Below are 115,343 nucleotides of genomic sequence, written 5' to 3'. Positions count from 1 at the left end.
AAAATGATTTAAAGCTGGTGGAGCAAAAAGAAGCAGAGTTAAATAATCAGCTAAGTGGACTTGAAACATCTCTGAAAGAGCTAGAAGAGTTGAAAAAGGATTTGTCTAAACAGCAAAAAGAAAAAGAGAAAATCTTAGGGGATGTAACAGATAAAAAGAACCATGCCCATGAAGAATTAGGCAAACTTGAAAATGAGCAAGAAATTCTAACAAACCAAAAAGCGGCTGTGAAGTCTGAGGAAGCACGCCGCCAAAAAGAAGAAGCGAAGAAAGCAGAACAAGCAGCTGCTGAAAAAAGTGCACCTGCACCTCAAAGTAGCGGATCAGATCAAGTATCTGATACACCAGCAAGCAGCTCTGGCTTTATTAAACCAGCTGCTGGCAGATTCTCATCTGGCTTTGGTGGACGTTCTGGCGGAAACCACTTCGGATTAGATATTGCAGCAAAAGGTACAGTATCTGTCGTCGCAGCTGCATCTGGAACAGTCACGAACTCAAGCTACTCATCAAGCTACGGAAATGTGATATTCATTACGCATAATATCAATGGACAGACGTATCAAACGGTTTATGCCCACCTGTCTACAAGAAGTGTGTCCACAGGGCAGAGAGTCGAGCAAGGACAATTTCTAGGATATATGGGGAATACAGGCCAGTCTCATGGTCAGCATCTCCATTTTGAAATTCACAAAGGATTATGGAATGGCGCAAAATCAAATGCAGTCAATCCAGCGCAATATATCCGCTAAACAAAAAGCCGATAACATCATGTTATCGGCTTTTCTTATTCTAAATAACATTAAAATAACAGCAGTAAACCGGCAATAATAGGTGTTAACAGTACAGCCGATTTCAATAAGAGCTTCGGTGCAAGGCGTGTAAATTTTGCGCCAATATATGCGCCTAATACTGTTCCGATTAAAATTTGAATCAGCAAGATAAAATCAACATAGCCCTCTGTAATATATCCAATTCCACCACCGATGGAAATCGGAATAATGACAAGCATCGTTGTGCCAACTGCCTGTCGAATGGATAGTCTCAGTAAAATCAAAAGTCCTACTTGGATAAATGGTGCGGACCCGATACCAAACATACCTGACAGCAAACCGGATACAAGTCCTAAAATAATTCCCCTTACGAGCAGCTGACGTGAAGAAAGTGGTTGCTGCTCAGTTTCTTCCTTCAGAACAAATAATTTGATCATCATAAACACAGCGGATAAAAAGAGCATGCCAGCTGTTAAATAGTGCAGATTTCCCTCTGGAATAAAAGGAGCAATCTTAGCTCCTGCAAAGGAAGCCACGCAAGCCAAAGCTCCAACGATCAAACCAGATTTCAGCTGAATATTCCCTTCCCGGTAGTGACTGTATGCACCAGATAACGTCGTAAATGCCATTGCGGCTAAAGACGTCCCAAGTGCGGTATGGATAGGGATATCAAAAATTAACGTAAGCAAAGCAATGACAAAACCAGCTCCGCCTGCTCCTACAAAACCTAATAAAATTCCTAATAATAGCATCGTCAATATAATATACATAGCGAAGACTCCTTCTCGATCATAACAAAATAAAAATTACACCTAATAAAATAATTAGTCAAGCCTTCGCGGCAGAATGTCTTTACATGAAATCCCTTCTTCTGGCATATAATAACTCAGGTCATCAGGAAGAGTTGAAGAAGGAGGCCAAATATGAAAAAACAAATTGCATCTATTATGGCAAGTGTCGTTCTACTAATTAGTGCAGGGGTGATGACGCATAAAGAGGGAACTCATGCGGAGTCTCCGCAAGCAGCTGTTGCAGTGGCTGGACAAGCTCAATCAAGTGATAAGGCGAAAGAGAATGGGATGGAGAAAATCGAGAAAGCCTATGACCTTATTTCGAATGAATATGTAGAGGAAGTGGATCGCCAAAAGCTGCTGGAAGGCGCCATTCAAGGAATGCTTTCAACTTTAAATGATCCGTATTCAGTATACATGGACAAGCAAACCGCCAAGCAATTTTCTGATTCGCTTGATTCTTCTTTTGAGGGAATTGGGGCAGAAGTAGGGATGGATGAAGGAAAAATCATTATCGTCTCTGCCTTTAAAAAATCTCCTGCAGCAAAAGCAGGTCTAAAGCCGAAAGATGAAATCATCAGCATTGATGGTGAGTCGATGAAAGAAAAAAGCTTAAATGATGCTGTACTGAAAATTAGAGGGAAAAAAGGAACATCCGTCGCTCTGAAAATCAGACGAAATGGGATTGAAAAAGAGTTAACATTCCAAATCAAACGAGAAGAAATCCCACTTGAAACCGTGACTTCCTCTGTGAAAGAGGTAAATGGACATAAAACAGGCTATATCGCGATCTCAAGCTTTTCAGAAGATACTGCGAAGGATTTCACGTCAAGCCTGAAACAACTCGAGAAAAAGGGCATAGAAGGTCTTGTGCTTGATGTAAGAGGAAACCCTGGCGGCTATCTGCAAAGTGTAGAAGATATTTTGAAGCACTTTATTACAAAAGATCAACCTTATATTCAAATTGCAGAGCGGAACGGCGACAGGAAACGATATTTTTCAAAGCGGAAGGAACAGAAACCTTACCCAGTTAATGTCTTAATTGATAAAGGGAGTGCATCCGCTTCTGAAATACTAGCTGGTGCGATGAAAGAAGCCGGAAAATATGAAGTCGTCGGTGATGTCTCATTCGGGAAAGGCACTGTGCAGCAGGCGGTTCCAATGGGTGACGGCAGTAACATTAAATTAACGCTGTATAAATGGCTCACGCCAAAAGGAAATTGGATTCACAAAAAAGGTGTCGTACCAACGATTGCAATTCATCAGCCAGATTACTTTACTGTAGGACCGCTTCAACTGAAAGAACCTCTTCAGCTTGATATGAACAATGAAGAAGTGAGACAAGCACAGACGCTATTAAAGGGATTGTCATTCGACCCCGGCAGAGTAGACGGCTACTTTGATGAAGAAACGAAAAAGGCGGTATTAGCCTTCCAAAGCACATACAATCTCGATAAATCAGGTGTAATTGACCTGAAGACAGCGAAAATGATGAACAAAATGGTGGATGAAGTGAAATCCTATGAAAAAAATGATCTTCAACTGCAAACTGCACTAAAAGCACTATATCTTAAAAAATAAAGAGGCGAATAAATGCCTCTTTTTTTGGTTCATAAGTGTCACAAACATGTAATAGTTTCTTCTTAAAAATAAATTATATCGAGAAATATATTCATTTATTTTACAAAAAACATAACATTCCTTCGATTTTACCCGATAACATATTTATATAAGAGACTTTCTGTTGATTTAAACATGTCATGAAAATGAAACTTTTGAAAGTTGTATGTTACATAAATAATTCTTACAATATAAAGTAGCACTCATTTTAAATATTTTATTTTTTGCGGATATTCAGCTTGAGCATTGAGCTGTACCGAGGTTTGCGCTTTTCTTAAAAGAACTAGTAAATGGGGGTACACAATTGAAAAGGGCAAGTATTGTGAGAGAGAAAAAATATTACGAGTTGGTAGAGGAGCTTAAGAGTCGTACGAAAGATGTGACGTTTTCCGCTACAAAGGCATTAAGTCTGCTCATGCTGTTAAGCAGGTACTTGGTCAATTACACAACGGTAGAATCAGTCGACGAAATCGATGAAGACTGTGCTGAGATATACTTCAATTATTTAATGGATAATCATAAGAGACTTGGTATAAACTTAACCGACATCAAGAGATCGATGCAGCTGCTTGGCGGCATACTAGATGTAGATGTCAATCACTACTTAAAAGATTTTTCACTGTCGAATGTCACACTTTGGATGAATCAGGAGAAATAAACCTGGTGTCAAGCATCGATTTATTTGATAGAATAAGAGAAAATGCTTGACTTGGGCGGTGAACGATAATGAGCTCGGAGTGGATGGGAGCTGGATTAAAAGCGGTCGGTCTGTTTTTAATCCACCCTCTTTTTTATTTCATGATATTAATCAGCCTGTTACATGGCTACATCCGCGTAAAGCGGGAGAGAAAAGCGTTTCAAACGAGAATAGAAGATGTATACGATGAACTTAAATTTACATATTCAAAAGGATGGATTCTAGGAATTTGCCTATCGATTATTTCAGTAGGCTTAGGGATTGCCCTCCCGCCTGGATTCATCGTGATGATTGCAGCGATGACCATCGTTTTCTCTTTATTCTTTAAGGCGAGTGCGCTTTCGTCTGCATACACACTCGGTTTCAGTTTTATTGCGGCGCTTGGCCTGTTGTATTTCCAAGTGAGCCATTCATGGCTGCCGCAGCTCTCAATGATGAATGCATCAGCCGTTGTTATTTTGCTAGGTCTTTTATTAATGACCGAGGGGATTCTAGCCTATCGAACGGCACATTTACGAACATCGCCTGCAATGGTGATGAGTGCGAGAGGACTTTTGATTGGCCAGCAGCGGGCAAACCGCCTATGGCTTTTACCGCTTGTTTTGCTGATGCCGGCAGGTGAATTTACTTCTTCTCTGCCATGGTGGCCAGTGCTTCAAGTGCACGATCAAAGCTTTTCATTTATTTTGATTCCATACATTCTCGGTTTTGGGCAGCGGATTCAAGGATCACTGCCAATTGTTAGCATTCAAATTACAGCACGGCGTATTCTCATGCTTGGGCTCGTGGTTGCTTTACTAGGTGCTGCAAGTATTTGGTTTGAGCCGATTGCATGGGGAGCTGTATTCATAGCGATTGCCGGAAGAGCTTTCCTTTCATGGAAACAGAGAGTCAACGACAATGCGGCTCCATTCTACTTCTCTAAACGTAATCAAGGGCTAATGGTGCTCGGAATCATTCCGAATACACCTGCAGCTGATTTAAAGCTTGAGATCGGAGAAGTCATTACAAAGGTGAATGGAATAGAAGTCAAAACCGTTTCGGAATTTTACGAAGCCCTTCAAACCAATCGTGCTCTGACAAAGCTTGAGATCATTGGCTTGAATGGTCAGACAAGGTTTGAGAAACGCGCTTCTTACGAAGGGGAGCATCATCAGCTTGGCATCCTGTTTGTGAAGGATGATCCACAGCAAGAATCAACGGCGATTTCATCATAAAAAAAGCTGCTAGAGATGGCAGCTTTTTTCTTTTGGGCGCGCTTCTTTTCCATAGGATTCGCCCCATTCACGCATAGCGAAGATGATAGGTTTTAACGTATCTCCTAGAGAAGTGAGTGAATATTCAACACGAGGAGGGACCTCCTCATAGACTTCTCTGTGAACAACGCCATCTTGTTCTAGCTCACGCAATTGCAGCGTAAGAACACGCTGAGAAATTCTTGGTAGAAGTCGGCGTAATTCATTGTATCGTTTTGGACCGCAAGTCAAATGATAAAGGATCACTCCTTTCCATTTTCCTCCTATTACACTCGAGGTGGTTGAAACGGGACAGCCATGATTGACAATACTGACTGGATTGGATGGTGCACTCATCTTTTTACACTCCTTTCTAAGGCGAAATGGGTGATAAACGAACATGATTGTACCTAATGTTATAAATGCTCAAAATACACTGATACAAAGGGGTTTCAAGGGTGCTAATTCAAAACCTCCCCCAAAACCTCCCCCAGTTTATAAATTCATTGCATCTTCAAAGGCGTCTACTGTTTCAATTTCTAATTCCTCAAATGAATGACTATAAACTTGGTGAATCATTTCAGGAGTATTACCAAGTCGATCTGCAATAGCACGAGCGGGAATTTTCTTCCCTATTAGAATCGTAGCGTGAGTATGCCTCAATCCATGAACCGTGATTCGCTTTATATCATTTTCGTCAAAAATTTTATATAATGCATAATTCAAGAAATTACCCGAAACATGTTTTGCATTAGACTTATTTATAAAAACATAATCATTTTCTTCTAAGTGAGAGCCGAAAGAAAGCTTTAATTCTTTACACCATTTGCGATATAATTTTAAATGTTTCATTAGTTCCCCGCCGCCCCTTATAGTCCGGTAACTATTTTTGGTTTTTGGGGAACGCATTCCTTTGCTGTCTCTAGTTCGACTGATAGTAATCGTGTTTTTATTAAAATCAATGTCAGACCATTTAAGACCCAACGCTTCACCTTTTCTTGCTCCTGTGGAAGCTAGAAAAAGAATCATAGAATATTGTGTAACTTTTCCTGTGGATTTAACAATCTCCAGGAATTTTTTTAATTCAGCAGCAGTATAGAAATTCTCATTGATTTTTTCGGTTTCTTGATCATCCTTAATTTTAATCTTAACAAACCGATTTCTATCGAGAATCTCATTTTCTACAGCGGCATTAATAGCTATTTTAAAAAGTGTATGATAGTTTTCAACGGTTCTTGATTTAAACTTTGTTAGCAACTTATTTATAAACACTCTTTGATAAGTAGCTTTATCCAGTTTACTTAACTTATAGCGCCCCAATAAAGGCTTTATATGTTTATCAATTGTAATGGTTCGATTGTATATGGTAGGGTCTTTCCATTGGTTTTTATTAGTTTCGAACCAAATATCGATCCATTCAGCAACCGTTATATTTGTGTTCTCTATTTGCTTAGTTTCACCATTCACTATTGATGTTTTAACTTTTAGCAACTCTCTGTATGCATCATTTTCATTTTTGAAACCTTGACTGGATGCCTCTTTTCTATTACCTAAAGAATCATAATATTTATATCTGTATTTCCACCGTTTTTCTTTTTTTGCATTATAGTAAGAAAAGAGATGGTCGTCTTTTTTACTTTTTTCACTCTTCATGTTATCAGCCCTTTCCACGTGGACAGACGCATTAAAAGGGGCGTTTATTTAGGCATCACCTCCTCAAAATTTTCAATGACTCCTAAAGGCTCGAAACAAATAGTATGCTTTCCAATTTGTTTATATAAGCCAAATTTCTCTATATATCTTTTTAGAGCATCTTCAAGGAATTGTTCAGTTACATTCAAGTATTCAGCTAATTCAAAACGATTTCTTATTCCTTCTTTTTGGGCATCAATTAACCTTTCCAGCGGGAATAACAAGTTATAACCCCATTCACGTGCGCGCAATTCTTGTTTCCCATTTTTAAGTCTAGATTGATCGAGTATATTTCCACATGTTGTGAAGTGATGACCTAACTCTTCAGCAAGAGTACAGTATTTTTCTAAAGTTGATTGATTTTTATTTATCCATATTGTCTTGTCACTATATAGACCTTTTAAAGTTATTGGCATGTTTTCTTCGAATACTTCTACATCGTTTTTTTGTGTTTCTATTAAAAGAGTCTCGTAGCTCATGTTTATTTTAGTCCTTTGAACGTCTTGCTCTTACAAATTCTTTGAAACGCTCAATTTCTTCTAATTCTTCTTCGGTCCATTCGTCACCATCATGATGTGCAGCGATTGTTTCAATTTCGTAATCTTTATCATTAGCCATTTTTTCTAACTGGTCAGTTGTAATATTCAACCCTTTACAAACTTTTATTACGTTATCTATAGATGCATTGCCAATTCCACGTTCTAACATTGAACGCAGTGTTGTATATGGGAGTTCTACACTCTCTGCAAAAGCTTTCATTGATGGCGCTTGTTCATTAATTAATTTTCTTATTATTTCTGTTCTAGCATCTTTCATTTCTTAATCTCCCCCGAGTCGATATTATACGAAAAATCGTATATCCTTAATTCCATTATATAGATAAAATCTAGGTTGTAAATATAAATAATACGAATTTGAATATTTTTTTAAACTATTCCGTTGACTAAATACGAAAATGAGTATATTATGGATTTTAGATACGAAATTGAGTATTTTGTTGGCGAGTAAGGGGGGGAATAACTTGTTAAGTAACTTGAAAGCAGAAATAAAAAGAAGTGGTCTCGGAGCAAAAGATATAGCCTCATTATTAAACAAAAGAACTGCAACTATCTACGATAAGATGAATGGAATTTATCCATTTACTTTTGACGAAGCAGAAACAATTCGTAACCATTTCTTTCCGGGTCACACACTCGAGTACCTTTTTAAAAGAGAGAGTCAAATAGCTCGAAAGGATGTGATCTGAGTTGAATATCGCAGAAGTACAAGTGAATCTGAATCAAACAGAAATTCGTTCTTACATTGATCAAAAATTAGAAGATCAACTCAATGATGCATTTTTTACATGGGATATAGAACAAATGGCAAAAAGAACATGTATGAGTAAACGCTTCTTAGAGAATGAATTTTTGCATGATCCAAGAATGAAGTTACTTGAAAGACGTAAAGAACGAGGCAAACGATTTTGGTTCTACGAAGAGTCAAAAGAAGTCATGAAACAGATTATGGATGAATGGTAAAAACAGCGTGGACAGACGCATGAATAAACGAGAGTTTTGATCGGCTCAAATTTGAGCGCAACAAGAAATTTAGTACACAGTACGCTGAAATTTCAGCGCACCTAATTTTAAAATCTCACTCGGATATTTTGCCGAGTCGATATAGGAGGAACAACATGAATAACAATTTACAAGTAATTGAGCAGAATGGACAGCTTTTGGTGGACAGTCGTGAAGTGGCTGAGATGGTTGAGAAAAGACATGCGGATTTGGTAAGGAGCATTGAGTCTTACTTAGTTGTAATAGGTCAAAACGCAAAATTGCGTTCTGATAATTTCTTTATAGAAAGCACATACCAAGCAGGGACAGGGAAACTTTACAAACATTATCTACTCACAAAACAAGGTTGTGAAATGGTCGCCAACAAAATGACAGGCGAGAAGGGCGTATTGTTCACCGCTGCATATGTGACCCAATTCAACGAAATGGAACAGAACCTACAAAACTTCTCGAATCTTAGCCCGCAGCTTCAACAGATGATTAGACTTGAACAAAAGCAGAATGAAGCAGATCAGCGTATCGGCAAATTAGAAAACAATCTAAGCATCAATGCGTATCAGCAAACGGTCATTCAAAAGCGAATCAACAAACGTGTGTATGAGCTTGTTGAGAGATATGGCGAAGATTCAGAAGGTAAACGCCGCATGTTTTCGAGCATTCACCGCAATTTTAGGGACGCATTTGCAGTACCCACATACAAAGATTTAAGAAAGCTAGACTTTGAGGAAGCTATTTCATGGATTGGCACATGGAGACCGTTGATATAATCGCATAGCGCAATTTTGCGCCCGGCTCAAAATTGAGCCCGGCACAAGTATCAAAATGACCGTCATAGTGTTCCGGTCTTGGAAAGAGTAAGTCATTTGAAATGACACACCGAAGTTTTAAACGACACTAGACAATAGACTTTCCCACTCTAGGTTTAACCGATAGTGGTCGTCTAACCGCAGATGACGGACTATGTTGAACAGAGGGCGTAGTTTCAACCGACACCCTCAAAGGTCGCATTTTCCGACTTTTTAAGTGTGAATTGTGACACCCTCACAGCGCAAATTTGCGCCGTCAAATGTTGAATTAATCGCATAGCTCAAATTTGAGCCGTCAAATTATGAAGAAGCTATGAGCTGGTGTCGTTTGAAACGTGGCAGATGACGTAACGATTTGTTACCCCATCGATAAACCAAATACTCATTCCCCAGATTTGGGGAGTCAAAACAAACGGAAAGAAGGTAAAGCAAATGGAATTGTTGATAGAAAACATTTGTCCCGAGCCAGTAGACCGTGAGAGCTTTATCCGAAACGTTCAATCTGTTATTAGACTTAAAGGTTTCGTCCTACTCTATAAATCGGAAAGCAACAACAACGGTACTATCTTTGAAGTTGTGGAACTGGTTCATCATGAGCGTGGCGCCGCTATCAGTAGATTCGATGTGAACGGTGTTCCCTGTGTCCTGCGGTTGAGAGAAGCATCTGTAGAAGAAATACTAGACGTCAAGTCAAAATTGAAAGCACAAGGCGAAGGTGCATATATCCCGATAGAACATGCAATTTCATTGGAAAATATCGAAACACAGGAGGTAACGGCATGAGCGACAAGCAAAATAAAACAACCCCTGCGGCAACAGAGGTTGAAAAGTATGCAAGTACCATAGATTGTAAGTCGTTAGGGATTAGTTCTATTCCTAAGGGTGACTTTAGCGATTTAAAACCAGAAAAAATTAAGAATACCTCTTCCAAGGTATTTGACTCGGATGAATATTCTTTAGAAATCTGACAATATCTTCTCTTCCATAGTAGGTTGGAACACTTCTTGAATTTTGTTCCATCAAAATTATTGGACTAGGAAATTGTCTTGAAAAACCCATAATTGCGCTATCTCTACTTGAGGGAAACGAGATAGTACCAGATTTCACTGAAACAATTGTAAATGTAACACCTTGTTCTTTTATAATTGCAGCATCAAAAGCCATGGTTTCACCCCCTATCTAAACAGATAGGAACATTATACCAATTTGAGAGGTTAGCAAAAAGATAGATTTGAAATATTTTCTAAACACAGGTGACACACCCTTTATCAAGAAAGCTTTGCCGCTCCTGGCAAAAATATATTTTAGGAGGACGAAACTAATGACAACAATCACAACATGGAATAAGAGACTAAAGAAGGTTTACAGAGAGGTAAAGGAAATTGAACCGCTCTTAACCGCTGCTATTAAAAAGTATGAAAGCATGTATTCACACGGTGTTAAAAAGATCATGCAGGCTAATTTGAAAGAGATTATGGCAGGAGTGCCAAGGGAAGAAGCTGTCAAATTTTTGGGGCCTAAATTGCTGGAGGTGTTCGAATGGGACAATGTTCTACCAGTGGAGAAATACAGCAAATTCAATGCTTTGATTTGGGCTAAACGTATTCAAAGAGAACTGGATCAGCAGGATGAAGTCATTAGGTATTATCGAAATCGCCTATGGAAAATTCATTCTTTGCTTGAAAAATTAGAGGAAGCGTATAGAAAGAATGACGAAAAGAAAAAAGTGAGGAAAGTCTTTGAGTTGATGCATCAAGTGACATACCTCATTTTCTTGAGACCTATACGTGTTTCAGACATTGCTAAACTTATCGAATTGTCATTTTTCCCTATGAGTAAAAACGAATTCTTGTCCTTGTTAACAATTGACCGCAGTAAGGATAGAGCGGAAGAAGTAAAAAGTCACATTGATTCTATTCCGAAACAAGTCGATTTTAATACGTTTCGCCACTTTGTTCATGATTGGGTGTTAGAAGATGAAAACCATGACGTTTTTTTCTCAATTCTTTCACACACTAATGTTGAGGCAGCGGTTCAAAGATATGAGAAAAATAAGTTAGATCAAGCTAAATAAATAAAAAGGACTGATCCGATCGGATCAGCCTAAATTCTTACTTGTCATCAATATAGGATCATGAAAGTAAGGAAGGGTATCAGGGAGACTTTAACATGATTAATAAAAAAACACAATAATTAGATTTGAGATAAAAAGGGGATTTTTAAAATGAAATTAATGGGGACACCCTCAGAAATAAACAAAGCTAAAGCCAAGCTCGAGCATATTGACAACCAAGACAGAAAAGAGGCTTACATGTATGATGCGGGCATGGTTGACGTTCTCAAGTTTGTTGCGGTCAAAGAGTTTTATGAAACAATTGAAACGTCAGAAATTGAGTGGTCTGAATCGTCTAAAGATACGCAGAATACCGTAAACGAATTATACGAAAAAATGGAAGGGTTTTTGTCTAATTCAAATGATCTTTTAAAGCTATTAGAAGAACTGGATTCAGCACACGCAGCAAAGGCAAGTTTTGAGATAGAAGATGCTTTTGCAACTGGATTTGTGGCAGGTTTCCGCTACTTGATGGATGAAGCAGCATACAGCAAGAACGTAAATTTTCTAAAGTAAGGCAAGGGTGATTATTATGACTGGTTGGATCAAATTATATAGGGAATTGCTTCATAAGCCGATTTGGATGACTTCCACGCCCGAGCAAAAAGTCGTCCTCACAACGTTATTAATGATGGTGAACCATAGTGAGAACGAATGGGAATTCAAGGGTGAAAAGTACACAGTGAAGCCCGGTCAAATGATCACTAGCTTGGAATCTATAGTAGCAAATTGTGGAAAAGGAGTGACGGTTCAGAACGTTAGAACCGCTTTAAAACGTTTTGAGAATTACGGTTTTTTGACTAATGAATCAACAAACAGAAATAGACTCATAACCGTTGTCAATTGGGAGGTTTATCAACCATCAGATCATGAACCTAACAAGCAACTAACAAGCAATCAACAAGCTACTAACAAGCAACTAACAACTAACAAGAATGTAAAGAATGATAAGAATGAAAAGAAGATAAATAATTCTCGTCACAAGTACGAACCTTGTGACCTTGAGAATGCCAATTTGCTTTATAAAAAAATACTTGAAAATAATCCGCAAGCTAAAAAACCGAACCTTGAAAAATGGGCAAGTGATTTTAGGTTGATTAGACAGATCGACAAGCGAACGGATGAACAAGTGAAATACCTAATCGACTGGACACAACAAGATACATTTTGGAAAGCGAATATATTGAGTCCTGCACGTCTTAGAAAACAATTTGATCATTTGGTCGTGAAAATAAAATCGAGTCGTGAAGCGGCAAAGAGAAAAACCGCTGTCTTGAATGAAAAGGAGTTTGATTTGACGGATGACTAAAGCAGAGACGCTTGAATTACTAAAACTAATCAAGACATATTACGAGCACTTTGAGGTTGATCAATCAAAGCTAGATGCTTGGGCTAAAATCTTAAAGCCCGAAAATTACGAGCGGATCGAGGCGAATTTGATCGTTTATGTAAAAAACAATCAGTTTCCGCCAAAAGTTGCTGATCTAATCAAAGCGAAAGAGGCAAGAAAAGACCGATCCGCAGCTATACCCAATGTAGAGGAAACGCACAGCTATCTTTCTGAACTGGACAAGGCTGAACCGACCGAGGAAGAACAAGAACAGATCGAGCGGCATAAAGCTGAGATACGAAAGGTGCTTGGGTTAGGTGATAGGTCATGACAGGAAATATTTTTTATTACAACGACGAAGCAGAGCAACAATATCTAGGCGCAATCTTACAAGAGCCGGACTTGATTAAATATTCACAGCTCAAGCCAATTCATTTCTATCGACAACAAAATCAATCCATTTTTAAAGCCTTTCAAGAGCTTGATAAAAACGGCAACCCTATTGACATAGTGTCAGTTATTGAGCATGTGGGGCGAGAAAATCTAAATGGGATCGGCGGAAGAAAATACTTAACCGAATTGATGAATGCCTCAATCACTACCGCAAAACAAGCATTCTATGAAAATCTAATTATTGATTATTGGAAAAAGCGAGAAATAGCAAAAGTAGGCGCTTCGCTTAAAGAATCTTCTAGTAGCGACAATACGAGTCAAACTATACAAGAGGGTATAAGCTCTCTGATGAGTTTAGAGGGTGCGACAGGCACGGACGATGACGGGTCTATCAATAATGATCTTGTTGAAATCTATCAAGAGTTAGAAACGCCAAAGGGTGATATTACTGGAATGCCAAGCGGCTTCACTGAATTGGATAGAATGACATCGGGTTTTCAGCGTCAAGAATTAATTATTATTGCTGCTCGTCCGTCTGTAGGGAAAACAGCTTTTTGTTTGAATGTTGCAAAAAACTTTATGGAAAGCCCAATCAATTTAAATAAGAGTGGAGCGGTTGGCATCTTTTCGCTTGAAATGGGTCGCAAGTCTCTACTTAAACGAATGCAGTCTAGCATAGGTAACATTAACGCTCAATCCATTAGAGCTAGTCATTTAAACGTTGATGAGTGGGGTAGTCTCAGCAAAGTGAACGGGGTCTTAGATAGTGCCGCTCTTAGAATATTTGATCAACCTGGAATGACTGTCAATGACATTTGGGCGAAGGCGCGCAAAATGAAAAGGGAATTTGAAGGCAAGGACATGATGATCATTATTGACTATCTGCAATTGATCGTTGGAAATCCAGTCCACAGAGGAAATAGAACAGCAGAAATCGGAGAAATAAGCCGAATGCTAAAGCAAATGGCAAGGGAATTGGATATTGCAGTCATAGCATTGAGTCAGCTATCAAGAGGTGTCGAGCAACGTCAGGAAAAACGCCCTATGATGTCAGATATCAGAGAGTCGGGGCAGATCGAGCAAGACGCTGATGTGATCGGGTTCCTCTATCGTGATGATTATTACGACAAAGAGACAGAGAACAAAAACATTATTGAAGTTATCATAGCAAAACAGCGGAATGGTCCCGTCGGTACTGTGTCGCTGGCTTTCATCAAGGAATTTGGAAAATTCGTCAATTTGGATCATGGTCCTTCATGACGGTGAAAGATTGGTATACAGAGGCGATAAAGCTCAATCAGTACGCCTTGATATTGCTGATCGAATTTCTTGTTTACGAAAAGGCAGTGTTAAAAATGACGGATCAAGAAGAAAAACTTTTCTTTTACTTACAACCGAAATTTCATTCGAGAATGAATGAGCATTTAAAGAACTATCATACAAAAATTCAATTGGAGGAGTCGAGTGTATGAACAAAGCGAAAGAGCGGTTGCTACTCTTTTATCTCGTATTCGGATCAATTTCAGTTTTAGCGTTCATGAATGTAAATTAAGGAGGCAATGAAAGACTTGAGATTACAAGACATTCCAAGTAAAATTATAGATATTGAGACTTTAACAAGAAAAGGACCTATTGTTCTCGTTATATCTGATGGTAAAGCGAGATTTTCACCGCTGCCGTCGCACGGGGAAACAAAGATCGTTACACATGACAATAAGGTAACTCGTGTTAACTTCAACGAAGGCGAGCTATTCAAATAAACCGTTCTACCGGAAAGCCGGGGGACACTGATCATGACAGCATGAGCGCTGTGTGGTTGGTGTCCCTTTTTTTTATTTTCAGAAAAGGAGAAACCAAAATGAAAACGTTGAGAGCTGCTTTTATAAAAGCGGGTTATAAATCTGCGTCAACGAAAAGAACTGACGTTCCTGAGAACAAATGTACTCAAAATCACACACAGGAGCTTTCACATGAAGAGATAAAGGAACTAATGGGTATTTACCGCCCAACATATAAAAGAGGGCGTGGCGGGGCATTTAAAAGCAAATAAAAGGGGGTGGTATTTTGAAAGATTTAATCAAGGAATATAAAGCAGCGTTAACAGATACTAAAAGAAGTTTGGAAGCATCTACAGACGAAGGAGAAATGAAAACGTACCGCTCAATGATTTCTGACCTAGAGTATGCGATTGAGTGGATGGAAACAGAAAGGCAACCCAGCGCAAGACGTGGCATGGATCGCCGTTCCTATTATGAACGCACAATATTCACAACAACAGAAGTCCTTGACTTTCTATATTCAACATACCACGTTCCCGAATCTGACCCGCATTCAGTAAACGAAAATGAACTAGATTTACTCGAGTATGCCATGTCGACACTGACGCAGAAGGAGAAAGAGATATTCATCACCGTTATTGGCCATAACCTATCTTTCAGTAAATGCGCCGCTCTTCATGGGATAGCGAAAGGCTCGGTTCAAAAACATATAGAGAGGGCAAGAAAAAAGATCGCTCGAAAGGTAGAGGAATTGAGATCGGGAGAAAGGGGATTTGCTGATGTTGGGTGAACCGCCTGTAATTGATAAAAAGGAAACGAGAAAAAGAGTAGAAAGGATTCTCGACAACTATCGTTTATATCTTCTTCAGGTCCCGGATGATATGCTGCCTAAAATAACGGCCGGATTTAGTATCGTCCCACCATCTGTGACGAATGCTTTTCATTCATCTACAGAGAGTACGGCCATGAAACGTATTGAGTGGGAACAGAAACGAAATGCATATCTTGAAAGAGTACAAAAGGCTGTCAACCGTCTTCCTGCTTATGAAAGACAAATCATTATTAAACGTTACATGCAGCAAGAACCCGTTTTCGATTACCAGGTATACAATGAAATCGGCATGAGTGAAAGATCGTATACACGCTTGAAAGGAAAGACTTTCCTAGACTTGGCTTATGCTCTCAATGAAGTTGTATTTAAAGCACCCGTTTAGAGGTGTTTTTTATTTTGGCGCAATTTTGGCGTAAAAGTGGCGTGTTTTTGGCGTAAAGTTGGCGCAGCATGACGTGAAAAAGGGTGTAATATTGTATTATGCGATAAATTGAAATGTTCCACACTATGATCTATAGTGATATTGCGGATATTTCAATTTGAGTGATAAGAGTCCAGGGCAATCTGACTGTTTTTTTATATGATGTAATGAAAGCTAAAACTGTTGAAAGGGTGTTGATATGAGCCGCAACAGAATGGACGATTTTTTCTTTTGTTCACGTAGGAGAAAGCAGTGTAATTGCAAGGACGAAACAATTGTCTCACCAACACGTAATGTCGTAAAAAAAACAACTAGTGAGAATACAATCAGACGTATTCATCCAACTCATATTACAAATGTAAATAAACACATCAAAAGAATTGAGAATTTTTATCCAGTGACAGAATCGTATGAGAATGAGTGCTGTGTTGAAGAGTACGATTGTGGAAGTGATTTGAAAAATCCTTGTTGTCGTCGTGTGAATAGATAACATCTTACTTATATTGAGCGTCCCTTTGGGGCGTCTTTTTTGTTGGGAACGGCTGCCTTTTGGGCTTTTGGTTGTGTAGGTCTGTTTACAAAATCGCGGCTTAGATCAAATAACAAAGGAGAGATTGCGATGTCATTTACAAAACCAACAAGTTTGAGTTTTGCAAAGTTATCTGATGATGATGTGAAAGATAAAAAAGAGCGAGACTTTCAAAGAAATCTACGTTTAGGAATCCTAACGCTGAATGAAGTTAGGGCGCATTATGGATTGAAATCCATTGGAGAGAAAGGAAGAATTATTTATGAGCGACAAAAATAAAACAACCCCTGCGACAACAGAAGTTGATGATGAACGAATACAAGCTGAACAGCTTTTGAATGATATTAATTCTGGCAATATTTCAATTAACGAAGCAAGATCCTATCTAGGTTTGCAACCGTTAGCAAATCCAAGAGCTAATCTAAAATATATTGCTATTTAAAAGAGTTCTATTTGAATGAATATATGTGAAGCGCCTGTCCATTGGATAGGTGCTTTTTATATGTAGGGACAGCATTGGAACTCTTAATCTTAAAAGGTTGTTCAAAACAACGCACAAGGACTTTCATCGTAGGGGAAACTACAAGGCATGCAAGAGCGCTATGGCAAGATTTAAAAAAGAAATTTCCACAATATAAATACCCGCACTATGTTTCTAGGAATGCCGCAATGTTAGACGGGGTAAATCCTAGCGAAACAATTTTAATTTTACTGCCGGGCTATTATCGAAATCCAATAATCAACTGCTATGAATTTCAATGGTTGAAGGAGAATGCTATTGAAGTAATTCATATAATGAGGAGGAAATCAGATGAAAATTTTAGTTCTTAAAACGGATTGCCAACTAAATAACGAGACAAGGGAAATCATTAGAGAAGAAGCTAAGAAAGCAATTGAAACAGGCATTATGATTCTTGACGGGGGAATGAGTTTGGAAGTTATTGAAATAGACAAGTCATACCCATTGGATGGATTAAATCCAGGAGTACCGATCTATGATGAAACCGTTGAAACCATGCAATGAACCTGGATGTCCTCAACTAACCCGTGAAGGATATTGCCAGCAGCATAAGACATCGAAGCCTTCATATGATCTGTTCCGTGAATCATCGTCACGCCGTGGGTATAATAGCCGATGGCGTAAAGCGCGTGAAGGTTACCTAGCAAAGCATCCGTTGTGTCAGTCTTGCATGCTACAAGGCAAACGTATTGCTGCTACAGTAGTGGACCATATCAAACCGCATAAGGGAGATAAAAAGCTATTTTGGGATTCTTCTAATTGGCAGCCATTGTGTGCGTCCTGCCATAACAGAAAGACCGCCAAAGAAGATGGAGGGTTTGGGAATGGATTATAAAAAATGTACATGTGATCAGTGCGGAACAATCTTCATAGTTAAATATTGTTCTAGGATTAAGAAGATTGGACGTGGTATTAAACGTCATCTGCTTGTATGTCCAGGATGTAAAGCTGAGTACACATCCTACTACACAAACGCGGAAATCAGAAAGCAGCAAAGCAGGATCAGTAAGCTATATAATGCTATTCGGATGACGAGGAACAAAAGCCTACTTGATCAACACCAAAAGAAAATAGATTCAATACGAGCAGATTTAGAAAGAGAAATGAATCAGCTTCGCATTGAAGTTGAAGGCACCCCCCAGGGTTAAATCCCTAGAAACGATTTGCTGTAGACCGCGTCTCCCTCAACATCGCGAGAAATTCCCTAAATGAAAATTCGGAAGGAGGTGAGGGGATGGCAAGGCCGAGACAACCAGTTGACTTGTTGCTAGTGAAAGGGAAGAAAAACCTTACCAAGAAAGAGATTCAAGAGAGAAGAGAGCAGGAAATTAAGGCACCGGATGACAAAGTGAAAGCTCCTTCTTACTTACCAAAAGACTTAAAAAGAGAATTCAAAAAGATAGCGGACGAGCTAAAAAACATCGGAATTATGACAAATTTAGATGTTGATGCGCTTGCCCGTTTTTTGTTTGCTCGAAAACAATATTTACAAATAACAGAAATCATACTTCGAACACCTGTTATAACTGATGTTGAAGATGAGGACGGTAATCTGATTGAAGTAGCGAGCCAAAAGTATAGTGATCTTCTAATAAATCAAGACAAACTGTTTAAACAATGCAGACAAGCATCAAGTGATCTAGGATTAACCATTTCCTCTCGCTGTAAACTTGTGATCCCTAAAAAGGATGACAAGCCGAAGTCAAAAGAGGAAGAACGCTTTGGAGGGCGCATGTAATGATAACGCAGGAAATGACCGCAGAGCTTTTAATTGAGCGTGTATGGTCATATTGCGAAAAGATTCAATCGGGGGAAATAAAAGCAGGCAAGAAGCACAAGTGGGCTGTTCAGAGGTTCATTAAAGACGTAGAGCGGCTGGCAGAAGAAGACTGCCCGTATTATTTTGATGCGGAATTAGTTTTAGACTTCTATGAATGGGCCAAGCAATTTCATCATGTTGAAGGTGTATTGGCTGGTAAACCTATTGAGCTTACAGACTTTCAGCTATTCATGGCAGCTAATATCTATGGGTTTTACAAAAAGATCAATGGTGCCAGGCGTTTTAGAAAGGCTTATATTCAGTTAGCAAGAAAAAACGCGAAATCACAATTGCTGGCTATCATGGCTTCGTATGAGATCTTCCCAACTCAAGAAAAACATCGTGTGTTTATTGCGGGTTGGTCGAAAGAGCAGTCAGATGAAGTCTATCAAGCAATCATTGAACAACTAAAGCACGCACCTATTTTAGAAGGGAAATACACAGACGCTAACGGGCAGGTCACGAAATACGCGACAAATTCAATTATCAAACCGTTATCCCGTGAAGCCCGCAAGGTAGGAGACGGGAAAAACCCATCACTAGGGATAGTTGATGAATATATGTCTCATGAAACAAGTGAAATTTATGATGTTATTGACAGTGGAATGGTCGCACGTAGAAGTCCTTTAATGGTTATCATTACTACCGCAGGTTTCAACTTAAACGGGCCGTGTTTCAAAGAGTATCAATATGTTTCCAAAATTCTTGATCCCGACATTGAAATTGAAAACGATGACTATTTTGTTATGATCTGTGAACTTGATCCCGAAGACGACGTAAAGGATGAGTCGAACTGGATCAAGGCAAATCCGATAGTCGCAACTTATCCAGAGGGAATAGAATCACTACGGTCAGCGATAAAAGTTGCATTAGATGTCCCTGAAAAAATGAGAAGTTTTCTTACAAAAAATATGGATCGCTGGGTCGATCAAAAAGACAATGGCTACATGAAAATGTCTAAATGGCGGGCCTGTCATGGTGAAATGCCCGATCTAAAAGAAATGGCTATCTATCTTGGTGTAGATTTATCTATGACAATGGATTTGACGTCAGTTGGCTGGGTAGGTGTGATGGATAATGTTTATTATGTTGGTCAACACTCCTTCATTCCAGAGGTAAAGGCAAAAGAGAAAATGGCTACTGATAAAGTGCCTTATGATTTATGGCGTGATCAAGGTTGGATGACATTCACATCAGGTGAGGCAGTTGACTATCAATTTGTTGAAAGGTGGATTATTGAATTTGCCCATGTCAACAAACTGAGAGTCATGGAAGTTGGATACGACAAGTGGAATGCGCTGCACTTAGCACAACGGCTTGAAAGTAAAGGGTTTAATATGGTTGAAATACCACCGAGGTTTCATCACCTTTCTTTACCGACAAAGGATTACCGACAAAAGGTGTATGAGGGTAAGGTCATTCATGCGAATGACCCATTGCTCACTTTTGCGTATAATAATGCAATCCTTAAACAAGATCCGCAAGAAAACATCATGCTAGACAAAGCGAAATCACCTCAAAGAATAGATCCAGCTGCAGCTGTTATGAATGCTTTTGCTAGGGCTATGTATCACGATATGGGTGCAAACGTTGACTTAAACAAACACTTTTCAGGAGATTTCAGTTTTTAGGATTAGGATGTGAGAGAGTGAGAAAATTTATTGTACTTCTGAAATCAATACTAAACGACTTGCTGTTTATTGGAGGGTGCATCTTTATTCTGCTGGCAGCGTATCGGGTAAATATGAACATCGGTCTATTTCTGACGGGTGTATTTTTTATGTTTTATGCCTACTTACTGTCAAATCACGCGAGGCAGAAAGAGAGGTGAAATAAATGTTTATAGATAAGTTTTTTGAAAAACGATCCAGCTCAACAACAATAGACGGTTTCAGTCAGTTGATCAATCTGTTCGGGGGAAGAGAAACGGCAAGTGGTGAAAGAGTCAGTGAAAGTAATTCACTTGAGCAGCCGGACATTTTTGCATGTGTCAATGTACTATCTGATGACATCGCAAAGCTGCCGATACACACATTTAAAAAAGAGAATCAAGGAGTCAACAGAAACCCTAATCATCCATCGGCCTATGCAATCTATGCAAGGCCAAACCCGTACATGACAGCTTTTACTTGGAAAAAATTAATGATGACGCATGTCCTAACATGGGGAAATGCCTATTCGATGATTGAGTTTGGGGCACATGGTTTCCCTGAAAATCTTTACCCGTTGCGGCCGGATGCAACAAACGCATACATCCATCCCGACTCAGGGAGGCTATGGTACCAAACCACCGTTAACGGAAGATCAATGGAACTATACGAACACCAAGTGCTGCACTTTAAAGGATTTTCTACGGATGGTATACACGGTAAGTCGCCTATTGGTGTGATACGAGAGCACATAGGCGCTCAAGCAGCTGCGACAAAATATAACGCAAAATTATATAAAAACGAAGCCACGCCGCGAGGCATTCTAAAAGTACCTTCTTTCTTGGATGAAAAACCAAAAGAGAACGTCCGTAAAGAATGGCTGCGGGTCAACCAGGGTGAAAACATAGCGATTATTGATAATGGACTAGAATATCAATCTATTGCCATGCCGTTGCAAGAAGCGCAGTTTGTAGAATCTATGAAATTCAATAAAGCACAAATTGCAATGATTTATAAAGTTCCGTTGCATAAACTCAATGAGCTTGATAAAGCCACATTCTCAAACATTGAGCATCAATCCTTGGAATATGTAAAAAACACATTGCAACCGTGGATCGTGAGTTTTGAACAGGAGTTAAATATCAAACTATTTACCGACAATGATCAAAAAGCGGGCCATTATGTGAAATTCAATGTTGATAGTGAGCTGCGCGGCGACAGTAAAACTCAAGCAGAGTATTTTAAGACCATGAGTGAAGCGGGTCTTTTAAATAAAAATGAGATTCGTGACTTGATTGAAAGAAACCCTATCGAACATGGCGAGAAATATCTTTCTAGCTTGAATTATGTGTTTCTCGACTTTATGGAAGAATACCAGAGGCTTAAAGCTGGTGCGGCCATGAAGGGAGGTGACAGCGAGAATGAGTAAAGAAAAAGAAGTGCGGCTGCTCACGTCGCCAATTGAGATCCGTTCCGACGGTGAAGGACAAGCCGAATATGTGGAAGGCTATGCTTTGAAGTTTGAAAAATGGTCCGAGCGTTTGGGCTGGTTCAAAGAAATTATCAGCAGGAACGCTTTAGAATCTACCGATCTATCAAACGTCATTGCACTTTTTAACCATCGAGAGGATTTTCCTCTAGCAAGAAACACCGTTCCAGGAGAATCAGGACGGCTTGAATTAGAAATAGATGGTATAGGTCTTAAATTTAGATTTAAACCGTCAGACACGTCATATGCGCGCGATCTCATGGAGAATATACGCAGCGGAGTTATTAATCAATGTTCTTTTGCCTTTTCTTTGGATTACAACGACCAAGAACCTGACGAGTGGCGCATAAATGAAGATGAAGACATATACGAACGAAGAATAAACAACATTCACCGCATTTATGACATATCTCTTGTAACGACACCAGCGTATAGCGATACCGAAGCTGTGGTAGGTGCCCGCAGCTTAGAGAAAGTAGAAGAAATGAAAGAACAACGAAGCACACCAACAGAAGAAACTTTAAAAATTGAATTGGAACTTTTAAGCCTTGATCTTCCAGAGTAAGGCTTTTTTGCGTTCTATGAGGAGGAAAAATAAAAATGTCTAAAAAAGAAATTGAACTACGTCAGCAGTTTACGCAGAAGAAAGAAGATGCGGATAAGGCACTAGCAGCAGGAAAAACAGAGGAAGCACGTCAGCTTCTCGATGAAGTGAAAGAGCTTAAGAATCAAATTGAATTGATGGTAGAAGGTCGCTCGCTGAACGTGCCTGATTTACCTGGCGGTGAAAACTTTGTGCCGGAGCAAGAACGTAACCCGGAAGGACGGAAAGGAGCCGAGGGAGATAAAGAAGAACGTCAAAAGAAATTCACCAAGTTGTTCATGAAGTCTCTTCGAGGTAAATCTTTAACACATGAAGAACGTGAATTCTTAGAAAACCCTGAATTCAGAGCGATGTCAGGAAAAAATGAAGAAGATGGCGGAATCCTAATCCCCGAAGATATTTCAAGAACTATTAAAGAGTTAAAGCGGGAGCAATTACATCAACTTGAGCAATATGTCACGGTCGAGCCGGTAGCAACCCGTTCAGGTAGTCGTATGCTTGAAAAAAATGGAGACATGACACCATTCCTAGACATCGAGGAAATGGGAGAAATTCCAGAAACAGACCAGCCTAAGTTTACAAAGCTATCATACAGCATCACTGACTATGCTGGACTTTTACCACTTTCAAATACATTGCTGCAAGATACAGATCAAGCGATCATGACATATGTCGCGAAATGGTTCGTTAAAAAATCAGTCGCAACAAGAAACTCTCTTATTTTGGCTATCCTTGATGGTTTGAAAAAGGTCGAATTTAAGGGCTTGGATGACATTAAAAAGACTTTAAATGTTACCCTAGATACCGCCATTTCAGCTGGTGCCATCATCATGACAAACCAAGACGGGTTTAACTATCTTGATCAATTGAAAGATGCGGACGGTAAATATCTACTCAAGGATATTCCTTCTGAACCGACAAACAAAATGTTGTTTGGTCGCCGCGTGGTGGTGATCTCGAACAAAGTCTTGAAAACAAAAGCAGGGAAAGCACCTGTAATCGTTGGTGATTTAAAAGAGGCAGTTGTCTTATTTGATCGTCAGCAACAGTCTATCGACTATACGAACCTTGCTGCAGGATCATTTGAAACGAACACAACGAAAGTACGAGCGATTGAACGTGAAGACGTTGTGGCTTGGGACAAAGAAGCGGTAGTATACGGCCAGTTGTCAATAAGCGAGTAAATAAAAAAGAGGTGAATAAGTCATGCGAGTGACTAAAAATTACACCACTGACGGCGGGGATCGAACTGTCATCGGTGGTGTTTTAGAGTTTGCAGGTGGAAAAATCGTCAAAGATGGTCAGGAAGTGAGTCTAGGTGGCGGCGGGTCAGCTGCACCAGGAAGCGTGACACATGAAATGCTGGCCGAAAAAGCAGTTCGATCGGTAAACATCGGGACGGGAAGCGTCATGCCGGAGCATCTTAATTCGTCTATTGAAACTAGACTCAAAGGTATGGAAGACGAAATAAAAGAGCTGAAAAGCAAACTGAACAAAGAATAAAATAATTGAAAGGAATGGATAAAACATGGCTAAAGATTACCTAAACGAAAGTAATGGAGTATACACGTCTGCAGAGGCGGGCGCAGACGGTAAACCTATCACAGCAGTTACGGTGAAAGACAATAGCGAAGAAAATCCTCTTTATGTGAAGGGGTTAAAGGGTGATCCTGGTGAACAAGGCCCAAAAGGTGACAAAGGCGATCCCGCAGTGATTGAAACTGGGTCTATTAAGAATGATCATTTAGGCGATGGATCTGTCAACTCCCGAACAATCGGTAAAGGTAGCGTTAAATGGGACAACATCAATTCAGAGGTACAAAAAAGGATCACTGATTTAGAGTCTCGATTAGACCAAATTGAGGGGAAAGAAAATACTGAATAAGTAGGCGGTCTTCTATGGATTTAAAAATGCTGAAAGATGAATATTTAAAAATTGATACCGACCAAGATGACACCTTGCTAAAAACCTTACTTACTGCAGCAAAGGGATATATCAAAAATGGTATAGGTCGTTATGTGGAAGGAAATGCACAGTATTCGCTTGTAACAGGCATGCTTGTTGCTCATTGGTACGAAAATCGAGGAGTGTATGAGTCAGGCGTTTCCGGCTCATCCATCCCTTTTACTATTCGGGACCAACTAACCCAACTTCGCTATGTGGAGGCAGAAGAGGATGAAGAAGATAAGCGAGTTGAATCGTCGCTTAACCTTTCAAGTAAAGAAAAGGGTACAGGATGACGAGCTGAATTGGAATGAATCCTATGAAAATGTCTTTGAGACATGGGGTTCAATTGAAGGATTTTCCGGCACAAAATCAGATACGCTTGTTGCTGGCGCGCTAGGGGTTAAGTCACCGAAGAAAATTACAATAAGATACCGAGAAGACGTAAAGCAAGACATGCGAATCCTTCTTCAAACTGGAACAGACGAGGCAGGAGAGCCAATCTATCGCACTTTCGATGTAATGGATTATAACGACATAGAAAACAAAAAGAAGCGACTTGAAGTCACTTGTAACGAGGTCGGCATAAATGGCTGATATGGATATAGAAGGGTTCGAAGATTTAACGAGATATTTTAATAAAATCGGTGACGACGTCGAAAAAGCCGAAAAGGTTGCCCTTAAAGCTGGGGGCGAGGTAATAGCCGCGCACCAAAAACGTAACGTGAATAAAAGTTCAAAAAATCAGCCTCACATGGTCGATAACATCACCGTTTCAGCTGCAAGAGAATCAAAAGACGGTGAGCTGTTTGTTTCGGTTGGTCCGAATAGAAAAGTCGCTTACAGAGGGCGATTTTTAGAGTGGGGCACGTCTAAAATGCCGCCGCATCCATTCATTGAAAAAAGCGCAGTTGAAGGGGAGGGACAAGCTGTGAAGATCATGGAAAGAATTATCACGGCACCTATTAAATGAGTCTTGATGCAAAAAAAGAATTGAGTGCAGCGTTAATAAAAAACAATGAATTAAAGCAGCTTGTCACGGGTGGTTTTCATAATCTTGTGGCCGATGATGTGGCCGCATTCCCCAGAGTTGTATTTTCAGAGATTACAAATAGGGATCAGGAGTACAGAGACAACCACTCCGCAGCAAGTGAGGTTCGATTCCAGTTAAGCATATTTTCAAAAGCAGACACACGGAAAAACGAAACAGAAATAGCGAAATTAATAGATCGTCTTATGAAAGATTTAGGTTACGGAAGATATGATTCCGTTGACCTTTACGAAACAGATACAAAAATCTTTCACAGAGGCATGAGGTACGTCAAAACATTTTTCTAGGAGGAAAACAGATGGGGAAAACAATCTACGGATTAGACATGTTTCATTACGCTGAACTTATTCAGGATGATGACAAAGGACTTGCATATGCAAAGCCTGAAAGACTGCCGGGAGCTGTAAACGTCAAAGTCGATCCTAAATCAGAACAGTCTAAGTTTTGGGCTGATAACGGCGTGTTCGATTCATTTAACAACATGGGTGACATTGACCTTGAGGCTGAAATAGCAGATCTGCCAATTGAGGTGCAGAACAAAATTTACGGTCACAAGGTAGAGAATGGGATTTCTTTTGCCAGTTCTGATGATAAGGCTATACACTTGGCTTTCGGGTTTAGAGCGAAAACATCCACAGGCGGGCATAGGTATTATTGGTTCTTGAAGGGTCTTCCTGAATTGCTGGGGAATGAACACAAAACTACCGAAGGGAAAGCCGAACCTGAAACACCAAAATTTAAAGCAGGTTTCATGACTTTACAAAATAAGAAGGGGAAAAATCGTTGGAAGGCTCAAGCTGAGTTTGGTGAAGGTTTTGACCCGAATGAATGGTTTAAACAAGTTGTATGTGACGGTGCGTCGTTTTCAATGGGAAAAGATACAGAGGATTCCACAAGTTCAGTAGACATCGGAAAGGGCGTTTAATAACGCTCTTTTTTATTTTGTAATCGGGAGGCAATAGCATGGAAGCAATGACAATCACTTTGCATTTAAACGGTAAAAAAAAGAAGTTCTCGACACCTAGCTTTATCACAGGTGCTTTGTTTAGAACCGCGGTAGAAGTAACAGAAGACTTTGAATCAAATGATCCAGAAAGACTTTATACAAGTGCACAATCAGAGTTTATCTGCGAAGTCTTCGGAAACAAATTCACTGCAGAAGAATTTGAACAAGGCATTGATTCACGACTTTTAACTAGAACAATCTACGCAACTGCAAACTATGTCATCGGAAATATCGTTGAAGCGAGCAAGATCCTGAATCCTGAAACTGCAGAGGAAGCAGAGCTGGGGGAGTAAGTTTGTCCGATGCTGTCCTTGATATGTATAACGCATTAGAGGACATTGGCTTTACTCAAAATCAGATAGACGAAATGGACATTGTCTATCATCTGAAACGCCTTGCACGCAGGAAAGAAGCGAGCAAGGAAAAGCCAAGTAAGAACGCTACAGCATCGGATAAACCTTTATACATTGATCAAATACCTGGACTGTAAAAAGGTGGTGAGGGATTGAGCAAAGACATTAAAGTAAAGCTGTATTCTAATTCGTCCCAATTTAACGGGGAAATGAAAGCAATTTCCGTTCAAATGAAGAACATAAAGTCTGAGTTTGAAAAGAATCGGACTGCCGTCGGTGTGTGGGGCAATGAACTGAAAACGTCGCAGACGAAAGTCAGAACCCTTTCACAGCAATTAGACCAGCATAAAATGAAGGTCAAAGCACTCGAAAGAGCGTATGCAGATTCAGCTATCAAGAAGGGAAAGGATGCGGAATCAACGCAAACCCTTGCCCGCAGGCTGAACTATGCAACAGCTGAAATGAATAAAACACAAAACGCGTTAACGCAAACGACTAATAAAATTCAGAAGATGGAAGCTGAGATAAAACGAACATCCTCATCGCTTTATAAAATGGGCCAAAGAATGAATACAGTTGGCAACAAAATGAGAAGTACCGGTGCTTCGGTAGCAATGACTACAGGTGTTGCTTTTGCTAGCTTGGCCCTCCCGCTAAAAGATGCAGTACAAGTGGGTATGGACTTTGAAAAGCAAATGAGTAAAGTCCAAGCTATTTCAGGTGGTACAGCCCAAGAAATAAAAAAGTTAGAAAAGCAAGCAATGGATCTTGGGGCAACATCAGTTTTTACTGCTAGTCAAGCAGCAGACGCACAAAGTTTCCTTGCGATGGCTGGATTTAAAGCAAACGATATTTACGCAGCCATGCCAGGTATGTTGAATTTAGCGGCTGCAGGTCAACTAGATTTAGCTGCCGCCGCCGACATTTCCTCTAATATGATGCAGGCCTTTGCCTTGAAAGCTGAGGAAGCAGGTCACGCATCGGATGTAATTGCATACGGAGCAGCTAACGCAAACACAAACGTTGAGCAAATGGGAGAGGCCATGAAGTTCCTTGCCCCTAATGCCAATTCGCTAGGATGGGGACTAGAAGAATCAGCGGCCGCAGTCATGGCGTTTGGTGACGCAGGTTTACAAGGTTCTATCGCAGGACAAGCCTTTGGTACGTCGTTGATTAGGCTGGCAACGCCAGCTAAAAAGGCCCAAAAGGAAATTGATAAATTAGGATTTGCGTTTTTCGATGCCGCCGGAGATATGAAAAGCATGCCGGAAGTCGTTGCAGAAATGGAAAAGGGCATGAAAGGCATGACGAAAGAGCAGCAAGCCGCAACCTTAAAAACCATTGTCGGTGCTGAATCTTATAAACATTGGGCTATTCTTCTACAAAAAGGCAGCAAGGCTTTAAAAGAGAACACAAAGGCTTTGAAGGAATCAGACGGTGCTGCTCAAGATATGGCAGATACGATGCTAGATAATGCACGAGGCAGCATAGTTGCCTTTAATTCTGCTGTAGAAGGAGCAAAAATTAAACTAACTAAAAGTTTACTTCCTGCGCTTGGTAACCTAGCTGAAAAAGGCGCAGACATCGTTTCCATGTTTAACAAAATGGATTCTGCCACAGCTCAAACGGTTGCTAAAACAGCATTGTTTGCTACGGGTGTCCTAGGCGCCACAACAGCAGTCGCAACGCTGACGATGGGTATTGGTGCGCTTTTAGCATTTACGGGTCCAGTGGGGCTTGCTATTGTGGGGGGAACGGCTTTACTAGGCGGCATTGCTGTAGCAACCTATGCGTATAACGAGCAACTTAAAAACCAAAAGAAACGTCAAGAAGAAGCAAAAGAATCGGCTCTTCTATATGGTGAGGGCGTTTCTAAAGCGACACAAAAAGCGGCCGGATCATACGTGAATCTACGTGAAAAAGCTACATCACAACTGTTCCAACTGACACAGGTTTCAGGAAAAGAAGCCGAGAAGATGGCAAGCAATCTATTGTCTACTTATCAAAAAATGTCTTCTTCTCTTATTAAAGAGCTGGAAGGATTTAAGACAGATGCAATCGCCGTTCTAAAAGGTCTTTTTGAGGACCAAGAAAAAGAAACAAAGAAAATCGGAGAAGATTGGTCCGATCAGCTGGTCGGAGACATTGACAAAGACGTTCAAAAAGTACGTGAGAAGATGCGGCAGTTAGAAAAATTGAAAGATGAAACAGGTTTAATGACATCAAAAATGAATGCTTCTCAAAAGAAAACATTTGAGGATATAATTTCATTCTTTCAACAGTCAACAAGTAAATTTGCCGCAAACCAAAAGGACGCTTTAGCCATTCAACAGAGAGTTTCAGAGAGTCAAACAAAACTCTCTTTTAAAAATGCCAAAAGCTACAATGATCAAATTAGTGGCATTTACAAAGAGGGGCAGAAGGCAGCTAAAGAAGATCGTGACTACAGAAATAAAGTTTTAGACGAGGCCCTTGCAAAAGAAGCCATTTCAGCCGCACAGCACAAAGCACTAAAAGCTAAAAGTAACGCTGATTATCAAAAGTCACTTGCTGAGAACCTAGAAGCGTATAAAAACAATTCAAAAGCGTTATTTGATCAAATGGCTCAAGACGGGAAACTACTGGATTTAGAAACAGGAAAAGCACTAGAAAAACAAATAGAATACTCAAGTAATTCAATGGGTATTTTCACCAATCAAGAGGAACAAGAAGAAAAATACCAAGCGCGATGGGCTGAAAGACAAGTAGCGTTCTTACAAAAACTTGGAGACAGCAAAGAAGAAGCATTAGAAAAAACGAAACAAGCTCTCATTGAGTTTAACGAGGGTCTAGGCTTTTCTGCAGAAGAATCGGCGAGCAAAGCAAACGAAGCAATCATAAATGCTGAAAACGAATTCAACCGCGCAACATCTGCCCGTGAATCGGGAAAGAAAATGGGCGATGAATTTGCGGACGGCCTAACAGCTGCCACACCTAACACGTTAGCAAGTGGGTCGATCCTTAAACAAACACTGGATCAAAAATTGCGAGAAGAAAACGGTATCCCTAGAATTGCAGGACAAGAAAAAGGCCAATCGTTTAGTGAAGGTATTAATTCGTCAAAAGTTAACGTATCTAACAGCGGATCAGTGCTGCAGCAAGCACTTAGGCAAAAGCTAAGTGAAGGCAATGCAGAGGCTAATACATCCGGCTCACAAAAGGGTCAATCATTTAGCGCGGGAATAAGTTCAACAAGTGGCATCACAAGCACTGCAGCAAGCAGCGTAAACCAAACGGCGCTATCTAACCTTAATAAAAATACGACCCAGGCAACCCAAGCAGGTGTGACAAAAGGCAGCAGTCACAGTGCGGGTATCACAAGCACAAAGGGCGCCAATACGACTGCAGCATCATCGGTGAGTGCGACAGCAACGGCACAACTTGCCAAAACAACTGATGGCGGAGGCGGACAAAAAGCAGGTGTTGAATTTGCATCGGGAATCCGTAGCCAAGCCGGAAACGCTAGTAATTCGGGTAGCACCGTAGCACAATCAGGAAAACAAGGCTTATCAAGCGTGAAAACAACTGGCACAGGTGCTGATTTTTCTAAAGGTTTTGCTAACGGTATTCGTAGTATGGGAGGCACCGGCGGGACAATTTGGAAAGCTGCTTGGGCCATCGGTAAAGTTGCAATACGTTCGCTGAAAGATTCCATACAATCAAAATCACCTGCAAAAAAGACCATCGCAGAAGGCGTGAACTTTGGAGACGGCTTCATCATTGGACTTGGTGAAAAAGCGAATGAAGTGAAAAAGAGCACAGCAGCAATGGCACAAGGTGCTATGTCGTCCTTCAAGTCTGAAATTAATAGAATGGCGTTTAACATCCAGGGGGCAGCAGATGAAATAAACACGATGCGAGCCGAACTGACTGTGAGAAATGAGATTGATACGCCTGTATTAAACCAAAAGCTAGATGCCCTTATTAGTCTTCTATCAAACAATTTACAAACGAACAATGAAAGCGTAAGTGCGGCAGGGCAAACAATCAAAATTCATCCTGCACCTGTCATTATTGGCGGTGAGCATTTAGCAGACATCGTTTTTAATCAAGGAGACACATCTATACTAGATAAAAAGAGCGCTCAAAAGTATGAGCAGAATGCCTATAAAGGAGGGCTGAAAAGATAATGGATCTGTATTTTGATTTCAGAGACGGAATGGGGGAGCAACCTTTGTCGGGGTTACTGCCCTATTTTAAGTTGCTTAGCTTTGCACCTGACGCGCCGAGCACTGATAGGGAGCTTGTACAATTAACCAGGTTTAACGGACTTGTACCGACGCAGCACCCACGCGACATAGTGTACAAAGAAAGGCCTATCAAAGTTGAAATATTGCTGGATGCTAAAATCGCGGCTAACTTTTATCAGTATAGACATGAGTTTTATGATCTTGTTGTTCAGCCCTTCTGGTATTACATCTCATGTGATCTGCTTCCTGGTAGGCGTTTTGCGGTTACGTGTGACGGAGGGTTTCAAATACCCAAAGACAAGCAAAAAAACCAGGTATCTTTCCAAATGGATTTTAACAATATTACAGGACTAGCAGAGTCAAAGGGCACGTCTTTAAGCGCGCAAAACTTTTCTAGTGAAAGATGGTTTTCAGGAATGGGAATTCAAAGGCGGGACGATCTGCAGTACCGTTTTAAAAACAAAAAGCGTTTCAGCGTATTCAATCCTGGCTTACCTATTAACCCACTGCAGCATGATTATAATGTGCTTCTTAACGCAAAGGGAAAAAACGTGACTATCATCAACCACACGAATAACGAAAGATTGAAAATAGAAGCCGAATTGAAAAAATCACAACAGGTCAGAAACCTGAAACAGTATACCGTTGTCGGCAATAAAAGATTAAAAACGTCTGGAAGGTTGCCGTCCTTAGATAAAGGCATGAATGAGTTTGAGATACAGAACACCAATGATTTTGAAATTGTTTTCGACACGAGATTCTATTATGCATAAGGAGGGGGTGTCATGGCTGCAAAAGATTTTATAAAGAAACTAGCACCGGGAGCACAGAAAGTCCAAAATAAATATAATGTCCTCGCAAGCCTTGTCATCGCTCAGGGGTGCCTAGAAAGTGGTTTCGGAAAAAGTGACCTGTCTCAAAAGGCGCATAATCTCTTCGGAGTCAAAGGTACATATAACGGAAAATATGTACTGATGTGGACAAGTGAGCAAGATAAGAAGGGGAACGTTACAAGGATACAAGCTAAGTTTAGAAAGTATCCATCATACGCAGAGAGTTTGGCGGATCTTGGAAGCCTGTACACCCGTTTGGGTCGCTATAAAGCGGTTGTTGGTGAAAAAGATTATAAGAAGGCTACTGCAGCAGTTTCAAAAGCTGGTTACGCCACTGATATAAACTATGCAACAAAATTGAACAGCATCATCTTTACTTACAAGCTCACACAATATGATAATTTGGACGATGTTCCAGAAGAACCAAGCGAACCTGAAACACCAACTAAACCTTCTTATCCAAGTAAAGAGTATCAAGGCAAGGATGTAGAGCTAAACGACGGACTACCTTCTGATATTGATTTCAGGCAGCTGCATGTATCAACCAAGGACGGCAAAGAGCTTGTAGAGATCGTGGGCGCTGTGTTGGAGTTGCAAGACGACACAACAGGTAAAAAGAGTTTCACTTTTACGTTAATGCGAACAGAGGATAACGGAACTGAATTTGATTTACTTGTTCCAGGGAACATACTGTACTTAGATGAAAAAGTTTACAACCATCAAAAGTATTACATTACAGACATTGAGCTTGATCAGAGCAGAAAAAATGTGCTGCAGAAAAAGGTAACGGCCAATCATGTGTATACAGTTCTTCTTGTAAATAGCAGAGTCGAGGAAAAAACGTCAAAGAAACTGAACATCAAAGAAGCCCTAGACATTGCACTTGCGGATACACCTTTTCAATATGTCCTGAAAGAAAAAGAATCAACATTTGATACCGTTGATCAAGACGGGTTCGGCGAAAAGAACAGGATCGAATTATTGGATCAGATCGTTGATGATTATGAAATAGAGCTTGATGTAAACAACTACGTCATCTATGTATATAAAAAGATGGGAAGAGTAGTAGATTACACTTTCGACAGTCGATATAACATGCCAGGCTTTAAGTTGAAGATCAATGATCAAAACACGTCCACAAGAGCTTGGGGTTACGGTGCAGAAAAGAAAGAAAAGAAAGCTAAGAAAAGTGACGCAAAGTCAACCGATACAAAAACGAACGAGGATGAAAAGGAAAAAGAGCCTGAATATGAATTCGAACCTATCCTATACATTCATCCTGATGAAGATAAGTTTCTTATTGAAGGAAAGCCGCGCTGGGGTGAGCCGATAAGAGATGACACAGTAAAAAAACCAAGCAACATGGTATCTGCTTTGAAAAAGCATGTGAACCCATATCCTGACGTGGTCGTTGAGGCAGAGTATCAATATATCTATGAGCCAGCACTACAAGGAATAGAAGAGGATTTTTGGAAGGGTGACACCATACATGTCATTGCTGATACAGCAAACGGTATCACGTTTGAAGACGATGTAAGGCTAGTGTCTGTCACTTATAACCCCCTCAACCCGTATGACAGCCCTAAAATGACTTTCGCAAACTTCCGAAAAGACATTCAGGATTATCAAGTGAGTCAGGCACGGCAGATTAAGCAGCAAAAAAGATATATAGATCAGTTAATGAGAACGCTCAATTAGGAGCGTTTTTTCTTTTTGGAATTGAAAGGAGTGAACATATTGGTCCGGCTTAAAAAGGATTACGATACGACAAGAAATTCAGTCTATGAATCGCAGTTACGCGGGGATATGAAGACAATTGAAAACGAGCTTAATAAAAACGCTACAGAATTATACGCTCATAAGAACCATGAAAAAGCGCACTCTTCTAAACAGATTATGCATGGTTTGTTTACTGTCGCAAATAGGATAGAAAACGTGTGGGCTAGATTGACAAACCTTGTATTAAATCACGATGGCAATGATGTCAAGGAGGTTGTTGATATTAGGGTCGCCACAGACGCTAGTATACACAAGACGGCTAAAGATCGCCTAGACTACGAGTTCGCAATCATGAATAGTCGTTTTGTTTATAAAAACGCACTTAACTACGACGCAGATCCAACGGGCAAAAATCCTTCGGCAGCTGCTATTCAACGCGCGTTAGATGAAATACATCGTGAAGGCGGGGGCCAGTTAATCATCCCAGCCGGGGAATACTTGATCGAAAAACGAATAGTCGTTTATGAAAACACAAGGGTTACAATGGCGCATAACTGTGTTTTACTGCGTGGTTGGGCTGGTGGATTTTTCATTAACGGTCTACCAACAGATAATTTCAAAGGTTATAACGGGCGAGGCAATATCATCATAGAAGGTGGTATTCTTGATGGAAATTACGCCAATATAGGCAAATATCCAACGAAGGCAATGGACTCAATCATCTTAGGTCACGCATCTAACATTATAATTGATCGGGTTATATTTAAGGACACGATCACAGCTCATGCCATTGATGCCAATGGAATTAATAATTTACAAGTAACGAATTGTAAGTATTTGGGATTTGTTGATTTAAGTCCAAGTAAAAACCGGCCATATTCAGAGGCAATTCAATTGGGCGAATTCACAAAAGCCGGAATGGATCAATTCGGGGCTTTCGATGGAACGCCGAACAAAAACGTATTAGTAGCGCATAATTACGTTGGGGAATCTGACTTGTTGGGTGCATGGGGCTGTGGCGTAGGAAATCATTATACTGTCTATGATGTATATCAAACTAACATTACAATTTTTGATAACAATTTTGAAAATTGTACATTTGCTGGCGTGAGAACTTATAAATGGGGCGAAGTAAAAATACTCGATAATAAATTCAAAAATTGTCGAGACTGCATTAGAATTTCTCAAGCTATCGGTGGTTTTGAGAGTTCGAAGAATGCGGCAGGAAAGCAAACGAACCGTCCACAGGGCGCTCAAAACGTTTTGATCCAAGGTAACGATTTTTACGATTATACAGAATACGGTATTTTGACATTCGGTCAAATTACAAATAAAGAAGTCGCTTGGAGCGATGGAATTCGTATTCTCGGAAACTATTTCAGACTAAAAGCAAAAAATATTGGTCAGCACAAAAAAGAACAAGCTATCAAATTAGTTTTTGCGAAAAATGCCCGTATTACAGATAACAGACTGTATGGTGGTCGTCGTGGAATATGGATCGAAGGGTGTTTTAATACATTTGTGGAAAGCAACGAAATTTCTAATATGGATACAGAGGCAGTATTCATAGAGAAAAGCAGAGACAAAACATCTGTAACGAAATCAACCCACGTTACGGTGAGTAGAAACGAAATTAACTCTACAGGTCGAAATGGGATATATGTACAAAATACCGATTACTTTGACGTTTGTGATAATAACATTTTCAATACGAATAAAGAACAGGATAAAGCAAAAGGTCGTGGCGGTATATATGTCGGCAGTGGATACGACGGACGAATCGAAAACAACCGAATTCGAGGAGTCGAAAAATCATTTGCGATACTTGTAGACGCTAAAGCAAGGGAAGTTAACGTTGCTAACACTAAAGGGACAGGGAGAGTCATTGTTCAGGGCAGTGATAACTTTAACGGGTACTACGGTACGAAGAAGGATGACTATATCCGAAAAATTGTCACAAAGGAGGCGTGATGATGGTTTCTAAAAATGGGAGATTAGATTTTGATGTAAACGCATATACCAGTTCAAGTGTATCAACCAGCATAAATTTTTGGACGCAGGATCGCCAGACAGCAAGGCTCATTTTCAAACTCACGAAAGATGGCGTGCCGTTACCTCTAGCAGCTGTCACAGGAAAACTTGTATTAGTTATGTCTGACGGCAGCCGATTCATTCGAGACATAACGATAGTAGATAGAGTGAACGGTCAAGCCGAGTATATCTTGTCAGACAAAGAAATCAAGCATTATGGGAATGTAAAAGCTGAATTAAATTTGTACTATGCAAACGATCAATCTATGTCCGTCCATCAGTTTTCTTTTAACATTTCAAAGTCTCTCATTGACCAAGATATTGTGCCGATCACCGAGTTTTATGTGGACGAGTTCGAGGCGTTAAGAGAAAAAATAAACGCTTTATATGATGAGTCTATTCAAACGATTGAAGATCTAAGAGACAAATTTGAAGATCTCGAAGCGCTTGAAACCAAACAAGGCGCACAAGATAAAGTAGACGCACATGCTAACAATAGCGAAATCCATGTTGTTAAGGCGGATAAAGATAAGTGGAATAACGGGCAACTTTATAGGCTTACTCAAAACAACGGTAAGCCTATTTATAAAGGTACAAGTGAGACCACAGATTATAACGAGATAATTGATACCGGTTTTTATCTTATCTATAACAAGGGTTTAAATGGCCCGCCATCGGTCAATAAATCATTCATGATAGTGTTGAGTTTTGGTAGCACTCTTTTACAGACTGCATATGACACGAATGGAAAAAAATCTTTCTATAGAGTACGCAATCAAGATTCAACTTGGACAGTTTGGATGTCATCATTGACCGAGGAAGATAAAATAACCCAGAGTGAGAAAGATAAATGGAATAATGGTCAATTGTCTAAGATCACAGCAGACAATGGAATGCCGTTGATCTCAATTAAGGATACTTCTTTAAGCATCTTAGACGAAGTTATCAATAATGGGTTAGGTCAAGGGACGTTTTATGCTATAGCTGGTTCAAAAGATTTGCCGAATCACCGTTCTTTTAGAGGGTTCTTTCACATGACGGATGCGAAAAATGAAAAGGGCACGTTTGGATGGGTGTATGCTACGGATTACGCCAACAACATATATACAAATTACCTTAACAATAATGTGTGGAGTGGTTGGTCAAGGCTTTCAAACCATAACATGTTATCTGAAGATGGAAAAGGTCAAGTATTGCCGAATGGTACGGACATTTTAACGCTGCCGTCCGGCTACTACTATGCAGTAGGCACAAACGTAGTCAACATGCCAAGCAAAACGGATTCATCTTGGTTCAATATTTATGTAATTGATAACGGCAACAACCGAAAAACGTTCCATATTATCCGTAGTGGAGATAACCTTCATTGGTGGGGCACGGTTCATACGGACGGGAAACTTAAAAGTTGGGATCGAATGTTAACCGAAAAAGACTTAAAAAGCTCATGGAATCAAGTCACACTTGTTGCTGGAACATCAACAAAACAATTTGCCGGGAACCCTCTCAAATTTTCTATACGTCAAAATGAGTTGCGCATTCGGGGATCGTTTGAGGGAATACCAGCCAATGAAACAGTTATAGCCCGTTTTGCTCAAAAGCCGTCAGCTAGAACTGTATTTTTAGGCGCAACGGTAGGCTCTTATGGATCTGCTAGATTTACACTTGAAACTGACGGCTCTTTACGTTTTGACGGTATGTCGGCTAACGATAATTCTTTTGTAAGCAGATTTGAAATAAATGAATCTATTCCGTTGTGGTAAAGGAGGGGAAGCATCATGCACATTTATTACTATGACGAAAATTTTATGTATACAGGTGAAGATATAATCAGTGAGTACGACGAAATGCCGAAAAACGCTACGAATGTAAGACCGCAAGAGGGGTTGTATCTTCCCGAGTATGACGAGAAAGATAGAGTGTGGTTTGAATCAGCATCCAAAGAGTATATAGAGAGCATGCAGCCGAAACCGCCTTTGCCTAATGATATAACCACTCTTAAAAAACAGGCGGCTTTCCTCACGTTCCAAGTTACGCAGTTGCAGAGAGGCGGGGCATCATGATTTATCCAACGGCGGGCGACATAAAAGTATTTTGGGATTGGGGCGTTTACACTCTTGAGATTATGCGGGAGTATGTCGCATTAAAAGTAATCACAAAAAAAGAATTTGAGCAGATCACTGGCGTTTCATTCGACAAGCCAGCTGCTTCTGCAGATTTAGGAACCACAGCATCTTAACAGGTGCTTTTTATTTTGCCTTCTTAAAGGAGGTGATTAAAGTGAGGGAGTAGGTGAGTGAAATGGAAATGGATTTGGCTCAATATCTGATGACACAAGGACCCTTTGCGGTTCTTTTTTGTTGGGTGTTGTTTTATGTCCTCAATACAACTAAAGAGCGTGAGAACAAGCTAAACGAGCAAATTGACGCACAAAATGACGTACTAGCAAAGTTTAGTGAGAAGTATGATGTTGTCATTGAAAAACTAGACAGAATCGAGAGAAACCAAAAATAAAAAGAAAAGAGGAACTAATATGAAAAACTTCGACACAGGTACTGTGATTCGCACAGTGCTTCTTTTTATGGCATTGATCAACCAAACGTTAATTCTATTTGGCAAGCCAATCTTGCCAATTAGCGAGGAACAAGTCACTTCGTTGGCTGAGACATTGTATCTTGCTTTTTCAATGATCTTTACAATCGTAACAACCCTTGTCGCATGGTTCAAAAACAACTATGTGACTCACAAAGGTAAGCAACAAAAAGAAATTTTAAAAGAAAAAGGATTAACGAAGTAAGGAGCTGCCATGAGGTGGCTCTTTTTAATACAGCAAAAGGAGACGATGAACGTGGTAAAAATCATTAAAGATTTTATTCCAAAGAGTAACCGCAACAGACCAGGCAACTATATGAAGCCTTTATATATTACGGTTCATAACACAGCTAACACAGCAAAAGGGGCAAACGCAGCTAGTCACGCATCGTTTGTGAAACGATCTAGTACAGGCGTAAGCTGGCACTACACGGTGGATGAAAATGTGATCTATCAGCATTTACCGTTAAACGAAAACGGCTGGCATGCAGGAGATGGACGAGGAACCGGAAACATGAAGTCAATTGGAATTGAGATTTGTGAAAACGCAGACGGCAATTTTGAAAAAGCGGTTGAAAATGCTCAATGGGTCATTCGCCAGCTCATGAAAGAGCAAGGAATTCCATTCGCCAACGTTGTACCGCATAAGAGATGGAGTGGGAAAGAATGCCCTCGTAAGTTGCTTAATCGCTGGGACAGTTTCAAAGCCGGGATCGCCGTTGCTCACACAAGTAAAAAGCCGACGGTTAAACCAACAAAAGCAGAACCATCCAAAACAGCAGCTTCCAAGCCTACTAAAAAGTCATATGGTTTGCCTACAGGCATTTTAAAAGTGACAAAGCCTCTTACAAAGGGATCAGCAGTAAAAGCCGTACAGCAAGCCCTAGCGGCGGTTTACTACTACCCGGACAAGGGCGCAAAGAATAACGGCGTTGATGGTTACTACGGACCGAAAACAGCGGATGCGGTCAAACGATTCCAAATGATGCATGGTCTTGTGGCTGACGGCATTTATGGACCCGAGACGAAATCAGCTCTTAAAAAAGCATTGAAATAAGTAAATAAAAAAAGACTTCACTTTATGGGGTCAGTCTCTATATTAAGAGGTCTTTTTTATCCCACAAGGATTAGAGGGAATTACTTTGTCATATTTTCCCGAAACTCCAAGTGGTAATAACTCAAATTTATAAATAAACACTTTTCTAATTTACTTACATATAGTATACAGATCGCATGTTTATACTTTTAATAAGTTAACCTCATTTGGAAAAGTACCTTCTCCTATGGGGAGGTCTTTTCTTTTTTTTGTCTTTATCTTATTTTTCTTGTGATTGGGGAATCATTCATTTAATTCCCAACTATCCCTATTCTGAAAACTAATAAAATTTTTATTATTGATTTGTTAATCTAAACTTTTGGCTCATCTTTGTTAAATGATAGTACCAATCTTATATCATTACATACTATGATTTTGAGGTGATAATATGAAAAGATGTAGAAATTGTGGAAAAACATGTTCAGGACATAGTACTAGAGGAGGTTGGTATGATTCGTATGGTGAGTATGGTTGGGAGTGTGATAGCTGTAAGAGAGTAAGGAATAACCCATGCATTCAAGGTCCGCCTGGAAGAAGAGGTCCAGCAGGTCCAGCAGGTTCGGCGGGTCCGGCAGGTCCAGCAGGTCCAGCAGGTTCGGCGGGTCCGGCAGGTCCAGCAGGTCCAGCAGGTTCGGCGGGTCCAGCAGGTCCAGCAGGAGCCACCGGTCCTAGTGGAGCGACCGGTTCAAGCGGCCCAACAGGTCCAACCGGAGCGACCGGAGTAGGCTTAACAGGAATTGTGCCATTTGATCCAACAGCAGCACCTGGTTATCCAGTAGGTCAAGTTGTGACGTCCAATGGAAGCACGTATATCGTGAATACGGCATCTCCAACGGGCACGCCAGGAACATCACCAGATTACACGTTGATAGCGGGTTCAGGAGCCACCGGAGCGACCGGTTCAAGCGGCCCAACAGGTCCAACCGGAGCGACCGGAGTAGGCTTAACAGGAATTGTGCCATTTGATCCAACAGCAGCACCTGGTTATCCAGTAGGTCAAGTTGTGACGTCCAATGGAAGCACGTATATCGTGAATACGGCATCTCCAACGGGCACGCCAGGAACATCACCAGATTACACGTTGATAGCAGGTGCAGGAGCCACCGGAGCTACAGGTACTAGCGGAGCGACAGGAGCCACCGGTCCTACCGGAGCCACCGGAGCTACAGGTACTAGTGGAGCGACAGGAGCCACCGGTCCTACCGGAGCCACCGGAGCTACAGGAGCCACCGGTCCTACCGGAGCCACCGGAGCGACAGGAGCCACAGGTCCTACCGGAGCCACAGGTCCTACCGGAGCCACCGGAGCGACAGGAGCCACCGGAGCTACCGGAGCCACCGGAGCGACAGGAGCCACCGGTCCTACCGGAGCCACCGGAGCTACCGGAGCCACAGGAACAGGACCTTTTTTATCTAGTTATTATGAAGCAAGATTAAATGAAACTCAAACTGTTGCAAACTTAGGTTTAGTTAATTTAAATTCATCAACTGATGTAGCAGGAAATGGAATTACGTTTAATGGAACAGATACATTCACTCTCAATGAACCTGGTCTGTATAGAGTGGATTATGATGTGAATACAGCTGATAATAGTGGTGGCAGTTCATTTAGGTTGCTTCAGAATGGTGCTCCATTTTCAGGTGCATCGAATTCATCAACTAGTGGAGGGAACATGGGAAGTAGTGCACTTATTCAAGTAGTGCAAGGAACACCAGTGACTGTCTCACTGCAAAATATCTCAAATGCTACTAGGACCTTAACACCATTTAGTGGTGGTTCTTCTGCTAGTATTACAATAAATAGATTTGCAGATGGTCCAACAGTTTAAAATAATATTGAAAGTTAAATGTAAAAATAATTATAAGAGTAGATTAATTTAGAATTTCAAAAATATAAAACTAGTATCGGTTATGATAAATTCCATTAAAAAAGCCCTTTTCGGGGCTTCTTTTTTATTTGAATATCTTTTACATTAATTTGCCACTTGCTTTACCCGCAGCACGTCGCATGATACGGTTTCCTATAGTACCCTTTTGAACGGCGTTGACGTCTCCCAAGATTTTTGATGTTTTATAAAGGAATGATCTTATTTTGTTTATGTTCATTTTACGCTCCTTTTACGTCTGTCCATTATAAAAACTTCCCCCAAACTTCCCCCAATACTCCCCCATATGAATGTTTTCATCTGCAATTGTTTGCAAACGTTTGTTCTTGTGTGATATTTAAGAAGGTTGCTAGAACAACGTTTATTAAAACGAGAATAAAAGTTTGCATACGAAACATCTATTTGTACCTAACGAACAAAAATGTGCGTACTTGAATCATGGGAAGCTTTTCTTTTACCATAGAGATATCACATCACACGTTCGGGTTGTTTGTTTTCTTATCATAACAATTTCTATATGGGAATGGAAAGAAATTGGATTGGTGAAACTTAACACCCTAATCGTTCAGTAGAAAGGATGAATACCATGCGAGACAAAGAGCAATTAAAAAAAGAAATCATTGAGGCGTATGAATTCCGTCATGCGACAAAAGAGTTTGACCCAACGAAAAAGATTCCAGAAGATGATTTTGCGTTCATTTTAGAGACAGGAAGACTTTCCCCAAGCTCTGTCGGATTTGAGCCTTGGAAGTTCCTCGTCGTTCAAAATGAATCATTTAGAGAGAAATTAAAAGAATATACATGGGGTGCGCAAAAGCAGCTGCCAACTGCCAGCCATTTTGTGATCATTTTGGCAAGAACAGACGCCCGTTATGATTCACCATATGCAGAGTATATCAACAAGGAAATCAAGGGAATGACAGACGAAACGTTTGAGATGGTAAAAGGACGCTACAAACAATTCCAAGAGAATGATCTTCATTTGATGGAAACTGACCGTACGCTCTTCGATTGGGCTTCTAAACAAACGTATATTGCTCTCGGTAATATGATGACGGCCGCGGCACAAATTGGCATTGATTCTTGCCCTATTGAGGGATTCAGCTACGACGAAATTCATCGTATGCTTGAGGAGGAAGGATTACTCGAAGATGGTCAGTACGACATCTCTGTCATGGCTGCCTTTGGGTATCGCGTCATCGAGCCAAAGCGCGGCAAAACACGTCGTCCGATGGATGAAGTAGCCGTTTGGATTCGTTAATAGGAAATGTCTGAAAAAGGCTGTTGACAATTGCGTGGTTAGTCAGTATATTTAAAAAATAAAATCTTTGATAAATAGACAAATTGACTATAAAACGCTTTGACTTGAGAATAGTAAATGAATATCCGTTTTCTAAGAGAGCTGCGGGGTGGTGCAACGCAGTAAAACGAATCATTGAACTCGCTCAAGGAGCGGCAAGACTGAATAAATAGTAAGTCTTTACGTGTGACCTCCGTTATCGGGTTTCAAGTTGGATTCAGCTATGTCTGAGTCAATAAGAGTGGTAACGCGGTTGCAAGGTCAGTCGTCTCTTCAAGGAGATGACTGGCCTTTTTATATGCTTTTATCTTATTTTTGTCTGAAGATTCAAATTTAAAGGAGCTATAGAAAATGGAAAAGGAACATGTGCAGTTAAAACGAACAATGACGTCAAGGCATATCATGATGCTCGCACTTGGCGGTGCCATCGGTGCTGGTCTGTTTAAAGGAAGCAGTTCTGCCATTGATATCGCGGGTCCTGCTGTCATTTTGGCATATATGATTGGTGGTCTTATTTTATTATTTATTATGCAAGGACTTGCCGAGATGACAGTTGCACGACCTGGCGCTAGAACATTCCGTGATTTAATTGAACCTGTGTTAGGCAAATACCCCGCCTATTTCTTAGATTGGATCTATTGGAAAATGTGGGTGTTAAACATTGCAGCAGAAGCGATCGTGTCTGCCATCTTTATTCAGTACTGGTTCCCACAAGTACCAATTTGGACACTTGTGTTAATCATTTCACTTGTTGTCACATTGATCAATGTTTGTTCAGTCAAAATGTTTGCTGAGACAGAGTACTGGTTAGCCTCTATTAAAATTGCTGTCATTCTTTTATTTATTATCATTGGGTTAACGATGCTGTTTGTCTCATTCGGACAGCATGCAGCACCTGGATTATCCAACTTAACCGACCACGGAGGATTTTTCCCGAATGGAACGGGCGGCTTAATTGCGGCAATGCTAGTTGTTGTGTATTCATATGGCGGAACTGAAATGATTGGGGTGACATTAGCAGAAACGAAAAACCCTGAAAAAGTCATCCCAAAAGCCATTCAAAGTACATTTGTACGAATCATCGGTTTTTATGTACTTCCGTTCTTCATCATCGTCAGCTTAATTCCTTGGAATCAAGTAAACAATGAACAAGTGAGCCCATTCGTTACGGTGTTTGCAACGATTGGTGTGCCATATGCAAGTGATATTATGAACGGGATTATTTTATTAGCAATCTTGTCTTCTATGAACTCTGGTCTGTACGCTTCTTCAAGAGTACTATTTACACAGGCAATGGATGGCCGTGTATGGAAAGGATTCTCTAAACTGTCAAAACAACAAGTGCCTGTTCGAGCGATTCTTGTATGTACATCTACCTTGTATGCAGCTGTATTGATTTCTCTTTTTGTAGGTAGTCAAACGTTTAATTACTTGATGGGCTCTTTAAGTTACACAGTTCTATTCATCTGGTTTATCATTGCCGTTGGTCATTTGAAATCTCGAAGCGTCGCACAGCCAGGCGGATATCGCGTGAAGCTGTATCCTTTCACAACGTGGTTTTCCGTCATTGCGATCATGGCCATTTTTGTCGGCGTTGTATTAAATACACCAATTGTCCAAACGCTGGTCACAATGTGCATTTATTTAATCATTACACTTTCTTTCTTTATTAATAGAAAACGGTTTGAAACAGCCGTATAAGCTAAAAAGCGTGCAGGACCTTCTGAAGAGGTCTCGCGCGCTTTTTTTAATGCTGTTTATATTGCTTGAAATGTACAGGGGATTGAACTGGATGTGGCTTAGCCTGAAGGCCATAGCTATCTCTGACGATATAAAGCGGCCGGTCCTTGGCTTCATCGTAAATTCGGCCAATATACTCTCCGATCATGCCTAACATAAAGAGGATAATCCCGCTAAAGAATAGCTGAATGACAATTAATGAACTCCAGCCGGTGATGGTGCTGTTTGTAAAAAGTTTTAAATATAAAACTAGAAACATCGATATGAAGCCAATAGCTGAAAGTGCAATACCTGTCACGCTGGCTAGCTTTAAAGGTTTGTAAGAAAAAGATGTGATCCCATCCATTGAGAGCTTGAGCATCTTTTTGAGAGGGTACTTTGTTTCTCCTGCCAGCCGCTCATCCCGAACATATTCTACCGCAACCTGTTTGAAACCGACCCAGCTCACTAATCCGCGGACAAATGGGTTTTTCTCTCGTATTTTTCTCATTTCATGACATACTTTACGATCCATCAGTCTAAAGTCGCCGGTGTCAATAGGAATATCTACTTCGGTGATTTGACGTAACACTCGGTAGAAAAGGGAAGCGGTGTACTTTTTGAAAACTGTTTCGCCTTTTCGCTTGGAACGGACTGCGTATACGACCTCATAGCCCTCCTTCCATTTTTCAATCATGTCTAAAATTAATTCAGGTGGATCTTGTAAATCCGCATCAATCACTACGACAGCTTCTCCCTTTGCATAATCCATTCCCGCTGTAATGGCAATTTGATGTCCAAAGTTACGAGAAAAATCAATAAGTCTCACATTCGAATCGGTCTGGCAGTACCCTTTAATCAGTTCAGCTGTACGATCCATACTGCCGTCATTGACGAAGAGAAGCTCATATGCTTCTCCCGTTGAATCCATGACGGTCTTAAGGCGCTGATACGATTCATGAATCACAAGCTCTTCATTATACACTGGGACTACAATAGAATATTGTATGTTCTTTTCCATCAATCATCGTTCCTCCCTTTAATAGATGAATTAATCAACGGATAGTTTATAAAGAGTGCCGCTCTCCATTCCGCCCATTCGTCCATTAGACTGATTATTTTGTTCTGATTGTTGGCTGTCTGAGCTGTCTGTTTGCTGATTCGTTTTGGATGTAGAGCTGTTCTGCCAGTTAGAAGTAGCTACTTCTTTTCCATTTTTTTGAATCCAAGTGAGAATGTCAGAGCTACCGCCTCTCATACCAGAAAGATAGAAGTATTTGATTTTACCGTCTTTGACGAACTGCTTGAATTCACTAAGTGTGAGAATGTTATCAGATCCACTAAATCCACCTAATGCCATAACAGCTTTTCCTGTTTTAATAATGTAAGGCGAAGCAGTGGTTGCATCTGTTGTTCCGAATAGGAATTCTTCTCCCGTATTGTTTTTTTCAAGATAGCTGATCAGCTTTTCATTGACTTGTGAACTCATGCTGCCACTTGAAGTTGCAAGCTGAGGACCAGTCTCTGGAAGCATACTGTTTCCTCCATAAAGAAGAGGTGTGCTTGCCCAGTATAGTGGTGCAATCATCATGCCAAGGATGGCGATGAGAGACACGAATTGTTTTAGTTTTTCTTTTCCTTTTATCAAAAGTAGAGAAAGGATCGTTCCAATACCAATGATACCGACTGCAACGCTTAGTCCAAGACCGATCGTGCTTGTAAATGTGGATAGGATAAGGATTTCAAATGCGGTTGTGACGAATATCGCAATAGGAAGCAGCCATTTTTTAAAGCCAGTTCCTGTTTGGAACAATTGAGTCATAGAAACCCAGCCGGCTCCTGCTAATACAGCAATTGGCGGTGCCAGCATGATTAAATAATAGTGATGAAAAAATCCTGCTATACTGAAAAATGCAGCAACGGGTATAAGCCAAGCTAACCAAAATAGTGTTTCTTTTTGTTTTGTATTGAGACGTCTTCTTTCAAAGACTGTCGAGAAGAAGATACCAATCGCACCGAAGAGCGCAAATGGAAGCAGCCAACTGATTTGATCGGACAATTCAGATTGGAACAGACGTAATGGCCCTTTTGTTCCTGTTCCAAACATGCCAGAACCACTTCCCATCTTTCCGCCCCCGCCATTTGGAGGTCCATCACTATTACCGCCTGAAGGCATATCAGGTGGTATTGTACCGTTTGCACTGCGTGGTGGTCCTTGCATTGAAGTCTGTTGCTGGTTGAATGATTGGTTTGAATTGTCTGAGTTGTTTTGATTACCACTGGATGGCGGCTGAGTCATGTTGGATGATTCATTGTCATTTTGCTGATCACCCTGCTGTGAAGGTGGCTGCCCCTCCCCCTGATTTGTACCGCCTCTCCCGCCAGACTGTTGTCCAGTTAACCGCTGAAGACCGTTGTAACCAAAGGCTAATTCTAGTGCTGAGTTCGATTGACTTGATCCCATATAAGGACGATTATCTTTGGATGTGAGATCAACCGCTATAGACCAAGAAGCAGATACACTTAAAAGAACAATCATTGAGATCAATAGTGATAACAACTTTTTCTTCCATGTCGTTCGGAAGGCGATGATGTAAAACAAGACGAGAGCCGGTACAATCATATACGCTTGAAGCATTTTTGTATTAAAACCGATACCGATCATTGCAAAAGAAGCAATTGCCCAAAGTACCTTCTGCTGTTTTACAGCCTTGAACATCATGGCTGTTGCGAGTAAAAGAATAAAAACGAGTAAGCTGTCAATGTTATTTGTACGAGATACAGCAACTGCGATTGGTGTGCACGCCATAATGAGTGCTGACAGTCTTGCAGCAGCCTGCCCAAATGTAGGTTTGACTAGGCGATAGATTAAATAAACTGATCCAATGCCAGCTAAAGCTTGGGGTAAGATCACACTCCAGCCATGCAGTCCGAAAATTTTGGCACTGATCGTTTGCAGCCAGAAGGCGAGCGGTGGTTTATCCACCGTGACATAACCTGAGGGATCGAACGAAGTAAAGAAGAAATTATGCCAGCTTTGCATCATACTTGTGACCGCTGCGGTATAATAAGCGTTCACTGTATCGTTGTTCCAAATGTTATAAATGTTTAAAATGGCAGATAAAATTAATATGAAAAATAAATAAAGATCAAATTTTTGAAAGCGTCTAATCAAAAGTTTGTCACTCCTTTTTCTTAACTTGAAAAAAGTGTAACAAGCAAATATGAATAAATTATGAATAAAAAAAGGCCAATTTTTTATTTTTCTGTTGAATAAAAACAGCTCTAGAAAAGAGCTGTTTTGTTTAAGGTGTCATGTTATTTTACGAGGGGGCAGGCGGAATTTCAGTGCTCTCTGCACTTGGTAATTGTATAATAGCGGTCGTACCTATGCCTTGTTCAGATTGAAGAACGAACGTGCCACGATGTTTTTTAATAATTTGATACACAATGGCTAGTCCAAGACCAGAGCCGCCATCTTTTCTTGTGCGCGCTTTATTCACTCGATAAAAACGCTCAGAAACATGAGGGAGTTCTGCTTTTGGAATTCCGCTACCTTCATCTGTAATAGTTAATTCAGCAATGTTTTGGTGAATGAATAATTCAATCGAAATCGACTTTCCTGATGGCGTGTAATGGATGGCATTGTCCAATAAATTACGAACGACTTGTTCAAGTCGATCGCTGTCACCATAAATAATACAATCCTCTTCGAGTGCTCGGTTGAACGAGATTCCCTTTTGACTAGCAATGAATTTCATTTGATCAAGAACATCATGAATAAGCTGTGCAAAGACGAGAGGCTCCATCGTTAGTGGGTAAGATTCTCCCTCTAACTGCGCGAGATCCAGAAGGTCATGTACGAGCCTGCTTAATCGTGTGGATTCGTTTTGAATAATCTGCATGCCTTTTTTTTGATCAATAATGCCCTCTTCAATACCTTCAGCATATCCTTTCATATAACTTAGGGGAGTTCGAAGTTCGTGGGAGACATTCGCAAGAAATTCCCTGCGGTGCTGCTCAACTTTTTCAAGGGTAGAAGACAGTTTGTTAAAAGAGCGGCTCAGCTGGTTTAACTCATCACCGTTTTTGGTCACAGCCATCCGTTTTGAAAAATCACCAGACTCCATTTCCAACGCAATTTCTTTCATTTGATTAATTGTCCGCACGACTTGATTGGAGCTTTTATATCCGATAAAGAAAATCAGGAGCAGGATTAATAAAATAGATATGCCAAGTGTCAATCTGATTTGGACAAAAGGTTCATATACATCCGATAAGGGCATGGATAGAAAAATTGTCCCCGATAGCTCATCTTTGCTTGAGAAAACAGGGATGGCGATGCCAAGAATATCTTGATGAAACTGTGAGTGTTCTCTAATCAACACGACGGTTTCCCCTTGAAGGAGCTTTTGGCGTTCTTTGAATGTGATGAGATTATCATTTGTGTTCGTATCAAAAGGAAGACCACTTGAAAGCTCCATTGGATCATCTGTAAAAATAATGTTCGCCTGACTCGAATCGTTAGACCATTTTATTCTATCGGTAAAATACGTATCCTTCCCGTGTTGATGATAGATTTGTGCCAGCTTTTTACCTTGTAAACTTAAGGAATCAATTTGCTTATCAACATATAAGTGCTGGTATAAGTAATAAGTGAGGGCAAGAGCTGAGGCAGCAACGATTCCGGTCACTACAAGGATTAAGAAGAGCACTTTCTTTTTAATCGATAAAGGCTTCATTCTTCCTCCTCAAACTTATAACCGACACCCCAAACGGTTTTAATATGCCGTTCTGCTCCCGTTAATTTCAGTCTTAGCGTTTTGATATGTGTATCGACTGTTCGTAAAGAGCCGCTCGTAGAATGTGATTCCCATAATTTTTGATAGAGCTGTTCTCGTGAAAACACTTGGCCTTGATTGAGTAAAAGAAACATGAGTAAATCAAATTCTCTTCTAGTTAAATTAACGGGCTCCTGTAGGATATAAACTTGTCTACCATCCTGATCGATCTCCATGTCACCAAACTGTATGCGGCTGCGCTTTAGCGAAAGACCCCTAATTCGTCTCAAAGTTGTTTCAATTCTTGCTGCAAGCTCACGTAGACTGAAAGGCTTCATGATGTAGTCATCCGCACCAATTTCTAGGCCCCTAATTCGATCCTCTTCATAACTTCTAGCTGTTAAGAATAAGATGGGGATTTGAGAAGTTTGCCGAATACGCTGGCAGACTTCAAATCCATCCATATCAGGCATCATGATATCAAGTACAACAAGATCAACGGGTTCCTTTTCAAGCTGACGTAAGGCCTCCATTCCATTATTAGCTGTGATAATGTGAAAGCCTTGTCTTCTTAAGAAGGATCCGATTAGCTCAAGCATATCGAACTCATCGTCTACGATTAATATATGCATTTGTTCTTTCATTTCTTTTCCTCCAACACGATAGCATAGGGTCCTGATGGGACATTCAGTCGATTTTTCATCATGAATGTATGTTTATCGATAATTGATACTGAATTGTCATCTAAGTTACTCACATATATTGATGTGGTATCAGCGTTAATATAATTAGGATTTTGACCAGTCTCAACAGAAGCAAGCTGCTTATTCTTTTCTGTATCTACTTTGTATAGCGTATGATCTCCATGACAAAGTACATATAAAGTAGAAGAATTTTTCTCTGAGAAGAAGGCAACAGGCATAACACCTAGTTTCATTTCTCTCTGCTTTTTACCCGTTTTAGGGTCGTAAGCAAAAATGCTTTTATTTAAGGTGCCTGGCTTTCCGTGACCACCAATCCAAATGGACTGTCCATCAAAATGAATACCAGATGGTCGTTCAAGCACAGAGAACGTACGTATAAGTTTTTCCTTCTCAATATCTATAACAGAGACAGTATGGCTTTCTGCATTTAATACGAATAAAGTACCTGCCGGAGAAAGTGTCATAGAAGAAGGTAACTTTCCAGTCTTCACAGTTGCTTTTATGTTTTTACGCTGCGTATCAATAAAATAAACGACATTTTTCTGTGAATCCGCTGCAATTAAGGTGTGAGAAACTGCATCATATGTAAGGGAAGTCAGTCCTTTACTCACATCCATATAATCTGTTGCTGTACCTTTTTTTAAATTAATTTCGATAAGCGATTCTCCTTCTTTACTAGTTGCGATGATGACGTCTTTGTTGATTTGGATAAGATCAGTGAGCGGATGTTTTAAATCAACGGAAGAGATCACTTTATTCTTTTGTAAATCAACGATTGAAAAGGAGGCTTTTTTTAATTGAGAGATGACCGCGATCGATTGAGAGTTTCCAGGTGGAGTAAACTGCTGGTCTTTTCCACAGCCTGACAGGAATAACAATAGAGCTGATAAATAGATCAAAACATATTTTAGACGTGCCATTCTTCCGCTCCTTTGAGTCCTCTATTTTCAAAAAGCATACCACAAAAATTGTGAAAAAAAATCGAAGTTATCAATGCTCAAAGAGATGAAAAACAGAATGTAGGTGGATGAATGAGGATAATTCGATTTAAAGTTTCTTGTTTATCTAGTCAGATGGCTTTTTTTCATCTTTAAAAAAGGATTTTCAATATTTGATTCCTTTGCCAATTATAGCTTACAGTGAGAAAAATAATGAAAACTCCCCCGCTCTAAATCGGTATAGAGCGCAGGGAGTCATTAGGCGGAATGCCCAGATGATGGGGAGGTAGATTTCGTTTTGACGCGTTGGGATAAAAGGAAGCCAAGGATTCCTGCACCCATTAATACAATAAATAAAGATTGGAAACCACTCATGATACCAATCAATGTCGACGAAATGATACTGCCAAAATATCGAAAGGTTGAGAAAATACCAGAGGCCGAACCAGATAAACTTTGATCAACAGCTGTTAATGAAGCCATCTGCATACTTGTCATACCAATCCCTGATGAAATTCCCCCCGCGACTAGTGTCACAATAAGCAGTGGTAAGGTTGGATACTGACTCAGTGTAATTAACATGATGCCTGATAAAGTGAGGCAGAGAAATGAAAAGCGAATCATTTTTTTCGCGCCTTTTTTTGGATGAAGTCTTGCGCCTAATAAACCGCTAAGAGACATACAAAGAGAAAATACCGATAGAATCATACCACTTTGTGTATGAGAAAGGGCCAGTTGTTGTTCCATAAACAGCGGCATAATGAGGAGGATGGCATACATCACAAAATTACTTAGCATGATCGATAGATTCGCATTTGTAAATGAACTGTTTTTAAATAGGGACAAATCGATGATCGGATTCTTTACTTTCCGTACATGTCTAAAAAATAAAGGAATGACAATCAATGCTAGAATGCCATAAATGAAATATTCATTTAATAGCTGGCTTTTTGAGCATAGAATGACTGTGGCAATTCCGATGGTTAAATACAATGAACCAATCATATCTACTCTTGCGTGTATACGTGTATGCTTTACCTTTGGAATAAGTAAAACACCGGTGACTAGTGTAAGAAATAGGAATGGGATATTCACTAAGAATATAGAATGCCAATCAAAACTCTGAATGAGAATCGATCCAATAAAAGGCCCAAGAGCGGCACCAATACCAGCACCAAATCCAAAGTAACCCATTGTTTTAGACAGTTTTTCGGGTGAGACTGTTGCACGAATCAAAGCGATACTATTCGGTGTTAAAATAGCCCCGCCAGCTGCTTGAATGGAGCGAAAGATGATGAGAAATGCTAGATTAGGTGCTAAAGCACAGCCAATCGAGCCGATTAAAAAGAGTGTCACTCCGGTTAAATACATGCGGCGGTGTCCGTATATATCTCCTAACTTACCAGCGATAGGCTGGGTGACCGCCATGACAATAAGATAAATGGTGACAACCCAAGTGATGTTTGAAATGGATTGATCATAATATGTTGATATGGATGATAGAGCGACTGCGATCATCGTTGAGTTGACCGGAACTAGTATAGCTCCAAGTAACAAAGAATAGATGATCAAGCTCTCTTTTTGTAACCTCAATGTGTATACCACCTTTTGTGAAAAAGAAGAATTCCACCCTTTAAGCGGGAGAAATTCCTCTCATGAAAATGTGTGTGTATGTCTCAATAAAATCATCTTTTTGTGTTAATACGAGCTGGAAGTCTTGCTCAAGCTGCTGAGTAAAAAAACCAAAATACGTACTAATGAAAATGTCTGCATAAATGTCTTCTTTTCCTTTTAAGACATGCTGTTGAACGCTCATCTTTTTGAAGTATTGTATCAGCATTTCCCTTAGTTCTTGAGGATAAATTTTTTCATGACTAGTGAGATCTTTAAACATTGCCGGTTCTCGCATGCTGATATAAATAAATTCTTTTTTTGAAGTTAAATGTTCAAGGATATAGGAACCGAGAAACTTTAAATCGGTGTACAAATCCCCTTTGAATTCTGCTTCTAAGGTTTGTGTTGGCGTTGATTTCATTTTCATAATGGCAGCAATAACGCCGCGTTTGTTTTTAAAGTTGCGGAAAATAGTTGCTTCACTGACATTCGCTTTTTTAGCTATTTCTTTTGTTGTGGTTTTTTGATAGCCCTTTTCAGTCAATAAATCCATTGTTGCGCGAATGATTCGTTGATTTGTAGATTTTAACAAGCATACTCACCTCAGGTTATGAATGTGTTTGCAACAAAGTAAGTATACCGATAAAACCTATGACCGCCAATATGATCTAGTTAGACACGTGCATGCTGTTTTAATATCTGAATACGTCCATTGCTTCCATCTACTGTCACAAGGTCACCGGATTGAAGTGTTTCTGTTGCTATTCGGGTTCCTAGGACAGCTGGCATCATATACTCTCTTGCGATAATAGCTGAATGAGATAAAATGCCTCCAGCATCGGTTACGACTGCTTTTGCATCTCTAAATAAGCTTGTCCATAAAGGGGTGGTTGTTTTGCAAACTAAAATATCATCCTTTTGAAATTGTGAGAATTCCTCAGCACATGTAATGACTTTTACTCTTCCAGAAACAATACCGCTAGATGCGCCAATTCCATAGATCATATCGCTTGTGTTGTTTTCATTTTCTCTTAATGAACCGAGCGTTCTTTCTGCTTGCTGCAATTCAGCTTCAGTGGGGGTGCCCATATAAGCTGGTGGTTGGATGGCTTCATTCTCTTTCATGTCAATTTTTCTTTGTGCGATGACTGTAACAAATGATGTAGACGTTGTGAGCGCTGTGTGTACCTCCTCATCGTAGAGATACCATAGATCTTCTTGATGAGGAAGCGTTCCTTTTTGTACAAGAAGTTCGCCAATCTTTAATAGATATACTCTGGCTTTAGCATCTAACATGGCATCAATGTAAAAGTGATGATCATCACGGATATTAGCAGCCTGTAGAGCAAATTGGTAAAGTGTCTCAAATTTCGTTTTAAATGCTTCATCCTTCACTTGGCTCATAAAATGTTCATATGTCTCTTGTCTTTTGATGACGGCTTGTGCAAATTCTTCATCAAAATCACTTTGGTGTTGAATGTTGTTTCTGATGATATCTAGGATAAACTCAGGGTTTTCCACCCATGTCTTTTCCGTAAGGTCATGACTTTTCACAGATCGCCAACCATAAACTTGAAGAAATTCCTCTAATGTCGAAATGAAGTGTCTGCCTTTTTCCGATTGAGTGAGTGCATCAAGCAGCTCTGAATTCTTTTCATTGTTTATAAATGCTTGATAAAGTTCTTTATCTTGAAGGACACTCTTTGCAAAATCAGATAGCTTCTTATCTGTTTCAAGTGATTTATTCATCACGCCTATCATCATCTCATGCAGTAGGATCACTTGTGATTGATCACCAGTATACGTCACAAGCATATCTTCAATCATAGCTGATAAAATGACTTGAGGGATGACAATATCAAAATGATCATCATATGCTTGTATATAAAAAGCTTTTAATTCTTCGAAGCCGATGATGGCTTCTTCAATGGTCATCGGTTCCTTTATTTTGAGATCCAGCTTTTCGTAAAAAGGCAAGAAATTTTTCTCTAAAATTTCATACATACGTTCACTTAGATGCGGAAATAACTCAAATAAGCTTTCATCAAAAACTGGTGCGGCTTCTGCACTCGCTTCAGGCAGTGACGGTGATGAATACAGATGTCCTCTATAGAGCTTAATATCTTTAATATTCAGATCAGGCACTTGATATTTTTCACCATTTTTCTTCATACCGCTTTTTAATGCTGGGATGATCAGACTTGAAAAGAGAGGACTTGTTGGACCCGGCATATGATCGTCCATTGAGATCCAGAAATCCTGCAGCTCGTCTGGCTGCATTTGAAAAGAACCCCCTACTGTTTCATCTGCTGCTTTTGAGAGAGCTGCGGTAATCGGTCTGGCTTGAAGTAAATAAAATGTGCCATTTGCTATCCCAAATTCGATATCGACGCTATGACCATAAAGTGCTTCTACTTGTTTGGTGATGTGCGTGATTTCTACTAGTTGGTCATCATTCAGGCAAAACTGACCAGCCATTTCCTCCGTCACTGCTTGTTCAATGACACCTTCTTGATAAGGAATAATTTGCAGCTCTTTCGTTCCAAGTGATTTTTCAATAGAAAGTGTCTCTTTGTCTATAACAAATGTGTCTGGTGTCACAAGCCCGGAAACGATTGCTTCTCCTAGTCCGTAGCTTGCTGTCAGCATCATTTCATTTGTTTTTCCTGTTATGGGATTCTCACTAAAGATGACACCGGAGACATCAGAATGGATCAATCCTTGAACGACAACAGCCATGAGCGGCATCTCTTCCTCGTTTTCATCCATCTCTTCCTTATACTCTGTTACTCTCACTCCAAAGTAAGAAGACCAACATTCTTTGACAGCCTGTAAGAATTCTTCATCTGTTTTGATATTTAAATAGGTCTCGTACTGTCCTGCAAATGAGGCGCCTTCGAGATCTTCTGCAACAGAAGAGGATCTGACTGCAACTGAGGGATAAGTTTTCCGTAATGATTGAAAGGACGAAAGAAGTTCTGCTTCCATTTGAGAAGGAAACGATGCTTCTTTGATTTTGTCAGCAAGGTTTTGTTCAGTTGGATGCAGGTTGTGATATGAAAGAAAGCTTGAAAAGCTGTTGGTTTTGATAATAAATCCATCTGGGACTGGCAGGCCGTGATTGTTTAATTTGATTAAATTCAGGCCTTTTGCCCCTGCGAGTGATGCGGATTCTTCAGCCGCATGAAATAAAACTGAATACATGGGAATGCCCCCTTATCCAAATAGCCAATGGTTTGTCTATCTCTCTATTGTTTCTAAAATGATAGTGCGCACTATCATTTTAATCATAGAATTTATTGGATGTGACTGTCAAAGACGGAAAGACCTATCTTTACAAAGGGGACATTCTCACTAATTTCCTACTATATCTAAAACAAAAGTCTCCGAACAGAAAGAAAAATAGGGGAAATTGAAAACTGTGAATTGTTCAATATGCCAAACTTTACTATAATCAAGGGAGTAGATCATGAAGAGGGAGGGTTTTTGTGATTACAAAAGCCATATTTGCACTTGTTTTTCCTTTCCTGCTCGTTATTTTATTTTCAAAGGTGACTTATAATCATTATGTGGGCATTGCATTAACAGCAGCGCTTTTATTTGCCTCGTATATGAAGGGCTATACAGAAACCTACTTTATTGTAGGATTAGATATCATTTCTTTAGTAGCTGGTGCATTATATATGGCTAAAAAAGAAATTGAAAAGAGAGAAAAGGCTGAAAAACATCATTGATGTGATTATCAAGAGCGTGTGAGGCCGAAAGGTGACGTTTTTAAGCTGTGCTTACGAATTTTAGTGAGTGCAGCTTTCTTTTTGTTCTCTTTTTCTGCTCATCGCATATCTCTCACCAAAATGTTCCATACTGAAAGGAAGGTTTTCGCAAGAGGGTTATTTGGTATTGAAGAGAGGGTATGACTGTATTGGAAATAAAAATCAAGCAAGAGCCGAACTTTAGTTCGTATTTTTGTGTTCTTTTATGATAATATATTCATTAGATAGATTTCGTAACGAAACGGAGGCTTTGATGTGAGTGACCGCTTTGAATTAGTTTCTAACTATCAGCCCCAAGGAGATCAGCCGAAGGCAATTGAAAAGCTTGTTGAGGGGATCCATCAGGGGAAACAGCATCAAACGCTGTTAGGTGCTACAGGTACGGGAAAGACCTTTACTGTATCCAATCTGATTAAAGAAGTGAACAAACCGACACTTGTCATTGCGCATAATAAGACACTTGCCGGTCAGCTATACAGCGAGTTCAAGGAATTCTTTCCGAATAATGCTGTCGAATATTTTGTAAGTTACTATGATTATTACCAACCAGAGGCGTATGTGCCTCAGACGGATACATTTATTGAAAAGGATGCCAGCATCAATGATGAGATTGATAAGCTGAGACACTCCGCTACGTCTTCATTATTTGAGCGGAGAGATGTCATCATCATTGCCAGTGTCTCCTGTATTTATGGCTTAGGTTCGCCAGAGGAATACCGAGAGCTTGTGCTGTCTTTACGTACTGAAATGGAGATTGAACGCAATCAGCTTCTACGTAAGCTGGTGGACATTCAGTATTCTCGTAATGATATAGATTTTCAGCGCGGAACCTTCCGAGTACGAGGAGACGTCGTTGAAATTTTCCCTGCTTCACGTGATGAGCATTGTATCAGAGTGGAGTTTTTCGGTGATGAAATTGAACGTATTCGAGAAGTGGATGCACTGACTGGAGAAATACTCGGTGATCGTGAACATGTGGCTATTTTCCCAGCATCTCACTTCGTCACTAGAGAAGAAAAAATGGAAAAAGCGATTGTTAATATTGAACAAGAGCTTGAGGAACAGCTCGAAAAGCTTCGAGATAATGGAAAGTTGCTAGAAGCGCAGCGCCTTGAGCAGCGGACAAGATATGACCTTGAGATGATGAGAGAAATGGGCTTTTGTTCAGGAATCGAGAATTACTCAAGACATCTGACCTTGCGTCCTCCTGGTTCAACCCCTTATACATTGCTTGATTATTTCCCAGATGATTTTATGATTGTTGTCGATGAGTCACATGTGACGGTCCCGCAAATCCGCGCGATGTACAACGGGGACCAAGCAAGAAAGCAAGTGTTGGTTGATCACGGATTCCGTCTGCCTTCAGCACTTGATAACAGACCGCTCACCTTTGATGAGTTTGAAAAGCATATCAATCATATTGTGCATGTATCTGCCACTCCGGGTCCTTATGAGCTTGAGAAAACCCCAGAGGTTGTGGAACAAATTATCCGTCCAACAGGTTTACTTGATCCAATTATTGAAGTGCGTCCAATTGAAGGTCAAATTGATGACTTAATTGGAGAAATTCATGCGCGGATTGAGAAAAATGAGCGTGTGCTCGTGACGACGCTGACGAAGAAAATGTCTGAGGATCTTACCGATTACTTAAAAGAAATCGGAATCAAGGTAAATTACTTGCATTCAGAAATTAAGACCCTTGAGCGGATTGAGATTATCCGTGATTTGCGTCTCGGTAAATATGATGTGCTTGTTGGAATCAACCTTCTTCGTGAAGGATTGGATATTCCAGAAGTGTCACTCGTGGCGATTTTAGATGCGGATAAAGAAGGCTTTTTGCGCTCTGAGAGATCCCTCATCCAGACGATTGGCCGTGCGGCGAGAAATGCAGAAGGCCGGGTCATTATGTATGCAGACAATATGACGAAATCGATGGACATTGCGATTCAAGAAACGAAGCGAAGACGAGAACAGCAAGAAGCATATAACGAGAAATTTGGGATTACCCCGCAAACGATCCATAAGAAAATTCGAGATGTCATTAAGGCAACAAAGATACATGAGGATTCGGAAGAATACGAAACAAAAGCAGCACCAAAGCTTTCGAAAATGAGCAAAAAAGAAAGAGAAAAAGTGATCGAAAAAGTCGAGATGGAAATGAAAGATGCAGCAAAAGCGCTTGATTTTGAAAAAGCAGCAGAATTAAGAGATCTATTGCTAGAGCTAAAAGCGGAAGGATGATTGCCTGATGGCTATGGAACGAATAGAGGTGAAAGGTGCTAGAGCCCACAACCTTAAAAATATTGATGTGAATATCCCGCGTGACCAGTTAGTGGTCATCACAGGTTTATCTGGTTCAGGAAAATCGTCTCTTGCCTTTGATACCATTTATGCAGAGGGGCAGCGCAGGTACGTTGAATCTCTTTCAGCGTATGCGCGCCAATTTCTCGGTCAAATGGATAAACCGGATGTAGATGCCATTGAAGGTCTTTCTCCGGCGATTAGTATTGATCAGAAGACGACGAGCCGGAACCCTAGATCAACGGTGGGAACCGTTACTGAAATCTATGATTATTTACGTCTCTTGTATGCTCGAGTTGGAAAACCGATTTGTCCGATACATGGGATTGAAATTACATCTCAGACGATTGAGCAGATGACAGATCGTATTTTAGAATATCCAGAAAGAACGAAATTGCAAGTGCTTGCGCCAGTCGTATCTGGCCGCAAAGGGACACATGTCAAAGTACTTGATCAAATTCGAAAGCAGGGCTATGTTCGAGTAAGAGTCGATGGAGAGATGGAAGATCTATCAGAAGAGATCGAGCTTGAAAAGAACAAGAAGCATTCCATTGAAGTCGTGATCGACCGAATTGTGGTGAAGGAAGGCGTCGCGGCTCGGCTGTCTGACTCTCTTGAAACGGCGCTGCGACTAGGTGAAGGCCGTGTGATGATTGACGTGATTGGACAAGAAGAGCTGTTATTCAGTGAACATCATGCCTGTCCGCACTGTGGATTCTCTATTGGTGAGCTTGAGCCTAGAATGTTTTCGTTTAATAGTCCTTTTGGTGCCTGTCCGAGCTGTGATGGGCTTGGCTCTAAACTAGAAGTTGACCCTGAGCTTGTCGTTCCTAATAAGGATTTGACGTTACGCCAGCATGCCATTGCCCCGTGGGAGCCGCAGAGCTCACAATACTATCCTCAGCTCCTTGAGGCAGTATGTACACATTATGGTATCGACATGGACATTCCTGTGAAAGATATACCGTCGCATTTATTTGATAAAATTTTATATGGAAGCGGCTCTGAACGGATTTATTTCAAATATGAAAATGATTTTGGTCAGGTACGTGAAAATGAAATTGAATTTGAAGGTGTTCTACGTAACATTGAACGACGCTATAAGGAAACCAGCTCGGATTATATTCGTGAGCAAATGGAGAAATATATGGCGAACCAGCCATGTCCGACATGTAAAGGATATCGTCTGAAAAAAGAAACGCTTGCGGTTCTGATCAATGGCAAACATATTGGAGAAATCACTGATTTGTCTGTCTCTGATGCCCTTGATTTATATGGTCAAATCGAATTGTCTGAGAAAGATTTGCAGATTGCTCAGCTCATTTTACGCGAAATCAAAGAGCGCTTGTCCTTCTTAAATAATGTGGGATTAGATTACCTCACATTAAGCCGCTCCGCTGGCACACTTTCTGGAGGAGAGGCGCAGCGGATTCGTTTGGCGACTCAAATCGGGTCAAGGCTGACAGGTGTTCTTTATATATTAGATGAACCATCTATTGGTCTTCATCAGCGTGATAATGACCGATTGATCGGGACATTGAAAAACATACGTGATATCGGGAATACCCTCATTGTCGTCGAGCATGATGAAGATACGATGCTAGCCGCTGATTATTTGATTGATATTGGACCTGGAGCAGGAGTTCATGGGGGAGAAGTGATTTCAGCTGGGACACCGGAAGAAGTCATGAAGGACAAGAAATCTTTAACAGGACAATATTTATCTGGAGAGAAATTTATCCCACTACCGATTGAAAGAAGAAAGCCTGATGGCCGCTATATTGAAATCAAAGGTGCAAAAGAAAACAACCTGAAAAACGTCAATGCGAAGTTCCCTCTAGGCGTCTTTACAGCTGTGACTGGGGTGTCTGGTTCAGGGAAAAGTACGCTTGTGAATGAAATTCTATTAAAATCACTTTCGCAAAAACTTCACAGAGCGAAGGCGAAGCCGGGACAGCACAAAGAAATCAAAGGAATGGATCATTTAGATAAGGTGATTGATATTGATCAATCTCCAATCGGTCGTACGCCAAGATCCAACCCTGCCACGTATACAGGTGTATTTGATGATGTGCGAGATGTGTTTGCACAAACCAATGAAGCCAAGGTACGAGGGTATAAAAAAGGCAGATTCAGCTTTAACGTCAAAGGTGGACGCTGCGAGGCATGTCGCGGAGATGGCATCATTAAAATCGAAATGCACTTCTTACCTGATGTGTATGTGCCTTGTGAGGTGTGCCACGGGAAACGGTATAACCGGGAGACACTTGAGGTCACATATAAAGGGAAAAATATTGCTGATGTGCTTGAAATGACTGTGGAGGACGCACTCCAATTTTTCGAGAACATCCCGAAAATTAAGCGGAAGCTTCAAACGATTTTTGATGTCGGACTAGGGTACATTACACTTGGACAGCCTGCGACCACATTGTCTGGAGGAGAGGCGCAGCGTGTGAAATTGGCATCTGAGCTTCACCGTCGTTCAAACGGAAGGTCTCTTTATATTTTAGACGAGCCGACAACAGGTCTGCATGTGGATGATATTGCCCGTTTATTAAAAGTGCTTCAGCGTTTGGTCGAAAACGGAGATACGGTACTAGTAATTGAGCATAACCTTGATATTATCAAGGCTGCTGATTACCTCGTTGATCTCGGACCAGAGGGCGGTGCAGGCGGCGGAACGATCATTGCCTCTGGGACTCCTGAGCAGATTGCAAAAGAAAAAGCTTCTTACACTGGTCGGTACTTAAAGCCGATTTTAGAGCGTGACCGTAAACGAATGAAACAGTTGGTCAAAGAAACAGAAAGTGTGACTTCATCATAAAAAACCCCCTCTTTTAAGAGGGGGTTCAGATTGTTGACAAAGGGCTAAAATGATCTTTATTTTAGCCCTTTGTCTTCTTTTCAGCGTGATAGAAAACCTTTGAAGTCTAGGAAGGACGAGTAACGGAGTGGAGCGAATTAAACATTCGTGAGCACCGGAACGCAGTCCTGACAAAGAATGCGAGGGTTTGTCTACACGCTGAAACCCCTCTTTTAAGAGGGGTTTTTCTTTTATTGCGCATCTTCCTTTGGCATTAAATGACTGAGTTGCGTTAAATCCTTCAAAATATGCGTGCTGCTGCTGTCGAGCAGTACCTTTAAATAACGGATATCACCATACTTAGGATGAGACGGATGAATGGTCTCAAGCTCCCTGATCATATCGCTGTTCATGCTTTTTTGTTTCTGTATAAGGTCTAAAAGCGTTTGAGAGGTCTGGTTAGTATTATGATGATCTGTCAAAATAATTACCCCCTATAATGATAATCACCATCTTTTCAACATATTTTAAAGGGTAATCCGTGAAGAATCTACACTTAGGTGCAAAAAGATGTAATTTGTGTCTAAGGTCATATGTAAATCGAATGATTTTGAAACTTTTGCTACGCAATAAACGTATGAGTTAGAAAGGAATTTTCATCATGAAGGAGCGAATATATATGAATAGAGATCAGTCGATCATTGCATCAATTTGTTATTTTAGTGTATTTTTCATGCCATTTATTGTACCAATCGTGGCATATTTTGTAGTCGACCAAAAGGAACCGAAACGGCACGCCTTGCGGGCATTGTGGTCACATGTTTTGCCAGTCGCAGCGTGCGTGTTGCTCGTTTTTGGGTCTATCCCATTTTTATTGTCAACACAGGCAAGTGACTCACTCATGCCAGTGATCACGATGCTCATCTTGTCCTTTTTAGTCGCTATTGGCTTTTTGATCTCTGTCATTTGGAATATCATTCAAGGTATTAAAGTACTTCAATCCATCAAATCGTAGGAGGGCTTTGTATGAATGAAAAAGAACGCATTTTAAAATTAGTAGAAGACGGGACATTATCGGCAAAAGAAGCGATTACGCTACTTGAAAAACTAGAGGAAAGTCCGTCTGTTTCATTAGAAAAGTCAACCGCTGATCACACCTTTCATGAAGAAAAAGCTGGTACTGAGAGCAAAGGAAATGGTACCGAAAATCTTGGTGCAAAACTGTTTGGTTGGTTAGACTCTGCGGTGAAAAAGGTGAAAGACGTAGATCTTGATTTAAATTTTGGACAGTCGGTCGACGTTGAGCACATTTTCCAGTTCAAAGACGCCTCACTCTCTCATTTAGATATTCAATTGGCGAACGGCAGTCTCAATGTGATGCCTTGGGACGATAGCGATATTCGAGCAGAATGCCATGCAAAAATCTACCGTGCAGAAGACGGAGAGCAGGCAAGACAGCAATTTCTCAATCAATTGGACTGCGGCCTTGAAGGGGATAAATTTTTTATCCGGACCGAAAAGAAGACGATGAAAGTCAATGTCACTTTATATGTACCGCGTATCCAATACGATAAAATCAAGGTGAAACTGTTTAATGGTCCGATTCGCGGGGAAAAGCTAAAGACAAAAGAACTTGCTGCGAAAACCACCAATGGTGTCGTCTCTTTTGCCTCATTACAGGCGGAAAAGGTTGGAATTGAAACAGCAAACGGACAAATTAAACTGGCGGATCACGAGTGTGGTATGATTGAAGTAGAAACCATTAATGGGCTGATTGACCTGCGCGGGAAAAGTGAGTCAATTGATGCCCAAAGCTTTAACGGAAACATTGCTGTTCAGCTGTCGGATGAGAAGTGCCGTTCCATTTATGCGAAAACGACAACAGGCAGTGTGGACGTCCAGATCCCGCGTGCGTGTGCAGTGACCGCTGAGCTGAAAAGCAATCTTGGGTCTATTTCTCACGATTTGCTTGATGCAGAGATGATTAAAGAGAAAAATGAGACATTACAAAAAGAAAAAATGATCAAAGCCAATCAACAGGCAGTGAACAGTATATCCATTTTTGCAGAAACAAAAACAGGTTCAATACAAGTAAAGCACCAATCAGACAAGGAGTGATTCTACATGAAGAAGCTTTATCGTTCAGCAACAGATAAAAAAATAGCGGGTGTTGTTGGTGGACTTGCCGAATACTTAAGTGTCGATGCATCTTTGCTTCGCATTTTAACGGTTATCGTCGGATTTATGACAGCATTTATGCCAATTTTCTTGGTCTACTTCATCTGGTATTTTGTTGTTCCGGAAGAAGGCACTAACTAAATGTTTAGATGGATCGTCAGTATTTTAGTCAATGCATTACTTTTAATCGTTATTGCTGGATATTTTGATTCGGGCATTCTGCCAGGGCTTGGCAGCGTTTATATTGAAGGGTTTGGCGCAGCCATTGTGGCAAGTATTATTTTATCTTTGCTCAATATTTTAGTGAAGCCGTTTTTGATCATTTTAACGCTTCCAGTAACCGTCCTCACACTAGGATTGTTCTTGTTTGTGATTAATGCCATCACACTCATGATGACATCAAGCTTTATGGGCGATAGTTTTAACATTGATGGGTTTGGAACGGCCATTTGGATGGCTGTCATCTTATCCATTTTCCATCTGTTGATACAAAAAGGAATTGTGGAGCCGTTAGCGAAAAAAAGCTAACGGTTTTTTTGACCCTTTTTGTATTGTTTCTCCGTTTCATCTGACATAAAAACTTCCTTCAGGAGACACAATATCCGAAGGGAGGCGGTGCACGATGGTGAACGTGAGCAGACAAATCATGCTTTTATGTTTTTTTATCATTCTTTTTTGTTTCAATCAGCCTGCTTCAGCAGGGCCTTTTATTCAAACACAAGTCAATATACCGGACAAGCCTTTTTCTCCTTTTATCTTTGATCCCTTTCATGTGGATGTCCGACCAGTTTTAGGGGAAAAAAGCCGTGATCTCCAGTTTCGTGCGTCTATTACGGATCAGGAACAAATTTTGTCCGCGAACTTGTATTATAAACAAAGTGATGAGCTAGGGTACCGTTTGATCCCAATGGAACGGTTGCCAGGTATGAAGCCAGAATTTACAGCGAAAATTCCACCAGATCAATTATGGAATCCAACCGTTCGTTACTATACAGAGTTTCTCAAGCAAAAGTCCGTGATCAAAACGGCAGAACAATCTGTCCACTTAAATGGATTTGAAGAGGATCTTTCGCGCATTCCCGACTTAGTCATCACAGAAATTGTTGTCAATTCAAAAAATCGCAAAGGCAAAGATGCATTTGAATTTATTGAGGTATATAACACCACACATGAGCCTATCTCTCTTAAACATTATCAGCTTCGCTACCGCAACCCTGCACAAGGAACTGAAATGGATGATGTGTATTCCTTTCACACTAAACCAGTGACTCTTTCACCTGGAAAACCGTATGTTTTCTGGCTGAGGAAAAAAGGGCAGGAGCATTTAACGGTAGCGGACTTCAATGCCATGTACAAAAGTCAATTAAAAGAGGGAGAGCATGTCTCTGTCATCGAAAGCAAAGGGCTGTCCAACTCTAAATCTCGTCTTGTTTCCATTACAACGAATATAGGGGAGGAGATATCTTCAGCAGCATTTCGCTTGAAGCCTTCATGGTTTAGTGAGCATAAATCTTTGCTGTTCAAATATCCAATGGACGGTACGTCGCAAATGAAACTGATCTCGAAAATTGAAGAAGAGCCTACGCCTGGAAAAGTGCTAAAAGCACAAATTCCATCTGAGAAAAAAGAAATGTCTCAAGATATCCACAAACCTGTGATTGAAGATATGACAGTGAGGAAACCAGTGAAACCAACTGAAAGCATAGAGATTAAAGCAGATGTACAGGATGATCAGGTCGTCAAAACCGTCAAGCTTCGCTATCGAACAAATCGGAAAGATGATTTTAAGGAAATACTGCTTCAAAAAGATCATAACGACCGATTATTTCATCATATTTTTTACTCACCTGAGTTGATTGGAAAAGAACAATTGGAATATCAGCTTGAAGCGTCAGACGGTGAAAATACAGCAATGACGATGAAAAAAATGATTGATGTGGAGCAAGTTAGCAAATCACACGGCCTTCGATTCAATGTAGAAGAAGGGGATACGGTTTCAGGATTATTTCCATTAAAGGCAACGTCTGATCAGAAAAAAAGTATTGAACTATTAATAGATGGAAAGCGGAAACAGCAAGTGTTTTCTGCCCTTGAAGCAGATCCATATATTGCATTTGATGTCAAAGGGACAAATTTATATTTTAAAAATGGTGTGTTTATAGGTAAGCGTTTACTATCTATTTTTGATAATTCGACTAAAGTGTATCGTACCTATACAATGCCAATACCAGAAGCAGAGATGAAAAAAGCAGGTCTCCAAACGATTTCTTTCCATGCAGGAACAAAATCCTCTCCAGTTGATCGGCTGCCTGGAGAGAATCACGATGATTTTGAACTAAAAAATGTCCGAATGATTCTATCGAATGGAACTCAAATTCCTCCAATCAATGCAATGCCGCAAAAAGAATGGAGAATGGGAGACAACAGTAACGCTAAAAAGGTCAGAACATTTCAATTTGAAATACCAAAAAAAGCTTATGTTTCAACGTATATGAAGTGGGATACAAGAAGGTTGAAAGAAGGGCCACACCTGATTGAGGCAAAAACCTCAGACGAGCATGTATCTGTACATGTGATGGTCGATAATACAGGACCAAAAATTAAGACCAACGTCCAAACAAAGGATCCGTATAAAGGAGCATTTACGTTAAAAGCAAAGGTCACAGATCGTTGGAGTGACATAGAGGAGATGAAGGCATATGTAGATGGCAAACCAATTTCGTTGCCATACCAGACGTCTTCTAGCGAATTAAACCCGGGGGAGCACACGCTGACAATTAAAGCAAAAGATGCCGCAGGAAACATGTCAACGTTGAAAAAAGAATTTAAGACCGTACATGAACACCCTGAGCCACCAGAACGTGTAGCAGATAAGACGAAAATGAAATCGTCTAAGCAAACTGTGCTTACCAAGGACCCAACGAATGATAAACTGGATTATTCCTTTTACCGTGCCTATCAATATACATCGCTGCATCCATCAATGAAGATTTTGAAATATGCAGCGGAGACAGAACCCCCAAAGAACTTTAACGAAAAAGGAGAAATGATCTTTTCTACTCAAGAAAGGAATCGCATTGCCTTTGCTGATGGTAAGTCAGTTGAAACAAAGGATTTACATCGTTTTCCCTATCATCGTTTTCAAATCAAGGTTGATCAAGCAGTACGTGAAAAGGATGTCGTCGAGGCGATGTGGAAAGGGAGTTCATTGTCAGGTAGGAAGGTGACCATGTATGCATGGAATCATCAACAAGAAAAGTGGGATAAAATCACTCATCATTTTGCTAAGGATCAAAAGGAATTTTACCTAAAAGGACTGCTGTCAGTCAGGCAGTATATGAAAAATCATACGTTTGATTTGCTTGTACAGGATGAAATCAGTAAAGCGCAAAAGCCATATAAAATGGTTTGGATGTCTGACACACAATATTATGCAAAGAGCTATCCTCATATCTTTAAACAAATGGTCGAGTGGATCAGAGACCAAAGAGAAAAGTTAAACATTCAATATGTGTTCCACACAGGTGACATTGTGGATGATTCAAAAGATAAACAATGGCATCGTGCTGATACGTTTATGCGCGTGTTAGATGAGCATCAAATTCCTTATGGAGTTTTAGCAGGAAATCATGATGTTCGACACAAGGACGGTTTTTATGCGGAATACGGCAAATATTTCGGTGAGAAACGCTTTGCAAATAAACCGTACTATGGTGAATCCTATCAAAACAATCGCGGCCATTATGATCTCATTTCTGCTGGTGGCAATGATTATATGATGGTATACATGGGCTGGGGGATTAAGCAAGATGAAATTGATTGGTTGAACCGTGTGATTTCTGAGCATCCAGACCGTATCGTCATTTTAAACTTTCATGAGTATTTGTTGGTCAGTGGTAACCGCAGTCCAATTGGCGACCTCATCTTCCATCAGGTAGTGAAACGCCATCCCAATATAGTGGCGGTATTTAGCGGACACTATCACGGAGCTAGCAGAAAAGTAGATGAGCTTGATGATGACAAGGATGGCAAAGTAGATAGGAAAGTATATCAAATACTCGCTGATTATCAGTCAGGACCTGAAGGTGGACAAGGGTTTATGCGATTGATAACAGCCGATCAAGAAAAAAATCAGCTTCATTTTACGACATACTCACCTTACATGAATCAAGAGCATTTCTACGATCCTAAAACGTATGGAGATCAAGATGAATTTTCAATCGATGTGGATTTGACACCAAAAATGAAATCTGTCAAAACCAACTATTTTGAACTCAATGTGTACACAAATGTTTTGATAGGAGAGGCACGCGGCATAAAAAGCGGTAAAAAAGCAAGCTTTGAGTGGAAAGGTTTAAAGCCAAACGAAGATTATTATTGGTACACCGTAGCAAAGGATCGTTTTCAAGGAAAAGCAATTTCACCAATATGGAAAATTCATACAAAAGATGATCGTGAAGCAACATTTCTTAGGAAATAAAAACAGTGCTCCTTTTATAAGGGCACTGTTTATCTTTCCATTGTATGAATGAGCTTGTAACGATCCCCTCTATAAACGGAAAGGACATATTCAAATGGAACATCATTCTGAAAATAAGTCGTTCTTGCGATTGAGAGCACGGGATCACCTGTTGAAATAGATAGCACGTGTGCTTCTTCTTTTGAAGCAACATTCGCTTCAAGCTCTTGTTTTGCATGAGCAATTGTAAGGCCTGTTTGAGCCTCTATATATTCATATATAGAGCCAGTTAAATGTTCCCTTGTTAAATCTCCTGCAAATGCTTCAGGGATATAGCTCGTTTCAATTGCCATTGGTTCATCATTCGCGAGACGTATCCGTTTGAGTTCAAATATAGCATCGCCATTTGAGAGTTGTAAGACAGGTAGCAAGTGCTCTGGACAAACGGTTTTTTTAAAATCAATCAGCTTGCTTGAAGCGGTGAGACCACGCTGACGCATATCCTCTGTAAAGCTTGTTAAGCCTTGAAGCGGCTGTTCAAATTTTTTCTGGCTCACAAAGGTGCCTTTTCCTTTTTGTCGATACAAATATCCTTCGTTCACGAGGTTCGATAAGGCTTGTCTGACAGTCATTCGACTTATACCAAAGCGTTCGGCATATTCTCTTTCAGAAGGAATGAGTGTATCAGGTGCTAATGTTCCATCCTTAATCTGTTTTTTCAAGTTCTCCATAATCTGATGGTACATCGGAATAGGTGACTGCTTATCAATAAACATGTGAAAATCCTCTCGTGTTTAACTTTAGCGTAGAGAACCAGCTTCTCGATCAATCAAAATCGTCACATCTTCATGAAGTTTCAGAGCAGATGCTGGGAAGTCTGGATGTATCTCCGTCTGTTCTAAGTATTGTATCACTTTTGCTTTTGATTTTCCTGATGCAAGTAGGAGTATCTTTTTACTTGAAAGAATGCTCGCAATGCCCATGGTGATGGCATGTGTAGGGACCTCATCAATAGAAGAAAAGTATCGTGCATTGGCCTGCCGCGTATTTTCATCTAGTTGCACGACATGAGTCATTGAGTTAAATGGGGTACCGGGCTCGTTAAAACCAATATGTCCATTTTGACCGATTCCAAGAAGCTGCAGGTCGATGCCGCCTATATCTTGAATGAGCTGATCATATCTTAAGCATTCCTTTTCTAAATCAGGTGAAGCGCCATTTGGAAGGAAATACTGATCCTGTGGAAGATCAATATGATCAAATAAATGACGTTTCATATAGGTCATATAACTATTTTCATGATCTGGATCGAGTCCTGCATATTCGTCTAAATTGACTGTTTTTGTTTGTTTGAATGACAATTGTTGTGATTGATAAAGGTGAATTAACTCTTGATATGTATCAAGAGGTGTACCCCCCGTTGCCAGGCCGAGTACGGCATCTGGTTTAGAAGCGATTGTACGCGCGATCAGGGCTGCTGCTTCTTTGCCTAATTGTTCTTTATCTTCAAATTCAATGATGTTCATTAGTGATTGGCCTCCTTATTCTCAAAGACGATTTGTCCATGGCAGATCGTCATCATTAGTTCGCCAGACTCATCCCAAATGACAAGGTCTGCTTGTTTTCCAACTTCAATCGAACCAAGCTGCTGATCCAGTCCTAGCTGAATGGCTGCATTAGTTGAGGTCATCTTTGCTATCTCTGTCCACTCGCAATGTGTGATCTGTTTCATCCGTTTGACGCCATCTTTCATGCGCAGAATCGATCCTGCTAGTGTACCGTCTGCCAGTAAAGCTTTTTCGCCACTGACTGTGACTGTTTGGCCCCCAAACTCATACGTGCCATTCCCGAGTCCTTTTGCGCGCATCGAGTCGGTAATCATCATTAAACGATCACTTCCTTTTGCCAAATACGCAAGCTTGATGGCAAGTGGATGAGAGTGTATCCCATCCGTAATGAGCTCAATATGAAGATCCTCGTTCGTAAGAGCAGCTCCTACAGCGTTTGGTTCACGATGCTGAAACGAACTCAGTGCATTATAAAGATGCGTGACATGGCGAGCACCATGCTTTGCTGCTAATTCAATCATGTCATGATGGGCATTCGTATGTCCAATAGAAGGAATAATGTTTTTTTCTTGCAACAATGAAAGAAAAGCAAAGTCAGGGTCTTCTTCAGGTGCAAACGTGACAATTCGAATAAGGTGTTCAGAAGCATCCAGCCATTTTTTAAAAAGAGGGAGATTGGGCTGCTTTATCCATTGAACAGGCTGTGCCCCTGCTTTATCTTTCGAAATAAAAGGACCTTCAAGATGGATACCTAAACATTGTGCCTGAACGCCTGCTTGTTCTTCATTGTATGGTTTCCACTGGGCGACATTTTTAAGTGCTTGCTCTATCTCTTGATGGTTTTGAGTGATGGTTGTGGCTAAAAAACTTGTCGTTCCTTCTGACGGTAAGTGATCAGCGATTGTATTCATGGCTTCTGATGTCGCATCCATCATATCTGCTCCATATCCACCATGGATGTGAATATCAATCATTCCGGGAAGTAAATAAAAGTTTTCCCGGGAAATATATACTTTTTCATAATTTCCTGTCGGTGGTGTTGTTGAAATATAGTCAATCTTGCCGTCGCGTAAACCGACAAAACCGTTTGCAATCATTTCAGTCTTTGTCACAATATGAATATTGGAGAGCAATAAAGAGCTGCTCATGATTGTGCCCCCTTTAGTCATTGTCTTTGATTTAGTTTACCCTTTTTAAGTATAGTTGTCTATACCAGTAAATGAAAGGAAACAGGAACAGGATAAAATACTGTTTTGGGATCATCATTGAAAGTGATAAAATAGAGCTGTATTTCTGAATCGCCTGTGATAAAAGGAGGAAGAAGCGTGCCGAAAGTTCGTACGAAGGACATAATGGAACAATTTCATCTTGAACTGGTAAGTGGGGAAGAAGGGATTAATCGTCCCATTACAATCAGTGATCTTTCCAGACCAGGTATTGAAATGGCTGGTTATTTTACATATTACCCAAAAGAAAGAGTTCAACTTTTAGGGAAAACAGAGCTTTCTTTTTTTGAACAGCTCCCAGAACGCGAACGAAAGCAGAGAATGATGTCTCTTTGTACTGATATTACTCCTGCAATTATTTTGTCACGAGATCGTGAAGTGCCGAAGGAGTTAATTGAAGCTTCAAATGAAAATGGCGTACCTGTGTTACGTTCAAGCCTAAAAACGACAAGACTGTCGAGTCGTTTGACCAACTTTTTAGAAAGCAAGCTTGCACCAACGACTGCTATTCATGGTGTGCTCGTAGATGTATATGGTGTAGGTGTATTGTTAATTGGAAAAAGCGGAGTAGGAAAAAGTGAAACAGCCTTAGAATTAGTGAAGAGAGGACACAGGCTGGTCGCAGATGATTGCGTAGAAATCCGTCAAGAGGATCAGGATACGTTAGTCGGAAGCGCACCTGAGCTGATTGAACATCTTTTAGAAATCCGTGGATTAGGCATTATTAATGTGATGACCTTATTTGGAGCTGGGGCTGTCAGAAGCTATAAGAGAATTACGATTGTGATGAATCTTGAACTTTGGGAGCAAGGCAAACAGTACGATCGTTTAGGACTTGAAGAAGAGAAGATGCGAATCATCGATACAGATGTACCGAAGCTGACCATTCCTGTCCGGCCTGGACGAAACTTAGCGGTTATTATTGAAGTGGCTGCGATGAACTTCAGGTTAAAACGCATGGGACATAATGCGGCGGAACAATTTACAAGTAAACTAGCCGATGTCATTGAAGACAATGGCCAAGATGAATAGGAGTTGTCTATATGAACGAAGCGATTCAGCCAATTGATCCGATTGCTTTTCAGCTCGGACCTCTTTCGGTTCATTGGTATGGTGTGATCATTGGGGTAGGAGCCTTACTAGGACTCTGGCTCGCACTGAGAGAATGTGAGAAAAGAGGAATCAATAAAGATACGTTTATTGATTTAATCTTATTTGCCATTCCAATAGCGATTATTTGTGCACGAATTTATTATGTATCCTTCGAATGGGATTACTATCAGCAGCACCCAAATGAAATCATTAAGATTTGGCATGGCGGAATTGCCATTCATGGCGGGCTGATAGGCGCTGTGCTGACAGCAATCGTCTTCACAAAAGTGAAAAGGGTGTCCTTCTGGAAAATAGCGGATGTAGCAGCACCTAGTATTTTACTAGCGCAAGCCATTGGACGCTGGGGGAACTTTATTAATCAGGAAGCGCATGGTGAGGCTGTTTCAAGAGCCTTTTTAGAGAATTTGCATTTGCCTGAGTTTATCATTAATCAAATGTATATTGATGGGACGTATTATCACCCAACGTTCTTATACGAATCATTATGGAATCTTGCCGGTGTTGTGATCTTGATTTTATTACGTAGAACATCGATGCGTAGAGGCGAAATCTTCTTGTCTTATTTAATTTGGTATTCAATCGGTCGTTTCTTCATAGAGGGTATGAGAACGGACAGTTTAATGCTGACAGAACATCTTCGAATCGCTCAAATGATTTCGATTGCCATTTTTGCAGTGGCTGTTTTGCTGATCATCTTTAGAAGAATAAAAGGGTACGCATCGATTCCGTATAAAGAGAACAACTCATCGAATTAAAGCAGGGGGGATCAAAGAGATGGGGGAGACATGGAAAAACGGCTTAAAAGCGGGGCTATCGACTACTTGGACACTTGGAAAAGTCATCTTTCCGGTTACCATTCTCGTCAGTATCTTGCAGCATACGCCTGTTATGGATTGGATGATTCAATTCATACGGCCATTGATGGGATTGTTTGGTCTTTCAGGGGAAGCAGCTATTCCTCTTGTATTAGGAAATGTGCTGAACTTGTATGCAGGCATTGCCGCCATTTTGACACTAGATCTTCCCGTGAAGGAAGTGTTCATTTTGGCCGTGATGCTCTCCTTTTGCCATAACCTGATGATTGAATCGACAGTGGCAGCAAAGGTTGGACTCAGAGTGTCTGTCATTTTGCTTGTCAGAATCAGTCTCGCTGTTGTTTCCGCTATTGTCATTCATCTCGTTTGGCAGGGAGGCCAGGAGCCGGCACAATATGGATTGCTAACGACAGCTCAGACGGCTGATGTGCCTTCCAGCTGGTACATGATTGTCCTTGTTGCTTTACAAAAAGCCGTACTCGGTGTGCTCCAGCTCGCCTGTATTGTCATCCCTCTTATGATCATCATTCAATTCATGAGAGATCTAGGATGGCTCCATACGCTATCTAGGTGGCTGTCTCCATTTACGAGAATGCTTGGAATGAAAGAAAATACGTCGATGACGATGGTCGCTGGGTTAACCATTGGTCTGGCATACGGGGCTGGCGTGATGATGAAGGCAGTGGAAGAGGATGGCGTGAGTAAAAAGGATTTAACTCTTGCTTTCATTTTCCTTGTCGCCTGTCATGCAGTGGTCGAAGATACGCTCATATTTATTCCACTTGGGATCCCTGTGTGGCCGCTTCTTGTCATTCGCCTAGTATCTGCAATTTTATTAACAGCTGTTATTAGCTATATTTGGCGAAAGCGCGAGCTTGCAGCTGTTAGAAAGGAAGCCATATGAACGAATCAACTATTAACACCGTGCTATTTGATTTAGATGGCACATTAATCAATACGAATGAATTAATTATTGCTTCATTTCAACATACGCTTGATCATTATTACCCTGGTCAGTACAGCCGTGAAGAGATTCTTCATTTTATTGGTCCATCATTATTTGATACATTCTCTGCGATGGACCCTGATCTAACGGATGACATGATTCAGATGTACCGTACATTTAATCATGAACAGCATGATCTGCTTGTGACTGAATATGAGACTGTTTTAGATACATTGAAAGTCTTGCAGGATCGAGGATTTAAGCTTGGTATTGTCACAACAAAGATACGTGACACAGTGTTAATGGGATTGAAGCTGACCGGTTTAGAGCCATTCTTTGAGGTGATTGTGACGCTCGATGATGTCCAAAATGAAAAGCCGCATCCTGAGCCAGTTCAACTGGCATTATCCAAGCTTGGCAGCGATCCACATGAAGCGGTGATGGTCGGTGACAATTATCACGATATTCTGTCTGGTCAAGCGGCAGGGACAAAAACAGCAGGTGTTGCTTGGTCGATTAAGGGAGAAGAAGCCCTTTTCAAGCATCGCCCTGATTTTATGTTAAAGAAAATGAGTGATCTCCTGGCGATTGTTGGAGCTGATTGAGTTGAGAAAAACAGATCGTTATCCTGTAAAAGGGGTCAATTCGTTACGACAAGTGTATCGGACGGTTCCTTTTTTCAAAGTGGTGAAAAACTTTATTTTCATTCAAATCGCACGGTACACGCCCTTTATGGGAATGAAAAATTGGATATACAGAACCTTTCTTCGTATGAAGGTCGGCGAAGATACAGCGTTTGCCTTAATGGTCATGGTGGATCTCATGTTTCCTGAGAAAATCAAAGTCGGTCGAAATTCGGTGATTGGCTATAACACCACCATTTTGACCCATGAGTATTTGATTAAAGAATATAGACTTGGGGAAGTCTATATTGGTGATGAAGTCTTAATTGGAGCCAATTCCACCATTTTACCTGGTGTGACCATTGGGGATGGAGCGATCGTGTCAGCTGGTACACTTGTTCATAAGGATGTTCCAGCAGGTTCATTTGTTGGAGGAAATCCAATGCGCATGATTTATACGAAAGAAGAAATGAAAGTACGTCAATCTAAGTCTGCTGAGTAGCTCGGCAGACTTTTTTGTTGACAATATGTTATGGTGTAACTATAATGATTACAACAGAGGTGAGAAAACATGAAAATCAGCAGCAGATTTACTGTCGCTGTCCATATTCTGGCCTTGCTATCACTTGAAAAAGGATCATTACAGACATCTGAGGATATCGCGGGAAGTGTGAATACAAACCCAGTTGTTATTCGCCGGATTATGAGTAAATTAAAAAAAGCAGGCCTAATCTCAACGAGTCTTGGTAAAGGTGGTTCTCAGCTGAACCGCAGTGAAGACGAGATCACGCTACTTGATGTGTATAAAGCGGTTGAAGTGGTGGATGAGGGAGAATTGTTTCAAATCCATGAAAGCCCCAATCCTGACTGTCCGATCGGTGCAAATATTCAAGCTGTGCTTGAGTTAATCTTGTGCCGCGCTCAAAGTGCGATGGAGCAAGTGCTTGCTGAGATCAAATTAAGTGAACTAACGCAGGTGTTAATCAAAAAAATTGGATGATCTATTCAATTTTTTTTACCAATGTTGTAACTGCATTGGTTACACCTTTGTTTATCAAATAAAACATTTTACAGGAGGAATTCAAATGAAAATTGGTATTATTGGCGCTACAGGTAAAGCAGGACAGGAAATTGTAAAAGAGACTCAATCAAGAGGACATGAAGTAACAGCTATCGTTCGAGATGCGAAAAAAGTGACAGATTCATCCGTTGCTGTTATCGAGAAGGATGTGTTTCATTTACAAGCAGAAGACATTAAAGGCTTTGATGTCATCGTCAATGCATTTGGCGCACCTGCTGGGAAAGAGCAACTGCACGTAGAAGCTGGGAAAAAGCTGATTGAGATTTTGAAAGACGTACCCGATACGCGTTTAATCGTTGTGGGCGGAGCGGGGAGTCTATTTGTTGACGAAGCTCAGACTACAAGACTTGTTGATACACCAGAATTTCCAAAGGAGTATATCGCAACTGCTTCACAGCAAGGTGAAAACCTAAAAGATCTTCAACAAACTGAAGGATTAAAATGGACGTTCCTCAGCCCTGCCGCATTCTTTGATCCAGCAGGCAAACGCACAGGTTCTTATGTGAAAGGAAAAGATCAACTGATTGTTAATTCTAAAGGTGACAGCTATGTGAGTTATGCCGACTACGCCATTGCGCTTGTCGATGAAATTGAGCAGGCTGCCCATGTTAGAGAACGTTTTACCGTTGTATCTGATACAGAATAAGTCAATTCGTTGCCGCTAAAAACGATGAGTGAGGAGTTTAATGTATGAATGATCAAGAATTGTCTCTCATTTATGTATGGGATGCGTATTGTGGCTGGTGTTATGGTTTTTCCAACAGTATCCGTACTTTGCATGAGAATCATCCTGACATATCACTGACGCTAGTATCTGGCGGGTTATTTGTAGGAGAAAGAAGTCTTCCAATAAAAGAATATCCGCATATATCAGAAGCGAATCGACGGATCAGTCAGCTAACTGGCGTTGAGTTTGGTGAACGTTATCAGAAGCTGCTAGCAAATGGGACGTTTCTCTTAGACTCTGAGGCTGCAGCCATTGGGTTTTCAGCACTAAGATCCGTTGCTCCAGATCGTGCATTGTACTTGGCTTCATCAATGCAAAAGGCTTTTTATCAAGACGGAAAAAGCCTGAGTGATGAAAAAACGTATCGGGAGATCGCTATGGTGCATCAACTTGATCCTGAAGCAGTCATTGAGCGTACGAAAACAAAAGAAACGATCAATGATGCGTATGCCGACTTTGCGAAGGTTCAACAGCTTCAAGTAAATAGCTACCCTACCCTTTTGTTAAAAAAAGGGGATGAATACTTCAATGTAGGCGGAGGAGCGATGACAGCTGAAAAGCTTGAGGAGCGCCTGAAAGGAATTATAGAAAGATCATTATGAAAAAACCATCCTCTATTCGAATAGAGGATGGTTTTTTCATGTTCCCAAAGAGAACTTGTTCTATGCTTTAATGATAATCGCTTGACTGCCCATCTGTTCCCAAGAATCTTCAAATTGATCGCGATCGACTTTTTGATTCTTTTCTCCATATGGGTTATTTAAGTAGACATGCTCCTTGTCATAGCCTGTGATGACCACGCTATGCATATTAAAGCTTACATCGATTTTGCCATTTGGTGTATTCCATGTTTCGATGTTATCTATTTTGTCAAAGGTGGATGTGGTAATCACCCAAACAGGATACCCTTTTTCAAGTGATTGATAAATGGCCTTTTTGACAGGTTTTCCGCTTAAATCGACGACTTGAGCGCCTGCATATTTTTTCGCAAGCTGATAAATAGGTTCATGGTATACACCAAGGCCTGGTCCATTCTCCATATCTCCTACAAACCCGTCACGTGGGTCTCCTTTTAAACCATTTTCATAATTGAGCGGAACACGTTTGATTTCATTTGCCAATGCGTCTTTCGTCACTTGCTCATAGCCGCTGTAATGGAGAAGCATCGCTAAGCTTGTGACTTCGCATCCATTATAAAGCTTTGGGGCATCCATTTGATTGTAGAGGATGACGTCCATGGCTTTTTTACTTCCTTTTAAAGAAGAATAAGAGGCGTCTGTTTTTTTCGTTGATCGTGTTTCTTCAGCTGCAAGTGCCGTATCGTTTTCTTTTTCTTTGGCTGCTTCGTGTGGTGAAGCTGTCTTTTTGACTTGGTCGATTTGTGTCACGAATATAAAGCCGAAATAAACAAGGCATGCGCACAACAAAGTTAGGATTAATGTCTGGATGAACTTCACTGTAATCTCCTGTTTTATTCAATATTTTTATGTATTATAGCACGTTCTTTCACCGAACATGCAGAATAGGGACAGGTTTCACTTGAATGTAATAATTCCACAAATTTTTCATGAAAATAGAGAGAAAATAAAAATGATTGATTTAATTACTTTATTTTGTTAGCATATTATCATATTAGCGAACTAAAGGATTCGGAATTTTTTGTTTTAATGTGTTGGAGGTGCAGAAGAACATGTTTATGTTTGAGAAACCGTATGGTATGCGGGATTCATTACCAGGATTGTATGAGACGAAGAAAAAAGTGAGACATTCTTTAACAGAGGTCATGAATGGTTGGGGTTACCGGTTGATGGAGACACCAACGCTTGAATTTTACGATACAGTCGGTGTTCAATCGGCGATTACAGATACACAGCTCTTTAAGCTTTTAGATCAGAACGGGCAAACCCTAGTACTTAGACCTGATATGACGGGACCTATTGCGAGAGTAGCGGCATCAAAGCTCCATGAACAGGCGTATCCACTTCGCGTTGGGTATGCGGCCAATGTGTTCCGGGCGCAGGAAAGAGAAGGCGGAAGACCATCAGAATTTGAGCAGGTCGGAATTGAGTTGATTGGAGACGGTTCGATTAGTGCAGATGCTGAAGTGATCGCGCTTGTCGTATTCGCATTAAAAAATGCTGGGCTCAATTCCTTCAAAATCGCAATTGGGCATGTCGCTTTAGCAGAGACGTTATTTGTAGATGTGCTGGGAAATACAGAGCGTGCAAACGTCCTTCGCCGATTCTTATATGAAAAGAATTATGTAGGATACCGTCAGCATGTGAAGCAATTGCCACTCTCCTCCATCGATAAAACGAGGCTGTTACAGCTTTTAGAGTTAAGAGGAGGCCGGGAAGTCACGGAGCGGGCAGAGGAAATCGTCGTTTCACAAGAAGGAAAAGAGGTGCTCGCGCAGTTAAAGTCGCTTTGGGAGACACTTGAAGATTACGGCTGTACGGAATATATCCGTCTCGATTTAAGCATGGTGAGTCATATGAGCTACTACACGGGTATTTTGTTTGAAGTATTTGCTGATCATGTTGGGTCAGTCATCGGAAGTGGCGGTAGATATGACCAATTGCTTGCTCACTTTAATGCACCTGCACCAGCTACAGGATTCGGACTTCGATTAGACCGTCTGCTTGAAGCGCTCGATGTAAAAGAAATCAATGAGCCACAGGAGGCAGTGATTTTTAGTAAAGAACAAAGGCTGGAGGCTTTTGCTTTTGCAGAAAAGGAGCGGTCAAAAGGGAAAAAGATCGTGCTGCAAGACTTAGCAGGGATTGAAAATATTGACGCGATGACCAAGGCATTTGAGCAGGTGACTTATTTTATCGGCGCTAGAAAGGGAGAGCAAAATGGGTAAAGTGTTGACGATGGCGATGCCAAAGGGCCGAATATTTGAAGAGGCCGCAGGGCTGTTAAGGCAGGCGGGTTATCAACTGCCAGAGGAATTCGAGGATTCAAGAAAGTTAATCATTGATGTACCGGAAGAAAGCCTCCGCTTTATTTTAGCGAAACCAATGGATGTGACGACTTATGTAGAGCACGGTGTTGCCGATGTGGGCATTGCAGGGAAGGATGTCATGCTCGAAGAAGCTCGTGATGTGTACGAGGTGCTTGATTTAAACATCAGTAAATGCCATTTAGCAGTTGCTGGATTGCCAGGAGCCAGCTGGGGTGGTGTCGCGCCGCGTGTGGCCACAAAGTACCCAAATGTCGCATCTTCCTATTTTAGAGAGCAAGGTGAGCAAGTAGAGATCATTAAGCTGAATGGTTCCATTGAATTAGCACCGCTCATCGGACTCGCCGATCGTATCGTTGATATTGTCTCTACAGGTCAAACACTTAAGGAAAACGGTCTTGTTAAAACGGAGCATATTTGTGACATTACGTCACGGTTTATAGTCAATCCTGTGAGCTATCGGATGAAGGATGCGGTGATTGATGAAATGGCGCAGCGCCTTGCAAGAATCATTGAAGGGGAGGAAACATCATGAACATCACCTACATAAAAGAAGGTGACACAGACACACTCTCACTCAAACGGACTTTAGATACGGGCACGGAAGAGCAGCGCCTGGCTGTTCAGCGGATTATACAAGAAGTGAGAATAAATGGCGATCAAGCGGTACAGTCTTTTACAAAGCAATTTGATGGGGTGCTGCTTGAAGATCCGCTTGTCACAGAGGAGGAAATGACAAAAGCCTTTGAACGCTTGGACCCAGCCGTGATTCAGGTGATCCAAACGGCTATCCGCAATATTCGCACATACCATGAGCGTCAGCTAACATCCTCTTGGTTTTATCATCAGCAAGATGGCTCGATGCTTGGACAAAAGGTGACACCGCTTGATGCAGTTGGTGTGTATGTCCCCGGTGGAACCGCTGCTTATCCATCATCTGTTTTAATGAATGTCATTCCGGCGCTTGTCGCTGGTGTTCAGCGAATTGTCCTTGTGACACCACCAGGGAAAGACGGTTGCCTATCTGATGCTGTACTCGTTGCTGCGAAGGAGCTCGGTATTTCTGAGATGTATAAAATGGGCGGTGCACAGGCGATTGCGACACTTGCCTATGGAACAGAAACCATTCAGCCTGTTGATAAAATTACTGGTCCAGGCAACATCTATGTCGCACTGGCAAAGCGGGAAGTATTTGGTCAGGTCGACATTGATATGATTGCAGGTCCAAGTGAAATTGCGGTTCTAGCAGACGACACGGCTATAGCTCATGAGGTGGCGGCTGATTTACTTTCTCAGGCAGAGCATGATGCGCTGTCATCTAGTATTTTGGTCACCCCGTCTCAAACACTTGCGGAAAACGTGCAAGCTGAGGTGCAAGCGCAGCTAGACACCTTACCAAGAAAATCAATCGCTGCACAATCTATAAAACATCATGGCCGTATATATGTGACGGATTCCATGGATCGTGCAGTAGACGTCGTCAATCAGTTAGCGCCAGAGCATTTAGAGGTGCTGACAGCCTATCCAGAATCATTTCTTGGTCAAATTAAGCATGCAGGGGCGATTTTTTTAGGGCGTTATAGCCCTGAGCCGGTGGGAGATTATTTTGCAGGACCAAATCACGTGCTGCCAACCAACGGAACAGCTAGATTTTCTAGCCCACTCGGTGTGACCGATTTTCAAAAGAAAACGAGCATTATTTCATATAGTCAAGAAGCCTTTGAGACACATAGGGATAGCATTGCGGCTTTTGCCAGATTAGAAGGGCTCGAAGCGCATGCAAGGTCGATTGAATCGAGAAAGCGGGAGGAATCGTCATGAGACAGGCGGAAACAGCGAGAAAAACAAATGAAACGAATATTTCATTAACATTAGAGATTGATGGAGAAGGAAAAGCGGATATTCAAACAGATGTCCCTTTTATGACACACATGCTCGATCTATTCACGAAGCATGGACACTTTAATTTGACCGTCGATGCGAAAGGAGATACGGATGTTGATGATCACCACACAACAGAAGATATTGGCATCGTTCTTGGGCAAATGTTTAAGGAAGCGTTAGGTGATAAAAAAGGAATCAAGCGATATGGTTCGAGTTTTGTTCCAATGGATGAAACGCTTGCTCAGGTCGTGGTTGATTTAAGCAATCGTCCTCATTTGGAAATGAGAGCGGCCTTCCCAAGTCAAAAGGTCGGTACATTTGATACAGAGCTCGTGCATGAATTTCTTTGGAAGTTTGCGTTAGAAGCCCGTATAAATCTTCATGTCATTGTTCACTATGGAACCAATACGCACCATATGATTGAAGCGATTTTTAAAGCGATGGCACGTGCTTTGGATGAAGCAACAACCATTGATCCACGTGTGAAAGGGATTCCTTCAACAAAGGGGATGCTCTAATGATCGGCGTCATTGATTACGGAATGGGAAATTTGTTCAGCGTATCAAAAGCACTGGAACGAGCAGGTGCCCGTTATATCGTCTCCGCTGATGTGGAGGAGCTCAAAAAGGCAGATGCTTATATTTTGCCTGGGGTCGGTTCGTTTCGTGATGCGATGCAGCTGTTAAAACAGACAGGACTTGAGGGATTTATCTACCAAGTTGTGCAGGAAGGAAAGCTGCTATTCGGCATTTGCCTTGGGATGCAGCTGTTATTTGAAGAAAGTGAAGAGGCAGGACGTACGAAAGGGTTGGGACTGCTAAAAGGGCGTGTCGTTCTTTTAAAAGATCATGACAAGGATGGGCAAAAGCTGAAGGTGCCTCATATGGGGTGGAATGAGCTCACATTTCATCAGCCCTCCCCATTGTTTGACGGAGTACCAGAAGGATTTGCGTACTTTGTTCACTCTTATTATGTGAGGGATATGAATCCAGAAGAGCAATTAGCAAGCGCAGACTATGGCGTTCAAGTGCCAGCAATTGTCGGTAAGGGAAATGTGCTAGGCGCACAGTTTCACCCTGAAAAAAGCAGTACAACGGGCATGGCGCTGCTCAAACAATTTATTCAACTAGCAAACGAACAGAGGGTGAACAAATGAGTGAATTTACATTGTATCCAGCGATTGATATGAGGAATGGCAAATGTGTACGGCTCGTGCAAGGAGATTATGATCAAGAAACCATTTATGGAGATTCACCGCTCGATATGGCGACGCGATTTGCAAATGAAGGAGCAAAGTGGATTCATCTCGTTGACCTAGATGGTGCGAAGGCGGGGAATCGCGTCAATCATGAGCATGTGCTGGCAATTGCTTCATCCTTAGATGTAAAAGTACAAATTGGTGGCGGCATTCGGACAGAAGAAGACGTTGCCTTTTATATAAACAATGGCGTAGCTCGGGTCATCCTTGGCAGCTCGGCTGTTTCTAATTCTGCTTTTGTGAAAAAAATGCTTGCGCAATATGGGGAGAAAATAGCGATTGGCATTGATGCGAGAAATGGATTCGTATCGACTGAGGGGTGGCTTGAAACGTCGAAAGTGAAGGCAGAGGATCTCGGCAAAGAATTGGCAAAGGAAGGCGCAGAGGTCTTTATTTTCACAGATATTCAAATGGACGGCATGCTGGCGGGTCCCAATGTGGAAAGTACAGTTCGCTTAGCAGAAGCGACTGGCAAACAAGTCATTGCTTCAGGTGGTATCAGTTCGGTAGCTGATCTTCAAAAGCTGTCAGCACAAAAGCAGACAGGCGTTTCTGGTGCGATCATTGGAAAGGCACTTTATACGGAGCGGTTTACTTTAGCAGAAGCAATTGAAGGGCTTGACCGCGTATGATGACAAAACGAATCATCCCATGTCTTGATGTGAAGGAAGGGCGTGTGGTCAAAGGGGTGCAATTCCTCGGTTTAAAGGATGCTGGTGATCCGGTAGAATTAGCGCAGATATATGATGAGGAAGGGGCGGATGAACTCGTCTTTCTTGATATTTCTGCCTCTCATGAAGGCCGGAAAACGATGGTGGATGTGGTCAAGCAAGTGGCGTCCACTCTTGCCATCCCTTTTACGGTAGGCGGTGGAATTAACCACCTTGATGATATGAAGCGCATATTAAGAGCGGGTGCAGACAAAGTATCTGTGAACACAGCGGCAGTTTTAAGACCAGAATTGATTTCAGAAGGTGCCGATTTTTTTGGTTCCCAGTGCATCGTCGTCGCAATAGATGCAAAGTACGTTGAAGAGAAAAAAGCGTACATGGTTTATACACACGGAGGGCGTCGTCAAACGGATATAGAGGTAAGCGATTGGGCAAAAGAAGCCGTGCTGAGGGGGGCAGGAGAGATCTTGCTCACAAGTATGGATGCCGACGGTGAGAAAAAGGGCTTTGATCATCGATTAACAAAGCTTGTGTCAGAAGCTGTCACTGTGCCTGTCATTGCTTCAGGAGGCGCTGGCAATGCTCAGCATATGCTGGAGGCATTTACAAAAGGAGAAGCGGATGCAGCTTTAGCAGCCTCCATTTTTCATTATAAAGAGACTTCAATTCAAGAGGTAAAGACATACTTGAAAGAACACGGGGTGAAGGTCAGATGAAACAGGCAAACGAATTATCCTTTAATGAGGCAGGCTTGATACCTGCGATTGTACAGGATGCTCAAAGTAAGGAAGTCTTGACATTGGCGTATATGAATCAAGAATCCTATGAAAAAACAATAGAGACAGGGGAAACATGGTTTTACAGCCGGTCAAGAAACGAGCTTTGGCACAAAGGCGCCACATCTGGACATACTCAGCGCGTCACATCCATTCGATATGACTGTGACAAGGATGCGCTGCTTGTTCTTGTCACACCAAGTGGACCAGCGTGCCACACTGGTAGTTATAGCTGCTTTTCGGAAGAAGGCGAGAAACGTCAAACGGAAGAGCAGGATCGTTTTTCGATTTTAAATGAACTTGAACAGGTGATTGCGAAACGTCAGGCTGAAATGCCAGAAGGCGCTTATACAACCTATCTATTTGAAAAAGGGGTCGATAAAATCCTGAAAAAGGTAGGGGAAGAAGCGTCAGAGGTCATCATTGCTGCGAAAAACCGGGATCAAGAAGAATTGAAATGGGAAACAGCCGATCTTCTGTATCACCTGCTTGTGTTATTGCGTGAACAGCAATTGCCTCTTGATGATGTTTTAAAAGTATTAAAAAAACGTCATCAAGGTGAGTGAAAAGCCGGGGATACCTCTGGCTTTTTATTTTCCAATTGAAAAACAAATCCTTCCTTTTCTTTTGTTCTATGTGACGACTCTTGAAGTATGTTATACTACACACGGTACACTGTTCGAAATGGAGGGTATCAGTGAGTAAATACACTTCTCAAAATAATCACACACAAGTCGTCCAGCTATTCCAAGATGGGCATTACTTTTTTCATAAAGGTCTAAAAGCTTATAGAGAAAGAAATCTATCTAGAGCAAGTAAGCTAATACAGCGGGCGATCGTACTTGAGCCTGAAAATGTAGAAATGCTGTCACAGCTAGCTATTATTTATACTGAAATGGGTCATTACCAACAATCAAATGAACTGCTTGATTTCATCCTTGAGCATATTGATGAAAATATGTCTGAGTGTCATTATTTTAAAGCCAATAATTATGCGAATCTAGGACTCTTTCAAGAGGCATATAAGTCAGCGACTGCTTATGCTTCATTAGAAGAGAACGGGGAATTTGCAGATGAAAATGATGACCTTCTCGATCTGCTCGATATGAGTGACGAAGAGGACGAAGATTTCCCTTACGATCAGGACGACCTGATTGTGAAGCAGGATCAAGCAAATCACTTGCTAGAAAGCGGCAGGCTTGATGAAGCCATTGAGATGCTGGAACAGATGATTGTCGAGTATCCAGAATTTTGGTCAGCGTATAATAATCTCGCATTGGCCTATTTTTATTCTGGTCAAATCCATCAGGCGAAAGAGATGTTGAACCGGGTTCTACATGAAAATCCGGGTAATCTGCATGCACTTTGCAACCAGCTAGTCTTCTATCATTATGAAAAAGAAGAAGAAAAGGTCAATACGTTAGCAAAGCAATTAACGCACGTGTATCCAATATTAAGTGAACAGCGTTATAAGCTTGGCGCAACATTTGCCCTAGTTGGAGAATTTGAATGGGCTTTTAAATGGCTTTATTCTTTGTATAAAACAGGCTTTCAAGGTGATAGTACATTTCTATACTGGCTCGCAAGCGCAGCTTATTATACAGGTCACAAAACGCTTGCACAGACGGTTTGGGATAAGATGGTCGAAGAAGATATCGATGCAGATGAAATCAAGCCGTGGCAGGATAAACCTGAGGAGACTGAGCCGATGGTTTCCATTGAGGAGCGGCTGACGGCGTACTATGTAAGCAAACAAAAAGGAGAACGTGACGTTCTTCAATCTGTCCTTGATGCACGCGCAGCGAAAACAGCCTTCGAACAGCAATTCATTGAACTGCTCTTATACGAAGGTGAAATGGAAGAACGGTCTTTTTCAGAAGATGCGGTTTTTGCAAAACAGGCGGCATCCAGCTTGGAAGAAGCTGTTCAGCCTGACAGTCATATGCCTTATTTTTGGTTATTCCATATTATTCAGCAGGCACGTGCTTCTGGCGTAGATAAGAAAAATGCGCCTGCATGGGCAGCAGCATCTTATTATGTATGGATGCAGGAGCAAGAAGAGTCTATTAGCAAAAAAGAGATTGCATCCTCTTTTCAAATCAGTGTTCAAACACTGTCTAAATACGAACAAGTCATTTGCTCATTAATTGAATAAATAGGTAAATAGATTTATGAGATTGAAGCGTGGCCGAAAAGGTCATGCTTTTTTCTTGGTTAAAAAGGTGGGATTTGCAAGGATTTGGCGAAGTATGACAATCACGACATGTTTTTGAAACATAAATGTAATAAAAATATTAGCTCATTTTGTCGATGTCTCATGTATAATGAAAATCGTGGATTAAAACAAAGACATATATTTAAATATTTTACTATACATAATGAAACACCTAGTGATAGAAACAATCTGGTCAACATCTGACTGATCAATCAGGAAGAAAGACATAGATAGCACAGATTGGTCGCAGAGAATTTGCTGCTTTCTCATGTCGCTTGGAAATTGTCAAAGGAGGAACTATTCGTGAAAAAGTTTATTACTTTCGGTTTAGCTTCGGTGATCGGAGCGAGCGGTTTATTTATCCCATTTACTCATGAAGCAAACGCACAGAACTTTGAACAAAAGAAACAAGAGCTGGACAGCAAGCAATCTGAGGTTAACAAAAACCTTCAAAAGAAAAAAGATGAGCTTTCAAAGCTTGAAGCAAAACAAGAGGCACTTGCACTAAAGCTAAAAGAAATTGACGAGAAAGCTTTAAAAACAAGTGATCAAATTGAAGAAAAACAAAAAGAAAATGAACAAACGAAAAAAGAAATCAACGCACTGAAAAAAGACATTGCCGATACTGAAAAACGTATTGAAGATAGAAACAAATTCTTGAAAAAGCGTGTACGTGCGCTTCAAGAAAGCGGCGGTTCTACGAAATACATAGATGTATTACTAGGAGCAAAAAGCTTTAGCGATTTCATCAGTCGTGCAGGTGCAGTGTCTACACTGATCAATGCAGACAGCGAAATCATTAAAGAGCAAGAAAAAGACAAAGCTGAGCTTCAAAAGTCTGAAAACGAATTAAACACAAAGCTTGAAGATGTTCAAAAGACACTTGCAAAGCTTGAAACACTTCAAACTGACTTGAATAAACAGCTTGATGAAAAAGACAAGCTATTCAAGCAAGTGAAAAAGCAAAAAGGAAGTGCTTCTTCTCAAATCAGCGAGTTAAACAGTGAGGCTAACAGCATTGCATCTGAAAAAGACGCAACAATCGCTGCTCAAAAACAAGCTGAAAAAGAAGCAAGAGAAGCAGCTCAAAAAGCAAAAGAAGAAAAAGCACAAAGACAACAGCAGCGTCAAGCTAGTGTTCAAGCAGAAGACAATAGCTCAACTAACGACAGCAGCCCGTCTTCAAATAACAGTAACAGTGGATCTTCAAACAACAACAATAATAACAGCAACAGCAGTTCACCAAGCAAGAAGCCATCTACTGGCGGTGGATCACCTGTCAGCAGTAACGTAGGCGGAATCGAAGGTGCGATCAGCACAGGTTCTACTATTGTTGGACAATCTCCATATAAATGGGCTGGCGGCAGATCACAAGCTGATATTGACGCACGTCGTTTTGACTGTTCTTCATTCGTTCGCTGGGCATTTGCATCAGCAGGCATCAACCTTGGACCAGTTGGCGGTACAACAACAGATACGCTTGTAGGTAAAGGAAGAGCTGTAAGTGCATCTGACATGAAACGCGGAGACCTTGTGTTCTTTGATACGTATAAAGTAAATGGACACGTTGGTATTTACTTAGGAAACGGTACATTCTTGAACGATAACAGCTCTCGCGGTGTTTCAGTTGACTCTATGAGCAATGTTTACTGGAAAAAAGCTTTCAATGGCGTTGTAAGAAGAGTCGTTGAATAAATCATTACTTACTATATAACCGTAAACAGGCTTCCTTAAACAGCAGTTTAAGGAAGCTTTTTCTTTTTTTGAAGATATGAGCAAATGATTCGCTTATTATCCGCAGATTTAATAGGATATGGGTAAGGAATAAAAGTAAGAGTGGAATTGATGCTTTCTGTCATGAATGGAAGCATCACCCAAGGGCATTCTAATAAGAAATGCTAGCAGCAATTGAAGAGGGAGTGACAGTTGTGTCAGAAGAAAAAATCTACGATACGATCATCATTGGAGCGGGACCTGCCGGAATGACAGCCGCTGTTTATACATCACGTGGAAATCTTTCAACATTGATGATTGAAAGAGGGATTCCAGGCGGTCAAATGGCTAATACGGAAGATGTCGAGAACTATCCTGGCTTTGAAAGCATTTTAGGGCCAGAACTTTCAAATAAAATGTTTGACCATGCGAAGAAATTCGGTGCTGAGTATGCATATGGCGATATCAAAGAAATCGTCGACGGTGAAGAGTACAAAATCGTCAAAGCCGGTTCAAAAGAATACAAAGGACGCTCTGTCATTATTTCAGCAGGTGCGGAATACAAAAAAATCGGTGCACCAGGTGAAAAAGAACTTGGCGGACGAGGCGTCTCTTACTGTGCAGTATGTGACGGTGCTTTCTTTAAAAATAAAGAGCTCGTCGTCATTGGTGGAGGAGACTCTGCGGTAGAAGAGGGTGTGTACCTCACACGCTTTGCGTCAAAAGTAACAATCGTTCATAGACGCGATAAGCTTCGTGCCCAAAGCATTTTACAAGCGCGTGCTTTTGATAATGAAAAAATCGACTTCATGTGGAACAAAACCGTTAAACAGATTAATGAAGAGAACGGTAAAGTCGGCAGTGTAACCTTGATTGATACGGTGACTGGTGAAGAAGAAGACTTTAAAACAGACGGGGTCTTTATCTATATTGGGATGCTTCCATTATCTAAACCATTTGAAAATCTCGGCATTACAAATGAAGAAGGATATATCGAGACAAACGAAAGAATGGAAACAAGAGTGGAAGGTATTTTCGCCGCTGGTGACATTCGTGAAAAAACACTTCGTCAAATTGTGACAGCAACAGGTGACGGAAGTATTGCCGCACAAAGCGCTCAGCATTATGTAGAAGAGCTTGCTGAAAAGCTGAAAGCAGCGAAATAAAAGGCTGTCGTAAATCCTTAATATTGCGTCATGGGCTTTTAACTGGAATGTAACACGGGTGAAATAATTTTCCGTTATGATAAAACTAGTAATTGACCCCCTTTTATAAGGAATACATGTTTGGCACGGATGAGAATCCGTGTCCTTTTTTTTGCTTAAAATCAGAAATTCAAGAGATGTTCACAAATGACGCATGGAGAACCATTCGTTGCTGTAAAATAAAGAGTAGAGTAATTGTCCGCCACTCCTTTCAGAGGAAATTCGATCTGTTTTCGATGAAGAAGGGGCATGTTCATTGTGGGAGTCAGGATGAACCTGTATAATAAGTTAAAGACATAAAAGAGTAGGTGACAGCTGATGCAACGAGTAACCAATTGTGTGCTGCATCACGAAGATCAAGTTCTCTTGCTGCAAAAGCCAAGACGGGGCTGGTGGGTAGCGCCGGGCGGCAAAATGGAAAGCGGAGAATCGGTCAAGGATTCAGTCGTTCGAGAGTATAGAGAAGAAACAGGAATTTATATTTTAAATCCTCAGTTAAAAGGTGTTTTTACCTTTATCATAAAAGAAGGCGATCAAATCGTTCAAGAGTGGATGATGTTCACCTTTATGGCAGATTCATTTACTGGAAAAAACGTGACAGAGTCAGAGGAAGGCATTTTAAAGTGGCATGAAGCAAAGGATGTGCCGCATTTACCGATGGCGCCAGGAGATTCCCATATTCTTGATTTCATGCTAAAGGGAAAAGGACTTCTGCATGGTACTTTTACGTATACACCTGATTTTGAATTGATTGCTTATCGGTTAGATCCTCAAGGAGACTAATACATGAACCGTTTTTATAAAGAAGGAGAGGAAGCAGGCATGAATACACACAAACAAGAAGATATTCAGCTTGTGATTATTACTGGAATGTCAGGTGCGGGGAAAACCGTTGCCATTCAAAGCTTTGAAGATTTAGGGTACTTCTGTGTAGATAACTTGCCGCCATCACTTTTACCTAAATTCCTAGAACTCATGAAGGAATCGAATTCGAAGATGAGCAAGGTTGCCCTTGTGATGGATTTGCGAGGACGTGAATTCTTTGACAGCTTAATTGCAGCCTTAGATGAAATGAGTGATCTTGGTTGGATCACACCAAGGATATTATTTCTAGATGCAAACGATAAGGTGCTTGTCTCAAGATACAAAGAAACGAGACGTTCGCATCCTCTTGCGACAACAGGTTTGCCGCTCGAAGGAATCGCGATGGAACGCGATCTGTTAGAAGAGTTAAAAGGCCGAGCTCAAATGATTTTTGATACATCGGATTTAAAACCAAAACAGCTTCGAGAAAAAATTGTCGCGCACTTTGCCACAAGCCAAGGACAGGTGTTTACAGTGAATGTGATGTCCTTCGGTTTTAAATACGGTCTGCCGATTGATGCTGATCTTGTATTTGATGTAAGATTCCTGCCGAATCCTTACTATATTGAGAGCATGCGTCCACAGACTGGAAACGATGAAGAAGTGCGCTCCTATGTAATGAAATGGAGCGAGACACAAAAATTCACAGAGAAATTAATTGATCTTCTCAGCTTTATGCTTCCGTCCTATAAACGAGAAGGAAAAAGTCAGCTTGTGATCGCTATTGGCTGTACAGGTGGACAGCACCGGTCAGTGACGCTAGCGAACTACTTATCGGAGTATTTTAAAAATGACTACTACACTCATGTCACTCACCGGGACATTGAAAAGAGAAGTAGAAAATAGATGACGACACTTCCAAAGGTGGTCATTCTTGGCGGGGGCACTGGCTTATCTGTTTTGCTCAGAGGGCTAAAAACAAAGCCAGTGGACATTACCGCTATTGTAACGGTTGCTGATGACGGAGGCAGTTCAGGCAGACTGCGCCATGATTTGAATATTCCGCCTCCAGGCGATATTCGAAATGTCCTTGCAGCTCTCTCTGATGTTGAACCGCTTGTAGAAGACTTATTTCAGCACCGTTTTAACAAAGGGAATGACTTAACAGGTCACTCTCTTGGCAACCTCATTCTTGCGGCCATGACAAATATAACCGGTGATTTTTTTCATGCCGTCACAGAAATGAGCAAGGTCTTAAATGTGAGAGGAAAAGTCTTGCCAGCAGCGAATTCAAGTGTTGTTCTACACGCTGAATTAGAAAATGGGCAAGTGGTAACAGGAGAATCAAAAATCCCAACCTACGGTGAGCGAATTAAACGAGTGTTCCTCACACCTGATACGATTGAGCCGCTCCCAGAATCGATTCAAGTCATTCGTGAAGCGGATTTGATTGTGATTGGACCAGGCAGCTTGTATACAAGTATCTTGCCAAACTTGCTTGTACCGCATATTGGTGAAGAGGTCATTCGCTCAAAGGCGAAAAAAGTGTATATTTGCAATGTCATGACGCAGCCAGGGGAAACGCTTTCCTACAGTGCAGCTGATCATGTGCAAGCATTAAACGATCATATGGTTCGTCCATTTATTGATACCATTTTTGTGAACAATAAAGAAATTCCAGAAGAGATCAAAGCAAAATATGCAGAAGAACAGGCACAGCCTGTACAGTTCGACACAGATGTACTCAAGGCAATGGGACTGGAAGTCATCCCTGGGGAAATTATTACATATGACCAGCATGTGATTCGTCACGACACGCTGAAAGTAGCCGCGCTGCTTGTCGACCTGCTGCATAAGAAAAAATAGGAATGGGGGTGGCAAGGATGTCATTTGCATCCGAAACAAAAAAAGAGCTGACTAATCTGGACGTGAAGGACTGCTGCACAAAAGCAGAGCTTTCTGCCCTCATCCGTATGAACGGTTCATTATCTTTCTCTAATCGAAAATTAATTCTAGATATACAGACAGAGAACGCAGCGATCGCAAGGCGGATTTATACGCTGCTAAAAAAGAAATATGATGTCACAGTCGAGTTGCTCGTTCGTAAGAAAATGAGATTAAAAAAGAATAATGTGTATATTGTCAGACTGGTAGAACGAGCGAAAACCATTTTAGAGGATTTGAAAATATTAGGTGAACAATTTGTATTTGAGCGTAATATTTCAGAAGAGCTTGTAAAGAAAAGATGCTGTAAGCGCTCGTATATGAGAGGTGCTTTTTTAGCAGGCGGTTCTGTGAATAACCCAGAAACGTCTTCCTATCACCTTGAGATTTTTTCACTCTATAAAGAACACAATGATGCCCTTTGTGAGTTGATGAACCAATTTCATCTCAACAGTAAAACACTTGAGCGGAAAAAAGGCTACATCACATATATGAAAGAAGCCGAAAAAATCACTGAATTCTTAAGTGTTGTAGGTGCGCATAATTCACTTCTTCGCTTCGAAGACGTTCGGATCGTCCGTGATATGCGGAACTCCGTGAACCGGCTCGTCAATTGTGAAACAGCAAACTTGAATAAAACGATTGGTGCATCGCTCCGTCAGGTCGAAAACATTCAATTCATTGATGAAAAAATTGGACTTGATGCCCTGCCAGATAAGCTGCGTGAAATTGCAAAGCTAAGAGTCGACTATCAAGAGGTCACGCTAAAGGAACTGGGAGAAATGGTGGAAAGCGGTAAGATCAGCAAATCAGGCATTAATCACCGCTTAAGAAAGCTAGATCAAATTGCAGAACAATTACGAAACGGACAAGCTGTTACACTCAAATAGGAGAATGAAAAAGGGAGGCAGATCATATGGTGGAAAAAACGGTCACCATCCAGTTGAAAACAGGCTTGCAGGCTCGTCCCGCTGCTTTGTTTGTACAGGAAGCGAATCGCTTTGGGGCTGAAATTTTTCTAGAGAAGGACGGAAAAAGAGTCAATGCGAAGAGCATTATGGGTCTCATGAGCCTTGCGATCAGCTCTGGGGTTACTATCACACTGATTGCAGATGGTGCGGACGAACAAGAAGCCATTGAGGCGTTAACAGATTTTGTCAATCAAGAAAACTGAGTCTCTTCAAAGGCTCAGTTTTTTAGGAGGGAATGTCATGATTCAATCAGCTTTTTTACAGAAGATCGGATATGAAGGCCAGTCGATCACCTTTAATGACTTACCTGTATTATTAAAAAAAATGGCCTATACCTTTCCATTTGAAAATAGATCTGTTCTGAAAAAACAATCCTATGCTTTGAATCAAGAAGGGTTGAATCAGCATCTTCTTGAAGGAAACAGAGGAGGTCTTTGTTATGATCTCAATCCTCTTTTATATTATGTGTTAAAAGAGGCAGGATTTGCTGTACAGCTCGTTCAAGGGACTGTGTATAACAAGGAAGCAGGAGCATGGGCAATTGATGGTACACATGTAGCCATGACGTTGAATCATCACAACGAACGGTATCTGATTGATGCGGGTTTTGGTGTGAATTTACCTCTCCAGCCTGTACCTTTTACGGAAGAATGGATCAAAGGAGCGTCTATTCGGTTTCGAGTCAAAGAGGAGGAAACCGAAAAAGGGACACATCTTCTCCAATTAGATAGAGGAGAAGGCGCTGAAATAGGCTACGCATTCACATTGCAAGAGGTGAGCGAGCCTACATTGGTCCAAATGAGACAGGAGATTTATGAAAATGAAGCCTCTCCTTTTAACAAAAGACCGCTTGCTTCAAAGCTTACACCAACAGGACGTGTCATTGTCACGGAGGAACATGTCACCACACATGAACACGAAGAAGTGTCGAAAAAACCGCTACCCCTTCCTTTTGACGAATATGTGAAAACCCTGTTGCCGAAGTAGCATTAAAAAAACAGCCCTGCGTCAAATGGGCTGTTTTTTTGATTGATTATCGAATACGTGTGAATGTTGCGTAATGGTCTGTTGTTTTGTAAATGAGCCAGTCACTTGAATACACGAGGCGGTCAGCATTGCGGAAGCCTGAGACGTAGTTGATATCTGCTTCACGCCATGTGCGTCCGCTTGCTGAAGGAAGACGCCCCTCCCGGTTAGAGAAAACATCTCCACCAATGCTTTTGCCTGGGGCAACCTCTGCTAGATTTCCCTTTGACGCCACCCAACCAAGGGCACTTGCTTGTGATTTTGTGATGTAGTTATCGGGCAGTCGTTTGTAGCGAATCAAATAATCGGCTACACCATCAAACGTATTAATGACGGCAAGAGTATGGACATCTGATGTCAGTTGAATAGAAGCTGTTTCATTTGTGGCGGTCGGTGTAAGTGGTGTTTCAGCATAGGCTTGCTGCGGAATAAAACCAGAAAACAGAATAGCAGCGATCAGAGCAAACATAGTAAAAACCGAACTGATTTTTTTCATCTTCATCCTCCTATTAAGGAAATCGGAAGCTGTCCTCTTGATGCTTGTCTACCTCATATTATAGCACCCGAACATGAAGGAAATGTAAAGAAACAGGATCTTTGCTAAAATGAGGCTTTTCTCCTGATACCCTTCTGATGAAATAAAGAAAAAGACGCAGCTCTTAATTCTGCGTCTTTTCCGATTAAAATCAAGCAAGCTCTTTCACAATATCTATAGGGGCTTTGCCATCAATTCCATGAATCACATTATGAATGGCTCGTTTCAGCATAAGATCCCGTGTTGTTTCAGTAGCGGAACCGATGTGAGGGACAAGGGTGACATTGTTCATTTCTTTGAAAGGATGATTCTCCTGAAGCGGTTCCTGTTCAAACACATCAAGACCTGCACCTTTGATCCATCCCTCTTGAAGTGCTTGAATGAGGCTTTTTTCATCCACTGTTTTCCCGCGGGAGATGTTTACAAATAAAGCCGTTTGCTTCATTAACTTCAATTCTCGTTCGCCAATCATATGATACGTTTCATCGGTCAGCGGTGTAATCAAGACAATGATATCAGCTTGTTTTAACAAGTCATCAAGTGTGCAATATAAAGCGCCATATGCTGATTCAGCCTTTTCATTCCGGCTGCGGTTATAATACAGGACATTCATATCAAAACCATGAGCAGCTCGTTTGGCGACTTGTTCTCCGATTCGACCCATGCCAATAATGCCAAGCGTTTGATGATGGACATCGATGCCAAAAATATCTTCTTCCTGTACAAATTTCGTCCAATTCCCCTCACGGATAAAACGATCAAGCTCGGCAATTCTTCGTGCAGAGGAAAGAATGAGTGAAAATGCAAGGTCTGCGACAGTATGGTCGAGTGTATGGGGCGTGTGCGTCCCAATTACGCCTCTTTGCCTCATCACTTCTATATCGAAATTGTCATAGCCAACAGAGTTATTGCTCACTACCTTAAGTTTGGGAGCGTGATCTAATAGCTCTTGATCGATTTTCGTTCCAGACGTTAAAAGACCATCAGCATGCTGCAGTTTTTGAAACAAAATATCTTTTGGAATGGGGTCTTTGGATTGCCACACCTCGTATGTACAATGTTCCTTTAGTAATTCCTCAAATGAGGCGGGTAATGGTTTGGCGACAAAAATGTGTGGTGTCAATGTCAACTCGCTCCTTTCACATGATCATCTTGCTTCTTTTATTATAAAGCAACCATTTCGGTTGAACACGTTTGAAGGTTATCTGCTCAATATTTAATATACTAAAATAACGGAAAAGAGAGACAGTTTCTTAGTGAAAAGGTATATTCATATGCCATCTGATGCATTTTTTACTTATATGGAAATCAGCTAATGGGAGATGTGACATATGAAAAAGCCTGATTTTCTGAGAGATTATCTGACAAACTGGAAAATAGTTCGAGATTTTTTGATAGAAAAATGATTATATTTGAAACATATTAAACGGGAAGGTTGTTTTCTACTAAACCATTTCATCGTCTTTTGGCGATCAGAGAATGATAGATTGAAAGGAAGACCGCGCGCCCCTTGCGATGAATCGTAAATGATAGAAAATGACCACATGTCTTCTCATCGTTTTCTCATTTTTTTCTTTTTTTTCTATCATTTTTCCTCTTTATGCTTGAGAACACACGAAAGAAAAGGAGGTCAAGCAGGAGCTTACGTGACTTATAAAGAGATGGGAGATGGCAAAATGGGATCAAAATTAGAACAGATTCTTCAGCACAATTCAGAGTTCGTACATGAGAGACATTATGAGCCTTACAAAGCGGGGAAATTTCCCGAAAAGAAACTCGTTATATTAACTTGCATGGATACACGTCTTTTGGAATTATTGCCGCAATCCATGGGACTGCGCAACGGTGATGCGAAGGTCATTAAAAATGCGGGCGCCATCGTCACACATCCTTTTGGCAGTGTGATGCGGAGTATTCTTCTAGCTATCTATGAACTAAAGGCAGAAGAGGTATGCATTGTAGGACATCATGAATGCGGAATGGCAGGTCTTGCGGCAGATCCTTTACTTGAAAAGGCGAAAGCGCGCGGTATTGAAGAAAAATGTTTGAGCATTGTGAAAAACTCAGGGGTTGATTTAAAGGGATGGCTGACAGGCTTTGATTCGGTTGAAGAGAGCGTGTCCCAAAGTGTGAAATTGGTCAAAGAGCATCCACTTATGCCAAATGATGTGGCTGTTCATGGACTTGTCATTGATCCAGCAACGGGAAAGTTGGATGTCGTTGTGAAAGATAAACAGATTGATGCGCAGTATACCTAAATCATCTACACATACTTGAAGGAGGCCAACACATACCATGCGTTTTTATGGAAGATTTGAAGGATATGATACATCAAAGTTGAGGCGTGATTTAATCGCTGGGCTTGTCGTGGGCGTTGTGGCAATTCCTTTAGGCATGGCTTTTGCCATTGCATCTGGTGTCGGACCAGAATATGGATTATATACAGTCATCGTTGCCGGCATTTTGATTTCATTGTTTGGTGGTTCAAAGTATCAGATTGGCGGGCCGACTGGAGCGTTTGTTCCGATTTTATTTGGTATCGTCAGCCAATATGGTATTGAAAACTTACTCATTGCCGGTTTTATGGCAGGGTGTATACTTGTCTTATTCGGAATATTCAAACTAGGAAAGCTCATGAAATTTATTCCTCATCCGGTTATCATCGGCTTTACTGCTGGCATTGCTGTCATTATTTTTTCAGGGCAGATTGCCAACTTCCTCGGATTAAAGGGTGTTGAAAAGCATGAAAGCTTTTTCCTCAATATGAGAGAAATTGTGGTCCATCTCGGTACCGTAAACAGTCTTGCCATCCTCACAGCTGTGATTGGGCTCATTGTGATTTTGGCGGCACAAAAATACATTCCAAAAATACCTGGTGCTCTATTAGGTTTATTGGCTTCAACGTTTCTAGCTGTTCTCTTTTTCCAAGGACAAGTTGAAACGATCGGCTCGGCATACGGGGAAATTCCTCGTCAGCTGCCAAGCTTTGCTTTTCCTGAATTAACGATTGAAAAAATGATCTATCTCCTCCCTCCAGCGATTGTCATTGCACTTTTAGGCGGCGTGGAATCAATTTTATCCGCAATGGTTGCAGACAATATGAAAGGTTCAAAGCATGACAGCAATAAAGAGCTTGTCGGGCAAGGAATTGCCAATATGGCGGCACCGTTGTTTGGAGGAATTCCAGCGACTGGGGCGATTGCCCGTACGGCAACAAACATCAAAAATGGCGGAGCAAGCCCGATTTCAGGTGTTGTGCATGGCGTCGTCGTCTTGCTTATCTTAATGCTATTTGCACCATATGCGTCGATGATTCCACTTGCTGCGATGGCACCGATTTTAATGTTTGTAGCTTGGAATATGAGTGAGAAAAAAGAGTTTATCAATATTGTAAAAGTGAAAAATGCGGATTCCCTTGTACTTGTCGTTACCTTCTTGCTGACGGTCATCGGTGATTTGATAATTGGCGTCACCGCAGGGCTCATTTTAGCCTTTATCGCTTTTATCAAAAAAATGAGCCAGATAACCAGCATTCGTCCAAATGTTGTGGTTCCCCAAATGGAAACGGCAGCTGCTTTAGAAAAACAGACAGACCAGCAAGGCATCAGTATGTACGCCATTGAAGGGCCGCTGTTTTTCGGAACAACAGATTCACTCGAAAATTCAATTTTGGACCATGTTCAGACAAAGCCGAAAACGCTCATTCTGCTCATGAATAAAGTCAATTATATGGACACATCAGCAGAAGCGGTGCTGATGAATATCTCCAATCGGTTAAAGCATCATAATGGTAAGCTGATGATTGTCGGACTTCAATCACAGCCGAAAGAGCTTTTGCGTCGAACAGGTCTTTTCCATCATATTGGAAAACAGTATTTCTTTGAACGAACTGATGATATTTCACCTCAGCATCTATAGGGGTGGAAAAAAGCACGTGACAATGTGGTCACGTGCTTTTCAGTTCTGAAAAACGCTTTGTGAGTTTCTGTTGATGCGAGGAGAAAATCTCTTCTACTGTGACATCATAGAGATCGGCTAAAATAAGTAGATTCCCTAATACATCTCCCATTTCTTCAACGAGTTCTCTCTTCAACTCAGCTGATTTTTGTTTTTGCTCGTCAGGCCGGTCACGTCCGATCTCAATGGCTCTAACAGCGCGCGCGAGTTCGCCTGTTTCTTCCATCAGGAACCCTAACCGGATAAACGGTCCGTATTCTGCCCAATTTCTCTTTTTGTAAAAATCCTTGATCCATTTCTCCATCTCATTTGTTTGCATTCTCTTTAAACAGCTCCTTATATGGTGTGCACCTTTTGATTTTACACTATATATAGATGGAGCGGCTGTTTTTTGAAAAACAATTATAGTAGAATGAGTGGGTGAAGAAATCATAGAGAGAGATGGAGCTGTTTTTGATGAAAACGATTTGTGTGTTTGCTGGTTCGAATCCAGGCGTGAAGGACGTCTACAAAGAAAAGGCTGTAGAGCTAGGGGCTTATATGGCAGAGCAAGACATCCGACTTGTATACGGCGGTTCACGAATTGGATTAATGGGTGCCATTGCAGATGAGATCTTAAGACATGGCGGGCAAGTCATTGGGGTGATGCCTAAAGGGCTTTTTAGAGGAGAAGTGGTGCATCAAGAGCTGACAGAATTAATCGAAGTAACAGGAATGCACGAACGAAAAGCGAAAATGAGTGAGCTGGCTGATGGATTTATTGCAATGCCAGGCGGCTTTGGTACATATGAAGAATTATTTGAGGTGCTATGCTGGGCTCAAATCGGCATTCACCAAAAGCCAATCGGCTTGTATCAAGTGAATGACTATTTCAATCCGCTTATAGACATGGTGAAGTTTAGTGTACAGGAAGGTTTTTCGAATGAATCACATCTTCAATTGTTACATGCTTCCAGCGAACCGGAGGAATTAATTACACAGATGTCTTCTTATCAAACACCAACTCTTGAGCAGAAATGGACGGAGTTGTCGTAAAGCGTATTTTCAACACAAAAAACCGTCTGTTCAAGGAGCAGACGGTTTATTTTGTCATATTATTTTTGTTCTTCTGTATTACGGGTCAAGACTTTGTCAATGAGTCCGTATTGAAGTGCTTCTTCCGCTGTTTTGAAGTTGTCACGATCTGTATCGCGCTCAATGACTTCAATTGGCTGACCAGTACGTTCAGCAAGTACTTGGTTCAGTTTATCGCGTAAAGAAAGGATTCGTTTTGCCGCAATTTCAATTTCTGTTGCTTGACCTTGGGCACCACCTAGTGGTTGGTGAATCATGACTTCACTGTTTGGAAGGGCATAACGCTTACCTTTTTCACCAGCAGCAAGCAGGAACGCACCCATAGATGCAGCCATACCAATACAAATGGTTGATACCTTTGGTTTAATAAATTGCATCGTATCGTAAATGGCCATACCAGCTGTGATTGAACCGCCAGGGCTGTTAATGTAGATAGAAATATCTTTTTCTGGATCTTCAGCTTCTAAGAAAAGCAGCTGTGACACGATGGAGTTGGCAACATTGTCATCGATCGCAGAACCAAGCATGATAATACGGTCTTTTAAAAGACGAGAATAAATGTCGTAAGCTCTTTCCCCACGATTTGTTTGTTCAATGACTGTAGGTATTAAATTCATAATGTTCCTCCTTCACCTTTTAGGTAAGTATGTAATTCAATGATACATTTTTGGTCAATAAAGGTCAAACAAAACGCAATCAAAAAATTCGACAACCACATGTTATTTTTCCCAAAATTTATTTTCTTAAACCATGGAAAAGTTTTAAAAAAATATGGTAAAACTTTCTGCTATGAGGTAATATTACCTATGTCATCATTATATATAGTCAGAAAGAAGGAAAAAGAGTGGATAATCTTTTGGAGAAAAGTAATTTGACTGATCAACAACGTATTGTTGTATCAACCGAACTTCAAGCCAAAAAAAAGTCGAAATTAGTTGTATTTATTTTGTGGTGGTTCCTTGGAGCGATTGCCGTTCATCGTTTTTATCTTGATGAAAAGAAAGGCTATGCAGTGACTATGCTTCTACTAGGATGGTTGACATTGTTCATTTGGCCATTTATTGATGGGATCATTTGTCTTGTCAAAACAGTGGATGAAGTAAATGAAAACATAGAACGAAAAATTATTGCATCAGTTAAAAGTGCATAAGTAGACATGTCTGCATCTTTTCGGTGCAGGCTTCTTCTTTGAAGACATCAGAATATCATTGCTTTCTTGCAGCATTTCCCTTATAATTTGATATGCTGACGTTCAAAAACATATCGTGCGCTCGTAGCTCAGTTGGATAGAGCGGTGGTTTCCGGTACCACGTCTGCCGGGGGTTCGAATCCCTCCGAGCGCGTACTTGACCTTGTTTACGATGATAAAGGTCTTTCATGAACCCCTCTTCATTTGATGAGGGTTTTTTGTATGTTCAATCGGATTGATCGTTAGTGAAAAAATGATCTTGTAGCAACACAGCAACATCTATCCGAGTATAATAAAATAACCCCCACTCTTAACATAAGAATGGGGGTTATTGCTATAAAGGGGTTACCTGCCTTTTTGGCCTTTCCTGTAAATAGCCGCAGGTATAATTGTAAGAAGAACAATGATAAATCCAATCACGGATACAGTATTTTTTATTGTATTGTCATTCACAGTGAAGTTTGTCACGATCATTGCCGCCAGACAAAGAATGATGATTAAATAACTGTATTTCTCCAAGACTTTCACAAAATATCCCTCCAATATGAATCTATAAAATTGAAACAATTATTATAATATGATATTTTTACCTCATATACAAAAAATAAACAAGAAAGGGGTATATTGGATGACAACTATTTTTCATAAGAAGAGTGTTATATGCTTCATAACAGCTCTTTTCATGTTATTGTCAACGATTTTTACTGCGAATGCAACAGCAATTAGTCCTAATTCAGAAGTGGATGAAGAGTATCAAGAGTTGCTAGAGGTTTTATTGACGATTGAAGCTTTACCTGACAGCGTTATTGCAAAAGGAGATGAAGCCGTAGTTAAATGGTTGAAAGAGAACTCTAATATCCCTCTTCAACGACATGGTGAGGTTGTTACTATGGGTGTAGTTGGTTGTATTTCTGCGGTTGGAACTGCTATTATAACCAATGTTATACCAATAGCAAAAATTGCAAAAGTCAAGTCCGCAATAAAAGCTGCAGGAGGCGCGACAAAATTTGTTAAAACATTGATTCCAGCGTATAAAGCCGCCAGACAGGCGGGGAAAAGTAAGTGGAATGCTGTAAAGGCAGCTGTAAATAAAGCAGCGAAAAATGCTAGTCCTGAAGCAAAAAGAGCACTGCTTGAATTTTTCAATATAGGAAATGTGTATTCAGCGTGCTTTGAATAAATATCAAAACATCAGATCCGATCTCCATTGAAAAAACAGTCTGATGTATTTAAAAAAAATGCTTCTCAAATCATAATGTGAAAAAGACAAAGTGCTTATTAGGAGACTTTGTCTTTTTTCCTGCCACTTTATCATGAAATACTAGCCATAAGACTCATTTCTTCCCTTTACAGGCGTATTTGTTGAGCCTGCTGGCTGTATATGATTAACATGGAAGAGAATTGACAATGAGGAGGTATTTCTGTGGCGAAGGTTTTATTGATTACATTTCCTGCTGAAGGGCATGTGAATCCTATGTTAGGAATCATCAAAGCATGGACAGATCGTGGAGATGAAGTGCATGCGGTCACAACTGTACATTATGAAGAACGAATGAAACGCTTAGGCGCTCACGTACATAAACATCCAGACTATATTCGGACATTACATGTGGACGAAGGAAATCTCGATTCCATGCAGCCGTTCTTTCATGCGATGCTGCAAACATCATTTGATATTTTAGGGGTGGTGGAAACCCTATCTCAGCAGCATTCATTTGATTTTGTCTATTTTGATATGTTTGGGGCTGGGGAGCTTGTTCGAGATTACTTACAAATTCCAGGGATCGGTTCAAATCCATCCTTTGTGCTGCAAGAGGCGCATTTTGATACACCGCTATACAGAAAGGATGAGAGAGCTGATCATCTATTAGAAAGCATACAAGAGCGTTTTGGCGTTCAGCCAACGCGTTTGATGCAATTTATGAAAAATCGCGGAGAACTGAATATCGTGTATACAAGTGAATATTTTCAGCCTTCTGTCGATGCAGTGAACGACTCATTTGTTTTCATTGGACCGAGCTTTCTAAAAAGGGCAGATCAGCATGATTTCCCGCTGGAAGCTCTTGAGCGAGAAAAAGTTGTCTTTATTTCGATGGGAACTGTTCTTGGAGATACAGAGGCATTTTTTAATTTGTGTATTGATGCCTTTGCCGACTTTGATGGAAAAGTGGTACTCGCAACAGGTGAAAAAGTGGATCGGTCTCTCTTAAAAGAAGCACCTTCTCATTTTCTGATCGAGCCTTATGTGCCACAGCTTGAAGTGCTTGAACTGACAGATGTGTTTGTGACACATGGCGGAATGAACAGTGTCAATGAAGGCATTCATTATCACGTGCCAATGGTTGTCATTCCGGTCGACAAAGATCAGCCGATGGTCGCACAAAGACTGACCGAGCTATCTGCTGCCCGAGCACTTGATAAAGATCAACTGACAGCAAAGCAGCTAAGAGAAACCGTGGAATCTGTTCTAGGAAGCGACACGTACCGTGCTGGAATTGAAAAAATTGAAGAAAGCTTCCAAACAGCAGGTGGAACCGATAAAGCATTGCGGACGATCGATCATTGGATGCAGACGAAACAGACTCTATTATGAGTCTGTTTTTTTGATGAAAAAAGTGATTGTATTCCCGAATCCTGTATGCTATTATTCAATTCGTAATCATTTCGATTAATAACCGTAATGATTACGATAATACAAGATTCGGAGGAAGTACATATGAGTGATCAGCCTGTTTACATAAAGAAAAAGCAAACCTATGTGACATACACCTTGATGCTTTTTTCAGTCATGGCTTGTTTTTTGTTGGCATCATGTTCTGATAACAAAGCATCTTCCGGTATGAATGACAGAGAAGAAGATGAGCTGGTGTATGCAAGTACAAAAGATATAAGGGATATCAATCCCCATTTATATGGCGGAGAGATGGCCGCTCAAAATATGGTGTTTGAATCGCTTGTCGTCAATACAGAGAAGGGCGTTCAGCCTGCCTTAGCCAAAAGTTGGGACATTTCAAAGGATGGGAGGACCTACACCTTTCACCTTCGAAAAGGTGTGACTTTTTCAGACGGTGAGCCTTTTAATGCAAAGGCAGTGAAAATGAATATGGACGCCGTCGTTAAAAACATTGAAAAGAACGCTTGGCTGAATCTCGTATCCGAAATCAAATCCACAAAGGCGGTGGACGAATATACTTTTATTCTCACATTAAAAGAGCCTTATTATCCTACGTTAGAAGAATTGGGCTTAACACGTCCCTTCCGTTTTATTTCTCCAAAAAGCTTCATTGATGGAACGACTGCAAAAGGAGTTCAAAGCTATGCAGGCACAGGTCCTTATGTGCTAAAGGAACATAAAAAAAATCAATATGCCGTTTTTAAAGCGAATGACCACTACTGGGGGAGAAAGCCAAACATTTCAACAGTGAAATGGAAAGTCATGCCGGATCATCAAACGATTTTACTTGCTCTGCAAAAAGGAGAAATAGATCTCTTATTTGGAGCGGATGGTGACATGATCGACGGAGACTCATTCCTGGCTTTAAAGGAAGCAGGTCAATATGGTGTGACCGTGAGTCCACCTGTTGGTTCGAGGTCGATTGTCATCAATTCAAACCAGCCAATGACAAAAGATCCGAAAGTCAGAGAAGCGTTTCAATATGCCATTCAAAAAGAGATGATCACAAAAGGCATTTTAAATGGAACGGAACAGGTGGCCCATACGCTGCTTGCCCCGTCAGTCCCTTACGCGGATATCCCTCTGAAAAAGAAAACCTATCAAAAAGAGAAAGCAGAGACATTATTGGATGAGGCAGGCTGGAAGCTGAAAGAAGATGGCTACCGCTATCAAAATGGCAAAAGGCTGAGTGTCACCATTTACTATAATTCCGATAATGCAGGCGAAAGAACGATAAGTGAATCGATTCAACAAGATTTCAAGCAGGTTGGAGTTAATCTGGATATTAGAGGAGAAGAAAAACAGGCATTTCTAGATCGACAAAAAACAGGGAAATTCGACCTGATGTACTCACTATCATGGGGACTTCCTTATGATCCTCAAACCTATGTTTCTTCGTTCCGCGTAGCATCACATGCTGATTACCAAGCCCAATTAGGGTTGAAGAAGAAAAAGTGGCTGGACGAGACGATTACGAAAGTATTGGTAGAACCAGATGAGAAAAAGCGGAAACAAATGTATCGAGACGTCTTGACGTATATTCATGATGAAAATGTCTACATTCCAATCTCTTATTCTGTGACAAAGGCCGTTTATAATAAGCGCCTGAAAGGCATTGGTTTTCACGTGTCACAGTATGAAATTCCTTTTGACCGTATGTATTTTTCGTCATAAAGAGGAGGCGCACACATGACACGCTATCTCTTCAAACGAATATTGCTTCTTTTCCCACTCATGGTGTTTATTACTTTCTTTGCCTTTGTCCTGCTGACGATGCGGGCAAGTGATCCAGCTGAAGTCGCTTTGCGGGTGAATCAAGTCACTCCAACAGAAGACATGATTGAATCGATGCGGCAGGAGCTAGGCTTAGATCAGCCATTTCTAATACGGTATGTCACATGGCTTAAAGATGGATTATCAGGTGATTTTGGCAGGAGTTATGTCACACAAGAACCGGTTTTTGATCTCATCATGGGGGCGATGCCTGCTACATTGCAGCTTGCAGGAGCAGCGCTCTTTTTCATCATTGTGCTGAGTTTGTTATTCGGAGTGATCTGTGCGTATGCAGCGCATACCTGGTTGGACCGAGTACTGCGAGCCTTTGTGTTTATCGCTGCTTCAATGCCTAGTTTTTGGTTAGGGATTTTATTTATTTGGCTTTTTTCTGTCAAATTCAATTGGGTTAATACAAGTGGTATGGAAGGGTTCAAATCGCTTCTTCTCCCAGCTGTCACACTATCGCTTGGCTACTTATCCACCTATGTGAGACTGATCCGAAATCAAATCCTGAAATTTCAGCACGAGCCCTTTGTTTTTTATGCAAGAGCTCGCGGGTTAAAGGAACGCGCTATTCAATTGAAAGTGATGAGACATGCGCTTCAATTAGCGGTGACAGCACTTGGTATGTCTATTCCTAAGCTTATTGCTGGCACGGTTATTATTGAAAATCTTTTTGCTTGGCCAGGGGTTGGCCGGTTGTGTGTAACAGCTATTTTTCACGCTGATTTTCCGATTATTCAAGCTTATTTATTTGTGATGGGGTTCCTTTTTGTTGTGTGTAACCTCGTGGCTGATGTTGTACAAATGATGATGAATCCTCAACTGCGAAAGAAGGCGTGAAAGTGAAGATAGGTTGGCAACAATTAAAAAAAGATCGTATGGCGGTTGTTTCTATCTGGTTCTTAGTACTTGTGGCTTTAGCAGGACTGCTTGCACCAGTGCTCGCACCACATGACCCAACCGAAACGAACATTCTTCAAAAATATGCCGGCATCAGTCTGACTTATCCGCTTGGAACGGATCAGCTCGGGAGGTGCGTATTGTCACGGCTTTTATATGGGATTCGCACCACAATGCTTGCGGCGATGCTGACGATGTGTATAACGATGCTCATTGGCAGTTTACTTGGAATCATGGCGGGTTTTTTCCGAGGAAAGGTGGACGGCTTGTTGATGAGGGTGTGTGATGTCATGCTCTCCTTCCCAGCAGAAGTGATGATTCTAGCGATTGTCGGGATACTGGGGCCTGGACTGTTCAATATAATTTTGGCAAATGTCCTAGCGAAATGGGCTTGGTATACAAGGATGATTCGTTCATCTGTTCTGCAATATGTGAATGAACCATCTGTTCAGTTTGTAAAAGTGTCTGGCGGCTCTCCATTTTACATCCTGAGAAAACATTTATTTCCTCGCATTTCAGGAGAAATAGCTGTTTTTGCGACACTTGATGCGGGATGGGTCATTTTAAATATATCAGCCTTGTCTTTTCTGGGATTAGGTGTGAGCGCACCTACCCCGGAATGGGGGATGATGCTCAACGAAGCGAAAAATGTCATGGTGACCCATCCAGCCCATATGCTTGCGCCTGGGCTCGCCATCTTATTTGTGGTCATGGCGCTGAACTTTTTAGGAGACAGCCTGCAACAGGCTACGACCCCTGCGATGTATCATCACAATAAGAAGGGAGCGAGACCATTTGCCTTTCATCGACGTAAAAAACCTGTCCGTACATGATCCAGTCCAGCAAAAGAGTATCGTGACGAACATGACATTCTCCTTACAGCAGCAACACTGTTTAGCCATAATTGGAGAAAGTGGGAGCGGAAAATCAACCGTCGCAAAAGCGTTAATTGGCTTGATTCCACCTTCGCTAGAAGTAGAGGGGACGATCCTATTTGACGATGAAACATTGACAATTCAGACGGCTGAGCAGTGGCGAGGCAAGCGAATTGGCTTCATCTCACAGGATGCGATGAATGCGTTCAACCCCATCGAAACCATTGGTCATCAAATGATGGAAACATTCCAGCGACATTTGGGCTTACACGGAAATAAAGGGAAAGCACATGCCATCGCGGGACTGGAGCGAGTTCATTTGAATAATCCAAATGAATTATTGAAGAAATATCCTCATGAATTATCTGGAGGTATGCTTCAGCGAGTGATGATTGCAATCGCGATGATGCTTTCTCCTGATGTGATTATTGCCGATGAGCCAACTTCGTCGCTTGATGCGTATAATCGGCGTGAAGTTATCATGCAATTACAGAGGCTGAAAGAAGAAACAGGCGCGGTCTTGATCATCATTTCGCATGATTTAGGCGTCGTTCAGGCAATTGCTGACGAGGTGTTGGTGATGCATCAAGGGGAGATGCTTGAGCATCGCCCAGCTGAGAAGATATTCACAGTGCCTGAGCATCAACAAACGAAGCATCTACTTGAGACGAGGCGCCGATTATCTGCCCCCCTGGAAACGTTGCGGCAGCAGAGGGTGAGGGCATTTCCATGTTGATCACAGCTGATAGTCTCATCAAACATGGAGGAAAGAAAGGTTTCTTTCCTCGGCAAATACGGTCAACACCACGCATCTCAAACGTTTCGTTTGAAATCGAAAAGGGACAATGTGCCGGATTAGTCGGTGAAAGCGGCAGCGGTAAAAGTACATTGGCACGAATCCTGCTCGGTTTAGAAAAAATAGATCACGGCAAGGTGCAGATTGATGGGAAGTCAGCTGACACATGGCGGAAGATGAACCGTGGAAAAATGGGTGTTGTTTTTCAGGATTATCGATCTTCAGTTCACCCTTCCTTTACGGTGAAAGAGATTGTTGCGGAACCTATGCGATTGTTAAAGCAGGAAAAAAATGTGGATCAGAAGATTTTATCGTTGCTTGAACAAGTCAGATTACCCTCTTCTTTACTAAATCAGTATGCTCATCAGCTAAGCGGTGGACAGCTCCAGCGAGTGTGTATCGCACGAGCAATTTCAACGCATCCATCCATTCTCATACTAGACGAAGTTCTGAGCTCACTAGATGTCTCTGTTCAGGTGCAAATATTGGAGCTGCTCGAGACATTAAAACAAGAGCTAGACATGACCATCCTTATGATTACTCATGATATAGAAGCGGCAGTGTATCTATGTGATCGTCTCCTTTTCTTACATGAAGGAAGCATAGTGGAAGAATGTAATAAGAATGAACTGCTTGATGCGGTTCATCCATTTACGCTGAAATTAATGGACTCACTTATGCCATTTCAACTTGACAAAAAATAACCAATCTTTTATCGTATACGTAACAAACGACGGAAGGGTGACCCAATGCAATGAAGTACTAATCCTATGACCTGTAAGCAAAATGAAAAAACAAAGGCAGTGAGCAAACAATTAGTTTGCCATGTTTGCTGCGTTTTCATTTTTTAGCTTCGGAATAGGATGGTACAGCATGGGAATCAAAGAATGACGTGATTGATACGGGGGATGTGTGTGTTCAGGTAGGAACGGCACGTCATCCGGGATTGATCCGCTTATTTTTGTACACCATTTTGCCTCCTATTCTGAGAATGGGAGGCTTTTTCATGTCTCCTGATACGAAAGGAGAGGGTTGGATGTTAGTAAAAGCCAATCAGTTAAAAGTATTTCGAAAAGACCGATTGTTATTTGATATTGAGGAACTTACCATCCATCAAAGTGACCGTATTGGACTTGTCGGGGCAAATGGAAGCGGGAAAACGACACTATTACACGTGCTCACGGGGCAAGAGAAACCAGACAGTGGCACGTTTGCTGCCACAACGACCTGCACACTGCTACCTCAGCTAAAACAAGCAGAAGGCACACAGAGTGGTGGTGAGATGACCCAGACTTATATTGAGCGCGCGTTAAATCGTCCTTCTGCCCTTTTATTAGCAGATGAACCAACGACTCATTTAGATACTGAGCACATTGAGTGGTTGGAAGAAAAGCTTCACACTTATCAAGGAGCTCTCATCGTCGTTTCACATGATCGTGCTTTTTTAGATGCGGTATGTACGGAAATTTGGGAGCTGGATCATGGACGTCTCAATCAATACAAAGGCAACTACACGCATTTTGCACAGCAAAAAGAGTTAGCGCATCGTCAGCAGATGGAAGCGTATGAAGCTTATACACAAAAGAAAAAACAGTTAGAGCATGCGCTGGAAAAGAAAAAGAAAAAAGCCGACAAAGCGACAAAGCCATCTCAAAAGCTGAAATCCTCAGGGCCAAAAATTGCAAAGCCCTACTATGCAAATAAGCAAAAAAAGCTGCAAAAAACCGCCAAATCAATTGAAACAAGGATGGAGAAATTAGAAAAAGTTGAAAAAGTAAAAGACATTCAGCCCATTCAAATGACGCAGCATTCAATGAAGGAAGTAGCGAGCCGTACCATTTTGCGAGTGAAAAATGTAGATGGCAAGGTTGGCGATCAATTGCTTTGGAAGCAGGCGAATGTGGAAGTGAGAGGCGGGGACAAGGTTGCCATCATTGGCAAGAATGGGAGCGGAAAAACGACATTTCTCCGAATGCTGGTGAATGGACATCCCGGAGTTTCTCGCTCAGAAGCTGTCAAGCTAGGCTATTTTCGTCAAGATCTTTCAGGATTAACGGTAGATGAATCAATTTTACAAAATGCGCTGAAAGAGGCAGTTCAAGATGAGACAGTGGTACGAACGGTTTTAGCGAGACTTGGATTTCGAGGAGATGACGTGCATAAACCTGTTGGGGTGTTAAGCGGGGGAGAACGGGTGAAGACCATGCTGGCGTCCTTACTTGTCAGCGATGCCAATGTTCTTATGCTGGATGAACCGACGAACTTTCTAGATCTGGCGGCAGTTGAAGCGCTTGAAGGTCTCTTGAGGGATTACCCAGGTACTGTTGTGTTCATTTCCCACGACCGCAGACTGATTGAGAAGGTGGCAACTCGCATTTTTCATGTTCATGAAAAGCGTATTGAAGCATTTGACGGAACATATGAAGCGTATAAACAAAAAGACGACAAACCAGCTGTGACCCAAAGAGAAGAGGAGCTGCTGTTAATTGATTTACAGCTGTCTGAAGTGCTCAGCCGGTTAAGTATTGAGCCGTCTCAGGAGCTGGAGGAGACATTTCAAGCATTATTGAAACAAAAAAAATCTTTGGAGTCATAAAGAAAACCCCTGTGTTATTGCACAGGGGCTTGTTCATGTCGCTCTTTTTTTAATTCATCAAGTTCGCTGACTGTGACGAGCTGATACCCTTGTTTGGTGAGTTCATGAATGATCTTCACTGCTGCTTGAGCTGAGCTGTCATAAATATCGTGCATCAATACCGTTCTACCATCTGCTGCATGTGAGAGAACGTGGTTTGTGATCTGCTGGCTGTTGCGAACTTTCCAATCCTCTGGATCAACATCCCATAAAGAGACCTTCATCCCAACCGCTTGATTGATGTTTTGATTTGTTCCACCATATGGCGGTCTAAAGTGAGTAGGTGTATAGCCGCTCGCTTTCTCAATCAGCTTCTGAGTGTCCTTTACTTGTTTCACCGCCTCTTTTAAAGGAAGTCTTGTTAATAAAGGATGACTGTAAGAGTGGTTCCCGATTTCATTCCCGCCTTTTAGAATATCGGCAAGCATACCAGGGTAATACTGCACCCTGCTGCCTAATACGAAAAAGGTCGCATGTCCTTTATTTTCCTTCAGTGCTTCTAAAATTTTTGAGGTGGTCGCAGGGTTCGGACCATCATCAAATGTAAGGGCAATGGCTTTTTGATTTAGATCAAGTTTTGATTTTTGCGGCAGCTTGACGGCTTTTCTTTTCGGATTTGGTTCTTTCATTTCATTTTGATTTTTGGTTTTATTCATATATTCTGGCTTCATTATATCTTTCAGCAGCGTCTTTTTAATCGCGAGTGTTTGCGGACCAAGATCCTCGTCGGCGACTTGCGAGGCTGGGAAATAAAATTCTACATATTTCTCTTTCAAGGCAAATTGACTGAAGTTTTGAGCAGTCGGGGCTGTTCCTTTCTGAAGGAGCGCTTGATCCTTAGATAAGGTTTTGTCCTTTTGAAGCTCCGAATATGTAATGTAGGATAATTTCTTCAAAAAGTTGGTTTTAGGCAGAAATAGATCTTTTGTGTCAAGAAAGGTTTTTTTCTGAAAATCATAGTTGATCGTGAGATGATTAGTGGTCCCATTTTGCTGACCTGTATAGGTATAAGTGGTAAAGCGAATCGCAGCAGACTGCTTCGCATAATGCACCATATCATAATCAATATTCAATTCAAAGCGTTTGTTTTCATCGACGTCCTTGGCTTCACTAAACGTCTTTTTGAAATGCTCTAAAGCTGAATTGGCGTAGCTTTGAATCTTGTCATCTAGCTTCTTTTGATGAAAAAGAGGATAGTTGACTGCATATCTCATAAATTTCCCGTCATTTACGAGAGTAACGATTTCGACGTTTTTATAGTTCGTATCCTGTTTTACATTTTTCTTCTCGGTTCCACTTGCTTGTTGATTCTGAAAGAAAGCAACGACTCCAATGACGATCGCAAGTGCAAATAGGCCGATACTCCATTTTCCCTTTAGTGACACAACGTTCAAATCTCCTCTCAAGACGGGCCATTCTTTATCAGTTTGACATCTGTTTGTAATATTTTTATAACATTTGACTTACTTTTGTAATTTTAGAGGATATCCAGGCGGAATGTCAACTATTTTCCTATTAAACTATGAGAAAAAATGATAGGCCGTTTGAAATGAGCAAAGGCTGTCACCTGAATACCTTCATTAATTAAAAAATAAGGCGTAGATTGATTTTTGACAGGCAGGCAGATATAATTTTGATGATTATGATTCTCATTTTCAAACAGACTTTTAATGAAGAAAAGGATGACACCGATTTTGCAGGATAAGCGAACACCTCAACAAAAACGATCATCATATATTTTGTTCTTTTTGATATTTTTTCTCGCCGTCATTGGTTTGGCGGCTGCCATGTTTTTGGCTGTGTCATATGGTGCCAAAACATTGTCTCTGCAAACGGTTTGGACAGCTGTATTTAATTATCAGTCAGATGTCACAGAGCAACAGATCATCCATGAATTAAGACTTCCACGTGTTTTAGGAGCAGCTCTTGTTGGAGCGGCATTTGCCGTAGCGGGTGCGCTCATGCAGGGAATAACAAGAAACCCGCTGGCCGATGCGGGGATTTTGGGCATCAATGGCGGTGCGATGTTTGTGGTCGCTCTCTGTTTTGCTTTTTTCCCAGGCATCCCTTATTCGGCATTGATGTTGTTTTCCTTTATTGGTGCAGTGCTTAGTACGCTGCTGATCTTTGCGATTGGTGCGGCTGGTGGCGTTTTGACACCACTGCGCTTAACAGTAGCAGGAGCCGTAGTGGCTGCATTGCTTCATGCACTTAGCTCTGGAATCGCGATTTATTTTGACTTAAGTCAGGACCTTGCGTTTTGGTATGCAGGCGGAGTGGCTGGTGTGAAATGGCCGCAGCTGACTATTCTTGCCCCGGTCATTCTCATAGTGATCGTATGGGCGATGCTATTAGGACGGTCACTTTCGCTACTGTCGCTTGGTGAAGATGTTGCGGCAAATTTAGGGGTGAAAACGCGACAAGTGCGAATACTAGGAATGGTAGCTGCTGTATTATTAGCAGGGGTTTCTGTATCAGCAGTCGGCTCCATTGGATTTGTCGGTCTTGTTATCCCGCATATCGCACGAAAGCTGGTTGGTGTAAACTATCGTTTCGTCATTCCGATGTCAGCGATATTAGGCGCGGTGCTGCTTGTCTTTGCTGACCTTGCCAGCCGCACCGTTAATCCGCCGCGAGAGCTTGCTATTGGCGTGATGGTGGCACTTGTCGGTGTTCCTTTCTTCTTATATATTGCCAGAAAAGAAGGGAGGAACCTGTCGTGAGAGAGAAAAAGCGAGCTCTTGCTGTGACAGTCGTTTTGCTTTGTCTAAGTGCGGCTGTTGTGCTGTATAGCTTAAATACCGGTACGCTGAAACTGAATCCTCTTGTGGTCGTCAAAACGTTATTCGGCTTTGGAGATTTTCAAAGTGAAACGGTGCTGTTTGACTATCGTCTGCCCCGAATCGTGGTAACGATGCTAGCGGGAATTGGTCTTGGTATTGCGGGAGGCATTTTGCAAAGTCTATCTCGTAACCCGCTGGCCGATCCAGGGATTATTGGACTGAATGCAGGCGCCGCTTTTGGCTTAATCGTGTTTGTGACGTATTTTCACGCACTAGAAGGCAATCCCTCTCTTCTTATTCCGCTCTTCACATTTGGCGGGGGACTTCTTGCGGCAGCGGTCATCGTGCTTTTGGCGTATGACCGGCAGGAAGGTCTCGTTCCCATTCGGCTGATCCTAGTAGGAATTGCGGTGGCAGCGGGATTCAGTGCTTTGACATTATTTTTGTCACTCAAGCTAGATGAAGATACTTATACATTTGCTTCAAGATGGCTTGTTGGCAATGTATGGGGGAGAGACTGGATTCATGTGTTAGCGCTTTTGCCTTGGATTGTATGTCTTGTACCGCTTACGTTGATGCAGTCAAGCACGCTCAATGCGTTGACATTAGGAGATGCTGTTGCCTCAAGTGTCGGTGTACGTGTCCAGCGTCAGCGTCTCCTTTTGCTAACCTTAGCTGTTGGTTTGGCGAGTGCAAGTGTTTCGATGACAGGTGGTATTGGTTTTATTGGACTTGTCGCCCCGCATTTGGCAAGGCGGCTTGTCGGCTCACTTCATCAATATTTTTTACCTGTTAGTGGGCTCATCGGCTTGTTGATTTTGGTTAGTGCCGATACAATCGGACGTTCCATCTTTGCCCCAAATGCTATACCAGCGGGTGTCGTTGTGGCTTTTATCGGCGCTCCTTATTTTCTCTATTTATTAGCAAAAACGAAATAAACAAGAAAGAGGAACTCATCATGAAAAAATTACTTGTACTTGGTTTAACGCTCTGTTTCATCATACTTGCTGCTTGTGGTCAACAGGAAACAAAGAATAAAGCAACTCAAAATGATCATGGAACACCGAAAATTGCTTCCTTGTCTATTCATTTAACGAATGACTTATTAGCACTCGGTATCAAGCCGGCAGGCTCTGTTGTAGGAGGGGATTTAAAGGATTTCCTTCCACATGCGAAAAAGCAGCTGAGTGGTACGAAGAAGCTTGGTATCGCAGCCGATCCCGATATGGAGTCTCTGCTTGCCCTACAACCAGATGTTATTTACGTTGATGAAGAACTAGCTGGACAAGATTTATCGAAATATAAGAAAATCGCCAAAACAGAAGTATTTAATTTAAATAACGGCACTTGGCGCGATCATTTGAAAAAAATCGGCAAGCTCGTCAATAAAGAGAAAGAAGCCGATCAATATATTCAGGATTACAATCAAGAAGCAAAAGAAGTCAAATCACTCATCAAACAAAAGATTGGAAACGGAAAAGTAATGGCGATCCGTGTGACGGCAAAAGAGCTTCGAGTATTTAGCATGAAGCGCCCAATGGGTCCAATCTTGTACGAGGATTTAGGCCTTACACCTGTCGATGGTGTGAAGAAACTGGACAGCAAGCGTCCATTTGAAGTGATTTCTCAAGAGGTTCTTCCTGACTATGATGCAGATGCTATCTTTGTCGTCGTGAACCGCGATGATAAAGCGCAGCAAGCATTCAAGCAACTAGAAAAGACACCGATTTGGAAGGGTCTAAAAGCTGTGAAGAACAATCAGGTCTATCCGATTGCCGATCAGCCATGGCTCGATTACTCAGCACTAGGCAATAAAATGGCATTGGATGAAGCGAAAGAGATGTTCTCTACATCAAAATAAGATGAAATCAGGCATCATTCCTTATATAGGTATGATGTCTCTTTTTTTGATCCGGTCTTCTATTCATTCGGCTTTTGCATACATATGAGAAAGAACGAGCCGTATCACCCGTGAAGGGGAAGAAAGGGAGGGGTTACAGTTGGAGGTTCAAAAAATTAGTGCAGGTACAATCGCAAGGCTTGTACTGCTTTTGCTCGCACTTGTCAACAGTGCGCTAACCGCTGCGGGAAAAAGCCCAATTCCTATTGATGAAGAAGGTATTCAACAATTCATCACGTTAGCCTTTCTTGGGATTACATCTCTCTGGGCCTATTGGAAAAACAATGATATAACGAAAAAAGCACGAACAAAAAAAGCAGAATAAGAGGAAAAAGAGCCTTTTCATGATAAAAGGCTCTTTTTCAGCGAAGCGTCAAACGCCTCTCCCCGCAATTTGACTCTTCCTGAAAGGCTTACGCCCGTCGTTCTCCCATGTTGGCAAGGAATGCTTTTACTTCCTCAATGCTTAAGCCGATAGCCTTTGCTTCACTCATCAGACCCTTCCACTCTGATATATTCGAATCCGTCAGCTTTCTATGAGTGACATGTAACGTTCTATCTTCCTGCTCCTTTCGAGACGTTTGGAGAAGCTGATAGAGTTCTTCTTTTGGCATGCCGGATTGGACGGCATTGACGATATGCTCCCGCCATTCGTGTTCACCACTCTCAGCGTCATGAAACATCATCGTCTCTGCATCAAACAGCTCTTGTAAATCAATCTCTAGCGAAGAGGATACCTTTTTTAAAAACTGGACAGATGG

126 protein-coding genes, 1 tRNA gene and 1 other annotated feature (2 of these 128 cut by a window edge) are annotated in these 115,343 nt (G+C 41.2%); of the genes, 103 read left to right on the top strand and 24 right to left on the bottom strand.

The window, feature by feature from the left end:
• On the top strand, nt 1-749 hold the 3' portion of the coding sequence (locus NKR21_RS18100) for a murein hydrolase activator EnvC family protein (RefSeq protein WP_012011408.1). Its footprint begins 517 nt before the window's first position; only the last 749 of its 1,266 coding nucleotides appear in the window; its start codon lies beyond the left edge, outside the window; its stop codon occupies nt 747-749.
• A 50-nt stretch (nt 750-799) separates the two neighbouring features.
• On the opposite strand, the gene NKR21_RS18095 is transcribed toward NKR21_RS18100, so the two are convergent.
• Nucleotides 800-1,540: a sulfite exporter TauE/SafE family protein gene (locus tag NKR21_RS18095; protein WP_012011407.1), complete on the bottom strand. Its 741-nt coding sequence runs from the start codon at nt 1,538-1,540 to the stop codon at nt 800-802.
• A gap of 153 nt (nt 1,541-1,693) precedes the next feature.
• On the opposite strand from NKR21_RS18095, the gene ctpB reads away from it, so the two are divergent.
• The 3 genes from ctpB (at nt 1,694) to NKR21_RS18080 (ending at nt 5,095) form a co-directional block, all read left to right on the top strand.
• On the top strand, nt 1,694-3,142 hold the full coding sequence (gene ctpB, locus NKR21_RS18090) for a carboxy-terminal processing protease CtpB (RefSeq protein WP_119125445.1): 1,449 nt from the start codon (nt 1,694-1,696) through the stop codon (nt 3,140-3,142).
• A gap of 343 nt (nt 3,143-3,485) precedes the next feature.
• Nucleotides 3,486-3,839: a swarming motility protein SwrAA gene (locus NKR21_RS18085; protein WP_007500014.1), complete on the top strand. Its 354-nt coding sequence runs from the start codon at nt 3,486-3,488 to the stop codon at nt 3,837-3,839.
• A gap of 68 nt (nt 3,840-3,907) precedes the next feature.
• The gene (locus tag NKR21_RS18080; RefSeq protein ID WP_012011404.1) at nt 3,908-5,095 is read left to right on the top strand and encodes a PDZ domain-containing protein; all 1,188 of its coding nucleotides are present in this window, start codon (nt 3,908-3,910) and stop codon (nt 5,093-5,095) included.
• 9 nt (nt 5,096-5,104) lie between these two features.
• Here the strand turns inward: NKR21_RS18080 and NKR21_RS18075 are convergent, their stop codons facing one another.
• From NKR21_RS18075 to NKR21_RS18060, 4 genes are all read right to left on the bottom strand, one after another.
• A complete protein-coding gene (locus NKR21_RS18075; protein ID WP_003213136.1) occupies nt 5,105-5,470 on the bottom strand; it encodes a winged helix-turn-helix transcriptional regulator in 366 nt (121 codons plus the stop codon).
• Between the two features lie 138 nt (nt 5,471-5,608).
• Nucleotides 5,609-6,766 carry a tyrosine-type recombinase/integrase gene (locus NKR21_RS18070; protein WP_144459898.1) on the bottom strand — a complete coding sequence of 386 codons (1,158 nt, stop codon included), beginning with the start codon at nt 6,764-6,766 and terminating at the stop codon, nt 5,609-5,611.
• Nucleotides 6,767-6,810: 44 nt separating this feature from the next.
• Nucleotides 6,811-7,284, bottom strand: coding sequence for an ImmA/IrrE family metallo-endopeptidase (locus NKR21_RS18065; protein ID WP_253602550.1), 474 nt, complete (start codon nt 7,282-7,284; stop codon nt 6,811-6,813).
• A 7-nt stretch (nt 7,285-7,291) separates the two neighbouring features.
• Nucleotides 7,292-7,621: a helix-turn-helix domain-containing protein gene (locus NKR21_RS18060; protein ID WP_144459900.1), complete on the bottom strand. Its 330-nt coding sequence runs from the start codon at nt 7,619-7,621 to the stop codon at nt 7,292-7,294.
• A 205-nt stretch (nt 7,622-7,826) separates the two neighbouring features.
• Here NKR21_RS18060 and NKR21_RS18055 point away from each other — a divergent pair, with 205 nt between their 5' ends.
• The 49 genes from NKR21_RS18055 to NKR21_RS17810 all read left to right on the top strand — a co-directional run bounded on the left by NKR21_RS18055 (nt 7,827) and on the right by NKR21_RS17810 (nt 44,385).
• Nucleotides 7,827-8,051, top strand: coding sequence for a hypothetical protein (locus tag NKR21_RS18055; RefSeq protein ID WP_144459901.1), 225 nt, complete (start codon nt 7,827-7,829; stop codon nt 8,049-8,051).
• A gap of 1 nt (nt 8,052) precedes the next feature.
• Nucleotides 8,053-8,325: a hypothetical protein gene (locus NKR21_RS18050; protein WP_144459902.1), complete on the top strand. Its 273-nt coding sequence runs from the start codon at nt 8,053-8,055 to the stop codon at nt 8,323-8,325.
• 155 nt (nt 8,326-8,480) lie between these two features.
• Nucleotides 8,481-9,131: a Rha family transcriptional regulator gene (locus NKR21_RS18045; RefSeq protein WP_144523884.1), complete on the top strand. Its 651-nt coding sequence runs from the start codon at nt 8,481-8,483 to the stop codon at nt 9,129-9,131.
• A 471-nt stretch (nt 9,132-9,602) separates the two neighbouring features.
• Nucleotides 9,603-9,953 (top strand): hypothetical protein, encoded by a 351-nt coding sequence (locus NKR21_RS18040; protein WP_144481873.1) that lies wholly within the window; start codon nt 9,603-9,605, stop codon nt 9,951-9,953.
• Nucleotides 9,950-10,138, top strand: coding sequence for a hypothetical protein (locus tag NKR21_RS18035; RefSeq protein WP_144534287.1), 189 nt, complete (start codon nt 9,950-9,952; stop codon nt 10,136-10,138). Before NKR21_RS18040 ends, NKR21_RS18035 begins: the two co-directional genes overlap by 4 nt.
• Before the next feature lie 353 nt (nt 10,139-10,491).
• Nucleotides 10,492-11,244 (top strand): hypothetical protein, encoded by a 753-nt coding sequence (locus NKR21_RS18030; RefSeq protein WP_253602549.1) that lies wholly within the window; start codon nt 10,492-10,494, stop codon nt 11,242-11,244.
• Between the two features lie 150 nt (nt 11,245-11,394).
• Complete coding sequence (locus NKR21_RS18025; protein ID WP_144496944.1) at nt 11,395-11,799, top strand: hypothetical protein; 405 nt, start codon at nt 11,395-11,397, stop codon at nt 11,797-11,799.
• 16 nt (nt 11,800-11,815) lie between these two features.
• A complete protein-coding gene (locus NKR21_RS18020; protein WP_144460041.1) occupies nt 11,816-12,592 on the top strand; it encodes a Replication protein O in 777 nt (258 codons plus the stop codon).
• A complete protein-coding gene (locus NKR21_RS18015; RefSeq protein WP_144481876.1) occupies nt 12,585-12,944 on the top strand; it encodes a replicative helicase loader/inhibitor in 360 nt (119 codons plus the stop codon). Before NKR21_RS18020 ends, NKR21_RS18015 begins: the two co-directional genes overlap by 8 nt.
• Entirely contained in the window at nt 12,941-14,266 is a 1,326-nt protein-coding gene (gene dnaB, locus NKR21_RS18010) for a replicative DNA helicase (RefSeq protein WP_144481877.1), read from the top strand. Before NKR21_RS18015 ends, dnaB begins: the two co-directional genes overlap by 4 nt.
• Nucleotides 14,263-14,478, top strand: a complete 216-nt coding sequence (locus tag NKR21_RS18005) for a hypothetical protein (RefSeq protein ID WP_144458264.1) — start codon at nt 14,263-14,265, stop codon at nt 14,476-14,478. The genes dnaB and NKR21_RS18005 overlap by 4 nt, the downstream gene beginning before the upstream one ends.
• Nucleotides 14,479-14,574: 96 nt before the next feature.
• On the top strand, nt 14,575-14,766 hold the full coding sequence (locus NKR21_RS18000; RefSeq protein WP_044139830.1) for an XtrA/YqaO family protein: 192 nt from the start codon (nt 14,575-14,577) through the stop codon (nt 14,764-14,766).
• Nucleotides 14,767-14,864: 98 nt separating this feature from the next.
• Nucleotides 14,865-15,056, top strand: a complete 192-nt coding sequence (locus NKR21_RS17995; protein WP_144458262.1) for a hypothetical protein — start codon at nt 14,865-14,867, stop codon at nt 15,054-15,056.
• Between the two features lie 14 nt (nt 15,057-15,070).
• Nucleotides 15,071-15,574: a sigma factor-like helix-turn-helix DNA-binding protein gene (locus NKR21_RS17990; RefSeq protein WP_144458260.1), complete on the top strand. Its 504-nt coding sequence runs from the start codon at nt 15,071-15,073 to the stop codon at nt 15,572-15,574.
• Nucleotides 15,564-15,998, top strand: coding sequence for an ArpU family phage packaging/lysis transcriptional regulator (locus tag NKR21_RS17985; protein WP_111292177.1), 435 nt, complete (start codon nt 15,564-15,566; stop codon nt 15,996-15,998). Before NKR21_RS17990 ends, NKR21_RS17985 begins: the two co-directional genes overlap by 11 nt.
• Before the next feature lie 238 nt (nt 15,999-16,236).
• Nucleotides 16,237-16,527 (top strand): spore coat protein, encoded by a 291-nt coding sequence (locus NKR21_RS17980; protein WP_144472943.1) that lies wholly within the window; start codon nt 16,237-16,239, stop codon nt 16,525-16,527.
• Nucleotides 16,528-16,656: 129 nt separating this feature from the next.
• Nucleotides 16,657-16,845 carry a hypothetical protein gene (locus NKR21_RS17975; RefSeq protein ID WP_144472945.1) on the top strand — a complete coding sequence of 63 codons (189 nt, stop codon included), beginning with the start codon at nt 16,657-16,659 and terminating at the stop codon, nt 16,843-16,845.
• The gene (locus tag NKR21_RS17970) at nt 16,829-17,008 is read left to right on the top strand and encodes a hypothetical protein (protein ID WP_151021864.1); all 180 of its coding nucleotides are present in this window, start codon (nt 16,829-16,831) and stop codon (nt 17,006-17,008) included. Before NKR21_RS17975 ends, NKR21_RS17970 begins: the two co-directional genes overlap by 17 nt.
• Before the next feature lie 369 nt (nt 17,009-17,377).
• Complete coding sequence (locus NKR21_RS17965; RefSeq protein ID WP_186314831.1) at nt 17,378-17,590, top strand: hypothetical protein; 213 nt, start codon at nt 17,378-17,380, stop codon at nt 17,588-17,590.
• The gene (locus NKR21_RS17960) at nt 17,562-17,921 is read left to right on the top strand and encodes an HNH endonuclease (RefSeq protein ID WP_144458248.1); all 360 of its coding nucleotides are present in this window, start codon (nt 17,562-17,564) and stop codon (nt 17,919-17,921) included. The genes NKR21_RS17965 and NKR21_RS17960 overlap by 29 nt, the downstream gene beginning before the upstream one ends.
• Complete coding sequence (locus NKR21_RS17955) at nt 17,911-18,234, top strand: transglycosylase (RefSeq protein ID WP_144458246.1); 324 nt, start codon at nt 17,911-17,913, stop codon at nt 18,232-18,234. The genes NKR21_RS17960 and NKR21_RS17955 overlap by 11 nt, the downstream gene beginning before the upstream one ends.
• An 86-nt stretch (nt 18,235-18,320) precedes the next feature.
• Nucleotides 18,321-18,824 (top strand): phage terminase small subunit P27 family, encoded by a 504-nt coding sequence (locus tag NKR21_RS17950; protein ID WP_144458244.1) that lies wholly within the window; start codon nt 18,321-18,323, stop codon nt 18,822-18,824.
• Nucleotides 18,824-20,536, top strand: coding sequence for a terminase large subunit (locus NKR21_RS17945; protein WP_144473507.1), 1,713 nt, complete (start codon nt 18,824-18,826; stop codon nt 20,534-20,536). The genes NKR21_RS17950 and NKR21_RS17945 overlap by 1 nt, the downstream gene beginning before the upstream one ends.
• 17 nt (nt 20,537-20,553) lie before the next feature.
• A complete protein-coding gene (locus NKR21_RS21305; protein WP_144469034.1) occupies nt 20,554-20,736 on the top strand; it encodes a hypothetical protein in 183 nt (60 codons plus the stop codon).
• A 5-nt stretch (nt 20,737-20,741) separates the two neighbouring features.
• Nucleotides 20,742-21,983, top strand: coding sequence for a phage portal protein (locus NKR21_RS17935; protein ID WP_144460000.1), 1,242 nt, complete (start codon nt 20,742-20,744; stop codon nt 21,981-21,983).
• Nucleotides 21,976-22,608 (top strand): HK97 family phage prohead protease, encoded by a 633-nt coding sequence (locus NKR21_RS17930; protein ID WP_144460001.1) that lies wholly within the window; start codon nt 21,976-21,978, stop codon nt 22,606-22,608. Before NKR21_RS17935 ends, NKR21_RS17930 begins: the two co-directional genes overlap by 8 nt.
• Before the next feature lie 35 nt (nt 22,609-22,643).
• Nucleotides 22,644-23,831, top strand: coding sequence for a phage major capsid protein (locus NKR21_RS17925; protein WP_144472866.1), 1,188 nt, complete (start codon nt 22,644-22,646; stop codon nt 23,829-23,831).
• A gap of 22 nt (nt 23,832-23,853) precedes the next feature.
• Nucleotides 23,854-24,150 (top strand): hypothetical protein, encoded by a 297-nt coding sequence (locus tag NKR21_RS17920; RefSeq protein ID WP_144469048.1) that lies wholly within the window; start codon nt 23,854-23,856, stop codon nt 24,148-24,150.
• Between the two features lie 25 nt (nt 24,151-24,175).
• A complete protein-coding gene (locus NKR21_RS17915) occupies nt 24,176-24,532 on the top strand; it encodes a collagen-like protein (protein WP_144469047.1) in 357 nt (118 codons plus the stop codon).
• Between the two features lie 14 nt (nt 24,533-24,546).
• Nucleotides 24,547-24,888: a head-tail connector protein gene (locus NKR21_RS17910; RefSeq protein ID WP_144473505.1), complete on the top strand. Its 342-nt coding sequence runs from the start codon at nt 24,547-24,549 to the stop codon at nt 24,886-24,888.
• On the top strand, nt 24,824-25,189 hold the full coding sequence (locus tag NKR21_RS17905; protein WP_144472850.1) for a phage head closure protein: 366 nt from the start codon (nt 24,824-24,826) through the stop codon (nt 25,187-25,189). Before NKR21_RS17910 ends, NKR21_RS17905 begins: the two co-directional genes overlap by 65 nt.
• Complete coding sequence (locus NKR21_RS17900) at nt 25,182-25,565, top strand: HK97-gp10 family putative phage morphogenesis protein (protein WP_106072761.1); 384 nt, start codon at nt 25,182-25,184, stop codon at nt 25,563-25,565. The genes NKR21_RS17905 and NKR21_RS17900 overlap by 8 nt, the downstream gene beginning before the upstream one ends.
• Complete coding sequence (gp17, locus tag NKR21_RS17895; RefSeq protein ID WP_105926180.1) at nt 25,562-25,930, top strand: tail completion protein gp17; 369 nt, start codon at nt 25,562-25,564, stop codon at nt 25,928-25,930. Before NKR21_RS17900 ends, gp17 begins: the two co-directional genes overlap by 4 nt.
• Before the next feature lie 11 nt (nt 25,931-25,941).
• Complete coding sequence (locus NKR21_RS17890; RefSeq protein ID WP_253602530.1) at nt 25,942-26,568, top strand: major tail protein; 627 nt, start codon at nt 25,942-25,944, stop codon at nt 26,566-26,568.
• Between the two features lie 38 nt (nt 26,569-26,606).
• A complete protein-coding gene (gpG, locus tag NKR21_RS17885; RefSeq protein WP_144523922.1) occupies nt 26,607-26,942 on the top strand; it encodes a phage tail assembly chaperone G in 336 nt (111 codons plus the stop codon).
• A 2-nt stretch (nt 26,943-26,944) separates the two neighbouring features.
• The gene (locus NKR21_RS17880) at nt 26,945-27,139 is read left to right on the top strand and encodes a hypothetical protein (RefSeq protein WP_034665790.1); all 195 of its coding nucleotides are present in this window, start codon (nt 26,945-26,947) and stop codon (nt 27,137-27,139) included.
• A 15-nt stretch (nt 27,140-27,154) separates the two neighbouring features.
• Complete coding sequence (locus NKR21_RS17875) at nt 27,155-31,171, top strand: phage tail tape measure protein (protein ID WP_253602529.1); 4,017 nt, start codon at nt 27,155-27,157, stop codon at nt 31,169-31,171.
• The gene (locus tag NKR21_RS17870; protein WP_144469031.1) at nt 31,171-32,004 is read left to right on the top strand and encodes a phage tail domain-containing protein; all 834 of its coding nucleotides are present in this window, start codon (nt 31,171-31,173) and stop codon (nt 32,002-32,004) included. The genes NKR21_RS17875 and NKR21_RS17870 overlap by 1 nt, the downstream gene beginning before the upstream one ends.
• A gap of 12 nt (nt 32,005-32,016) precedes the next feature.
• Nucleotides 32,017-33,762, top strand: a complete 1,746-nt coding sequence (locus NKR21_RS17865) for a phage tail protein (protein WP_253602528.1) — start codon at nt 32,017-32,019, stop codon at nt 33,760-33,762.
• A gap of 30 nt (nt 33,763-33,792) precedes the next feature.
• Nucleotides 33,793-35,754, top strand: coding sequence for a right-handed parallel beta-helix repeat-containing protein (locus NKR21_RS17860; RefSeq protein WP_253602590.1), 1,962 nt, complete (start codon nt 33,793-33,795; stop codon nt 35,752-35,754).
• Nucleotides 35,755-35,756: 2 nt separating this feature from the next.
• Nucleotides 35,757-37,574 carry a BppU family phage baseplate upper protein gene (locus NKR21_RS17855; RefSeq protein ID WP_253602527.1) on the top strand — a complete coding sequence of 606 codons (1,818 nt, stop codon included), beginning with the start codon at nt 35,757-35,759 and terminating at the stop codon, nt 37,572-37,574.
• A 15-nt stretch (nt 37,575-37,589) separates the two neighbouring features.
• On the top strand, nt 37,590-37,874 hold the full coding sequence (locus tag NKR21_RS17850; RefSeq protein ID WP_144470421.1) for a hypothetical protein: 285 nt from the start codon (nt 37,590-37,592) through the stop codon (nt 37,872-37,874).
• Nucleotides 37,871-38,050, top strand: coding sequence for an XkdX family protein (locus NKR21_RS17845; RefSeq protein ID WP_144458206.1), 180 nt, complete (start codon nt 37,871-37,873; stop codon nt 38,048-38,050). Before NKR21_RS17850 ends, NKR21_RS17845 begins: the two co-directional genes overlap by 4 nt.
• A 62-nt stretch (nt 38,051-38,112) precedes the next feature.
• A complete protein-coding gene (locus tag NKR21_RS17840; RefSeq protein WP_034324986.1) occupies nt 38,113-38,325 on the top strand; it encodes a BhlA/UviB family holin-like peptide in 213 nt (70 codons plus the stop codon).
• 19 nt (nt 38,326-38,344) lie between these two features.
• Complete coding sequence (locus tag NKR21_RS17835) at nt 38,345-38,608, top strand: phage holin (RefSeq protein WP_144458204.1); 264 nt, start codon at nt 38,345-38,347, stop codon at nt 38,606-38,608.
• A gap of 51 nt (nt 38,609-38,659) precedes the next feature.
• A complete protein-coding gene (locus NKR21_RS17830; protein WP_253602548.1) occupies nt 38,660-39,460 on the top strand; it encodes a peptidoglycan recognition protein family protein in 801 nt (266 codons plus the stop codon).
• Between the two features lie 427 nt (nt 39,461-39,887).
• Nucleotides 39,888-41,327 carry a BclA C-terminal domain-containing protein gene (locus tag NKR21_RS21210; RefSeq protein WP_301287576.1) on the top strand — a complete coding sequence of 480 codons (1,440 nt, stop codon included), beginning with the start codon at nt 39,888-39,890 and terminating at the stop codon, nt 41,325-41,327.
• A gap of 643 nt (nt 41,328-41,970) precedes the next feature.
• Nucleotides 41,971-42,645, top strand: a complete 675-nt coding sequence (locus NKR21_RS17815) for an NAD(P)H-dependent oxidoreductase (RefSeq protein ID WP_012011403.1) — start codon at nt 41,971-41,973, stop codon at nt 42,643-42,645.
• 90 nt (nt 42,646-42,735) lie between these two features.
• Nucleotides 42,736-42,960 (top strand) — a binding site (T-box leader).
• A gap of 75 nt (nt 42,961-43,035) precedes the next feature.
• Nucleotides 43,036-44,385, top strand: coding sequence for an amino acid permease (locus tag NKR21_RS17810; protein ID WP_012011401.1), 1,350 nt, complete (start codon nt 43,036-43,038; stop codon nt 44,383-44,385).
• A gap of 46 nt (nt 44,386-44,431) precedes the next feature.
• Here NKR21_RS17810 and NKR21_RS17805 read toward each other — a convergent pair whose 3' ends face one another.
• The 8 genes from NKR21_RS17805 to NKR21_RS17770 all read right to left on the bottom strand — a co-directional run bounded on the left by NKR21_RS17805 (nt 44,432) and on the right by NKR21_RS17770 (nt 55,644).
• On the bottom strand, nt 44,432-45,424 hold the full coding sequence (locus NKR21_RS17805; protein WP_012011400.1) for a glycosyltransferase family 2 protein: 993 nt from the start codon (nt 45,422-45,424) through the stop codon (nt 44,432-44,434).
• A 30-nt stretch (nt 45,425-45,454) separates the two neighbouring features.
• Nucleotides 45,455-47,578 carry an ArnT family glycosyltransferase gene (locus NKR21_RS21435; RefSeq protein ID WP_144455463.1) on the bottom strand — a complete coding sequence of 708 codons (2,124 nt, stop codon included), beginning with the start codon at nt 47,576-47,578 and terminating at the stop codon, nt 45,455-45,457.
• 148 nt (nt 47,579-47,726) lie between these two features.
• Nucleotides 47,727-49,145 carry a HAMP domain-containing sensor histidine kinase gene (locus NKR21_RS17795; RefSeq protein ID WP_088001092.1) on the bottom strand — a complete coding sequence of 473 codons (1,419 nt, stop codon included), beginning with the start codon at nt 49,143-49,145 and terminating at the stop codon, nt 47,727-47,729.
• Nucleotides 49,142-49,828 (bottom strand): response regulator transcription factor, encoded by a 687-nt coding sequence (locus tag NKR21_RS17790; protein ID WP_088001094.1) that lies wholly within the window; start codon nt 49,826-49,828, stop codon nt 49,142-49,144. Before NKR21_RS17790 ends, NKR21_RS17795 begins: the two co-directional genes overlap by 4 nt.
• Nucleotides 49,825-50,808 (bottom strand): YncE family protein, encoded by a 984-nt coding sequence (locus NKR21_RS17785; protein ID WP_012011396.1) that lies wholly within the window; start codon nt 50,806-50,808, stop codon nt 49,825-49,827. Before NKR21_RS17785 ends, NKR21_RS17790 begins: the two co-directional genes overlap by 4 nt.
• A gap of 276 nt (nt 50,809-51,084) precedes the next feature.
• Nucleotides 51,085-52,419: an MFS transporter gene (locus NKR21_RS17780; RefSeq protein ID WP_088001096.1), complete on the bottom strand. Its 1,335-nt coding sequence runs from the start codon at nt 52,417-52,419 to the stop codon at nt 51,085-51,087.
• A 40-nt stretch (nt 52,420-52,459) separates the two neighbouring features.
• Nucleotides 52,460-53,032 (bottom strand): TetR/AcrR family transcriptional regulator, encoded by a 573-nt coding sequence (locus tag NKR21_RS17775; RefSeq protein ID WP_144455465.1) that lies wholly within the window; start codon nt 53,030-53,032, stop codon nt 52,460-52,462.
• Between the two features lie 80 nt (nt 53,033-53,112).
• Nucleotides 53,113-55,644, bottom strand: a complete 2,532-nt coding sequence (locus NKR21_RS17770) for a PEP/pyruvate-binding domain-containing protein (protein ID WP_144455467.1) — start codon at nt 55,642-55,644, stop codon at nt 53,113-53,115.
• Between the two features lie 284 nt (nt 55,645-55,928).
• On the opposite strand from NKR21_RS17770, the gene NKR21_RS17765 reads away from it, so the two are divergent.
• From NKR21_RS17765 to uvrA, 3 genes are all read left to right on the top strand, one after another.
• Complete coding sequence (locus NKR21_RS17765) at nt 55,929-56,174, top strand: CsbA family protein (RefSeq protein WP_012011392.1); 246 nt, start codon at nt 55,929-55,931, stop codon at nt 56,172-56,174.
• A gap of 294 nt (nt 56,175-56,468) precedes the next feature.
• On the top strand, nt 56,469-58,454 hold the full coding sequence (gene uvrB / locus NKR21_RS17760; protein ID WP_144455469.1) for an excinuclease ABC subunit UvrB: 1,986 nt from the start codon (nt 56,469-56,471) through the stop codon (nt 58,452-58,454).
• Nucleotides 58,455-58,461: 7 nt separating this feature from the next.
• Nucleotides 58,462-61,338 carry an excinuclease ABC subunit UvrA gene (gene uvrA, locus NKR21_RS17755; protein ID WP_144455471.1) on the top strand — a complete coding sequence of 959 codons (2,877 nt, stop codon included), beginning with the start codon at nt 58,462-58,464 and terminating at the stop codon, nt 61,336-61,338.
• 230 nt (nt 61,339-61,568) lie between these two features.
• Here uvrA and NKR21_RS17750 read toward each other — a convergent pair whose 3' ends face one another.
• On the bottom strand, nt 61,569-61,799 hold the full coding sequence (locus tag NKR21_RS17750; RefSeq protein ID WP_144455473.1) for a hypothetical protein: 231 nt from the start codon (nt 61,797-61,799) through the stop codon (nt 61,569-61,571).
• 197 nt (nt 61,800-61,996) lie between these two features.
• Here NKR21_RS17750 and NKR21_RS17745 point away from each other — a divergent pair, with 197 nt between their 5' ends.
• The 5 genes from NKR21_RS17745 to NKR21_RS17725 all read left to right on the top strand — a co-directional run bounded on the left by NKR21_RS17745 (nt 61,997) and on the right by NKR21_RS17725 (nt 67,975).
• Complete coding sequence (locus NKR21_RS17745; protein WP_012011387.1) at nt 61,997-62,332, top strand: hypothetical protein; 336 nt, start codon at nt 61,997-61,999, stop codon at nt 62,330-62,332.
• 11 nt (nt 62,333-62,343) lie between these two features.
• Nucleotides 62,344-63,435 carry a DUF4097 family beta strand repeat-containing protein gene (locus NKR21_RS17740; RefSeq protein ID WP_012011386.1) on the top strand — a complete coding sequence of 364 codons (1,092 nt, stop codon included), beginning with the start codon at nt 62,344-62,346 and terminating at the stop codon, nt 63,433-63,435.
• 6 nt (nt 63,436-63,441) lie between these two features.
• Entirely contained in the window at nt 63,442-63,636 is a 195-nt protein-coding gene (locus tag NKR21_RS17735) for a PspC domain-containing protein (protein WP_012011385.1), read from the top strand.
• Nucleotides 63,637-64,023 carry a phage holin family protein gene (locus tag NKR21_RS17730; protein ID WP_012011384.1) on the top strand — a complete coding sequence of 129 codons (387 nt, stop codon included), beginning with the start codon at nt 63,637-63,639 and terminating at the stop codon, nt 64,021-64,023. It abuts the gene before it with no gap.
• 94 nt (nt 64,024-64,117) lie between these two features.
• Nucleotides 64,118-67,975: a lamin tail domain-containing metallophosphoesterase family protein gene (locus NKR21_RS17725; protein WP_144455475.1), complete on the top strand. Its 3,858-nt coding sequence runs from the start codon at nt 64,118-64,120 to the stop codon at nt 67,973-67,975.
• A gap of 29 nt (nt 67,976-68,004) precedes the next feature.
• Here NKR21_RS17725 and NKR21_RS17720 read toward each other — a convergent pair whose 3' ends face one another.
• Genes NKR21_RS17720 through nagA form a run of 3 tightly spaced genes read right to left on the bottom strand, consistent with a single transcriptional unit; the run spans nt 68,005 to nt 70,670 of the window.
• Entirely contained in the window at nt 68,005-68,730 is a 726-nt protein-coding gene (locus tag NKR21_RS17720) for a GntR family transcriptional regulator (RefSeq protein WP_012011382.1), read from the bottom strand.
• A gap of 24 nt (nt 68,731-68,754) precedes the next feature.
• Entirely contained in the window at nt 68,755-69,480 is a 726-nt protein-coding gene (gene nagB / locus NKR21_RS17715; RefSeq protein WP_012011381.1) for a glucosamine-6-phosphate deaminase, read from the bottom strand.
• The gene (nagA, locus tag NKR21_RS17710; protein WP_144455477.1) at nt 69,480-70,670 is read right to left on the bottom strand and encodes an N-acetylglucosamine-6-phosphate deacetylase; all 1,191 of its coding nucleotides are present in this window, start codon (nt 70,668-70,670) and stop codon (nt 69,480-69,482) included. Before nagA ends, nagB begins: the two co-directional genes overlap by 1 nt.
• A gap of 177 nt (nt 70,671-70,847) precedes the next feature.
• Here nagA and hprK point away from each other — a divergent pair, with 177 nt between their 5' ends.
• The 8 genes from hprK to NKR21_RS17670 all read left to right on the top strand — a co-directional run bounded on the left by hprK (nt 70,848) and on the right by NKR21_RS17670 (nt 76,655).
• The gene (gene hprK, locus NKR21_RS17705) at nt 70,848-71,780 is read left to right on the top strand and encodes an HPr(Ser) kinase/phosphatase (protein ID WP_003212943.1); all 933 of its coding nucleotides are present in this window, start codon (nt 70,848-70,850) and stop codon (nt 71,778-71,780) included.
• Between the two features lie 11 nt (nt 71,781-71,791).
• Nucleotides 71,792-72,616 carry a prolipoprotein diacylglyceryl transferase gene (lgt, locus tag NKR21_RS17700; RefSeq protein ID WP_012011379.1) on the top strand — a complete coding sequence of 275 codons (825 nt, stop codon included), beginning with the start codon at nt 71,792-71,794 and terminating at the stop codon, nt 72,614-72,616.
• 19 nt (nt 72,617-72,635) lie between these two features.
• The gene (locus NKR21_RS17695; protein ID WP_012011378.1) at nt 72,636-73,580 is read left to right on the top strand and encodes a nucleoside recognition domain-containing protein; all 945 of its coding nucleotides are present in this window, start codon (nt 72,636-72,638) and stop codon (nt 73,578-73,580) included.
• Nucleotides 73,577-74,227 (top strand): pyrophosphatase PpaX, encoded by a 651-nt coding sequence (gene ppaX / locus NKR21_RS17690; protein ID WP_012011377.1) that lies wholly within the window; start codon nt 73,577-73,579, stop codon nt 74,225-74,227. The genes NKR21_RS17695 and ppaX overlap by 4 nt, the downstream gene beginning before the upstream one ends.
• 1 nt (nt 74,228) lies before the next feature.
• Nucleotides 74,229-74,747 carry an acyltransferase gene (locus tag NKR21_RS17685; protein ID WP_012011376.1) on the top strand — a complete coding sequence of 173 codons (519 nt, stop codon included), beginning with the start codon at nt 74,229-74,231 and terminating at the stop codon, nt 74,745-74,747.
• 69 nt (nt 74,748-74,816) lie between these two features.
• On the top strand, nt 74,817-75,245 hold the full coding sequence (locus NKR21_RS17680; RefSeq protein ID WP_012011375.1) for an Rrf2 family transcriptional regulator: 429 nt from the start codon (nt 74,817-74,819) through the stop codon (nt 75,243-75,245).
• Between the two features lie 85 nt (nt 75,246-75,330).
• Nucleotides 75,331-75,972 (top strand): NAD(P)-dependent oxidoreductase, encoded by a 642-nt coding sequence (locus NKR21_RS17675; RefSeq protein ID WP_012011374.1) that lies wholly within the window; start codon nt 75,331-75,333, stop codon nt 75,970-75,972.
• A 44-nt stretch (nt 75,973-76,016) separates the two neighbouring features.
• Entirely contained in the window at nt 76,017-76,655 is a 639-nt protein-coding gene (locus tag NKR21_RS17670) for a DsbA family protein (RefSeq protein WP_012011373.1), read from the top strand.
• A gap of 60 nt (nt 76,656-76,715) precedes the next feature.
• On the opposite strand, the gene NKR21_RS17665 is transcribed toward NKR21_RS17670, so the two are convergent.
• Complete coding sequence (locus NKR21_RS17665) at nt 76,716-77,510, bottom strand: C39 family peptidase (protein ID WP_012011372.1); 795 nt, start codon at nt 77,508-77,510, stop codon at nt 76,716-76,718.
• A 233-nt stretch (nt 77,511-77,743) separates the two neighbouring features.
• Here NKR21_RS17665 and NKR21_RS17660 point away from each other — a divergent pair, with 233 nt between their 5' ends.
• The 17 genes from NKR21_RS17660 (at nt 77,744) to NKR21_RS17580 (ending at nt 93,446) form a co-directional block, all read left to right on the top strand.
• Nucleotides 77,744-78,919: an ATP phosphoribosyltransferase regulatory subunit gene (locus tag NKR21_RS17660; protein WP_012011371.1), complete on the top strand. Its 1,176-nt coding sequence runs from the start codon at nt 77,744-77,746 to the stop codon at nt 78,917-78,919.
• The gene (gene hisG, locus NKR21_RS17655; protein ID WP_144455479.1) at nt 78,912-79,553 is read left to right on the top strand and encodes an ATP phosphoribosyltransferase; all 642 of its coding nucleotides are present in this window, start codon (nt 78,912-78,914) and stop codon (nt 79,551-79,553) included. The genes NKR21_RS17660 and hisG overlap by 8 nt, the downstream gene beginning before the upstream one ends.
• Entirely contained in the window at nt 79,550-80,839 is a 1,290-nt protein-coding gene (gene hisD, locus NKR21_RS17650) for a histidinol dehydrogenase (protein WP_012011369.1), read from the top strand. The genes hisG and hisD overlap by 4 nt, the downstream gene beginning before the upstream one ends.
• The gene (gene hisB / locus NKR21_RS17645) at nt 80,836-81,420 is read left to right on the top strand and encodes an imidazoleglycerol-phosphate dehydratase HisB (protein WP_012011368.1); all 585 of its coding nucleotides are present in this window, start codon (nt 80,836-80,838) and stop codon (nt 81,418-81,420) included. Before hisD ends, hisB begins: the two co-directional genes overlap by 4 nt.
• Nucleotides 81,420-82,058 (top strand): imidazole glycerol phosphate synthase subunit HisH, encoded by a 639-nt coding sequence (gene hisH / locus NKR21_RS17640; RefSeq protein ID WP_012011367.1) that lies wholly within the window; start codon nt 81,420-81,422, stop codon nt 82,056-82,058. Before hisB ends, hisH begins: the two co-directional genes overlap by 1 nt.
• Nucleotides 82,055-82,792, top strand: a complete 738-nt coding sequence (hisA, locus tag NKR21_RS17635; RefSeq protein ID WP_012011366.1) for a 1-(5-phosphoribosyl)-5-[(5-phosphoribosylamino)methylideneamino]imidazole-4-carboxamide isomerase — start codon at nt 82,055-82,057, stop codon at nt 82,790-82,792. Before hisH ends, hisA begins: the two co-directional genes overlap by 4 nt.
• The gene (gene hisF, locus NKR21_RS17630) at nt 82,789-83,547 is read left to right on the top strand and encodes an imidazole glycerol phosphate synthase subunit HisF (protein WP_012011365.1); all 759 of its coding nucleotides are present in this window, start codon (nt 82,789-82,791) and stop codon (nt 83,545-83,547) included. Before hisA ends, hisF begins: the two co-directional genes overlap by 4 nt.
• Nucleotides 83,544-84,173, top strand: coding sequence for a bifunctional phosphoribosyl-AMP cyclohydrolase/phosphoribosyl-ATP diphosphatase HisIE (hisIE, locus tag NKR21_RS17625; protein ID WP_012011364.1), 630 nt, complete (start codon nt 83,544-83,546; stop codon nt 84,171-84,173). The genes hisF and hisIE overlap by 4 nt, the downstream gene beginning before the upstream one ends.
• Nucleotides 84,174-84,304: 131 nt before the next feature.
• The gene (locus NKR21_RS17620; protein WP_012011363.1) at nt 84,305-85,762 is read left to right on the top strand and encodes a tetratricopeptide repeat protein; all 1,458 of its coding nucleotides are present in this window, start codon (nt 84,305-84,307) and stop codon (nt 85,760-85,762) included.
• Between the two features lie 363 nt (nt 85,763-86,125).
• Complete coding sequence (locus NKR21_RS17615) at nt 86,126-87,517, top strand: C40 family peptidase (protein ID WP_144455481.1); 1,392 nt, start codon at nt 86,126-86,128, stop codon at nt 87,515-87,517.
• Between the two features lie 233 nt (nt 87,518-87,750).
• Complete coding sequence (gene trxB / locus NKR21_RS17610) at nt 87,751-88,701, top strand: thioredoxin-disulfide reductase (protein WP_088001298.1); 951 nt, start codon at nt 87,751-87,753, stop codon at nt 88,699-88,701.
• Nucleotides 88,702-89,058: 357 nt separating this feature from the next.
• Complete coding sequence (locus tag NKR21_RS17605; RefSeq protein WP_012011359.1) at nt 89,059-89,523, top strand: 8-oxo-dGTP diphosphatase; 465 nt, start codon at nt 89,059-89,061, stop codon at nt 89,521-89,523.
• A gap of 39 nt (nt 89,524-89,562) precedes the next feature.
• Nucleotides 89,563-90,450, top strand: coding sequence for an RNase adapter RapZ (gene rapZ, locus NKR21_RS17600; RefSeq protein WP_041816354.1), 888 nt, complete (start codon nt 89,563-89,565; stop codon nt 90,448-90,450).
• Nucleotides 90,451-91,410, top strand: coding sequence for a gluconeogenesis factor YvcK family protein (locus tag NKR21_RS17595; protein ID WP_012011357.1), 960 nt, complete (start codon nt 90,451-90,453; stop codon nt 91,408-91,410).
• Nucleotides 91,411-91,427: 17 nt separating this feature from the next.
• Entirely contained in the window at nt 91,428-92,378 is a 951-nt protein-coding gene (whiA, locus tag NKR21_RS17590; RefSeq protein WP_003213321.1) for a DNA-binding protein WhiA, read from the top strand.
• A gap of 26 nt (nt 92,379-92,404) precedes the next feature.
• Nucleotides 92,405-92,662: an HPr family phosphocarrier protein gene (locus NKR21_RS17585; protein WP_144455483.1), complete on the top strand. Its 258-nt coding sequence runs from the start codon at nt 92,405-92,407 to the stop codon at nt 92,660-92,662.
• A gap of 37 nt (nt 92,663-92,699) precedes the next feature.
• A complete protein-coding gene (locus tag NKR21_RS17580; RefSeq protein WP_012011355.1) occupies nt 92,700-93,446 on the top strand; it encodes an arylamine N-acetyltransferase family protein in 747 nt (248 codons plus the stop codon).
• 46 nt (nt 93,447-93,492) lie between these two features.
• On the opposite strand, the gene NKR21_RS17575 is transcribed toward NKR21_RS17580, so the two are convergent.
• A complete protein-coding gene (locus tag NKR21_RS17575; protein WP_371869438.1) occupies nt 93,493-93,933 on the bottom strand; it encodes a ribonuclease in 441 nt (146 codons plus the stop codon).
• A gap of 238 nt (nt 93,934-94,171) precedes the next feature.
• The gene (locus tag NKR21_RS17570) at nt 94,172-95,143 is read right to left on the bottom strand and encodes a 2-hydroxyacid dehydrogenase (protein WP_012011352.1); all 972 of its coding nucleotides are present in this window, start codon (nt 95,141-95,143) and stop codon (nt 94,172-94,174) included.
• Nucleotides 95,144-95,696: 553 nt separating this feature from the next.
• Here NKR21_RS17570 and NKR21_RS17565 point away from each other — a divergent pair.
• Entirely contained in the window at nt 95,697-96,278 is a 582-nt protein-coding gene (locus NKR21_RS17565) for a beta-class carbonic anhydrase (protein WP_041816352.1), read from the top strand.
• 37 nt (nt 96,279-96,315) lie between these two features.
• Nucleotides 96,316-97,938 (top strand): SulP family inorganic anion transporter, encoded by a 1,623-nt coding sequence (locus tag NKR21_RS17560; protein ID WP_144455485.1) that lies wholly within the window; start codon nt 96,316-96,318, stop codon nt 97,936-97,938.
• Between the two features lie 28 nt (nt 97,939-97,966).
• On the opposite strand, the gene NKR21_RS17555 is transcribed toward NKR21_RS17560, so the two are convergent.
• Nucleotides 97,967-98,296 (bottom strand): MazG nucleotide pyrophosphohydrolase domain-containing protein, encoded by a 330-nt coding sequence (locus NKR21_RS17555; protein ID WP_012011348.1) that lies wholly within the window; start codon nt 98,294-98,296, stop codon nt 97,967-97,969.
• A gap of 137 nt (nt 98,297-98,433) precedes the next feature.
• On the opposite strand from NKR21_RS17555, the gene NKR21_RS17550 reads away from it, so the two are divergent.
• Nucleotides 98,434-99,012: an LOG family protein gene (locus NKR21_RS17550; RefSeq protein WP_041815945.1), complete on the top strand. Its 579-nt coding sequence runs from the start codon at nt 98,434-98,436 to the stop codon at nt 99,010-99,012.
• Nucleotides 99,013-99,071: 59 nt separating this feature from the next.
• On the opposite strand, the gene clpP is transcribed toward NKR21_RS17550, so the two are convergent.
• Nucleotides 99,072-99,668: an ATP-dependent Clp endopeptidase proteolytic subunit ClpP gene (gene clpP, locus NKR21_RS17545; protein ID WP_007500118.1), complete on the bottom strand. Its 597-nt coding sequence runs from the start codon at nt 99,666-99,668 to the stop codon at nt 99,072-99,074.
• Nucleotides 99,669-99,895: 227 nt separating this feature from the next.
• On the opposite strand from clpP, the gene NKR21_RS17540 reads away from it, so the two are divergent.
• From NKR21_RS17540 to abc-f, 10 genes are all read left to right on the top strand, one after another.
• Nucleotides 99,896-100,201 carry a TM2 domain-containing protein gene (locus tag NKR21_RS17540; protein ID WP_012011345.1) on the top strand — a complete coding sequence of 102 codons (306 nt, stop codon included), beginning with the start codon at nt 99,896-99,898 and terminating at the stop codon, nt 100,199-100,201.
• Nucleotides 100,202-100,318: 117 nt separating this feature from the next.
• Nucleotides 100,319-100,394: transfer RNA gene (locus tag NKR21_RS17535), tRNA-Arg, on the top strand.
• 474 nt (nt 100,395-100,868) lie between these two features.
• Nucleotides 100,869-101,420: a hypothetical protein gene (locus tag NKR21_RS17530; protein ID WP_012011343.1), complete on the top strand. Its 552-nt coding sequence runs from the start codon at nt 100,869-100,871 to the stop codon at nt 101,418-101,420.
• Between the two features lie 243 nt (nt 101,421-101,663).
• On the top strand, nt 101,664-102,833 hold the full coding sequence (locus tag NKR21_RS17525; protein WP_144455487.1) for a macrolide family glycosyltransferase: 1,170 nt from the start codon (nt 101,664-101,666) through the stop codon (nt 102,831-102,833).
• A 123-nt stretch (nt 102,834-102,956) separates the two neighbouring features.
• Complete coding sequence (gene nikA, locus NKR21_RS17520; protein ID WP_144455489.1) at nt 102,957-104,588, top strand: nickel ABC transporter substrate-binding protein; 1,632 nt, start codon at nt 102,957-102,959, stop codon at nt 104,586-104,588.
• Nucleotides 104,589-104,603: 15 nt separating this feature from the next.
• Entirely contained in the window at nt 104,604-105,533 is a 930-nt protein-coding gene (opp1B, locus tag NKR21_RS17515; RefSeq protein WP_144455491.1) for a nickel/cobalt ABC transporter permease, read from the top strand.
• A gap of 2 nt (nt 105,534-105,535) precedes the next feature.
• Entirely contained in the window at nt 105,536-106,426 is an 891-nt protein-coding gene (gene opp1C, locus NKR21_RS17510; RefSeq protein WP_012011339.1) for a nickel/cobalt ABC transporter permease, read from the top strand.
• Nucleotides 106,389-107,204, top strand: coding sequence for an ABC transporter ATP-binding protein (locus NKR21_RS17505; RefSeq protein ID WP_012011338.1), 816 nt, complete (start codon nt 106,389-106,391; stop codon nt 107,202-107,204). The genes opp1C and NKR21_RS17505 overlap by 38 nt, the downstream gene beginning before the upstream one ends.
• On the top strand, nt 107,198-107,968 hold the full coding sequence (locus NKR21_RS17500) for an ABC transporter ATP-binding protein (protein WP_012011337.1): 771 nt from the start codon (nt 107,198-107,200) through the stop codon (nt 107,966-107,968). The genes NKR21_RS17505 and NKR21_RS17500 overlap by 7 nt, the downstream gene beginning before the upstream one ends.
• A 332-nt stretch (nt 107,969-108,300) precedes the next feature.
• A complete protein-coding gene (gene abc-f, locus NKR21_RS17495) occupies nt 108,301-109,860 on the top strand; it encodes a ribosomal protection-like ABC-F family protein (RefSeq protein ID WP_192841753.1) in 1,560 nt (519 codons plus the stop codon).
• A gap of 14 nt (nt 109,861-109,874) precedes the next feature.
• Here the strand turns inward: abc-f and NKR21_RS17490 are convergent, their stop codons facing one another.
• Nucleotides 109,875-111,284, bottom strand: a complete 1,410-nt coding sequence (locus NKR21_RS17490) for a polysaccharide deacetylase family protein (protein WP_012011335.1) — start codon at nt 111,282-111,284, stop codon at nt 109,875-109,877.
• Between the two features lie 402 nt (nt 111,285-111,686).
• Here NKR21_RS17490 and NKR21_RS17485 point away from each other — a divergent pair, with 402 nt between their 5' ends.
• The 4 genes from NKR21_RS17485 to NKR21_RS17470 all read left to right on the top strand — a co-directional run bounded on the left by NKR21_RS17485 (nt 111,687) and on the right by NKR21_RS17470 (nt 114,907).
• A complete protein-coding gene (locus NKR21_RS17485; protein ID WP_225970089.1) occupies nt 111,687-112,622 on the top strand; it encodes a FecCD family ABC transporter permease in 936 nt (311 codons plus the stop codon).
• Nucleotides 112,619-113,620, top strand: coding sequence for a FecCD family ABC transporter permease (locus tag NKR21_RS17480; protein ID WP_012011332.1), 1,002 nt, complete (start codon nt 112,619-112,621; stop codon nt 113,618-113,620). The genes NKR21_RS17485 and NKR21_RS17480 overlap by 4 nt, the downstream gene beginning before the upstream one ends.
• 17 nt (nt 113,621-113,637) lie before the next feature.
• Complete coding sequence (locus tag NKR21_RS17475) at nt 113,638-114,543, top strand: iron-hydroxamate ABC transporter substrate-binding protein (protein WP_041815939.1); 906 nt, start codon at nt 113,638-113,640, stop codon at nt 114,541-114,543.
• Between the two features lie 139 nt (nt 114,544-114,682).
• Nucleotides 114,683-114,907 (top strand): phage holin, encoded by a 225-nt coding sequence (locus NKR21_RS17470; protein ID WP_012011330.1) that lies wholly within the window; start codon nt 114,683-114,685, stop codon nt 114,905-114,907.
• 88 nt (nt 114,908-114,995) lie between these two features.
• On the opposite strand, the gene slrR is transcribed toward NKR21_RS17470, so the two are convergent.
• Nucleotides 114,996-115,343, bottom strand: the 3' portion of a protein-coding gene (slrR, locus tag NKR21_RS17465) for an HTH-type transcriptional regulator SlrR (protein ID WP_012011329.1). The gene runs 123 nt beyond the window's last position; the window shows 348 of its 471 coding nt (coding positions 124-471); its start codon lies beyond the right edge, outside the window; it ends in the stop codon at nt 114,996-114,998.

The sequence above is a fragment of the Bacillus sp. 1735sda2 genome (genome assembly GCF_024159245.1).
GTDB lineage: Bacteria > Bacillota > Bacilli > Bacillales > Bacillaceae > Bacillus > Bacillus pumilus_O.
This window is presented reverse-complemented; position numbering and strand designations above follow the sequence as displayed.

Bases quoted from the DNA above. Each gene is read 5' to 3' on its own strand.
- NKR21_RS18095 (WP_012011407.1), bottom strand. From the start codon at position 1,540: ATGTATATTATATTGACGATGCTATTATTAGGAATTTTATTAGGTTTT.
- ctpB (WP_119125445.1), top strand. From the start codon at position 1,694: ATGAAAAAACAAATTGCATCTATTATGGCAAGTGTCGTTCTACTAATT.
- NKR21_RS18080 (WP_012011404.1), top strand. From the start codon at position 3,908: ATGAGCTCGGAGTGGATGGGAGCTGGATTAAAAGCGGTCGGTCTGTTT.
- NKR21_RS18075 (WP_003213136.1), bottom strand. From the start codon at position 5,470: ATGAGTGCACCATCCAATCCAGTCAGTATTGTCAATCATGGCTGTCCC.
- NKR21_RS18070 (WP_144459898.1), bottom strand. From the start codon at position 6,766: ATGAAGAGTGAAAAAAGTAAAAAAGACGACCATCTCTTTTCTTACTAT.
- NKR21_RS18065 (WP_253602550.1), bottom strand. From the start codon at position 7,284: ATGAGCTACGAGACTCTTTTAATAGAAACACAAAAAAACGATGTAGAA.
- NKR21_RS18060 (WP_144459900.1), bottom strand. From the start codon at position 7,621: ATGAAAGATGCTAGAACAGAAATAATAAGAAAATTAATTAATGAACAA.
- NKR21_RS18045 (WP_144523884.1), top strand. From the start codon at position 8,481: ATGAATAACAATTTACAAGTAATTGAGCAGAATGGACAGCTTTTGGTG.
- NKR21_RS18040 (WP_144481873.1), top strand. From the start codon at position 9,603: ATGGAATTGTTGATAGAAAACATTTGTCCCGAGCCAGTAGACCGTGAG.
- NKR21_RS18035 (WP_144534287.1), top strand. From the start codon at position 9,950: ATGAGCGACAAGCAAAATAAAACAACCCCTGCGGCAACAGAGGTTGAA.
- NKR21_RS18030 (WP_253602549.1), top strand. From the start codon at position 10,492: ATGACAACAATCACAACATGGAATAAGAGACTAAAGAAGGTTTACAGA.
- NKR21_RS18025 (WP_144496944.1), top strand. From the start codon at position 11,395: ATGAAATTAATGGGGACACCCTCAGAAATAAACAAAGCTAAAGCCAAG.
- NKR21_RS18020 (WP_144460041.1), top strand. From the start codon at position 11,816: ATGACTGGTTGGATCAAATTATATAGGGAATTGCTTCATAAGCCGATT.
- NKR21_RS18015 (WP_144481876.1), top strand. From the start codon at position 12,585: ATGACTAAAGCAGAGACGCTTGAATTACTAAAACTAATCAAGACATAT.
- dnaB (WP_144481877.1), top strand. From the start codon at position 12,941: ATGACAGGAAATATTTTTTATTACAACGACGAAGCAGAGCAACAATAT.
- NKR21_RS18005 (WP_144458264.1), top strand. From the start codon at position 14,263: ATGACGGTGAAAGATTGGTATACAGAGGCGATAAAGCTCAATCAGTAC.
- NKR21_RS17995 (WP_144458262.1), top strand. From the start codon at position 14,865: ATGAAAACGTTGAGAGCTGCTTTTATAAAAGCGGGTTATAAATCTGCG.
- NKR21_RS17985 (WP_111292177.1), top strand. From the start codon at position 15,564: ATGTTGGGTGAACCGCCTGTAATTGATAAAAAGGAAACGAGAAAAAGA.
- NKR21_RS17980 (WP_144472943.1), top strand. From the start codon at position 16,237: ATGAGCCGCAACAGAATGGACGATTTTTTCTTTTGTTCACGTAGGAGA.
- NKR21_RS17975 (WP_144472945.1), top strand. From the start codon at position 16,657: ATGTCATTTACAAAACCAACAAGTTTGAGTTTTGCAAAGTTATCTGAT.
- NKR21_RS17970 (WP_151021864.1), top strand. From the start codon at position 16,829: ATGAGCGACAAAAATAAAACAACCCCTGCGACAACAGAAGTTGATGAT.
- NKR21_RS17965 (WP_186314831.1), top strand. From the start codon at position 17,378: ATGAAAATTTTAGTTCTTAAAACGGATTGCCAACTAAATAACGAGACA.
- NKR21_RS17960 (WP_144458248.1), top strand. From the start codon at position 17,562: ATGATGAAACCGTTGAAACCATGCAATGAACCTGGATGTCCTCAACTA.
- NKR21_RS17955 (WP_144458246.1), top strand. From the start codon at position 17,911: ATGGATTATAAAAAATGTACATGTGATCAGTGCGGAACAATCTTCATA.
- NKR21_RS17950 (WP_144458244.1), top strand. From the start codon at position 18,321: ATGGCAAGGCCGAGACAACCAGTTGACTTGTTGCTAGTGAAAGGGAAG.
- NKR21_RS17945 (WP_144473507.1), top strand. From the start codon at position 18,824: ATGATAACGCAGGAAATGACCGCAGAGCTTTTAATTGAGCGTGTATGG.
- NKR21_RS17935 (WP_144460000.1), top strand. From the start codon at position 20,742: ATGTTTATAGATAAGTTTTTTGAAAAACGATCCAGCTCAACAACAATA.
- NKR21_RS17930 (WP_144460001.1), top strand. From the start codon at position 21,976: ATGAGTAAAGAAAAAGAAGTGCGGCTGCTCACGTCGCCAATTGAGATC.
- NKR21_RS17925 (WP_144472866.1), top strand. From the start codon at position 22,644: ATGTCTAAAAAAGAAATTGAACTACGTCAGCAGTTTACGCAGAAGAAA.
- NKR21_RS17920 (WP_144469048.1), top strand. From the start codon at position 23,854: ATGCGAGTGACTAAAAATTACACCACTGACGGCGGGGATCGAACTGTC.
- NKR21_RS17915 (WP_144469047.1), top strand. From the start codon at position 24,176: ATGGCTAAAGATTACCTAAACGAAAGTAATGGAGTATACACGTCTGCA.
- NKR21_RS17910 (WP_144473505.1), top strand. From the start codon at position 24,547: ATGGATTTAAAAATGCTGAAAGATGAATATTTAAAAATTGATACCGAC.
- NKR21_RS17905 (WP_144472850.1), top strand. From the start codon at position 24,824: ATGAAGAAGATAAGCGAGTTGAATCGTCGCTTAACCTTTCAAGTAAAG.
- NKR21_RS17900 (WP_106072761.1), top strand. From the start codon at position 25,182: ATGGCTGATATGGATATAGAAGGGTTCGAAGATTTAACGAGATATTTT.
- gp17 (WP_105926180.1), top strand. From the start codon at position 25,562: ATGAGTCTTGATGCAAAAAAAGAATTGAGTGCAGCGTTAATAAAAAAC.
- NKR21_RS17890 (WP_253602530.1), top strand. From the start codon at position 25,942: ATGGGGAAAACAATCTACGGATTAGACATGTTTCATTACGCTGAACTT.
- gpG (WP_144523922.1), top strand. From the start codon at position 26,607: ATGGAAGCAATGACAATCACTTTGCATTTAAACGGTAAAAAAAAGAAG.
- NKR21_RS17870 (WP_144469031.1), top strand. From the start codon at position 31,171: ATGGATCTGTATTTTGATTTCAGAGACGGAATGGGGGAGCAACCTTTG.
- NKR21_RS17865 (WP_253602528.1), top strand. From the start codon at position 32,017: ATGGCTGCAAAAGATTTTATAAAGAAACTAGCACCGGGAGCACAGAAA.
- NKR21_RS17855 (WP_253602527.1), top strand. From the start codon at position 35,757: ATGGTTTCTAAAAATGGGAGATTAGATTTTGATGTAAACGCATATACC.
- NKR21_RS17850 (WP_144470421.1), top strand. From the start codon at position 37,590: ATGCACATTTATTACTATGACGAAAATTTTATGTATACAGGTGAAGAT.
- NKR21_RS17845 (WP_144458206.1), top strand. From the start codon at position 37,871: ATGATTTATCCAACGGCGGGCGACATAAAAGTATTTTGGGATTGGGGC.
- NKR21_RS17840 (WP_034324986.1), top strand. From the start codon at position 38,113: ATGGAAATGGATTTGGCTCAATATCTGATGACACAAGGACCCTTTGCG.
- NKR21_RS17835 (WP_144458204.1), top strand. From the start codon at position 38,345: ATGAAAAACTTCGACACAGGTACTGTGATTCGCACAGTGCTTCTTTTT.
- NKR21_RS21210 (WP_301287576.1), top strand. From the start codon at position 39,888: ATGAAAAGATGTAGAAATTGTGGAAAAACATGTTCAGGACATAGTACT.
- NKR21_RS17815 (WP_012011403.1), top strand. From the start codon at position 41,971: ATGCGAGACAAAGAGCAATTAAAAAAAGAAATCATTGAGGCGTATGAA.
- NKR21_RS17810 (WP_012011401.1), top strand. From the start codon at position 43,036: ATGGAAAAGGAACATGTGCAGTTAAAACGAACAATGACGTCAAGGCAT.
- NKR21_RS17805 (WP_012011400.1), bottom strand. From the start codon at position 45,424: ATGGAAAAGAACATACAATATTCTATTGTAGTCCCAGTGTATAATGAA.
- NKR21_RS17795 (WP_088001092.1), bottom strand. From the start codon at position 49,145: ATGAAGCCTTTATCGATTAAAAAGAAAGTGCTCTTCTTAATCCTTGTA.
- NKR21_RS17790 (WP_088001094.1), bottom strand. From the start codon at position 49,828: ATGAAAGAACAAATGCATATATTAATCGTAGACGATGAGTTCGATATG.
- NKR21_RS17785 (WP_012011396.1), bottom strand. From the start codon at position 50,808: ATGGCACGTCTAAAATATGTTTTGATCTATTTATCAGCTCTATTGTTA.
- NKR21_RS17770 (WP_144455467.1), bottom strand. From the start codon at position 55,644: ATGTATTCAGTTTTATTTCATGCGGCTGAAGAATCCGCATCACTCGCA.
- uvrA (WP_144455471.1), top strand. From the start codon at position 58,462: ATGGCTATGGAACGAATAGAGGTGAAAGGTGCTAGAGCCCACAACCTT.
- NKR21_RS17745 (WP_012011387.1), top strand. From the start codon at position 61,997: ATGAATAGAGATCAGTCGATCATTGCATCAATTTGTTATTTTAGTGTA.
- NKR21_RS17740 (WP_012011386.1), top strand. From the start codon at position 62,344: ATGAATGAAAAAGAACGCATTTTAAAATTAGTAGAAGACGGGACATTA.
- NKR21_RS17735 (WP_012011385.1), top strand. From the start codon at position 63,442: ATGAAGAAGCTTTATCGTTCAGCAACAGATAAAAAAATAGCGGGTGTT.
- NKR21_RS17730 (WP_012011384.1), top strand. From the start codon at position 63,637: ATGTTTAGATGGATCGTCAGTATTTTAGTCAATGCATTACTTTTAATC.
- NKR21_RS17725 (WP_144455475.1), top strand. From the start codon at position 64,118: ATGGTGAACGTGAGCAGACAAATCATGCTTTTATGTTTTTTTATCATT.
- NKR21_RS17720 (WP_012011382.1), bottom strand. From the start codon at position 68,730: ATGTTTATTGATAAGCAGTCACCTATTCCGATGTACCATCAGATTATG.
- nagB (WP_012011381.1), bottom strand. From the start codon at position 69,480: ATGAACATCATTGAATTTGAAGATAAAGAACAATTAGGCAAAGAAGCA.
- nagA (WP_144455477.1), bottom strand. From the start codon at position 70,670: ATGAGCAGCTCTTTATTGCTCTCCAATATTCATATTGTGACAAAGACT.
- lgt (WP_012011379.1), top strand. From the start codon at position 71,792: ATGAACGAAGCGATTCAGCCAATTGATCCGATTGCTTTTCAGCTCGGA.
- NKR21_RS17695 (WP_012011378.1), top strand. From the start codon at position 72,636: ATGGGGGAGACATGGAAAAACGGCTTAAAAGCGGGGCTATCGACTACT.
- ppaX (WP_012011377.1), top strand. From the start codon at position 73,577: ATGAACGAATCAACTATTAACACCGTGCTATTTGATTTAGATGGCACA.
- NKR21_RS17680 (WP_012011375.1), top strand. From the start codon at position 74,817: ATGAAAATCAGCAGCAGATTTACTGTCGCTGTCCATATTCTGGCCTTG.
- NKR21_RS17675 (WP_012011374.1), top strand. From the start codon at position 75,331: ATGAAAATTGGTATTATTGGCGCTACAGGTAAAGCAGGACAGGAAATT.
- NKR21_RS17670 (WP_012011373.1), top strand. From the start codon at position 76,017: ATGAATGATCAAGAATTGTCTCTCATTTATGTATGGGATGCGTATTGT.
- NKR21_RS17660 (WP_012011371.1), top strand. From the start codon at position 77,744: ATGTTTATGTTTGAGAAACCGTATGGTATGCGGGATTCATTACCAGGA.
- hisG (WP_144455479.1), top strand. From the start codon at position 78,912: ATGGGTAAAGTGTTGACGATGGCGATGCCAAAGGGCCGAATATTTGAA.
- hisD (WP_012011369.1), top strand. From the start codon at position 79,550: ATGAACATCACCTACATAAAAGAAGGTGACACAGACACACTCTCACTC.
- hisB (WP_012011368.1), top strand. From the start codon at position 80,836: ATGAGACAGGCGGAAACAGCGAGAAAAACAAATGAAACGAATATTTCA.
- hisH (WP_012011367.1), top strand. From the start codon at position 81,420: ATGATCGGCGTCATTGATTACGGAATGGGAAATTTGTTCAGCGTATCA.
- hisA (WP_012011366.1), top strand. From the start codon at position 82,055: ATGAGTGAATTTACATTGTATCCAGCGATTGATATGAGGAATGGCAAA.
- hisF (WP_012011365.1), top strand. From the start codon at position 82,789: ATGATGACAAAACGAATCATCCCATGTCTTGATGTGAAGGAAGGGCGT.
- hisIE (WP_012011364.1), top strand. From the start codon at position 83,544: ATGAAACAGGCAAACGAATTATCCTTTAATGAGGCAGGCTTGATACCT.
- NKR21_RS17605 (WP_012011359.1), top strand. From the start codon at position 89,059: ATGCAACGAGTAACCAATTGTGTGCTGCATCACGAAGATCAAGTTCTC.
- rapZ (WP_041816354.1), top strand. From the start codon at position 89,563: ATGAATACACACAAACAAGAAGATATTCAGCTTGTGATTATTACTGGA.
- NKR21_RS17595 (WP_012011357.1), top strand. From the start codon at position 90,451: ATGACGACACTTCCAAAGGTGGTCATTCTTGGCGGGGGCACTGGCTTA.
- whiA (WP_003213321.1), top strand. From the start codon at position 91,428: ATGTCATTTGCATCCGAAACAAAAAAAGAGCTGACTAATCTGGACGTG.
- NKR21_RS17585 (WP_144455483.1), top strand. From the start codon at position 92,405: ATGGTGGAAAAAACGGTCACCATCCAGTTGAAAACAGGCTTGCAGGCT.
- NKR21_RS17580 (WP_012011355.1), top strand. From the start codon at position 92,700: ATGATTCAATCAGCTTTTTTACAGAAGATCGGATATGAAGGCCAGTCG.
- NKR21_RS17565 (WP_041816352.1), top strand. From the start codon at position 95,697: ATGGGATCAAAATTAGAACAGATTCTTCAGCACAATTCAGAGTTCGTA.
- NKR21_RS17560 (WP_144455485.1), top strand. From the start codon at position 96,316: ATGCGTTTTTATGGAAGATTTGAAGGATATGATACATCAAAGTTGAGG.
- NKR21_RS17555 (WP_012011348.1), bottom strand. From the start codon at position 98,296: ATGCAAACAAATGAGATGGAGAAATGGATCAAGGATTTTTACAAAAAG.
- NKR21_RS17550 (WP_041815945.1), top strand. From the start codon at position 98,434: ATGAAAACGATTTGTGTGTTTGCTGGTTCGAATCCAGGCGTGAAGGAC.
- clpP (WP_007500118.1), bottom strand. From the start codon at position 99,668: ATGAATTTAATACCTACAGTCATTGAACAAACAAATCGTGGGGAAAGA.
- NKR21_RS17530 (WP_012011343.1), top strand. From the start codon at position 100,869: ATGACAACTATTTTTCATAAGAAGAGTGTTATATGCTTCATAACAGCT.
- nikA (WP_144455489.1), top strand. From the start codon at position 102,957: ATGAGTGATCAGCCTGTTTACATAAAGAAAAAGCAAACCTATGTGACA.
- opp1B (WP_144455491.1), top strand. From the start codon at position 104,604: ATGACACGCTATCTCTTCAAACGAATATTGCTTCTTTTCCCACTCATG.
- NKR21_RS17500 (WP_012011337.1), top strand. From the start codon at position 107,198: ATGTTGATCACAGCTGATAGTCTCATCAAACATGGAGGAAAGAAAGGT.
- abc-f (WP_192841753.1), top strand. From the start codon at position 108,301: ATGTTAGTAAAAGCCAATCAGTTAAAAGTATTTCGAAAAGACCGATTG.
- NKR21_RS17485 (WP_225970089.1), top strand. From the start codon at position 111,687: ATGTTTTTGGCTGTGTCATATGGTGCCAAAACATTGTCTCTGCAAACG.